Annotated in this window: 99 protein-coding genes, 3 tRNA genes, 2 rRNA genes and 4 pseudogenes (2 of these 108 only partly in view); 53 read left to right on the top strand and 55 right to left on the bottom strand. The window is 55.8% G+C overall.

The genetic code is table 11. The annotated features are described in order from the left end of the window. From WG219_02990 to tyrS, 5 genes are all read right to left on the bottom strand, one after another. Positions 1-2,847: ribosomal RNA gene (locus WG219_02990) — 23S ribosomal RNA — on the bottom strand (it extends 42 nt beyond the left edge of the window). Positions 2,848-3,080: 233 nt separating this feature from the next. Continuing rightward, positions 3,081-3,156 (bottom strand) — tRNA-Ala (locus WG219_02985). Between the two features lie 30 nt (positions 3,157-3,186). Then, a tRNA-Ile gene (locus WG219_02980) sits at positions 3,187-3,263 on the bottom strand. A 65-nt stretch (positions 3,264-3,328) separates the two neighbouring features. Continuing rightward, positions 3,329-4,863 (bottom strand): 16S ribosomal RNA (locus tag WG219_02975). The 16S and 23S rRNA genes sit together here with 2 tRNA genes alongside, the layout of an rRNA operon. A 544-nt stretch (positions 4,864-5,407) precedes the next feature. Then, complete coding sequence (gene tyrS, locus WG219_02970) at positions 5,408-6,607, bottom strand: tyrosine--tRNA ligase (GenBank protein ID WXL26467.1); 1,200 nt, start codon at positions 6,605-6,607, stop codon at positions 5,408-5,410. Between the two features lie 215 nt (positions 6,608-6,822). Between tyrS and WG219_02965 the strand changes: the two genes are divergently transcribed. Further along, positions 6,823-8,241: a peptidoglycan DD-metalloendopeptidase family protein gene (locus WG219_02965; GenBank protein WXL26466.1), complete on the top strand. Its 1,419-nt coding sequence runs from the start codon at positions 6,823-6,825 to the stop codon at positions 8,239-8,241. Positions 8,242-8,243: 2 nt separating this feature from the next. Then, positions 8,244-9,335 (top strand): anhydro-N-acetylmuramic acid kinase, encoded by a 1,092-nt coding sequence (locus WG219_02960; GenBank protein WXL26465.1) that lies wholly within the window; start codon positions 8,244-8,246, stop codon positions 9,333-9,335. Positions 9,336-9,388: 53 nt separating this feature from the next. On the opposite strand, the gene erpA is transcribed toward WG219_02960, so the two are convergent. The 4 genes from erpA to argC form a co-directional block, all read right to left on the bottom strand. Then, positions 9,389-9,739 (bottom strand): iron-sulfur cluster insertion protein ErpA, encoded by a 351-nt coding sequence (gene erpA / locus WG219_02955; protein ID WXL26464.1) that lies wholly within the window; start codon positions 9,737-9,739, stop codon positions 9,389-9,391. Between the two features lie 75 nt (positions 9,740-9,814). Then, on the bottom strand, positions 9,815-10,222 hold the full coding sequence (locus tag WG219_02950; GenBank protein WXL26463.1) for a polymer-forming cytoskeletal protein: 408 nt from the start codon (positions 10,220-10,222) through the stop codon (positions 9,815-9,817). A gap of 14 nt (positions 10,223-10,236) precedes the next feature. Continuing rightward, positions 10,237-10,944: a DUF6776 family protein gene (locus WG219_02945; GenBank protein ID WXL26462.1), complete on the bottom strand. Its 708-nt coding sequence runs from the start codon at positions 10,942-10,944 to the stop codon at positions 10,237-10,239. Further along, complete coding sequence (argC, locus tag WG219_02940; GenBank protein WXL26461.1) at positions 10,944-11,978, bottom strand: N-acetyl-gamma-glutamyl-phosphate reductase; 1,035 nt, start codon at positions 11,976-11,978, stop codon at positions 10,944-10,946. The genes WG219_02945 and argC overlap by 1 nt, the downstream gene beginning before the upstream one ends. 137 nt (positions 11,979-12,115) lie before the next feature. Here argC and hemJ point away from each other — a divergent pair, with 137 nt between their 5' ends. From hemJ to coq7, 5 genes are all read left to right on the top strand, one after another. Then, entirely contained in the window at positions 12,116-12,544 is a 429-nt protein-coding gene (hemJ, locus tag WG219_02935) for a protoporphyrinogen oxidase HemJ (protein ID WXL26460.1), read from the top strand. 23 nt (positions 12,545-12,567) lie between these two features. Then, complete coding sequence (locus WG219_02930) at positions 12,568-13,527, top strand: nitronate monooxygenase family protein (protein WXL26459.1); 960 nt, start codon at positions 12,568-12,570, stop codon at positions 13,525-13,527. 232 nt (positions 13,528-13,759) lie between these two features. Further along, entirely contained in the window at positions 13,760-14,716 is a 957-nt protein-coding gene (locus WG219_02925) for a DUF805 domain-containing protein (protein WXL26458.1), read from the top strand. A 144-nt stretch (positions 14,717-14,860) separates the two neighbouring features. After that, positions 14,861-15,652: an SDR family oxidoreductase gene (locus tag WG219_02920; GenBank protein WXL26457.1), complete on the top strand. Its 792-nt coding sequence runs from the start codon at positions 14,861-14,863 to the stop codon at positions 15,650-15,652. A 128-nt stretch (positions 15,653-15,780) separates the two neighbouring features. Then, entirely contained in the window at positions 15,781-16,428 is a 648-nt protein-coding gene (coq7, locus tag WG219_02915; GenBank protein WXL26456.1) for a 2-polyprenyl-3-methyl-6-methoxy-1,4-benzoquinone monooxygenase, read from the top strand. A gap of 61 nt (positions 16,429-16,489) precedes the next feature. Here the strand turns inward: coq7 and WG219_02910 are convergent, their stop codons facing one another. After that, entirely contained in the window at positions 16,490-16,915 is a 426-nt protein-coding gene (locus tag WG219_02910; protein ID WXL26455.1) for an OsmC family protein, read from the bottom strand. Positions 16,916-17,138: 223 nt separating this feature from the next. On the opposite strand from WG219_02910, the gene crp reads away from it, so the two are divergent. Then, positions 17,139-17,783: a cAMP-activated global transcriptional regulator CRP gene (gene crp, locus WG219_02905; GenBank protein WXL26454.1), complete on the top strand. Its 645-nt coding sequence runs from the start codon at positions 17,139-17,141 to the stop codon at positions 17,781-17,783. A 59-nt stretch (positions 17,784-17,842) separates the two neighbouring features. On the opposite strand, the gene trpC is transcribed toward crp, so the two are convergent. The 11 genes and pseudogenes from trpC to WG219_02850 form a co-directional block, all read right to left on the bottom strand. Then, positions 17,843-18,679 carry an indole-3-glycerol phosphate synthase TrpC gene (gene trpC, locus WG219_02900; protein WXL26453.1) on the bottom strand — a complete coding sequence of 279 codons (837 nt, stop codon included), beginning with the start codon at positions 18,677-18,679 and terminating at the stop codon, positions 17,843-17,845. Next, entirely contained in the window at positions 18,676-19,725 is a 1,050-nt protein-coding gene (gene trpD / locus WG219_02895) for an anthranilate phosphoribosyltransferase (GenBank protein ID WXL26452.1), read from the bottom strand. The genes trpC and trpD overlap by 4 nt, the downstream gene beginning before the upstream one ends. Then, positions 19,725-20,318 carry an aminodeoxychorismate/anthranilate synthase component II gene (locus WG219_02890; protein WXL26451.1) on the bottom strand — a complete coding sequence of 198 codons (594 nt, stop codon included), beginning with the start codon at positions 20,316-20,318 and terminating at the stop codon, positions 19,725-19,727. Before WG219_02890 ends, trpD begins: the two co-directional genes overlap by 1 nt. Before the next feature lie 409 nt (positions 20,319-20,727). Next, positions 20,728-21,921: an aminotransferase class I/II-fold pyridoxal phosphate-dependent enzyme gene (locus WG219_02885; protein WXL26450.1), complete on the bottom strand. Its 1,194-nt coding sequence runs from the start codon at positions 21,919-21,921 to the stop codon at positions 20,728-20,730. A 16-nt stretch (positions 21,922-21,937) separates the two neighbouring features. Continuing rightward, positions 21,938-22,636: an ABC transporter permease subunit gene (locus tag WG219_02880; GenBank protein WXL26449.1), complete on the bottom strand. Its 699-nt coding sequence runs from the start codon at positions 22,634-22,636 to the stop codon at positions 21,938-21,940. 12 nt (positions 22,637-22,648) lie between these two features. Then, on the bottom strand, positions 22,649-23,362 hold the full coding sequence (locus tag WG219_02875) for an ABC transporter permease subunit (GenBank protein ID WXL26448.1): 714 nt from the start codon (positions 23,360-23,362) through the stop codon (positions 22,649-22,651). Positions 23,363-23,397: 35 nt separating this feature from the next. Further along, positions 23,398-24,165: a transporter substrate-binding domain-containing protein gene (locus WG219_02870; protein WXL26447.1), complete on the bottom strand. Its 768-nt coding sequence runs from the start codon at positions 24,163-24,165 to the stop codon at positions 23,398-23,400. Between the two features lie 36 nt (positions 24,166-24,201). Continuing rightward, positions 24,202-24,966: pseudogene (locus WG219_02865) on the bottom strand (ATP-binding cassette domain-containing protein). Between the two features lie 81 nt (positions 24,967-25,047). After that, positions 25,048-26,652 carry a 5-guanidino-2-oxopentanoate decarboxylase gene (locus WG219_02860; protein WXL26446.1) on the bottom strand — a complete coding sequence of 535 codons (1,605 nt, stop codon included), beginning with the start codon at positions 26,650-26,652 and terminating at the stop codon, positions 25,048-25,050. A 127-nt stretch (positions 26,653-26,779) separates the two neighbouring features. Next, positions 26,780-27,775, bottom strand: a complete 996-nt coding sequence (locus WG219_02855; protein WXL26445.1) for a CobW family GTP-binding protein — start codon at positions 27,773-27,775, stop codon at positions 26,780-26,782. Further along, a complete protein-coding gene (locus WG219_02850; protein ID WXL26444.1) occupies positions 27,765-29,480 on the bottom strand; it encodes an amidohydrolase in 1,716 nt (571 codons plus the stop codon). The genes WG219_02855 and WG219_02850 overlap by 11 nt, the downstream gene beginning before the upstream one ends. Positions 29,481-29,678: 198 nt before the next feature. Between WG219_02850 and WG219_02845 the strand changes: the two genes are divergently transcribed. Continuing rightward, a complete protein-coding gene (locus WG219_02845; GenBank protein ID WXL26443.1) occupies positions 29,679-30,593 on the top strand; it encodes a LysR substrate-binding domain-containing protein in 915 nt (304 codons plus the stop codon). Between the two features lie 4 nt (positions 30,594-30,597). Here WG219_02845 and trpE read toward each other — a convergent pair whose 3' ends face one another. From trpE to WG219_02800, 9 genes are all read right to left on the bottom strand, one after another. Further along, the gene (trpE, locus tag WG219_02840) at positions 30,598-32,079 is read right to left on the bottom strand and encodes an anthranilate synthase component I (protein ID WXL26442.1); all 1,482 of its coding nucleotides are present in this window, start codon (positions 32,077-32,079) and stop codon (positions 30,598-30,600) included. Positions 32,080-32,326: 247 nt separating this feature from the next. Beyond that, a complete protein-coding gene (locus WG219_02835) occupies positions 32,327-33,016 on the bottom strand; it encodes a phosphoglycolate phosphatase (GenBank protein ID WXL26441.1) in 690 nt (229 codons plus the stop codon). Then, a complete protein-coding gene (rpe, locus tag WG219_02830; protein ID WXL26440.1) occupies positions 33,013-33,687 on the bottom strand; it encodes a ribulose-phosphate 3-epimerase in 675 nt (224 codons plus the stop codon). Before rpe ends, WG219_02835 begins: the two co-directional genes overlap by 4 nt. A gap of 129 nt (positions 33,688-33,816) precedes the next feature. Beyond that, positions 33,817-34,644: an ABC transporter permease gene (locus WG219_02825; GenBank protein ID WXL26439.1), complete on the bottom strand. Its 828-nt coding sequence runs from the start codon at positions 34,642-34,644 to the stop codon at positions 33,817-33,819. Between the two features lie 72 nt (positions 34,645-34,716). Continuing rightward, positions 34,717-35,964, bottom strand: coding sequence for an ABC transporter permease (locus tag WG219_02820; GenBank protein WXL26438.1), 1,248 nt, complete (start codon positions 35,962-35,964; stop codon positions 34,717-34,719). A gap of 136 nt (positions 35,965-36,100) precedes the next feature. Continuing rightward, positions 36,101-37,132: an ABC transporter substrate-binding protein gene (locus tag WG219_02815; GenBank protein ID WXL26437.1), complete on the bottom strand. Its 1,032-nt coding sequence runs from the start codon at positions 37,130-37,132 to the stop codon at positions 36,101-36,103. A gap of 40 nt (positions 37,133-37,172) precedes the next feature. Further along, on the bottom strand, positions 37,173-38,282 hold the full coding sequence (locus WG219_02810) for an ABC transporter ATP-binding protein (GenBank protein ID WXL26436.1): 1,110 nt from the start codon (positions 38,280-38,282) through the stop codon (positions 37,173-37,175). A gap of 257 nt (positions 38,283-38,539) precedes the next feature. Next, positions 38,540-39,169 carry a response regulator transcription factor gene (locus WG219_02805; protein ID WXL26435.1) on the bottom strand — a complete coding sequence of 210 codons (630 nt, stop codon included), beginning with the start codon at positions 39,167-39,169 and terminating at the stop codon, positions 38,540-38,542. Continuing rightward, a complete protein-coding gene (locus WG219_02800; GenBank protein ID WXL26434.1) occupies positions 39,166-41,514 on the bottom strand; it encodes a PAS domain S-box protein in 2,349 nt (782 codons plus the stop codon). The genes WG219_02805 and WG219_02800 overlap by 4 nt, the downstream gene beginning before the upstream one ends. 321 nt (positions 41,515-41,835) lie before the next feature. On the opposite strand from WG219_02800, the gene WG219_02795 reads away from it, so the two are divergent. Next, complete coding sequence (locus tag WG219_02795) at positions 41,836-42,840, top strand: alpha/beta hydrolase family protein (GenBank protein ID WXL26433.1); 1,005 nt, start codon at positions 41,836-41,838, stop codon at positions 42,838-42,840. Here WG219_02795 and WG219_02790 read toward each other — a convergent pair whose 3' ends face one another. From WG219_02790 to WG219_02780, 3 genes are read right to left on the bottom strand one after another with little or no spacing between them, the layout of a single operon-like run. Then, positions 42,841-43,602 carry a DnaJ domain-containing protein gene (locus WG219_02790; GenBank protein ID WXL26432.1) on the bottom strand — a complete coding sequence of 254 codons (762 nt, stop codon included), beginning with the start codon at positions 43,600-43,602 and terminating at the stop codon, positions 42,841-42,843. Beyond that, positions 43,603-44,274, bottom strand: coding sequence for a nucleotidyltransferase family protein (locus WG219_02785; GenBank protein ID WXL26431.1), 672 nt, complete (start codon positions 44,272-44,274; stop codon positions 43,603-43,605). After that, positions 44,271-45,296, bottom strand: a complete 1,026-nt coding sequence (locus WG219_02780; GenBank protein ID WXL27926.1) for a phosphotransferase — start codon at positions 45,294-45,296, stop codon at positions 44,271-44,273. The genes WG219_02785 and WG219_02780 overlap by 4 nt, the downstream gene beginning before the upstream one ends. A 126-nt stretch (positions 45,297-45,422) precedes the next feature. Between WG219_02780 and WG219_02775 the strand changes: the two genes are divergently transcribed. The 15 genes from WG219_02775 to WG219_02705 all read left to right on the top strand — a co-directional run bounded on the left by WG219_02775 (position 45,423) and on the right by WG219_02705 (position 62,338). Then, complete coding sequence (locus tag WG219_02775; protein ID WXL26430.1) at positions 45,423-48,221, top strand: LPS-assembly protein LptD; 2,799 nt, start codon at positions 45,423-45,425, stop codon at positions 48,219-48,221. Next, on the top strand, positions 48,202-49,494 hold the full coding sequence (locus WG219_02770; GenBank protein WXL26429.1) for a peptidylprolyl isomerase: 1,293 nt from the start codon (positions 48,202-48,204) through the stop codon (positions 49,492-49,494). The genes WG219_02775 and WG219_02770 overlap by 20 nt, the downstream gene beginning before the upstream one ends. Before the next feature lie 136 nt (positions 49,495-49,630). Then, positions 49,631-50,632 (top strand): 4-hydroxythreonine-4-phosphate dehydrogenase PdxA, encoded by a 1,002-nt coding sequence (pdxA, locus tag WG219_02765; protein WXL26428.1) that lies wholly within the window; start codon positions 49,631-49,633, stop codon positions 50,630-50,632. Positions 50,633-50,751: 119 nt separating this feature from the next. Then, entirely contained in the window at positions 50,752-51,555 is an 804-nt protein-coding gene (gene rsmA / locus WG219_02760) for a 16S rRNA (adenine(1518)-N(6)/adenine(1519)-N(6))-dimethyltransferase RsmA (protein ID WXL26427.1), read from the top strand. 28 nt (positions 51,556-51,583) lie between these two features. Further along, on the top strand, positions 51,584-51,964 hold the full coding sequence (gene apaG, locus WG219_02755) for a Co2+/Mg2+ efflux protein ApaG (protein WXL26426.1): 381 nt from the start codon (positions 51,584-51,586) through the stop codon (positions 51,962-51,964). Continuing rightward, complete coding sequence (locus WG219_02750) at positions 51,964-52,785, top strand: symmetrical bis(5'-nucleosyl)-tetraphosphatase (protein ID WXL26425.1); 822 nt, start codon at positions 51,964-51,966, stop codon at positions 52,783-52,785. Before apaG ends, WG219_02750 begins: the two co-directional genes overlap by 1 nt. Further along, a complete protein-coding gene (glpE, locus tag WG219_02745) occupies positions 52,782-53,111 on the top strand; it encodes a thiosulfate sulfurtransferase GlpE (GenBank protein ID WXL26424.1) in 330 nt (109 codons plus the stop codon). Before WG219_02750 ends, glpE begins: the two co-directional genes overlap by 4 nt. Before the next feature lie 289 nt (positions 53,112-53,400). Further along, positions 53,401-55,323 carry a PrkA family serine protein kinase gene (locus WG219_02740; protein WXL26423.1) on the top strand — a complete coding sequence of 641 codons (1,923 nt, stop codon included), beginning with the start codon at positions 53,401-53,403 and terminating at the stop codon, positions 55,321-55,323. Positions 55,324-55,395: 72 nt separating this feature from the next. Next, a complete protein-coding gene (locus WG219_02735; GenBank protein ID WXL26422.1) occupies positions 55,396-56,667 on the top strand; it encodes a YeaH/YhbH family protein in 1,272 nt (423 codons plus the stop codon). Next, positions 56,664-58,229 carry a SpoVR family protein gene (locus WG219_02730; GenBank protein ID WXL26421.1) on the top strand — a complete coding sequence of 522 codons (1,566 nt, stop codon included), beginning with the start codon at positions 56,664-56,666 and terminating at the stop codon, positions 58,227-58,229. Before WG219_02735 ends, WG219_02730 begins: the two co-directional genes overlap by 4 nt. A gap of 42 nt (positions 58,230-58,271) precedes the next feature. Further along, positions 58,272-58,508, top strand: a complete 237-nt coding sequence (locus WG219_02725; protein WXL26420.1) for a hypothetical protein — start codon at positions 58,272-58,274, stop codon at positions 58,506-58,508. Positions 58,509-58,567: 59 nt separating this feature from the next. Next, entirely contained in the window at positions 58,568-59,800 is a 1,233-nt protein-coding gene (locus tag WG219_02720) for a multifunctional CCA addition/repair protein (protein WXL26419.1), read from the top strand. A 215-nt stretch (positions 59,801-60,015) separates the two neighbouring features. Further along, positions 60,016-60,579 carry a YfiR family protein gene (locus WG219_02715; GenBank protein ID WXL26418.1) on the top strand — a complete coding sequence of 188 codons (564 nt, stop codon included), beginning with the start codon at positions 60,016-60,018 and terminating at the stop codon, positions 60,577-60,579. Further along, positions 60,576-61,811 (top strand): diguanylate cyclase, encoded by a 1,236-nt coding sequence (locus WG219_02710; protein WXL26417.1) that lies wholly within the window; start codon positions 60,576-60,578, stop codon positions 61,809-61,811. Before WG219_02715 ends, WG219_02710 begins: the two co-directional genes overlap by 4 nt. 47 nt (positions 61,812-61,858) lie before the next feature. Beyond that, positions 61,859-62,338, top strand: a complete 480-nt coding sequence (locus WG219_02705; GenBank protein WXL26416.1) for an OmpA family protein — start codon at positions 61,859-61,861, stop codon at positions 62,336-62,338. A gap of 13 nt (positions 62,339-62,351) precedes the next feature. Here the strand turns inward: WG219_02705 and folK are convergent, their stop codons facing one another. Then, complete coding sequence (folK, locus tag WG219_02700) at positions 62,352-62,891, bottom strand: 2-amino-4-hydroxy-6-hydroxymethyldihydropteridine diphosphokinase (GenBank protein WXL26415.1); 540 nt, start codon at positions 62,889-62,891, stop codon at positions 62,352-62,354. After that, the gene (gene folB / locus WG219_02695; GenBank protein WXL26414.1) at positions 62,882-63,238 is read right to left on the bottom strand and encodes a dihydroneopterin aldolase; all 357 of its coding nucleotides are present in this window, start codon (positions 63,236-63,238) and stop codon (positions 62,882-62,884) included. Before folB ends, folK begins: the two co-directional genes overlap by 10 nt. 73 nt (positions 63,239-63,311) lie before the next feature. On the opposite strand from folB, the gene plsY reads away from it, so the two are divergent. After that, positions 63,312-63,881 carry a glycerol-3-phosphate 1-O-acyltransferase PlsY gene (gene plsY / locus WG219_02690; protein WXL26413.1) on the top strand — a complete coding sequence of 190 codons (570 nt, stop codon included), beginning with the start codon at positions 63,312-63,314 and terminating at the stop codon, positions 63,879-63,881. A gap of 31 nt (positions 63,882-63,912) precedes the next feature. Here plsY and tsaD read toward each other — a convergent pair whose 3' ends face one another. Beyond that, positions 63,913-64,938 (bottom strand): tRNA (adenosine(37)-N6)-threonylcarbamoyltransferase complex transferase subunit TsaD, encoded by a 1,026-nt coding sequence (gene tsaD, locus WG219_02685; protein WXL26412.1) that lies wholly within the window; start codon positions 64,936-64,938, stop codon positions 63,913-63,915. 205 nt (positions 64,939-65,143) lie between these two features. Here tsaD and rpsU point away from each other — a divergent pair, with 205 nt between their 5' ends. From rpsU to WG219_02660, 5 genes are all read left to right on the top strand, one after another. Then, on the top strand, positions 65,144-65,359 hold the full coding sequence (rpsU, locus tag WG219_02680) for a 30S ribosomal protein S21 (protein ID WXL26411.1): 216 nt from the start codon (positions 65,144-65,146) through the stop codon (positions 65,357-65,359). Positions 65,360-65,497: 138 nt separating this feature from the next. After that, positions 65,498-67,483, top strand: a complete 1,986-nt coding sequence (gene dnaG / locus WG219_02675) for a DNA primase (GenBank protein WXL26410.1) — start codon at positions 65,498-65,500, stop codon at positions 67,481-67,483. 67 nt (positions 67,484-67,550) lie between these two features. Next, on the top strand, positions 67,551-69,398 hold the full coding sequence (gene rpoD / locus WG219_02670) for an RNA polymerase sigma factor RpoD (protein ID WXL26409.1): 1,848 nt from the start codon (positions 67,551-67,553) through the stop codon (positions 69,396-69,398). A gap of 139 nt (positions 69,399-69,537) precedes the next feature. After that, a tRNA-Ile gene (locus WG219_02665) sits at positions 69,538-69,614 on the top strand. Positions 69,615-69,989: 375 nt separating this feature from the next. Next, positions 69,990-70,334 carry a hypothetical protein gene (locus WG219_02660; GenBank protein ID WXL26408.1) on the top strand — a complete coding sequence of 115 codons (345 nt, stop codon included), beginning with the start codon at positions 69,990-69,992 and terminating at the stop codon, positions 70,332-70,334. 22 nt (positions 70,335-70,356) lie between these two features. Here the strand turns inward: WG219_02660 and WG219_02655 are convergent, their stop codons facing one another. Further along, positions 70,357-70,617, bottom strand: coding sequence for a helix-turn-helix transcriptional regulator (locus WG219_02655; GenBank protein WXL26407.1), 261 nt, complete (start codon positions 70,615-70,617; stop codon positions 70,357-70,359). Positions 70,618-70,713: 96 nt separating this feature from the next. Between WG219_02655 and WG219_02650 the strand changes: the two genes are divergently transcribed. The 3 genes from WG219_02650 (at position 70,714) to WG219_02640 (ending at position 72,428) form a co-directional block, all read left to right on the top strand. After that, positions 70,714-71,199: a hypothetical protein gene (locus WG219_02650; protein WXL26406.1), complete on the top strand. Its 486-nt coding sequence runs from the start codon at positions 70,714-70,716 to the stop codon at positions 71,197-71,199. A 4-nt stretch (positions 71,200-71,203) separates the two neighbouring features. Further along, positions 71,204-71,929: a phage antirepressor N-terminal domain-containing protein gene (locus WG219_02645; protein ID WXL26405.1), complete on the top strand. Its 726-nt coding sequence runs from the start codon at positions 71,204-71,206 to the stop codon at positions 71,927-71,929. 235 nt (positions 71,930-72,164) lie between these two features. Continuing rightward, a complete protein-coding gene (locus tag WG219_02640) occupies positions 72,165-72,428 on the top strand; it encodes a hypothetical protein (GenBank protein ID WXL26404.1) in 264 nt (87 codons plus the stop codon). An 80-nt stretch (positions 72,429-72,508) separates the two neighbouring features. Here WG219_02640 and WG219_02635 read toward each other — a convergent pair whose 3' ends face one another. Both WG219_02635 and WG219_02630 read right to left on the bottom strand, forming a co-directional pair. Further along, entirely contained in the window at positions 72,509-74,854 is a 2,346-nt protein-coding gene (locus WG219_02635) for a VIT domain-containing protein (GenBank protein WXL26403.1), read from the bottom strand. Between the two features lie 13 nt (positions 74,855-74,867). Beyond that, a complete protein-coding gene (locus WG219_02630; protein ID WXL26402.1) occupies positions 74,868-75,320 on the bottom strand; it encodes a helix-turn-helix domain-containing protein in 453 nt (150 codons plus the stop codon). Between the two features lie 64 nt (positions 75,321-75,384). Between WG219_02630 and WG219_02625 the strand changes: the two genes are divergently transcribed. Together WG219_02625 and WG219_02620 are read left to right on the top strand one after the other, a co-directional pair. After that, complete coding sequence (locus WG219_02625; protein WXL26401.1) at positions 75,385-75,639, top strand: hypothetical protein; 255 nt, start codon at positions 75,385-75,387, stop codon at positions 75,637-75,639. 643 nt (positions 75,640-76,282) lie between these two features. Continuing rightward, positions 76,283-77,314, top strand: a complete 1,032-nt coding sequence (locus tag WG219_02620) for a site-specific integrase (protein ID WXL26400.1) — start codon at positions 76,283-76,285, stop codon at positions 77,312-77,314. Between the two features lie 159 nt (positions 77,315-77,473). Here WG219_02620 and intI1 (WG219_02615) read toward each other — a convergent pair whose 3' ends face one another. Then, positions 77,474-78,487 (bottom strand): class 1 integron integrase IntI1, encoded by a 1,014-nt coding sequence (gene intI1, locus WG219_02615; GenBank protein WXL26399.1) that lies wholly within the window; start codon positions 78,485-78,487, stop codon positions 77,474-77,476. A gap of 15 nt (positions 78,488-78,502) precedes the next feature. Here intI1 (WG219_02615) and aadA1 point away from each other — a divergent pair. The 3 genes and pseudogenes from aadA1 (at position 78,503) to WG219_02600 (ending at position 80,924) form a co-directional block, all read left to right on the top strand. Further along, positions 78,503-79,341, top strand: a pseudogene (gene aadA1, locus WG219_02610) (ANT(3'')-Ia family aminoglycoside nucleotidyltransferase AadA1). Positions 79,342-79,444: 103 nt separating this feature from the next. Next, positions 79,445-80,296, top strand: a complete 852-nt coding sequence (gene sul1, locus WG219_02605; GenBank protein WXL26398.1) for a sulfonamide-resistant dihydropteroate synthase Sul1 — start codon at positions 79,445-79,447, stop codon at positions 80,294-80,296. 127 nt (positions 80,297-80,423) lie between these two features. Beyond that, positions 80,424-80,924 carry a GNAT family N-acetyltransferase gene (locus tag WG219_02600; protein ID WXL26397.1) on the top strand — a complete coding sequence of 167 codons (501 nt, stop codon included), beginning with the start codon at positions 80,424-80,426 and terminating at the stop codon, positions 80,922-80,924. 355 nt (positions 80,925-81,279) lie between these two features. Here the strand turns inward: WG219_02600 and WG219_02595 are convergent. Both WG219_02595 and intI1 (WG219_02590) read right to left on the bottom strand, forming a co-directional pair. Beyond that, a pseudogene (locus WG219_02595) lies at positions 81,280-82,762 on the bottom strand (transposase). Positions 82,763-83,154: 392 nt separating this feature from the next. Beyond that, positions 83,155-83,733, bottom strand: a pseudogene (gene intI1, locus WG219_02590) (class 1 integron integrase IntI1). A 160-nt stretch (positions 83,734-83,893) separates the two neighbouring features. Here intI1 (WG219_02590) and WG219_02585 point away from each other — a divergent pair. Next, the gene (locus tag WG219_02585; GenBank protein ID WXL26396.1) at positions 83,894-84,445 is read left to right on the top strand and encodes an AacA4 family aminoglycoside N(6')-acetyltransferase; all 552 of its coding nucleotides are present in this window, start codon (positions 83,894-83,896) and stop codon (positions 84,443-84,445) included. Positions 84,446-84,718: 273 nt separating this feature from the next. Here the strand turns inward: WG219_02585 and WG219_02580 are convergent, their stop codons facing one another. The 4 genes from WG219_02580 to WG219_02565 all read right to left on the bottom strand — a co-directional run bounded on the left by WG219_02580 (position 84,719) and on the right by WG219_02565 (position 88,402). Next, positions 84,719-85,762, bottom strand: a complete 1,044-nt coding sequence (locus WG219_02580; GenBank protein WXL26395.1) for an IS110 family transposase — start codon at positions 85,760-85,762, stop codon at positions 84,719-84,721. A gap of 249 nt (positions 85,763-86,011) precedes the next feature. Further along, positions 86,012-86,290 carry a hypothetical protein gene (locus WG219_02575; protein ID WXL26394.1) on the bottom strand — a complete coding sequence of 93 codons (279 nt, stop codon included), beginning with the start codon at positions 86,288-86,290 and terminating at the stop codon, positions 86,012-86,014. A gap of 223 nt (positions 86,291-86,513) precedes the next feature. Then, complete coding sequence (locus WG219_02570) at positions 86,514-86,696, bottom strand: AlpA family phage regulatory protein (GenBank protein ID WXL26393.1); 183 nt, start codon at positions 86,694-86,696, stop codon at positions 86,514-86,516. Between the two features lie 242 nt (positions 86,697-86,938). Continuing rightward, positions 86,939-88,402 carry an integrase gene (locus WG219_02565; GenBank protein WXL26392.1) on the bottom strand — a complete coding sequence of 488 codons (1,464 nt, stop codon included), beginning with the start codon at positions 88,400-88,402 and terminating at the stop codon, positions 86,939-86,941. Between the two features lie 854 nt (positions 88,403-89,256). Between WG219_02565 and WG219_02560 the strand changes: the two genes are divergently transcribed. Then, positions 89,257-90,027, top strand: coding sequence for an NERD domain-containing protein (locus WG219_02560; GenBank protein WXL26391.1), 771 nt, complete (start codon positions 89,257-89,259; stop codon positions 90,025-90,027). 93 nt (positions 90,028-90,120) lie between these two features. Further along, positions 90,121-94,017 carry a hypothetical protein gene (locus WG219_02555; protein ID WXL26390.1) on the top strand — a complete coding sequence of 1,299 codons (3,897 nt, stop codon included), beginning with the start codon at positions 90,121-90,123 and terminating at the stop codon, positions 94,015-94,017. 145 nt (positions 94,018-94,162) lie between these two features. Here WG219_02555 and WG219_02550 read toward each other — a convergent pair whose 3' ends face one another. The 5 genes from WG219_02550 to WG219_02530 all read right to left on the bottom strand — a co-directional run bounded on the left by WG219_02550 (position 94,163) and on the right by WG219_02530 (position 100,288). Next, positions 94,163-94,336: an AlpA family phage regulatory protein gene (locus WG219_02550; GenBank protein WXL27925.1), complete on the bottom strand. Its 174-nt coding sequence runs from the start codon at positions 94,334-94,336 to the stop codon at positions 94,163-94,165. 252 nt (positions 94,337-94,588) lie between these two features. Further along, positions 94,589-96,058 (bottom strand): integrase, encoded by a 1,470-nt coding sequence (locus WG219_02545; GenBank protein ID WXL26389.1) that lies wholly within the window; start codon positions 96,056-96,058, stop codon positions 94,589-94,591. Positions 96,059-96,309: 251 nt separating this feature from the next. Beyond that, entirely contained in the window at positions 96,310-98,019 is a 1,710-nt protein-coding gene (dhaL, locus tag WG219_02540; GenBank protein ID WXL26388.1) for a dihydroxyacetone kinase subunit DhaL, read from the bottom strand. A 185-nt stretch (positions 98,020-98,204) separates the two neighbouring features. Further along, positions 98,205-99,116: an NADP-dependent oxidoreductase gene (locus WG219_02535; protein ID WXL26387.1), complete on the bottom strand. Its 912-nt coding sequence runs from the start codon at positions 99,114-99,116 to the stop codon at positions 98,205-98,207. Positions 99,117-99,232: 116 nt separating this feature from the next. Beyond that, on the bottom strand, positions 99,233-100,288 hold the full coding sequence (locus tag WG219_02530) for a pirin family protein (GenBank protein WXL26386.1): 1,056 nt from the start codon (positions 100,286-100,288) through the stop codon (positions 99,233-99,235). Between the two features lie 236 nt (positions 100,289-100,524). On the opposite strand from WG219_02530, the gene WG219_02525 reads away from it, so the two are divergent. Continuing rightward, entirely contained in the window at positions 100,525-100,959 is a 435-nt protein-coding gene (locus tag WG219_02525; protein WXL26385.1) for a helix-turn-helix domain-containing protein, read from the top strand. 138 nt (positions 100,960-101,097) lie between these two features. Here the strand turns inward: WG219_02525 and WG219_02520 are convergent, their stop codons facing one another. Continuing rightward, positions 101,098-102,402: a sodium:proton antiporter gene (locus WG219_02520; GenBank protein WXL26384.1), complete on the bottom strand. Its 1,305-nt coding sequence runs from the start codon at positions 102,400-102,402 to the stop codon at positions 101,098-101,100. Between the two features lie 355 nt (positions 102,403-102,757). On the opposite strand from WG219_02520, the gene WG219_02515 reads away from it, so the two are divergent. From WG219_02515 to WG219_02485, 7 genes are all read left to right on the top strand, one after another. Continuing rightward, complete coding sequence (locus WG219_02515; protein ID WXL26383.1) at positions 102,758-103,285, top strand: PAAR domain-containing protein; 528 nt, start codon at positions 102,758-102,760, stop codon at positions 103,283-103,285. 9 nt (positions 103,286-103,294) lie between these two features. Further along, positions 103,295-104,326, top strand: a complete 1,032-nt coding sequence (locus tag WG219_02510; GenBank protein WXL26382.1) for a hypothetical protein — start codon at positions 103,295-103,297, stop codon at positions 104,324-104,326. Between the two features lie 92 nt (positions 104,327-104,418). After that, positions 104,419-104,922 (top strand): hypothetical protein, encoded by a 504-nt coding sequence (locus WG219_02505; GenBank protein WXL26381.1) that lies wholly within the window; start codon positions 104,419-104,421, stop codon positions 104,920-104,922. Further along, complete coding sequence (locus WG219_02500) at positions 104,885-105,592, top strand: hypothetical protein (protein WXL26380.1); 708 nt, start codon at positions 104,885-104,887, stop codon at positions 105,590-105,592. Before WG219_02505 ends, WG219_02500 begins: the two co-directional genes overlap by 38 nt. 346 nt (positions 105,593-105,938) lie before the next feature. After that, positions 105,939-106,232 (top strand): YciI family protein, encoded by a 294-nt coding sequence (locus WG219_02495; protein ID WXL26379.1) that lies wholly within the window; start codon positions 105,939-105,941, stop codon positions 106,230-106,232. A 113-nt stretch (positions 106,233-106,345) separates the two neighbouring features. Continuing rightward, the gene (locus WG219_02490) at positions 106,346-106,717 is read left to right on the top strand and encodes an ester cyclase (GenBank protein ID WXL26378.1); all 372 of its coding nucleotides are present in this window, start codon (positions 106,346-106,348) and stop codon (positions 106,715-106,717) included. Positions 106,718-106,788: 71 nt separating this feature from the next. Continuing rightward, positions 106,789-107,412, top strand: a complete 624-nt coding sequence (locus tag WG219_02485; protein WXL26377.1) for a DsbA family protein — start codon at positions 106,789-106,791, stop codon at positions 107,410-107,412. Positions 107,413-108,122: 710 nt separating this feature from the next. On the opposite strand, the gene WG219_02480 is transcribed toward WG219_02485, so the two are convergent. Next, the gene (locus tag WG219_02480; protein ID WXL26376.1) at positions 108,123-109,187 is read right to left on the bottom strand and encodes an SMP-30/gluconolactonase/LRE family protein; all 1,065 of its coding nucleotides are present in this window, start codon (positions 109,185-109,187) and stop codon (positions 108,123-108,125) included. 220 nt (positions 109,188-109,407) lie between these two features. Here WG219_02480 and WG219_02475 point away from each other — a divergent pair, with 220 nt between their 5' ends. The 3 genes from WG219_02475 to WG219_02465 all read left to right on the top strand — a co-directional run bounded on the left by WG219_02475 (position 109,408) and on the right by WG219_02465 (position 113,523). Next, positions 109,408-109,665, top strand: coding sequence for a type B 50S ribosomal protein L31 (locus tag WG219_02475; protein ID WXL26375.1), 258 nt, complete (start codon positions 109,408-109,410; stop codon positions 109,663-109,665). 61 nt (positions 109,666-109,726) lie between these two features. Next, entirely contained in the window at positions 109,727-111,799 is a 2,073-nt protein-coding gene (locus WG219_02470; protein ID WXL26374.1) for a TonB-dependent receptor, read from the top strand. Between the two features lie 971 nt (positions 111,800-112,770). Next, the gene (locus WG219_02465; GenBank protein ID WXL26373.1) at positions 112,771-113,523 is read left to right on the top strand and encodes a hypothetical protein; all 753 of its coding nucleotides are present in this window, start codon (positions 112,771-112,773) and stop codon (positions 113,521-113,523) included. Positions 113,524-113,689: 166 nt separating this feature from the next. On the opposite strand, the gene WG219_02460 is transcribed toward WG219_02465, so the two are convergent. Together WG219_02460 and WG219_02455 are read right to left on the bottom strand one after the other, a co-directional pair. After that, positions 113,690-114,790, bottom strand: coding sequence for a GGDEF domain-containing protein (locus tag WG219_02460; GenBank protein WXL26372.1), 1,101 nt, complete (start codon positions 114,788-114,790; stop codon positions 113,690-113,692). A 156-nt stretch (positions 114,791-114,946) separates the two neighbouring features. Next, on the bottom strand, positions 114,947-115,343 hold the end of the coding sequence (locus WG219_02455; protein ID WXL26371.1) for a M48 family metallopeptidase. Its footprint extends 1,511 nt past the window's final position; 397 of the gene's 1,908 nt are visible here — the last part of the coding sequence; the start codon falls outside the window, past its right edge — the gene reads right to left on this strand; it ends in the stop codon at positions 114,947-114,949.

The raw sequence follows: 115,343 nt of genomic DNA, 5'->3' as shown, positions 1-115,343 counted from the left end.
CCTCACAACGCTTACACACCCAGCCTATCAACGTCGTAGTCTTCGACGGCCCTTTAGGGAGCTCAAGGCTCCAGTGAGATCTCATCTTGAGGCAAGTTTCCCGCTTAGATGCTTTCAGCGGTTATCTCTTCCGAACATAGCTACCCGGCAATGCCACTGGCGTGACAACCGGAACACCAGAGGTTCGTCCACTCCGGTCCTCTCGTACTAGGAGCAGCCCCTCTCAAATCTCAAACGTCCACGGCAGATAGGGACCGAACTGTCTCACGACGTTCTAAACCCAGCTCGCGTACCACTTTAAATGGCGAACAGCCATACCCTTGGGACCGGCTTCAGCCCCAGGATGTGATGAGCCGACATCGAGGTGCCAAACACCGCCGTCGATATGAACTCTTGGGCGGTATCAGCCTGTTATCCCCGGAGTACCTTTTATCCGTTGAGCGATGGCCCTTCCATACAGAACCACCGGATCACTAAGACCTACTTTCGTACCTGCTCGACGTGTCTGTCTCGCAGTCAAGCGCGCTTTTGCCTTTATACTCTACGACCGATTTCCGACCGGTCTGAGCGCACCTTCGTACTCCTCCGTTACTCTTTGGGAGGAGACCGCCCCAGTCAAACTACCCACCATACACTGTCCTCGATCCGGATAACGGACCAGAGTTAGAACCTCAAGGTTACCAGGGTGGTATTTCAAGGATGGCTCCACGCGAACTGGCGTCCACGCTTCAAAGCCTCCCACCTATCCTACACAAGTAAACTCAAAGTCCAGTGCAAAGCTATAGTAAAGGTTCACGGGGTCTTTCCGTCTAGCCGCGGATACACTGCATCTTCACAGCGATTTCAATTTCACTGAGTCTCGGGTGGAGACAGCGCCGCCATCGTTACGCCATTCGTGCAGGTCGGAACTTACCCGACAAGGAATTTCGCTACCTTAGGACCGTTATAGTTACGGCCGCCGTTTACCGGGGCTTCGATCAAGAGCTTCGCTTGCGCTAACCCCATCAATTAACCTTCCGGCACCGGGCAGGCGTCACACCCTATACGTCCACTTTCGTGTTTGCAGAGTGCTGTGTTTTTAATAAACAGTCGCAGCGGCCTGGTATCTTCGACCGGCGTGGGCTTACGTAGTAAATACTTCACCCTCACCGGCGCACCTTCTCCCGAAGTTACGGTGCCATTTTGCCTAGTTCCTTCACCCGAGTTCTCTCAAGCGCCTTGGTATTCTCTACCTAACCACCTGTGTCGGTTTGGGGTACGGTTCCTAATTACCTGAAGCTTAGAAGCTTTTCCTGGAAGCATGGCATCAACCACTTCGTCATCTAAAAGATAACTCGTCATCAGTTCTCGGCCTTGAACGCCCGGATTTACCTAAGCATTCAGCCTACAACCTTAAACACGGACAACCAACGCCGTGCTGGCCTAGCCTTCTCCGTCCCTCCATCGCAGTAATTAGAAGTACGGGAATATTAACCCGTTTCCCATCGACTACGCATTTCTGCCTCGCCTTAGGGGCCGACTCACCCTGCGTCGATTAACGTTGCGCAGGAAACCTTGGTCTTTCGGCGTGCGAGTTTTTCACTCGCATTGTCGTTACTCATGTCAGCATTCGCACTTCTGATACCTCCAGCAAGCTTCTCAACTCACCTTCACAGGCTTACAGAACGCTCCTCTACCGCTCAACTTACGTTGAACCCGTAGCTTCGGTGTATGGTTTGAGCCCCGTTACATCTTCCGCGCAGGCCGACTCGACTAGTGAGCTATTACGCTTTCTTTAAAGGATGGCTGCTTCTAAGCCAACCTCCTAGCTGTCTAAGCCTTCCCACATCGTTTCCCACTTAACCATAACTTTGGGACCTTAGCTGACGGTCTGGGTTGTTTCCCTTTTCACGACGGACGTTAGCACCCGCCGTGTGTCTCCCGTGCTGACACTTGCTGGTATTCGGAGTTTGCATCGGTTTGGTAAGTCGGGATGACCCCTAGCCGAAACAGTGCTCTACCCCCAGCAGTGATACACGAGGCGCTACCTAAATAGCTTTCGAGGAGAACCAGCTATCTCCGAGCTTGATTAGCCTTTCACTCCGATCCACAGGTCATCCGCTAACTTTTCAACGGTAGTCGGTTCGGTCCTCCAGTCAGTGTTACCTAACCTTCAACCTGCCCATGGATAGATCGCCCGGTTTCGGGTCTATACCCAGCGACTAAACGCCCTATTAAGACTCGCTTTCGCTACGCCTCCCCTATTCGGTTAAGCTTGCCACTGAATATAAGTCGCTGACCCATTATACAAAAGGTACGCAGTCACCTAACAAAGTAGGCTCCCACTGCTTGTACGCATACGGTTTCAGGTTCTATTTCACTCCCTCTCCGGGGTTCTTTTCGCCTTTCCCTCACGGTACTGGTTCACTATCGGTCAGTCAGTAGTATTTAGCCTTGGAGGATGGTCCCCCCATATTCAGACAAAGTTTCTCGTGCTCCGTCCTACTCGATTTCATTGATAAGAGATTTTCGTATACGGGGCTATCACCCACTATGGCGGCACTTTCCAGAGCCTTCTACTAATCTCAAATCAACTTAAGGGCTAGTCCCCGTTCGCTCGCCACTACTAAGGGAATCTCGGTTGATTTCTTTTCCTCAGGGTACTTAGATGTTTCAGTTCCCCTGGTTCGCCTCTTACACCTATGTATTCAGTGCAAGATACTCAGCTTATGCTGAGTGGGTTCCCCCATTCAGAGATCTCCGGATCAAAGTCTGTTTGCCGACTCCCCGGAGCTTATCGCAGGCTACAACGTCTTTCATCGCCTCTGACTGCCAAGGCATCCACCGTATGCGCTTCTTCACTTGACCATATAACCCCAAGCAATCTGGTTACTGTCTCAAACGTGAAGACGACATTCGCCGAAAATTTGCAATTGAGAACTACAAATTTTGCCTTGACCAAACTAATCACCAGTGAAAGTAATTAGTCAGTCACTTCTATCACATACCCAAATTTTTAAAGAACGATTCTTCTAGCCAAAGACCAGAAATCAACATTTCATGCTAAGCATAAATGTTCATTTCTGAACTCTAGTAGAGAGTGGTGGAGCCAAGCGGGATCGAACCGCTGACCTCCTGCGTGCAAGGCAGGCGCTCTCCCAGCTGAGCTATGGCCCCAATGTCTTGAAGCCTGCGCCCCATGAACATTGGTGGGTCTGGGCAGATTCGAACTGCCGACCTCACCCTTATCAGGGGTGCGCTCTAACCAACTGAGCTACAGACCCAATCGTCTTCTGCAATGAATCAAGCAATTCGTGTGGGAGCTTATGAGAAAGCTGATGTCGTCGATTAAGGAGGTGATCCAGCCGCAGGTTCCCCTACGGCTACCTTGTTACGACTTCACCCCAGTCATGAATCACACCGTGGTAACCGTCCTCCCGAAGGTTAGACTAGCTACTTCTGGTGCAACCCACTCCCATGGTGTGACGGGCGGTGTGTACAAGGCCCGGGAACGTATTCACCGTGACATTCTGATTCACGATTACTAGCGATTCCGACTTCACGCAGTCGAGTTGCAGACTGCGATCCGGACTACGATCGGTTTTATGGGATTAGCTCCACCTCGCGGCTTGGCAACCCTTTGTACCGACCATTGTAGCACGTGTGTAGCCCTGGCCGTAAGGGCCATGATGACTTGACGTCATCCCCACCTTCCTCCGGTTTGTCACCGGCAGTCTCCTTAGAGTTCCCACCCGAGGTGCTGGTAACTAAGGACAAGGGTTGCGCTCGTTACGGGACTTAACCCAACATCTCACGACACGAGCTGACGACAGCCATGCAGCACCTGTGTCTGAGTTCCCGAAGGCACCAATCTATCTCTAGAAAGTTCTCAGCATGTCAAGGCCAGGTAAGGTTCTTCGCGTTGCTTCGAATTAAACCACATGCTCCACCGCTTGTGCGGGCCCCCGTCAATTCATTTGAGTTTTAACCTTGCGGCCGTACTCCCCAGGCGGTCAACTTAATGCGTTAGCTGCGCCACTAAAATCTCAAGGATTCCAACGGCTAGTTGACATCGTTTACGGCGTGGACTACCAGGGTATCTAATCCTGTTTGCTCCCCACGCTTTCGCACCTCAGTGTCAGTATCAGTCCAGGTAGTCGCCTTCGCCACTGGTGTTCCTTCCTATATCTACGCATTTCACCGCTACACAGGAAATTCCACTACCCTCTACCGTACTCTAGCTCGGCAGTTATGAAAGCAGTTCCCAGGTTGAGCCCGGGGCTTTCACTTCCATCTTACCGAACCACCTACGCGCGCTTTACGCCCAGTAATTCCGATTAACGCTTGCACCCTTCGTATTACCGCGGCTGCTGGCACGAAGTTAGCCGGTGCTTATTCTGTCGGTAACGTCAAAACAGCAAAGTATTAATTTACTGCCCTTCCTCCCAACTTAAAGTGCTTTACAATCCGAAGACCTTCTTCACACACGCGGCATGGCTGGATCAGGCTTTCGCCCATTGTCCAATATTCCCCACTGCTGCCTCCCGTAGGAGTCTGGACCGTGTCTCAGTTCCAGTGTGACTGATCATCCTCTCAGACCAGTTACGGATCGTAGCCTTGGTGAGCCATTACCTCACCAACTAGCTAATCCGACCTAGGCTCATCTAATGGCGCGAGGCCCGAAGGTCCCCGCTTTCTCCCGTAGGACGTATGCGGTATTAGCGTTCCTTTCGGAACGTTATCCCCCACCACCAGGCAGATTCCTAGGCATTACTCACCCGTCCGCCGCTAAATCCAAGAGCAAGCTCCCTTCATCCGCTCGACTTGCATGTGTTAGGCCTGCCGCCAGCGTTCAATCTGAGCCATGATCAAACTCTTCAGTTCAATACTGCTTGGGTTTTGAGAAAACCCTAAACCTGGCTCAGCAATCGCAAAAACTCTCGAATTCACGAGTGTTACTTGTGATGCTGATAATCTTTTGACTATCAGTCTTAACTCACAAGCACCCACACGAATTGCTTGATTCAGTTGTTAAAGAACGGTTGGCTAAGTCTTTCGTCTCAACCGAGGCGCGCATTCTACAGCAGCCTCTTTCTCTGTCAAGCGATTTGTGAAAATTTCTTTTCAACTTCAACCACTTGCGCTTTCGATCGCCATTCAGCATCTCGTCAGCGGGAGGCGAATTCTACAGCGTTTAAAAACCCTGTCAACCTGCCTTTCTCACCGCTTTCGATCCACCTGACCGAAGCCACCAACAGGAGTAAACCACCACACTGCCAGCCCGGCGCATTCTACTCAGCTTCCGCTGAATTGCAACCTCTTAATCTTCATAACTTATTGATTTATAAGAAATTTAATTAAGGGCTAGCGCCGAAGAAGGGGCGCATTATAGAGAGCCAACCACTAAGGTCAACCCTCTATTTTTAGATTATTCAGCTTTGAGCGTGATCCGCGCAAAAGACTTCTTACCAGCCTGGACCACACGAACCGCTCCTAGCGAGAACATATAAGTGCGATCAACAACCTGGCCATCCACCTTCACACCACCCGAACCCAAAAGATCCCTTGCCGCGGCAGCATTCTTAACAAGACCTGCTTTATTAAGGAGAGCAGAAATAGGCATATCCCCTTCTGACACCACCTCAACCTCAGGCAGATCCTCCGGCAACTCACCATCTTTCATGCGATTGCCAGCTGACTTATGAGCATTCAGCGCCGCCTCTTCACCATGGAAGCGTGCAACGATTTCTTCTGCCAGTTTGATTTTGATGTCGCGCGGGTTCGCTCCCTGCTCCACATCGCGCTTGAACTGATTGATTTCATCCATGGAACGGAAGCTCAACAGCTCGAAGTAGCGCCACATCAATGTATCTGGCATTGAGACGAGCTTGTTGTACATAACGCCCGGCGCTTCCTGGATACCAACATAGTTACCCAGCGACTTGGACATCTTTTTGACACCATCAAGCCCTTCAAGCAGCGGCATGGTCACAACACACTGCGACGGCTGACCATAGGCCCGCTGCAGCTCCCGCCCCATCAGGAGATTGAACTTCTGATCAGTACCACCGAGCTCCACATCCGCCTTCAGTGCAACAGAGTCATAGCCCTGGACCAAAGGATAGAGGAATTCGTGAATCGCGATAGGCTGATTGGACTTATAGCGCTTATCGAAATCATCACGCTCAAGCATGCGCGCTACGGTGTACTGAGAGGTCAGACGAATGAAATCAGCCGGCCCCATCTGATCCATCCAAGTGGAGTTGAATGCCACTTCAGTTTTCGCAGGATCAAGAATCTTGAACACTTGGGCCTTATAGGTCTCGGCATTGTCCAACACCTGCTCACGCGTCAACGGTGGGCGAGTTGCACTTTTCCCACTCGGGTCACCAATCATGCCGGTGAAGTCACCAATCAGAAAGATGACCTGATGCCCCAACTCCTGAAACTGGCGCAGCTTATTAATAAGTACGGTATGTCCAAGATGAAGGTCCGGCGCAGTTGGATCAAACCCCGCCTTGATTCGCAGCGGCTGGCCGCGCTTTAGTTTCTCAACTAACTCAGCTTCAACGAGAACCTCTTCGGCACCACGCTTGATCAGCGCCAACTGCTCTTCAACGGACTTCATGACAGGACTCACAACCACAAGTAAACAAAGGGGAGCAACCATACAAGATCAGAAACAAATCACAAGGTTTGCTCTAGGTCAAAACCTAGTGATTTGCGGAACCGCAGGGTTGCTTAGCATACGTTTTGGTTATATTTTATACAGTTACTGCATTTTCATCATATTGTTTATCTTTTTTTCTTTTCATTTTCTCTTTCACATTCAGAACGCAGCTTATGACCTCATCAACTAAAGCGCCGCCTATATATCCCAAAAGCCATATTCTGGCGGCCAGTGGTGTCGCCGCCCTCCTGAGCCTGGCACTACTGGTTTTCCCATCCCGCGAAGTAGAAGCAAAACGTACTTTCCTCAACCTTGAACTGGATAACGCAGCCGAGTACTCCGAAAGCCAGGAACAACCCCAAGCAAGCAAAGAGCTCAGCCTTCACAAAGCAGAATCACCTTTTCCCGAAACCGCTGAGCCCGCTAGCGCCAAAGTCGACGAGCCCATTGCCGAATCTGAAGAGGCTGCAGAGGAGCCTAGCGACCCACTGCGCCGTGTCGTACAAGTAGAGAACGGGGACACTCTTTCAACCGTATTTGCCAAAGTTGGACTGGGCGCGACAACGCTTCACGACGTTATCAACAGCAGCAAGGACGCCAAATCGCTTACCCGCCTGAAAGCCGGCCAAAAGCTTGAATTCACCCTCACTCAGGATGGTCAACTCGAAAGCCTGAAGAGCCAACTGAGTGATCTTGAGCATGTATCCCTGAGCAAGACCGAGAAGGGCTATGAGTTCAAGCGCGACCTGGCGAAGCCAGAGACTGAAAAAACCTATGCCCGCGGCGTGATTGATAGCTCCCTGTTCAGATCAGCACAGCGCGCCGGACTCTCGCATAACCTGACCATTGAGCTGGCCAACATCTTTGGCTACGACATCGACTTCGCCATGGATATTCGCCAAGGCGATGAATTCGAGGTCATCTATGAGAAGAAGATCGTAAACGGCAAACAAGTGGGCACCGGCAATATTCTCTCTGCCCGCTTTACCAACCGTGGCAAACCTTACACAGCAGTGCGCTATACCAATCGCCAAGGCACCACCAGTTACTACAATGCCAATGGTGAGAGCATGCGCAAGGCATTTATCCGCACCCCTGTGGACTTTGCTCGGATCAGCTCGCGCTTCTCCAATGGCCGCCGCCACCCGATCCTGAACAAAATCCGCGCCCATAAAGGTGTGGATTATGCAGCTCCTCGCGGCACACCGATCAAAGCAGCAGGTGATGGCCGTGTGATGCTGGCGGGTCGCAACGGTGGTTACGGCAATACCGTAATCATTCAGCACGGTCAGCGCTATCGCACTCTTTATGCCCACATGAACGGTTTTGCGCGCGGCATCCGTAATGGCGTCAACGTTAAGCAAGGCCAAGTCATCGGATATATCGGCACAACAGGCCTGTCCACAGGACCTCATCTTCACTATGAGTTCCAGGTTAACGGTGTACACGTTGATCCGCTCAGCCAACGTCTGCCGATGTCTGACCCCATCGCACAAAGCGAAAAGGCTCGGTTTATGCAGATGAGCAAACCACTGATGGCACGTATGGATAAAGAAAAAGCCACCATGCTCGCCATGAATAACCGTCAGTAATCATGCCTCTATACATTGGCGTAATGTCTGGGACCAGTCTGGACGGACTGGACATTGCGCTGATCAGGCAGACTGATCAGACCCACCTTATCGGCAGCTGCTATCTGGCGATGCCAGAGCAGCTCCGCGATCAACTCCTTGCGCTGTGCGCCTCAGGCCCTGACGAAATTGCCCGAGCGGCCCTCGCCGAACAGCAGTGGGCACAACTAGCAGCCAAGGGCATCCATCAACTCCTGTCGGAACAGCAGCTGCACCCAGCTGATATCAGAGCCATCGGCAGTCACGGACAAACCGTGCGCCACGAACCGGCTCGTGGATTTACCGTACAGATAGCCAACTCCGCGCTCTTGGCAGAGCTGACGGGGATTACTGTGGTCAGTGATTTCCGGCGCAGAGATCTAGCCGCTGGCGGCCAGGGGGCGCCACTGGTTCCAGCCTTTCACGAGGCCCTTTTCGCCAGCCCCAACAGCTCTCGGGCCATACTCAACGTAGGTGGATTCAGCAATATCAGCCTGCTTGACCCAGCGCATACAGCCTCTGGTTTTGACTGTGGCCCTGGAAATGTCTTGATGGATAGCTGGATACAGCGACACAAAGGTGTCGGGTACGATAAGTCTGGACAGTGGGCTGCTTCCGGCAACGTTGTCCCGGAACTGCTACAGCAGATGCTGGACGATCCGTTCTTCCATACAACCGGCCCCAAAAGCACAGGTCGCGAGCTGTTCAATCTCGCCTGGCTAGATCAGCACCTCGCCAATTTTCATGGCGTGGAAGCTGTTGATGTCCAAGCCACACTGCTCGAACTCACCGCTGTCAGCGTGGCTAACTCGCTACGCAATGTACAAAAGCAGACCGATCTTCTACTTGTATGCGGTGGCGGTGCTCACAATCAGCGCCTGATGCAGCGACTAGGCCAATTGCTGCCTGGCTGCCAGGTCAGCAGTACCGATGATTACGGTGTACCTGCGGACTGGGTGGAGGCAATGGCATTCGCCTGGCTTGCCCATTGCTGCCTAGAGGGTATCCCGGCAAACCGCCCCAGCGTAACCGGCGCCAAAGGTCTACGCATTCTCGGCGCGATTTACCCGGCCTAAATACCGCAAACAAAAACGCCGCAATGAATGCGGCGTTTTTATTGGGACTGATATCAGATCGAGAACGAGGAACCACAGCCACAGGTGGTGGTGGCGTTGGGATTCTTAATAACGAATCGAGAACCTTCGAGCCCTTCCTGATAATCGACTTCCGCACCAACCAGATACTGAAAGCTCATTGGATCGACTACCAAGCTCACACCTTCGCGCTCAACGATGGTGTCGTCGTCCGCCACGTCCTCATCAAAAGTGAAGCCGTATTGGAATCCTGAGCATCCGCCGCCCGTGACAAACACACGCAACTTCAGACGCGGATTGCCTTCCTCACTGACCAAGGTTTTTACCTTGTTGGCTGCCCCTTCTGTAAAAAGCAGAGGGGTGGGGGTGAATGATTCAACGCTCATGCTGATTAACTCCCGGCGCTAGGGCCATACTGCGTTCTGCTTCACATTATCCGCTTACCCTAGAAAAGCGGTCAACTATTCTCCGTCGACGCGATGCGGCAACTCCAACGGTCGCGGCTCATCATGCATACGACAAAGCTGGCCTTCGACTTGCGCCCCCATAGCCATTTCCATCACACCGTAGTGGAGATTACCTTTGATTCGGGCTTTGGCTCCCAGCTCCAGGTGCTGAATGGCGTAGATATCACCCAGGACCTCACCGTCAACAATGATATGGGGGGCCTTTACCTCACCTTCAACACGACCATTGGCACTAATACGTACCATGCCATCCACCGCCTGCAAATTACCTCTGACTGTACCGTCAACCTGCACAGCGCCCTCAAAACGCAACTCACCATGCAGTTCTGCTCCGACAGCCAATAAGCTGGTCTTACCTGCGTAGCGCTGCAAATCCGGACCGGATTTACCTTTATTCCACATTTATAAAATTACCCTTACTTTTTCCAGTCAAACGTCTGAACAACGCTACTCTGACCCTTGATCTCGGCTTTGATAATGACCTTTTCCGCGTCAAAACCCACCGGCAGCTGCATTTCGGCAAACTGAGCTGCTTCAGGCACAGCCAGAAAATGCCGGAAGGAAAACTCAACGGGCTCCCCCTGACTGCCTGCTATGCCATCGACGAGTTCAGCTAGTGAGAGGGTTTGCGCTTTTCCGTCGTGCTTGCCCGATACCGAAATGTGCAACCGTCCTTGAAGCGGTTTATCTCCTTTGCCAAGGCGGTTTAGGAGCACTTTATACCGGTATCGCCCCTCAGATTCTGTTGGTAAGAGCTCAAATGCTTTGATATTGAGGACTTCTTGCCGACTCTCTGGCGCAACCACACCTTTGTAGAAAGCCAGATCCTGTTGCTGCTTATAGATTTGCTCTTCCAACAGTTTGATGGTGAGTCGACTCTGTTCATTGGCTTGCAGACTCAACTGCTCGGCACTCTTGAGCACCACCATCTGTTGCCGTAACTCTTCAAGCTCTTGTTCGAGCTGGTCTATTTGCTGGGCATCTCCTGAAGCCCCCGAGCGTCCTTGCTGCCACTCACTACCAGCCCAAAAAGCCAGCGGAATGCTGATAAACAGCACTCCGCTAAACAAGATCGCGCGTTTGCTACGCCGAGGATTGGCCGGTAAAACCTCCCAGCCACTCATCAGGGAAGCAGTGCAGCGTGTCCAAGGCCGGCACGCTCATCCAGGCCAAAGAGGATGTTCATATTCTGAACTGCCTGACCGGAAGCGCCTTTGACCAGGTTGTCGATTACGGAAAGAACCACTACCAGATCACCATCCTGCGGACGATGTACAGCAATACGGCACACGTTGGCGCCTCGCACACTGCGAGTCTCTGGGTGGCTGCCAGCGGGCATTACGTCAACAAAAGGCTCATTGGCGTAACGCTGCTCGTATAGCGCTTGCAAATCGACCGAACGATCGACCACGGTTGCATACACAGTGGCATGGATGCCACGAATCATCGGAGTCAGATGAGGCACAAAAGTCAGGCCGACATCCTTACCCGCTGCACGGCGCAAGCCTTGACGGATCTCAGGCAAATGACGATGCCCTTTAACCCCATAGGCCTTCATGCTCTCTCCCGCCTCACTGAACAAAGAGCCGACGCTGGCGCCACGGCCTGCTCCGCTAACCCCGGATTTGCAGTCGGCAATCAATTGTGCGGTATCCGCGATACCGGCCTCCAATAACGGGATCAAAGCCAGTTGAGTTGCAGTTGGATAGCATCCGGGCACTGCAATAAGGCGAGCCTGCTTAATGGCTTCACGGTTAACCTCCGGCAAACCATAGACGGCCTCCGGGAGCAGATCCGGTGCACCATGGGGCTGGTTGTACCACTTGGACCATTCTTCGGCGTCTTGCAGGCGGAAGTCTGCCGACAGATCAATCACTTTAGTGCCAGTGGCCAGCAGCTCACCCGCCAGCGCATGGGCCACGCCATGGGGGGTAGCGAAGAACACCACATCGCATGCCCCCAGTGTCGCCACATCTGGAACGCTGAACGCCAGATTGTCGTAATGACCGCGCAGGTTCGGATACATCTCGTCGACGCGTACACCCGCCTCGGAACGTGAGGTGATGACCTCAACCTGAGCCTGCGGGTGCTGCGCCAGCAGACGCAGCAATTCGACACCGGTGTAACCCGTGCCGCCGACGATACCGACCTTGATCATTGAATGCCCCTTATGAGCTGGGATGGAAAACTGTTGATGATAAAGCCGCCATGGCCACGGGCCAAATTTTACTGCCGGATGACGCAACAAACACAGCACACTACTATCGCAGATCAGTTTCCGTATCGAGGTTCACTATGCTCTATCTGTGGCTCAAGGCCCTGCACATTATCGCCATGGTCTGTTGGTTTGCCGGGCTGTTTTACCTACCACGACTTTTCGTGTACCACGCCATGAGCACGGATGAGATCAGCCATCAGCGTTTCTGCACCATGGAGCGTAAGCTCTACCGTGGGATCATGTGGCCATCCATGATTTTGACCCTGGCGATGGGCGCTTGGTTGATCAGCCTTAACCCCAGCTATTACTTCAGCCAGGGCTGGATGCACGCAAAACTGACGCTGGTGGCGCTGCTGGTGGTGTACCAGCTGTTCTGTGGTGCTCAGGTCAAAGCCTTCGCTACGGGCAATAATCAACGCGGCCATGTGTTTTTCCGCTGGTTCAATGAGGCGCCTGTACTAGCCCTGTTAGGGATCGTAATACTGGTTGTAGTGCGCCCTTTCTAACTTAACGGCTAAAGGACTGCTCCATGACGCTGCCCACACTGCTTAAAAACAAACTGCGCCTGCCCATTGTGGCGGCTCCCATGTTTCTGGTTTCTGATCCTCAACTGGTGAGCGCATGCTGTAACAATGGCATCGTCGGCAGTTTCCCCGCCCTGAATCAGCGCGAAAGCAGTGGATTTCGGGAATGGCTGGAGCAAATCAACGCCAATTTAAAGGAAGATGCCGCACCGTATGCCGTCAATCTGATCGTGCACGGTACTAACCCACGCCTACAGGCTGACTTGCAGATATGCGTTGAGCAACGTGTGCCGATCGTCATCACCAGCCTGGGCGCAGTAAAAGATGTGGTCGATGCGGTTCACAGTTATGGCGGACTGGTTTTCCACGATGTCACCACGCGCCGCCATGCTGAGAAGGCGGCTGAGGCCGGTGTCGATGGCCTGATTGCCGTTGCCGCTGGGGCCGGTGGGCATGCCGGCACCTGGAGCCCGTTTGCGCTGATCGCAGAGATCCGTCAGTTCTTCGACAAAACTCTGCTCCTGGCCGGTTGCATTAATCAGGGTCACGAGGTGTTGGCAGCACAGTTAATGGGAGCCGACCTCGCGTACATGGGCACACGCCTGATCGCCACCCACCTGAATGGCGCTTCGGACGCCTACAAGCAAATGATTATTGAGGCTAAGGCCGCCGATATCATCCACACCCCGGCAGTATCGGGTGTACCGGCTAGCTTCATGCGGCAGAGTTTGGAGCAGGCCGGGTACGATCTGGCACAACTGCAAAACAAAGCTGATATCAATTATGGGGACAAACTCAAACCCATGAATGATGAAGCCAAGGCTTGGAAGACTGTCTGGTCTGCGGGACAAGGCGTTGGCAACATCACTGACATCCCTAGTATTCAGACGTTGATAGAACGCCTTGACCATGAATACCGCGCAGCCCTGCAGCGCACCCAGCTGTTTACCCATACGCTACGGTAAAACGAGTGACCAAACCGATAGTGTGGGCGAGGCAAGCGATTCAGACTTCGCCCCACTAATTAGCGCGATGTACCTAACTGTTTGAAGAGTGCAGAACCTTTGAGTCCACTGCTTCTCCTGCAGGGATGTCAACCCGCAAAGAACAAAGAAAGACGGTACAGCCCTTGTTTGAGCCTCTACCCGACAGATAGTCTTTAATCTTTCACTCCTGACATACCCAAGGATGCACGGCATGACAGATACCCGATACAAGATTGTCTTCTCAGGCGAAGTATTGCCGGGTCATGACCTTAATACGGTTAAAGATAACTTGGTCAGACTGTTCAAAAGCGATCTTGATCGCATCAATACATTGTTTAAGGGCGGCGCGGTTGAGATCAAACGCGATCTTGACGAAGCCGAAGCCAAACAATATTTCAATGCCCTGCAAAAAGCCGGTGCGCAGGTCACGATTGAACGGGATATAAGCGCCAGCCTGACCTTGGTTGAAACCGAAGACCATCCAGCGCCAAGCTCCGCGCCAGTGGCAGCAGCGCAGATGACCTGTCCTAAATGCGGTCACCAACAAGCTGCCAGCTCTGAGTGCGCTGCATGTGGCATCATCATTGAAAAATACCTCGCCCGTCATTCACAGCTGGAACAAACCAAGTCTGTTTCTGCCGAACAACCCGCAACTCCGTATGCCCCCCCTAAGTCGGCGGTGAGCGAAAACCTGCCTGAGTTCGGCACACTCAAAGTATTCACAACAGACGGACGCATCGGCCGCTTACGTTACTTGGCCTGGTCGATGGTCATGGCGCTGGCATTCGTTCCAGCCATCGGCATTTTTGCTGGCTTGTTTGCTGCTGGCGATGGCACTGGTGTGCTGTCGGTTATCGTGGGCGTGATCGGGCTAGTGGGCATGCTGGTGGTATCCGTCATGATCGGCGTCCAACGGATACATGACATAGGCTGGTCGGGCTGGCTCATATTACTGAATCTGGTGCCCGCCATCGGTGGTGTGTTCTCACTGCTCATGTTTCTTGTTCCGGGCAGCACCGAGGCGAACCGCTACGGGCCGCCACCACCGCCAAACAGCACCGCAGTCAAAGTACTGGCCGCACTCTGGGTAGTTTTCATCATTGGCGGCATTCTCGCGGCGATCCTGATCCCCAGCTACATGGCCTACATCGACTCGGCAGTGAAATAACATCACCTTTAACTACCGCAGGTAGGCACAATAGCAGCCTGCGGTAGCCCCCCTCATGGCAACCTCCAGCCACTGCAAAAGTTTCAGCGCACACGTATCTTATGTAACAGGCCTGCACCCGGGACAACCCTCAGGAGAACCCCAATGGCTCACTTCGCTCTCATCACCGGCGCATCCAGTGGTATCGGCCTTGCTTTGGCTGAGGCCTTGGCCCGCCGCGGGCGCAACCTGATTCTGGTTGCCCGGCAGCGTGACGCACTGGAGAGTATCGCCTGTGAGTTGAGCCAGCGTTTCTCCGTGCAAGTCCTCTTTCACACCTGCGACCTGAGCCAACCGCTACAAGTAACTGGCCTTCTGCTCGAACTTGAGCAAGGCGCACATAGTATCGACCTGCTGATAAACAATGCAGGCATAGGCACCTCCGGCAGTTTCGTCAGCCAGGATTGGGGGCAGGAGCAACGCTTGATCGAACTGAATGTCCTGGCGCTTGCGCGCTTGTGCCACTCCATCGGTGGAATTATGGCTGGGCAAGGACACGGTCAAATCCTCAACATTGCCTCTGTTGCAGCGTTTCAGCCAGGCCCCGGAATGAGTAACTACTACGCGAGCAAGGCTTATGTACTGAGTCTGTCTGAGGGGCTACGAGAGGACCTAAAGCCCTACGGCGTTAAAGTCTCCGTACTGTGTCCCGGCCCAACCCAAAGCGCCTTCTTCCGCACAGCCAACATGAGTGTCAAAGGGCTGCAAGGTACTAAGCTGATGATGAGCCCCGAGGAGGTCGCGTTAATCACAGTTAAAGCACTGGATAAAAACAAAGCCATCATCATTCCAGGTTGGCGCAATCGTATGCTGACGCTGATACCGCGGTTCCTGCCACGCAGCTTGATGCGAGTTGCCAGCGGCAAGATCAACAAACGCTTCATCAGACGCAACTGAACGGGCTGGCAAAGATGCCTATTACCCCAAGTAGCGACTGCTCTGCCCTCGGAGCGAGGCTGATCCTGATCAAACCGATGGGCAAGGATTGAGGTAAACTGACTGCCTAGTTATCGCCGGAGGTCCATATGGCCAGCGAACGCCACTTCTCACCTGTCGACCGCTTGTTGCTACAAGCCGACACTGCCCTGCGTACCTTGCTGCCGTTCAGCGGCCAGCCAACCCGCCAATCTCCAGCCTTTGCGCAGCCCGAGTCGGAGCTGGATGCTAAGCAAACCAAACATATTGCGGGCCTGATGCGGATCAACCACACCGGTGAGGTCTGTGCCCAAGCGCTGTATCAAGGCCAAGCGCTGACCGCCAAGCTTCCGGAAATACGCGAAGCCATGGAACATGCCGCCGATGAGGAAATTGATCATCTGGCTTGGTGTGAACAACGGATTCGCCAACTGGGCAGCCAACCGAGTGTGCTTAACCCTCTGTTCTACGGTTTGTCATTTGGAATTGGCGCCGCTGCGGGGCTGATCAGTGACCGAGTCAGTCTCGGCTTTGTCGCGGCGACGGAAGATCAGGTAGTTAAACACCTGGATGAGCACCTGGAACAGATTCCTGAAGAGGACCAGAAATCCCGGGCTATTCTCGAACAAATGCGCATCGATGAGCAGCAACACTCGACCAATGCGCTCGATGCAGGCGGTCTGCGCTTCCCTGCTCCAGTGAAGTTCGGCATGAGCCTTCTGGCCAAGGTTATGACCAAAAGCACCTATCGAATTTAGCACCAAAGTAACAAAAAGCGCCTAATGGGCGCTTTTTGTTAGCAAATAGGCAATATCCTAGTTATTCACCCAGCTCTACAATTTCGTAACTATGGGTGATTTCAACACCAGCACGTCCAAGCATAATGGACGCCGAACAATATTTTTCTGCAGACAGATCCACTGCACGCTTAACCTGTGCTTCTTTCAGGCTGCGACCTTTGACTACAAAATGCAGATGGATCTTGGTGAACACTTTGGGTTCCTGATCTGCACGCTCGGCCTCAAGAAACGCCTCACAGCTTTCAACAGCCTGACGCGACTTTTTCAAGATGCTGACAACATCAAAATTGCTGCACCCGCCGAGGCCGATCAACACCATTTCCATGGGACGAACGCCAAGGTTACGGCCACCACTCTCAGGAGGGCCATCCATTACAACAGCGTGACCGCTACCCGATTCGCCTATAAACAGGGCCTCACCCGCCCACTGAATACGCGCTTTCATCTCTCCGGCTCCGCTGTTTGAAAAAAGGAGGAAAGCTTAGCACAGCACTTTTAAAAATTTTCCAACGGCTAAATCACTATCAAGATGTTAGCTGGGTCGCAATTCCACAGCAGGTACCAAGGGGTTCGCTTAAGCTCAGCACCGATTGCTGGCACACTTGGTCACATAAGAACTAGAACGACAGCCGCTTACGGCACATTTTTTATACATTCGGGATTCGGGCATGGTAGCTATTACCCTTACACCTAAAATTAAAAATCTCGACAAGCTTCTTGCTCATTGTCATCGCCGCCGTTACACAGCCAAAAGCACCATCATTTATGCAGGCGATCGTTGCGAGACGCTGTTTTTCATCATCAAGGGTTCGGTCACCATCCTGATCGAAGACGATGACGGTCGGGAGATGATCATTGCGTACCTCAATGCAGGCGACTTCTTTGGGGAGATGGGCCTGTTTGAGAAAGAAGGAACCGAGAAAGAACGCAGCGCCTGGGTTCGTGCCAAAACTGAGTGCGAAGTAGCCGAGCTGAGTTACACCAAATTCCGTGAGCTCACCCAACAGGATCCGGACATTCTTTATGCGCTGGGCAGCCAGATGGCAGAGCGCTTGCGCAACACCACACGCAAAGTGGGCGATCTGGCTTTCCTTGACGTGACCGGACGTGTTGCACGCACCCTGCTGGATCTGTGCAAACAGCCTGATGCGATGACTCACCCTGACGGCATGCAAATCAAGATTACCCGCCAGGAGATCGGCCGTATTGTCGGTTGCTCGCGGGAGATGGTCGGCCGCGTACTGAAATCCCTTGAAGAACAGGGTTTAGTGCACGTTAAAGGGAAAACCATGGTGGTATTTGGAACACGCTAAATATTCCCAGACATTAAAAAGCCGACCCGGATGGTCGGCTTTTTTTTGCCCTGAGCAGGTCAGTCAACGTCTGGCACGTTGATAGCGCGATGGCGCTCCGGGAAGAACAGCCGCTCCAACTCGGCCCCTGGGTTGTCGGCCCGCATAAAGGCCTCACCGACAAGGAAGGCATAGACGTCACTGATTTGCATCAGCTCGACATCGGCACGGTTGAGGATACCGCTCTCGGTTACCACCAGCCGGTCACGAGGGACACGCGGCAGCAGGTCGAGTGTGGTATCCAGGCTCAGTTCAAAGGTGTGCAGATTGCGGTTGTTGATACCCAGCAGCGGCGTGTCCAACGTATTCAAGGCACGCTCCAGCTCATCGCCGTCATGTACTTCCACCAGTACATCCAGATTGAAAGCTTTGGCTGTGGCAGCCAGCTCGGCCATCTGGGCATCTTCCAGAGCGGCGACGATCAGCAGTACGCAGTCGGCCCCAAGCGCGCGGGCCTCGACGATCTGATACGGATCGATCATGAAGTCCTTACGGATGACCGGAAGCGAGCAGGCACTGCGGGCCTCTTGCAAATAGCGGTCTGAGCCCTGAAAGAAGTCGATGTCGGTGAGCACCGACAGGCAGGTCGCTCCGCCCGCTTCGTAACTTTTGGCAATCTCGGCAGGCACGAAGTCCTCACGCAGAATACCTTTACTCGGCGAAGCCTTCTTGACCTCCGCAATTACAGCGGGCTTTTTGCTGTGGGCCTGATTAATCAGCGCCTGAGCAAAACCACGGGCCGGATCGGCAGTCCTAGCCTGTTGCTCCAGCTCCGCCAGGCTGACAATGGCGCGGCGGGCCGCAACTTCTTCAGCCTTACGGGCCAGAATTTTTTCCAGAACAGTTGGAATACTCACCTGGCATTCTCCTCTTTGAATACACAAGTAAAGGACGCCAGTTCAGTCAGCTTTTCCCAGGCCAAGCCTGTGTGCAAAGCATCGTGCGCCAGAGCCACGCCCTCTTTTAGCGAACTGGCGATATCGGCAGCATACAGAGCAGCGCCTGCATTAAGCACTATCATATCTGCCCCCTTCTGCCCTGCCTCCGTCTTACGACGAGTCAATGCATCGCGGATCAGCGCCAGCGACGCCTCCGAGCTGTCCACAGACAGCCCTACAAGGCTCTGGCTTTTCAGGCCGACATCTTCTGGCAGCACTTCATACTCAGTGATTTCACCATTTTTCAGCTCCGCTACGTAGGTGGCTGAGGCCAGGCTGAACTCGTCCAGACCATCACGGGAGTGCACAACCAGAATGTGCTTGCTGCCCAGACGCTTGAGCACTTCGGCCAGCGGTCGGCACAGGGCCTGATTGAATACACCGACTACCTGATGTTTGACACCCGCTGGGTTAGTCAGCGGGCCGAGCATATTGAAAATGGTACGCAGGCCCAGGTCACGACGCGGAATGGCCGCGTGTTTCATCGCCGAATGATGGACCTGAGCGAACATAAAACCCACGCCGACATTCTCAATGCAGCGCTTCACCTGCTCGGCATCTAGGTTGAGGTAAACACCTGCGGCTTCAAGCAGATCGGCACTGCCGCTCTTACCGGAGACAGCACGGTTGCCGTGCTTGGCCACTTTGCCTCCGGCGGCCGCCACCACAAAGCTCGCGGCAGTCGACACGTTGAAGATGTTGGCACCATCACCGCCGGTGCCCACCACATCCACCACATTATCAAGGCTGGAAAGCTCAACCTTGCTAGCCAATTCGCGCATCACCGAAACCGCACCGACGATTTCGTCGATGGTTTCGCTCTTCATGCGCATGCCCATCAGGAACGCGCCAATCTGCGCGTCGCTGCATTGGCCGGTCATGATTTCGCGCATCACGCTTTGCATTTCTTCGGTGGTTAGATCCAGTTGATTGACCACACGGTTCAGGGCTTGCTTGATATCCATCAGCGCACGCCTCCTTGTTGTTTGAGAAAGTTGGCAAAAAGTTCGTGGCCCTGCTCAGTCAGGATCGACTCTGGATGAAACTGCACGCCCTCGATGTGGAGGGTCTTGTGGCGCAGGCCCATGATTTCATCCACTGAACCATCGTCATGCTGAGTCCAGGCGGTGATTTCCAAACAGTCCGGCAGGGTTTCACGCTTAACCACGAGTGAGTGGTAGCGAGTGACGGTCAGCGGATTGTTCAGGCCTGTGAACACACCCTGATCCCGATGGAATACCGGGCTGGTTTTACCGTGCATGGCCTGACGCGCACGCACTACATCGCCGCCAAAGGCCTGACCAATGCTCTGGTGGCCCAGGCACACGCCCAGAATCGGCAGTTTGCCAGCAAAATGCAGGATTGCTTCGATAGAAACGCCCGCCTCGGTGGGTGTGCAAGGGCCAGGAGAGACCACAATGCGTTCGGGTTTGAGCGCTTCGATTTCAGCGATGGTCAGTTCGTCGTTGCGGATGACATGAACGTCAGCGCCCAACTCACCGAGGTACTGCACGACGTTGTAGGTAAAGGAGTCGTAGTTATCGATCATTAACAGCATATCAATCCCAACCTTTTGATTTTAAGGTCAATCAGGGCATTAAGCAGAATAGAGCAGCGCTTAGTGAGAACAGCGGAAACAGGCCATCGCTCCGCCAGCCATGTGCCTGGCAGCGAACGGTACAGCTGGGGGAGTAATGTGATCATGTGGCCTTCTCCTAGGGGTTGGAGCCGCCACACCGGTGAGCTATGTAAATCCTGAAACCTGCTTGCCGATGATGGCGGCAGGGTTGGGTTTTGAACCGCAACGACGCGCCGCTTCCTAATGGAAGCGCCACCACAGATTTACACTGAGCGTCACGGTCGAGGTCATGTTACCTAGCCTGAGAGTTGCAGGCGCAGCATTCGCCGCGCCTAGAGTTGCCCGGATTGTAACGCCCATCGACAAAACAAGTCGATGGCTTTTTCCCCTAGCGACAAACCTCGGCGGCAGCGCTCAAACACGCCACATACGCAGCAATTCGCTTACAGGCCTCACTCAGTGCGCCGTCATCGACTGTAAATGACAAGCGCACAAACCCTCGGCAACTGGCACCAAAGGCTTCAGCATCCAGCACCGAAACACCGCCATGTTCGAACAACCCCCAAGCGAACTGCTGACTAGTCAGGCCCGTGCCACGCACATCCAACAGCATAAACATACCGGCCTCTGGCACTTTGTAGCGCAGCAGCGGTACACCACTCAGCGCTCGCACAACAAGGTCGCGGCGGCGGCGGAACAACTCACGGGCATGCCCGACGATCGCTTCGTCCAGCTCCAGAGCCTTGAGTGCGGCACTCTGTATAAATCCAGGAAGGCCGTAAAGCATACACAGCAGCAAGTTATCCAGATGACTGATCAGGTCCTTTGGCCCCGCCACCCAGCCAACGCGCCAACCGGTCATGGCATGGGATTTCGACAGGCTGTTGATCAGCACTGTGCGTTCGGCCATGCCGGGCAGCGCTGCAATGCTTTGGTGCGACTGCTCATAGGTGAGCTGTCCGTAAACTTCATCAGACAGTACCCACAGATCATGCTCGCGAGCCAACTGAGCAACCGCTTCCAACTCAGCAGCGGTATAAACGTTGCCCGTCGGGTTGTTTGGCGTAGCCAAAGCGATACCACGTGTCAGTGGCGTTATAAGTGCTGCCAGCGCTTCTGCGGTGAGGCGAAAATCACCGGCACTGGGCTGAGGGATCGGAATCAACGTGGCACCACTTGCCTGAATGCTGGCGGCATAGGTGAGGTACATCGGTTCAGGCACCAGCACCTCATCGCCCGTTTCGAACAGGCACATGGCTGTAGCGTATAAGCCGTTCTGTGCGCCCGCCACCAACGTGACCTGATCAGCCGTCAGTGGGATGCCAGCCAAACGCTGCTGCTTAGCCGCAATCGCCTCGCGCAGAGGCAAACGCCCGGTGACCGGTGTGTAATGGGTATCGCCATCACGCAGCCCTTGGATAGCGGCATCACAGATTGCGGCATCGGTAGCAAAGTCTGGGTCGCCGATACTCAGGACAATGACATCTTCGCCACGGGCCTGGGCTTCGCAGGCTGCGTAGTGAATGTCCCAGGCGCTGACGCTTTCACCGGCAATGCGCTCTACCAGAGAGGAATACTGCATAACGATCTCCTTGGACTTAATCCATCCTTGGCCGCGCCTGGGGCTTGTGTCCCAAACGGGCGATTGACTGCTCAATGGCGAATGCCAGAACGATGTAGACCACCGCCACCAACAGCAGCGGTTCGTAGACTTTCAGGGTTTGTGCGCGGACCAAGTTGGCGGCGCCGAGCAGGTCCATCAGGGCGACAGTTGAGGCAAGCGCAGTGGACTTGAGCAGCATCACCGCCTCTCCGGCCAAGGTCGGGCGCAGCTGTTGCAGAGCCCGTACCAGCCACACGCGGCGAATCACCATCAGCGGACTCATGCCATACGCCCGCGCGGCTTCAAGCTCGCCTTTGGGGACAGCGCGTAATCCCGCACGCAGAACCTCACCGACGTAGGCCGAGACGCTCAGGCTCAGGGCGACTGCCACGTAGAAAAAGCCTTCACGCAGATACGGCCACAACCAACTGGCGCGTAACCAGGGCCAACCCGCCAACAACATGCCTACGCCGTAATAGAAGATGAATATCTGTACCAGCAACGGTGTCCCACGCAGCACGCTGACATAAAAACGTCCCAGCAACGCTACAGGTAGACAGCTGGACAGGCGGGCAAAGGCCACCAGCAGGGCCAGTGAGAAACCAATCACTGCGCTGATCAGCAGCAGCTGCACAGTGACCCAAGCCCCCTGCACCAGCTCAGGGCTGAATTCATTGAACCAAGAAAAGTTCATGGATATTTACTCCTAGCTGTGCCGAGGCATCCAACGCTCGAAGCGGGCCTCACAGAGCCGCAACAGCACGCCGGTGAACAGGGTGATGACGTAGTAAAACAGGGCAACCGCAAGATAGAAGGTCAGGTAGTGCTTGGTTGTTGCCGCCGCTTGCCGACCAGCCGTAAGCAACTCGCCATAACCGACCACACTGATCAAGGCACTGTCTTTAACCAGCACCAGCCACAGGTTAAACAGCCCGGCCACAGCAAATGGCAGCATGCTTGGCAGTTGCACCCGCCAGAGCAGCAACACACGGGACATTCCCAATGAACGCGCCGCTTCAATTTGCCCCGGCGCAATAGCCTGAATCGCCCCGCGGATGATCTCGGCACTGTAGGCGCCCTGCACAACACCGAGAATCACGATGGCTGCCGCAAAGCCATTGACCTCGACACTGGGTTGCCCTATCAGCGCCATAAAGCTGTTGATCAGGTCTGCCCCGGCGAAATACAGCAGCAGAATCAGTAGCAGCTCAGGCACTGCCCGGTATAGCGTGGTGTACACGTTGGCCCAATACACCATCCAGCGTGGCCCCTTCAGTTTCATCATGGCCACCACCAGGCCAATCAGCAGTCCCAAAGCAAAAGCCCCCATTGAGATGCCAAGCGTCCTTGTCGCCCCCTCGGCAAGCGCCTGCAACCAACCGTCAGCCCAAAACAGCTGATACAACTGTGCAATCGTCATATTTATCCCTCTGGCCCGAGCTGCCGGGCCCTGACTTATTCCATGAGTACGCCGAGGTACTTGGCGCGTAACCCGGCAAGACTGCCGTTGCGATCCAGTGCATTGAGGGCCTGATTCAGGCGTTGGCGCAGATCATCATTGCCTTTACGCACTGCGACCCCGATGCCCTCGCCAAACAAGGGGTCAGGCGGAGCCAGGCCTTTGGCCTCCAGTCCGGCGTTATCGGTCTGGGCCAGCATGGGCTGCACGGAGATCTGGTCGGCCAACATCACGTCAATACGGCCATTGCGCAGGTCAGCAAGGATGTCGTCCTGATTGTTGTAATAACGAATGCGCGAGCCCTGGCGGTAATTGGCTTTGATATAGGCCGCGTGACTGGTAGATGCCTGTACGCCGATGGATTTGCCGCGTAATCCGTCGGGCGTCAGCTGCAATGCCACGTCGCGCTCACCTATCCACAGGGCTGGGGTTTGCAGATAGGGGCGGGTGAAATCGACCACCTGCTTGCGCTCGGAGGTGATCGACAAGGAGTTCAGCACCACATCCACCTGTTTAGAGTTGAGGGCCGGGATCAGTCCATCCCAGGCCATTTCCCGCAGGCTGCATTCAGTGTGCAATTGGCGGCACAAGGCGGTGATCAGATCCGGGTCGAATCCACTCCACTGACCATGCCCGTTTTTGTATGAAAACGGCGGGTACGCTTCCTGTGCGATGGCGAACACCAACTGCTCGTCCGCATGCGCCACATTCAGGCTGCTAATCAGCAAACAGCTGCCGAGCAGGCTGAGAAGTTTTCTGTTCATGCTTGCCTCCTCATCCGTGGTTGTGTGCCGCTCACCTCAACAGCGGTTGTCCTGTGCCATCACAAACTGGCGGCAGCGCTCGCTGCGCGGGTCCAGCATCACCTGCTGTGGCGGTCCCTCTTCTTCCACCACGCCCTGATGCAGGTACACCACATGGCTGGAAACATCGCGGGCAAAGGCCATTTCGTGAGTGACCAGAATCATGCTGCAGCCCTCCTCGGCAATGCCGCGAATAACCTTCAGCACCTCACCAACCATTTCCGGGTCCAGGGCAGAGGTAGGCTCGTCAAACAGCATGACTTTGGGGCGCATGGCCAGCGCACGGGCAATGGCGACTCGTTGTTGCTGCCCCCCCGATAGGAATGCCGGATAGCTGTGGCGCTTGTCGGCCATGCCGACTTTTTCCAGCAGATGCTCGGCGTGAGCGATGGCCGCCTGACGTTTTTCACCCAGCACATACACAGGCGCTTCGATCACATTCTCCAGCACAGTGCGGTGCGGCCACAGGTTAAAACTCTGAAAGACCATGCTCAGTTGAGTGCGCAGCCGCTCAACCTGACGCGGCTGGAGAATCTTCGGGGTGCCATTGCGTTCGCGGCCTAAGCGAACCTCTTCACCGTTGATGCAGATGCGCCCGGCATCGGGGATTTCCAGCAGGTTGATGCAACGCAACAGCGTGCTCTTGCCCGATCCGCTCGCGCCGATCAATGACACGACATCCCCCTCATGGGCCCGCAGCGAAATCCCTTTGAGGACATGGTGCTCGCCGTAATTTTTGTGCAACTCATCAATCGCTACCACCGGCGAAGGGCCAGCAGCCACACTCGCTTGATGCGACATGGGCATGTCTCCTTGTTTTTGATGAAGTGCCTCAGCGACTGGTCAAGCCGCCAGCCAATCTTGTGCTGATAGTTCAAGCAGGTGCACGTCAGCCGTAGCGGCCAACTGCGGCAGTAACTGGCGTAATTGCGGTAGGTTGTTCAGGCAGTGGTAATGAATGCCATAAGCAGCTGCCAGCGCGGAAAAGTCTGGAGTCAGGATATCAACGCCCAACGGCGGCACCTGCCGGGCCTGCATGTAGTCGCGTATTTCGCCGTAACACTGGTTGTTCCAGAGCACAATCAGCAGGCCGACGCCTGCCTCGCGCGCGGATAACAACTCAGCACTGGAAAACTGCAGGCCGCCATCGCCGATGATCGCCACCACCTGCTGCTCTGGCGCTCCCAGCTTGGCGCCAACGGCTGCTGGCAGGGCATAGCCCAACGTGCCAAATCCTGTTCCCGCATTGAACCAACTATTAACCTGCGATGCCCGGTAACCGAGGGCGCCTTGATAGACGGGCTGAGTGGAGTCCCCCACCAGCACCGGTTGCGGCAGACCGTCACGCAGACAGTTCAGCACCGCTTGCAGAGTCTGTTGACGAGGCGTCCAGCTCTCGCGCTCTGCCGTATTAACACGGCGTACGGATGACATTGCCCACTCACCACTTCGTGAGTGATTGGCGACCGAGTTCAGCAGCACCTGCAAGGCGGACATCGCATCGCCGACCAAGCTTACATCTGCCGGATGCAATCCCAACGCCTGTTGTGGGTCGATATCCACACGAATCAGTTTGCCCTTGAACGATAAAGGCCCATGACCGAAAAAGTCGTAGTCGGTTTCTCCCAGTTCAGTGCCTACAGCCAGTACCACATCGGCCTCATCCAGTAACTCGCGGCCATGTGCACCCGACATAACACCATCTAATAGCAATGGGTGACCGATAGGCAGCAGACCACGGGCGTTGGTGGTCAATGCCACCGGGGCACACAATCGCATAGCCAAGTCATCGAGCAGAGCCCCCACATGGCGCGCACCACCTCCGGCGAGGATCAGCGGTTTTTCACTTTCATCCAACAGTGCAACGGCCTTGATCAAATCCAACGCAGCCGGTTGCGGAGGTCTGGGCAATGCCCTCGGCTTGAGATCAATGTTTGCGGCGGACATGGCCAGCACGTCCAATGGAATTTCAATGTGCACTGGACGCGGACGATCACAGGAGAACAGGGCAAAGGCTCGGGCCAGTACCTCTGGTAACTGCGACGGACATTGAACGCTATGGCTAAACGCACAAACACCCGCCACCAGCGCCTGTTGGTTCGGCATTTCATGCAGGTGGCCGTGCCCCAGATGCTGATGTTCGCGGCGCAAGCTGGTTGAGATCACCAGCATCGGTATGGAGTCCGCGTAGGCTTGGCCCATCGCGGTGAGAATATTGGTCATACCCGGCCCAGTGATGATGAAGCACACCCCGGGCTTGCCACTGACCCGTGCGTAACCGTCAGCCATAAAACCCGCACCTTGCTCATGCCGGGGGCTGACATGCCGCAAGCTGCTGCCATGCAGCGCCCGGTACAACTCAAGGGTGTGGACGCCTGGGATGCCGAATACCGAGTCCACCTCATAGGCTTCCAGCAATTTCACCAGGGCTTGGGCACAACTGATCATTCGCGCACCTCATTATTGTTTGCGTAGAGGCTCTGGCTCGGGCTTTTCAGGCCAGCCAGCGTTACGTTGCACAGCCAGTATCGGTGAAATAAAAACGGCAACAATCGAAAAGAATTCGCCTCATCGTTTAGTCAAATTCACCAATTGCAACCGGCTCACCGTGCGTAACTTCAGGCACCAGACAGCCCAACAGACTGGCTCTCAGGCGCTCGGGATCCATCGCCCCACGCAATCCAATCAGTACCAGTTGGCTGTGTTCAGGCACGCCATGCGCTGGCCGATCCAAAGTCAACTCGCTGCGCATCCCTACGAGATGCAACAAGCAGCGCCGGTCCGGATATCCCTCCAACCGAAGGACACCTTTCGCTCTATAGATACCTTCAGGCAGGCGCCGTAATAGGCGACGCAAGGGCGCCAGACGAAACAAACGCGGCGTCTCGAAGCTGTGGGAAACGAACTGCTCGGCATGAACAGATGAAGCAACCGGCCTGAGCGAGCGGCCGAACGTACTGCCGCCATAGCCCAGCAATAATTCCGGAGCTACAGCGGCGTAACGACTTTCGATGATGCGTGCTCCGGGGTACAGCCAATGCTGCTTGAGCTGGCTTAGTTGACTGGATGTAACCCGATCAACCTTGTTCAGCACGATGATGTCCGCCACGTCCAACTGCTCCTGCGCCAGCGCCGCCATGGATTCCGGCAGCTGGGCGTAGTGCTCTGCATCCACCAAGGTGATGATGGCGTCGATGTGCAGGCGCTGACGGAACTGTGGATAACGCAGGGTGCTGGCAATTTTCTGTGGGCTGGACAGCCCGCTGGCCTCAATGAGCAAGCGCTCCGGCTGCGGCCCATCCGGGCCAAGCAACTCTTCCAGCTGCGCAATCAGGTCACTTTCAATGGTGCAACACATGCAGCCATTGGCCAGGGTCAACATGCTCTGGCTCTGCTGCACAATCAGCTCACTGTCGATATTGATGGCGCCAAAATCATTCACCAATACCGCTAAGCGTTGCCCCTGTACATGAGTCAGCAGGTGATTGAGCAAAGTGGTTTTTCCGGCACCGAGAAATCCGCTAATCAAGGTGACAGAGACCGACTCCGGTATCCGCGCCTCACAAAACATCGGGTACCTCCTTGCGCCATAGCGCCCTCTGTTGTGTGGCATCCAATTCGCCATGGCGATCCCAGGTGAACTGCCCTTCCAACAGCGTCAGCTCCACCTGCGTGGCCTGCACAAAACCCTGGGCCGGCTGACTGAACAGATCACGGTCCAGCACAATCAGGTCAGCTGACTTACCCACTCTGATTGAGCCCGCACTCTGCTCTATGCCCATGCTCCAAGCACCGTTGATGGTCATCACTCGCATTGCCTGCTCAAGGCTGATGGGCTCGCCGTAAAAATGCCCAGGCACATCGCCGAACGGGTTGGCGCGGGTCAGCATGGCCTCAAAACCGATCCACGGATTGATACTGGAGACAGGCCAGTCGGTACCCATCACCGCCACCCCGCCGTGCGCCAACACGCCCTTAAAGTTATAAGCGCGCTGCATGCGCTGTTCGCCGAACACGCTGCGGGCATTGGCAAATGCCGAGGGATACCAACCTACCGGTGAGAATTCCGCCACCACATTCAGTTCAGCAAAACGACCGAGGTTGGCATCGAGCAATGTCGTGCTGTGAGCACACTGGTGGCGCACACCGCTTTCGCCGTTGATCTGCCGGGTCAGGGCCACTGCATTGAGGAACACATCCGATGCACCATCACCGGTGCAGTGGGCGATCACCCGGATACCCCGGCGATCCATATCCACCAGCATGTCCAGCAGATGCTCCGGGGTCAGGTTGAGGTGGCCGCGCCAGCTCTGCTCGCCCGGCCAGGGGCTGGACAGGAATGAGGAGCGCGACTCATGGGTGCCGTCAAAGTGGAACTTCACCGCGTTGGCGTTCAAGCGGGCACTGCGATAGAAGTGGCGCTCGCCGCTGAGCAACTCCCAGCGGCGCTTCACCGGGAAGATATCGTCCTGCCAACTGATCGCCGCTTCGATGCGCACCGACAACTCACCGGCCTGATCAATACTCCGCAGAGCATTCAGGCGGTGCTCGCAGACATGCACATATTTACTGCCCACCACGCCCATCGAACTCTGTAGCCAGACGCCTTCGCGGTAGGCCCGAATCAATGCGGCCAGGGGCGTCGGCGGCATTGCCGCGTGAATCAGCGCATAGGCGCCATCCACCAGAATGCCGGTGGGCTCGCCGCTAAAACTGTCGCGTTCGATATAGCCGTGGCGCGGATCGACCGTATCGGCATCAATCCCCGCCAGCTCCAGCGCTTTGGAGTTGACCATCATGCAGCCCCAGGAGCGATCGAGGATCGCCACCGGGCGGTCTGCTACGACGGAGTCCAACCACTCGCGCCCCGGCACCAACCCCGCCTGCTTGAAGCGATAACGCACGAAGTATTGTCCGTACACCCAGCCATCTCCGGGATGCTCTGCGCAGTAGTCGAGAATGGCCTGCTCCACCCGCTCGACCGTGGGGTCTTCACTGCCTACGTCCAAGTACCCGGCATAGCCCGGCGCTAGCTTCAAGTCCGGATGGGTGTGCATGTCATACAGGCCGGGCATCACAAAACGTCCACGCAGATCGACCACTTGGGTCTTCGGCCCCTGCCAAATCAACACGTCACTGTTACTGCCCACCGCCACAAAGCGGCCATCGCGTACGGCCACCGCTTCGGCCCAGGGGTGCTGATCCTCAACCGTATAAATACGGCCATTAATCAGCAGCAGATCGGCAGGCAAAGCCGAAGCGTGGGATACGGACATGGAATACCTCACCGGCACAGGCCGTTGTGTCACGGCACAACAGCGCTATTGATCAACGCGCTGCGGCCAGGAACGTGAAGTGCTCAACACATCCAGACCGAAGCGCTCTAGGGCCTAGTATTGGTGAGATAAAACACACAACAATCGAATTATTTAGTCGCTACTGTTCAGATATTTTCACCGAACAGATTTGAGCCCATGCGCTTACCCTCCATGACCGCCCTGCGCGCACTGGATGCCATTGCCCGGCTGGGCAGCGTCTCTGCCGCAGCCGATGAGTTAAGCCTGACCCGCAGCGCCATCAGCCACCAGATCAGTAGCCTCGAAAACAGCTTGGGCTTCACCTTGACTGAGCGTCAGGGCCGAGGGATTGTCCTGACCAGTGCGGGTGAGCGCTATGCTCGAGACGTACACCGGATACTCAACGCACTGGAAGAAGCGGGGCGAAGTATCGACAGCATTAGCGTCGGCGGACGACTGACCGTTAGTTGCCCCCCTGGCTTTGCCAGTTACTGGCTGTGTCAGCATATCGGCGACTTTGTTCGACAGTTTCCACAGGTACAACTGCAACTGATCTCACCGCGCAGCCCGGATGATGTCAGCAATAGCCAGGCTGATCTGTTTATTGCCTACGGCATTGGCGACTGGCCAAACATGCAGGTGGAGCCGATTGTGCCGCTGCGTTTCTTCCCGGTATGCAGCCCGCGCCTGATCCACGCGTTGGGCGGGCTCAAATCCGTACACGACCTCAGCCGCTTCCCGTTATTGCATATGAATGATCACAGTGACTGGCGTGTCTGGCTGAATGCCGCCCGGGCTAAGCACCTGGATTTAGAACAGCACAGTGGTGTGGTGTTTGACGATGCCAACTGCGCCCAAGCGGCCTGTATTGCAGGGCAAGGTGTGGCTATGGGGGATAATTTGCTCAGCGGCGATGCCTTGGCTCAGGGGCTATTGGTCAGCCCCTTCGACATCGCCATTGATTCACTGCGCGGCTATTACTTGATCAGCACGCCGGAGAAAAGTCAGCGGCCGAGCGTGGAAGCCTTCAATCAGTGGTTGAAAAACCAGTTGAAGACTTCCGCACAGCGCTGGCGTCAAACGCTGATCTAAGTGATCAGCCCTTGATGCTCTGTTCTGCCAGTGCGACAGCACGGAACATGGCGCGGCGTTTGTTCAGGGTTTCTTCCCATTCCAAGGCCGGAACCGAGTCAGCCACAATGCCGGCCCCCGCTTGCACATGCAGCTCGCCGTCTTTGATCACGGCGGTACGGATGGCAATGGCGGTGTCCATGTTGCCGTTCCAGGCCAGATAGCCCACAGCGCCGCCGTAAACGCCACGCTTAACCGGCTCCAGCTCGTCGATGATTTCCATGGCGCGAATTTTCGGCGCACCAGAAAGCGTACCCGCCGGGAGAATCGCTCGCAGCGCATCCATAGCAGTCAACTCAGGCTTGAGCTGGCCGGTGACGTTGGAGACGATGTGCATCACGTTGGAATAACGCTCAATCACCATTTTCTCGGTGACTTTCACGCTGCCGGTGCTGGCAACACGGCCCACATCGTTGCGGCCCAAGTCGATCAGCATCAGGTGCTCGGCGATCTCTTTGGCATCCGACAGCAAATCTTCTTCCAAGGCCAGATCGGCCTCTTCGTTGGCTCCGCGCGGACGGGTACCTGCGATAGGACGCACGGTGACCAAGCCGTCTTCCAGACGAACCAGCACTTCCGGCGAGCTGCCAACCACATGGAAGTCGCCGAAGTTGAAGAAGTACATGTACGGCGTCGGGTTGATGCAACGCAGTGCACGGTACAGGTCGATTGGAGCTGCCTTGAACGGGATCGACATGCGCTGGGAAATCACCACCTGCATGCAGTCACCGGCGAGGATGTACTCCTTAATCGCTTTGACGGCGTTTTCGTAGTCATCACGCTTGAAGCTGGACACGAAATCCGGCTCCGCTGCCAGCGGGGCAGACAGGTCTACACCCAAGCGCGGCGTGATCGGCTGACGCAACTTGTGCAGGATTTCCTGCAAGCGCGCCTGGCCGTTTTCCAACGCGTTGTCTTCAGCCGGGTCTACCAACACAATGGCGTGCATCTTACCGGCCAGGTTATCGAATACGACGACGGCGTCCGAGACCATCAGCAGGATGTCTGGGGTGCCCAGCGTATCCGTGTTTGCACCACCAGCCAGTTTGGTTTCGACATAGCGCACACTGTCGTAACCAAAGTAGCCCACCAAACCACCGTTGAAGCGCGGCAAGCCCGACAGGGTCGGGACCTTGTAGCGGTCCTTGAACTGCTCAACGAACGCCAATGGGTCTTCGCACTGGTGGCGTTCAGTTTCGATGCCATCTACGGTGATGCGCACATCATGATCATGAGCACGCAGCACGGTACGGGCTGGCAGGCCGATGATCGAGTAACGCCCCCACTTCTCCCCGCCTTGCACAGACTCAAGCAGGTAGGTGTTGGGCTCGTCGGCCAACTTCAGATAAATGGACAGCGGCGTGTCGAAATCCACCAGGGATTCGCAGGCAACAGGAATACGGTTATAGCCTTCTGCGGCTAGGCGCTGAAATTCTTCGCGGGTCATGATCAGCCTCGTGGCATGAGGTTAAAACGGTTGTGTGCGAGCGTGCCGTCTATACGGCCAGAATCATATTCAGTGGCGCCAGCGCCAACGGGCTAAAGCCTTGATGATGTTCATACTGATTCCGGCGGACCAGCGCTTGCAGATAACAACCACCACGAAACTCTCTTTTTATTCAGGCGGGAATGGTTTGGCCACACTAGCGCAGGGCTGGGGTTGAATCAACCCACATGCCCTGCAAACAGATACTTCAGCGTGCCTGCATCAAACCGCTGAGTGAATCCAATACAACGTCAGGCTTCTCTTCAGCGATTGGCCGTCCATGGTTGTAGCCATAGCTCAGCGCAACACAGGACACACCGGCGGCCTTAGCAGCTTGCACATCAGTGCGAGAGTCACCCACAAACAATGCACAGGCTGGCTCAACCCGTGCCATTTTCATCACATGCAGCAGTCCGGCCGGGTCAGGCTTCTGCTGGGGCAAGGTATCGCCGCCGATAATCCAGCGGAAGTACCCACCCAACTGTTTCTGATCCAGCAGCGGTGCGACAAAACGCTCTGGTTTATTGGTGACCAGCGCCAGCTCAACATCCTGCTCACGCAGCCAGTCCAGTGTTTGCTGCACGCCGGGGTAGACCTGAGACAAGTCATGGCTCTCGGCGTAGTGCTGCATAAACAGCTCCAGCGCCTGGGCGGCCAGTTGGTCATCCACACCGTCATGCTCAATACCGTCAGCCAGCGCCCGGCGTACCAATACGCGGGCACCGTTGCCAACCCAATTACGCACTTTATCCGCCCCGGCTGCGGGGCGGCCCAGATCCAGCAAGGTGCGATCAACAGCGGCGGCCAGGTCGGGCACCGAGTCAAGCAAGGTGCCGTCCAGATCGAACATCACCAGCTTTGGCAGCTCACCCTGGAACAGTTGCCTGAGCAGGCTCACCCACGCACCTGAGCCAGTTCGGCACGCATGCTGTCGATGACGGCTTTGTAGTCCGGCTGATTAAAAATGGCCGAACCGGCAACAAAAGTATCAGCGCCAGCTTCAGCGATGGAGCGGATGTTCTGCACATTCACCCCGCCGTCGATTTCCAGGCGAATATCGCGACCGGATGCGTCGATCAGGGCGCGGGCCTCACGGAGTTTTTCCAAGGTATGTGGAATGAACTTCTGACCACCAAAACCGGGGTTCACGCTCATCAGCAGGATCATGTCGACCTTATCCATCACGTGCTTGAGTACATCCAGCGGCGTCGCTGGGTTGAATACCAAGCCCGACTTGCACCCACCATCACGCACCAGTTGCAGCGAGCGATCAATGTGCTCGGAGGCTTCCGGGTGGAAGGTGATGTAGGTGGCGCCTGCTTCAATGAAGTCACCAATGATCCGATCAACCGGCTTTACCATCAGGTGCACATCAATCGGTGCAGTCACACCGTATTTGCGCAAGGCAGCACACACCATCGGGCCGATGGTCAGGTTAGGAACATAGTGGTTATCCATTACATCGAAATGAACGATGTCTGCCCCGGCAGCTAATACCTTGTCCACATCCTCACCCAGGCGGGCGAAGTCGGCAGACAGAATTGACGGAGCGATGGCGAAGGGTTGCATGGCGCACCTCAGTGGCATTCACGAAAGCCGCACATTGTACCCGAGGCGATGGCAAGCTGCCGCCGTCAGTTGACCAACGAGCCCGCAAGCGGGCTCGTTTAGCACTGCGGTTATAACGCTAGCTGATGCTTATTCCGGCAGTTGGGTACGCATTTTCTCGCTGCGACCGCGCAGCCATTCCAGTGTCAGCAACAGCAGGATAGAAAAGCCAATCAGCAGCGTGGCTGCTGCCGCAATGGTCGGCGACAAGTTCTCACGAATACCGCTGAACATTTGCCGTGGCAGGGTGGCTTGCTCCGGGCCTGCAAGGAACAGGGTCACCACCACTTCATCGAACGAGGTGGCGAAGGCGAACAGACCACCACTGATCACACCCGGCGCAATCAGCGGCAGAGTGACACGGCGGAAGGTGGTCAGCGGAGATGCCCCCAGGCTGGCTGCAGCACGCACCAGGTTATGGTTAAAGCCTTGCAGAGTCGCGGACACGGTGATGATCACAAACGGCACACCCAGTACCGCGTGTACCACGATCAGCGAAATGTAGCTGTTGCCCAGCCCCAGCGGAGCAAAGAACAAGTAGCTGGCCACACCAACGATGACCACCGGGACGATCATCGGCGAGATCAACAAGCTCATCACCAGCGCCTTGCCACGGAACTCACCCCGGGTCAGGCCAATGGAAGCCAAGGTACCGAAGACCATTGCCAGCACCGTGGCGGCAGGCGCGACGATCATGCTGTTTTTCAGCGAGCGCATCCACTCAGCTGAGGTGAAAAATGCTTCATACCAACGCAGGGAAAAACCTTGCAGCGGGTAAACCAGAAAAGTTCCCGAGTTGAACGACAACGGAACGATGACCAACACCGGCAGAATCAGGAACAGCAGCACCAGCGCGACGAGGGTGCGCAGGCTGTAGTGCCAGATGCGTTCGATGGGCGACATGTATGGACTGAGCATGCTCTATCTCCGAAAATTCCTGTCTGACCGGGCTGGCGCATTACGCTGCCAGCCCGTCTTCAGCGGCCTGACTCAGGCCAGCTTCAATTTGCTTGCACCAACCAGCCAGCCGTACACCACATACAGCAGCAGTGTGGCTGCCAGCAGCAAGCCGCCCAGTGCAGTCGCCATACCCCAGTTGATCGACACGTTGGTGTAGAAGGCTACGAAGTAGCTGATCATCTGGTCATTCGGGCTGCCCAGCAGTGCCGGGGTGATGTAGTAACCAATCGACAGGATGAACACCAGCAGGCCACCAGCCCCCACACCGGCGAGGGTTTGCGGGAAGTACACGCGCCAGAAGCTGGCAAACGGATGGCAACCCAGCGAAACGGCCGCACGCATATAGGTTGGCGAAATGCCTTTCATCACGCTGTAAATCGGCAGGATCATGAACGGCAGCATGATGTGCACCATCGAGATGTAAACCCCGACGCGGTTGAACACCAACTGCAGCGGCTCATCAATGATGCCCATGGCGATCAAACCACTGTTGATCAAACCACCGGACTGAAGCAGTACGATCCAAGCTGCAACACGTACCAAGATCGAAGTCCAGAACGGCAACAGGACCAAAATCATCAGCAGGTTGCTCTGCCGCGCAGGCAGGTTAGCCAGCAGGTAGGCCACCGGATAGGCCAGCACCAGACAGATGGCGGTAATCACCAAGCTCATCCAGAAGGTACGGGCAAAGATATCCAGGTAAATCGCTTGATCCGGCGTAGCAGCAGCCAGCTCGCCAAGGTCATCAATACGGTGATCCAGGGCCGCCAGCAGGTAATAAGGCGTTACGGAACTGCTGTTGCGACGAATCACCTGCCAGTAGGCCGGGTCGCCCCAGCGCTCGTCCATGGTTTCCAGCGCAATCTTGTACGACTCAGGCTCAGTGGCCAGCGGCAACTTACGCGCCGTACTGTTGATCAGGCTGCGAAAACCCGCTTGCTCCATGTTCAGGCGCTTTGACAGATCGCCCAGCACCCGTTGTTTGCGGGCTTCGACAATGTCCGAAGCCATGGCGCGGTAGACCGACTCATCCGGCAAACCACGACCATCCCACGAGGCAATGGCTTCTACCGTTTGCGGCATGGAGCTGACGACTTCGGGGTTTTCCACGCTGCGCCACAGCAAGGCGGCGATCGGCACAATAAAGGTCAGCAGGAGGAATACCAGCAGCGGCAGGATCAAGGCCTTGGACTTGAGGCGATTGAAGCGCTCGGCACGGGCCAGACGCTGCTTGAGGCTGGTTCCGGGAATATCAGAGGCAGGCAGAACGCTGGCCATGGGGTGACTCCGCATACAACCGTCGCATAGCGCGACGAAGAAATCTGGTCGCGCTGCCCATACCACTTAGGCACTGGGCAACGCTTTCTGTAAAACAGGCTGCAGGTTGTGCAGTGACAGGCCTGCAGCCGGGGTCTTAGCGAGCGGCCCAGGCGTTGAAGCGCTGTTCCAGTTGCTCGCCGTAGTCAGCCCAGAACACCACATCAATGGCCACTTGGTTCTTGATGTTTTCCGGTGTGGTCGGCATGACGTTCAGACGCTCAGGAGCCAACAGGTTGATGGCGTCTTTACGGGTCGGACCGTAAGCGATGTTTTCAGAGAAAACCTTTTGAGCTTCTGGCTGAATCGCGAACTTGATGAACTCGATGGCCTCTTGCTTGTTCTTGGCGCCAGTCGGGATGGCCCAGGAGTCGAAGTCATAGATGCCGCCGTTCCAAACGACTTGCAGGTTGCTTTCGCCCTGTACGGCTGCGATACGGCCGTTATAAGCCGAGCTCATTACTACGTCGCCCGATACCAGATACTGAGGCGGCTGAGCACCGGCTTCCCACCACTGAATGTGCGGCTTCAGTTCATCCAGTTTACGGAATGCACGGTCCACGCCTTCTTGGGTAGCCAGCACTTCGTAGACGTCCTTCGGCGCAACACCGTCGGCCATCAGCGCGAACTCGAGGGTGTACTTGGCGCCTTTACGCAGGCCACGCTTGCCTGGGAATTTCTTCACGTCCCAGAAGTCAGCCCAGCTGGTCGGAGCGGCAGACAGTTTGTCGGCGTTGTAAGCCAGTACGGTGGACCATACGAAGAAGCCCACGCCGCATGGCTGAATAGTGCCTGGAATGAAGTCTTCCGGATTACCAAACACGCTGGTGTCCAGCTGCTCGAACAGACCTTCATCACAACCGCGGGTCAGTTCTGGAGATTCAACCTCCAGCAGGTTCCAGCTCACGCTTTTGGTGTCGACCATGGCTTTGACGCGAGCCATTTCGCCGTTGTACTCGCCAGCGATGACCTTGTGGCCGCTTGCTTGCTCGAACGGACCATAGAAGGCTTTAGCCTGTGCATCTTTACTGGCGCCGCCGAAAGAGATGGCGGTCAGATCTGCTGCCAGCGCCTGCGCCCCACACGCTACGCTTGCAGCCAATACCGCGAGTTTCAGGGATTTCATCATTGTTCTAATCTCCTCTGTAAATCTACTCAGATGTTGACTCTCAGTCTTGCTGAAGCGGGTCGAGGGCACGGCCGTGTTCAACTTGCCAGCCCAGCGGAACCAGGTCACCGACACTCAAGGATGGGTCCAATTCGGCAACTGGTTGCTTCACGTAAAAATCGTCCTTGCCGCAAACCTCCATGCGAATCCGCACGTGATCGCCCAGGTAAATAAACTCAGCTACGCGCCCGGAGAACCGGTTGCTGCAAGCCTCGCTGTGCCCGTTAAGGCGCACTCGTTCAGGACGGATCGACAGGGTCACGGGCTCACCCACCTCGCCAACGTTTACCGCCAACGCTTCGATCTGCTCACCACGCGGCAATGTGATCGTGCAACGATCACCGTTACGGCTGGCAAGACGCCCACAAATACGGTTGTTTTCGCCAATGAAGTTGGCAACGAAGGTGTTGCTCGGCTGCTCATACAGGGTGCGCGGATCAGCGATCTGCTGAATTTCACCCTGGTGGAAGACCGCAACACGATCGGACATGGTCAGTGCTTCGCCCTGGTCGTGAGTCACATACACAACGGTGACGCCCAGGCGCTGGTGCAGGTGCTTGATTTCCATCTGCATGTGTTCACGCAGTTGCTTATCCAATGCACCCAGAGGTTCATCCATCAGCACCAGCTGGGGTTCGAACACGAGGGCACGGGCAAGCGCAACACGCTGCTGCTGACCACCGGAAAGCTGGCCTGGGTAGCGGTTGCGGAAGCTGTCGAGCTGCACCATGGAAAGCGCTTTCTTGACTCGCTCGGTGCTGTCGGTGCGGGACATGCCACGCACGCTCAACGGGAAGGCGAGGTTCTCAGCCACCGTCATATGCGGGAACAGGGCATAGTTTTGGAAAACCATGCCGATGTCGCGCTTGTGCGGAGGCAAACGATTGAGGGAACGGCCACCCAGCAGGATTTCACCTGCTGTGGGGGTTTCGAAACCCGCCAGCATCATCAGGCTGGTGGTTTTGCCCGAGCCAGACGGCCCCAGCAAGGTCAGGAACTCACCCTTACGGATGTCCAGATTGAGATCTTTGACGATCAGGTTTTCGCCGTCGTAGCTTTTTTGCACGCCACGAAAGCTGACCAATACATCATTAGCCTGAGACCCGGTCATTACCACACCCTTTATTGTTGTCTTCACGCGGATGGCACAAGACTAGTGCGGGAATTGGTACGAAAGAATCAGGCGGGATGACAACCTTTTGTCGGGCAGGAGGAGTATTTGCTGTAGGGCAATCCCTACAAAACAAAAGAATTTAACCAGAGGCATAAAACCGGGCACGCCATGCACCACCAAGGCGCATGCGAACCCCTTGCAACGCCTGACACACCTCACATTCAGACGTTAACAACCACCCTCAATGCACCGATTTAGAGCAGTTTATGCTCCACCGCGTAGCGAACCAGATCGGCGACTGAATGCAGCCCTAACTTCTGCATCAAACGTGCTTTATGGGTGCTAACGGTTTTATTGCTGACGGCCAGATGGAGGGCAATATCATTAACCCCCTCGCCTTTCACCAAGCGCTCAAACACCGAAAATTCCCGCTCGGACAGCTGCGAGTGAGGTGGCCGCGAATCGGTCAGCCCCACCTCAAATACCATGCGATCCGCTAGTTCAGGGTCAATGTAGCGTCCACCGCTGGCCACCTTGCGGATGGCCGTAACCAGCAACGAAGGATCGCTGTCTTTGGTGGCGTACCCGGCGGCCCCAATTTTCAGTGCACGGGCTGCCATCTGGGCCTCATCATGCATAGACAACATCAGGATCGCCGGGGGGTTGGCTAAAGCACGAATACGTGGAATCGCTTCCAAGCCATTAACACCAGGCATTGAGATGTCTAACAGCACGACATCACACTCAACCTTACGCAGGGTCTCCATCAGCTGCTCGCCGTTGCCGGCCTCCCCCGCCACTTCAAGGTCACGAGCCATTCCGATCAGCTGTTTGATGCCTTCACGGACAATGGTGTGATCTTCAGCCACTACTACACGAATCAAGCGATTTCCTCCTCATCCAGTGGCACTTGCACGATCAGGGTAGTCCCCTCGCCCGGTTCGCTGTCAATCTGCAAATGCCCACCGAGCATGAACACCCGTTCTTGCATACCGACCAAGCCAAATGACTGGCCTGCCTGCCGCTTTTGCGGGGAAAACCCTTTGCCATCGTCGGTAATGGTCAACCAAAGGCTGCCATCCTCCACTTTCAGGAACACCTGAACACTGTGTGCATGAGCATGACGCATGACATTAGTCAGGGCCTCCTGAAGGATGCGGAACAAGCCGATAGCCTTGGCATCACTGATGACAGGCACCGCCTCAGGCACCTCGGCCATACAAGGAATTTGCGTACGCGCTTCAAAGCGGCGGACCTGCCACTCAATCGCTGAGGCAATGCCCGCATCCAGAATCGGCGGGCGCAACGCTGTGGCCACATCCCGCACCAGCTGGAAGAGCTGGGCAATCAAGCGCTTCATACTTTGCAGACGCGCATCCAGCCCTTGGACCTGCCCTGCAAATGCCAGCTCACACATAGCGGTTTCCAGCTTCAGTACAGTCAGTACCTGCCCCAGTTCATCGTGCACCTCCCGGGCAATACGGGCTTTTTCTTCTTCGCGCACGCTTTCCAGGTGCGCGGCCAGCTCGCGCAGTCGGGCTCGGGAATCTGCCAGTTCAAGCTCAACCTGTTTGTTCTCAGTGATGTCCCAGACAATGCCGTCCCACACCACCACACCTTCGGCCAAGATTCGCGTCGTGGCCTTGATATCGGCCCAGCGAATCTCTCCGGCACGGGTCACAATCCGCCCTTGCCAGCGCCAATCGCTGCCACTGCTGAAGGCGGCATCCTGAATGCGTCGGTAATTGCTCAGGTCATCGGGATGCACCAGGCTGCGGATGCCTTTCTCTGGAGGACGCAACTCTTCCGGGGCATAGCCCACCAGCTCGCGGCTGGCTTCACTGATATAGGCGAACTCCACAGCATCCTCACCTGGCAGCCGTTCCAGACGAAACACCAGCCCCGGTACGTTGCCCGCAATCCCTTTTAATCTCGCCTCACTTTCCAGCAGCGCCGCCTGAGTTTTGCGCCGCTCGGTGATGTCAGTGAGAAACACCACCAGGTACTCACTCATACCAAAACGCAGAAAGCTCAGGGAAATCTCTACGGGCAAACGTCCACCATCAGCCTGTATGTAGTCGATCTCATAACCTTGAAGCGATTCCGAACTTCGCGCCTGACGCCACAACATCAGCCAGCGATCCATGCTCATCCCCGCGTCCAAACGTTGCAGTGGCACGTCCACCAGCCGATTGCTGCCATAGCCCAGCATGCGTTCGGCGGCACGGTTGGCATATCGCACATGGCTGTCCCAATTAACCCAGAGAATGCCGACAGTGCTCTGATCAATGGAGAACTGACTGAGTCGTAACGCCTGCGCAGCCTCTTCTCGCTGAGCGAGTTCGGTTCGCGCGGAGATCAACTGCCGTTCCAATGTGCGGCGTTGGCGTAGCAGGTAGCTGACAATCATCCCAACGCCCATAAGGGCAAACGCCAGGAAAAAGCTGAAGCTGCGCCAGAATACGAGGGGGTTGCCCTGATCACGGCTATTCAGAGGCATCCACTTACTGTGCAACTGGTCCAGCTCAGAGGCGGGATAAGCCTGCAACACCGCCACAATAATTTCCCCCAGGATCGGCTGATCACGGCGGGTGGCAATCCTCAATAACTGAGACAGGCCGGTATCCCCTACAATGCTCAACCCCATAAAGGCCGGCTCTTGAAGCAAGATACTCAACTGCGCCTCATCCACCACCGCATAGCTGACTTCCTGGCGTAATACCCGCTCCATGGCATCACGATCACTGCCCACTAGGTGCAAGTCCAAATGTGGATGGGTAGTACGCAGGTATTCAGCAGCCTGACCTGAGCCGCGTAGGGCAACACGTTCATCACGGGGGACGCTGTCCAAATCCACCGTGCTGCTGGCACGTCGCTCGCCCACAACCATATGCGGAACGCGCATGTACGGATCGGAAAAATCCCAGCGGCGCAGCCCTGCTGGCGTCTGTTGTAATCCCGGCGCCAGGTCCACCTGACCTCGGGCGATGGCTTTCTCAAGAGCGGCTTGATCCGTATAGCGCTGCCAAATGGGCTCAACACCGATGCTCTCCAGCACACGCTGCATCAGTTCCACGTTGGCCCCGCTGAGCGCATTTTCCCGGCGGTCAAACTGAGCCCAAGGGGCCTGCATGATTAAACCAACACGCAGCTTTGGATTAGCTTCCAGCCATGCCTGCTGCTCCGGACTTAACGCCGGGCGCAATGGCATCACGGACGTTTCTGCCATCAAAAGTGCAGGCCATAACAACAACACTAGAAAAAACCGCAAAGCGCTGGTACTCCTAATACTTCAAGGCGGGTAAACGCTCTTCTGGCTGGAAAAACACCGCCTCGCTGCCCCCACTTTTGATACAGGGCTACGGATACGGCTTAGACAGAATAAAAGCGCTCAGCAGGCGCAGTTTACGAATGGTACGTTCGTATTGCGAATCATGTATCTAACACCATGAGCCGTCACAGCGCTTTTTTGCACACTCAATCGCCGCCTAGCTCATCAAACAATGACTCAGATCAGGCTTATCACGCGGGTCTCGCCAAGGAACCTCACATGTCACGCCTTAAAACCCAGTTGCCGCTCTGCTTAGTCTTGTGCGCCTCCCTGACTCCGCTTGCATGGGCAGAGGAGCCGCCAACTGAAGCGAGCGACACACAAGAACAGTCACAACCCGTTGAGGTTGAACGACCACCTATTGCTGATCGCACCAAGGCTGAGGCTCAAGCGCTTGAACATCAGCTGGATAAAAAAGAACAACAGCAACTGCAGGCAGGTGATGAGACATTTCTCGCCCTCTGGCTACCCGCCAATGTGGGCGAGCCCAGCGGTGCGGTTATTCTCCTGCCTGGCGATGATGAAAGTGCTGACTGGCCGAAAAGCGCCGGGCCATTGCGTAAAAAATTACCCGACGCTGGCTGGCACACACTGAGCGTCACGTTACCCAGCCCGGTCAACCCGATCTCCCTTAAGCGTCCAGCCCCACCCGCTGTGGAAACGGAGCCGAGCACCAGTGAGCCAACCACCGACGAGACACAGCAGGAAGAAACAGCCGATACGGCTCCCTCCACAGCCACAGAGTCGGCCCCAATCGAGCACACACCTGAGCCTGAAGAGCTGCGTAAAACCCGAGCAGAGCACATTTTGCAGCGCGTCGACGCTGCCATTGCCTATGCCGAACAGCAACAGGCCAAAACCATTGTTTTGCTGGGTCACGGAACGGGGGCTTATTGGGCAGCCCGGTATCTTTCTGAGCGCAAACCAGCCTCTGTGAAAAACTTATTGCTGGTTGCAGCCAAATTGCCTGAGGGCTATAGCCCAGCGCTGGAGGAATTAATTCCGCAGCTGAAACTGGCCACTGGCGATTTTTACTATAAGGATCAGGATGCCGACCGGCAGTCTGCCCTCAAACGCTCGCAAGCCAGTAAGCGGCAGAAACATCCGGCCTATATTCAAATCGCCATGAAAGCGCTGCCGGGTAACCCGGATGTGGAGCAGGAACAACTCAATCGCCGCATCCGTGGCTGGCTGAGCACGATCGTTCAGGCAAACGCCGAGTAATCAGCGAAACCCGTGACGCTGCCGGATCAGGTCGTAGGCTTGATGCAGTTCACGGGTTTTTTCTGTGGCCTCACGAATACGCCCTTCAGACGCACCACTGCCCGCCAGTTTGTCCGGATGATGCTGGCTGAGCAGACGCCGGTAGGCTCGCTTGATTTGCGCCGGTTCGTCATCCGCGCTGACCTTGAGCAAGGCCAGTGCCCGCTGATACCCAGTGCTTGGCGCCGCCGCGACGGTTTCGCGCTTGGGCCCAGCGTCATCCTTGTATTGGTTTTGCTTGGCAGCAGAAACCTCCAACCAGCGCGCCCACAGTTGCAGCAGCTCACGCTCCTCCCGCCCAACCGCGCCATCCACCCACGCCATGCGCCAGCAGGCCTGCAGAAGCACCTCACCACGACCTTGCTGACGAATCAGAGCTGGACGCAAGTTATCCACCGCTGTTTTGCCCCGATTAAACGCCGCGATGGCTTTGCTCTGCCCCTGCGCATCTAGCCCTAAACGCTGCATCTCTGCACGCGCCTGGCGGATATGCGCGGGCAAGACGCGACCACCGCTTTTTGCCAAACGTCCCAGTAACACGAACATCAGCCATTCATCATCAAGGGGAGGCTGTTTAAAAAAACGCTCGCGAATAGCCGCCCACGAGTCGAGCTTCAGGCGGCGATCAACCACTTGCCCTAGCAGTCCGCCCAACAAAGCCCCTGGTATGCTGGCCACTGCCAGCCCAGCAAGAGCTCCTGCAATTGTTACTGGCCAGAGCATTCAGGCATTTACCTCTAACAGCTTCTCGACTTCCGCCAAGCGCTCATGGGTCCCCACATCGACCCAGCAACCCCTAAAATGCTCGCCACTGAGCTTGCCAGCCGACATCGCCTCACGTAGCAACTGCACCAACTTGAAGCTGCCTGGCTGGCAGTTGGCGAACAGTGCAGGCGAAAGCACTGCCATACCGCTATAGGTCAGGGTCGGTTTCCCCTCCTGACGCTCACTGAGCTGCCCACCCTCCAGGCAAAAATCCCCGTTAGGGTGGTGCGGCGGGTTATCGATCATCACCAGATGGGCCAGCCCCGTCAGCGGTTGTTTAAGCTGGGCAAACGGGTAGTCAGTGAAAATATCGCCATTGATCAGCACAAAAGGCTCATCACCCAGCAACGGCAGGGCTTTGAATATTCCGCCGCCAGTTTCCAGGGGCTCCCCCTCACGGGAGTAGGCAATGCTGACCCCGAACTGCGAACCATCACCTAGGTAATCCTCAATTTGCTGCCCCAGCCAAGCATGATTGATGACCAACTCACGGATACCCGCGTCGGCAAGTGCCCGGATGTGGTACTCAATCAGCGGCACGCCCCCAGCCCTAACCAACGGTTTGGGCGTGTGCAAAGTCAGCGGACGCATCCGCTCGCCCTTGCCAGCGGCCAGAATCATCGCCTTCATGCAGGCACCTGCGATTCAACTTTCAGAGAGTCGAGTAACGTCTCTAACTCTGCCAATTCAGGGCGACGAGCCAGTACAGCCTCTATATAAGAGAAGAAACGAGGTACATCGGCGACATACTTGGGCTTACCGTCGCGATGACAGATACGCGAAAAAATACCAATTACCTTCAGGTGGCGCTGAACCCCCATAAGGTCACTGGCGCGGTAAAAGTCTTCAAAATCGGCGTGTACCGCAATTCCGCGCTCCCGGGCCAAGCTCCAGTAGCGTTCCAACCAGCCCCGCACCCGCGCTTCAGGCCAACTGAGGAATGCATCTTTAAATAGACAGGTTATGTCGTACGTGACTGGACCGTAGACCGCATCCTGAAAATCCAGCACACCGGGATTGGGCTCACTGATCATGAGGTTGCGCGGCATATAGTCACGGTGCACAAGGACTTTAGGCTGCGCCAGTGCACTGTCGATCAACAGCTGACTGACCCGCTGCCAAATGGCTGACTGTTCAGCTGTCAGCTCACGCTCCAAATGACGCTGCACATACCACTCTGGGAACAACTGCAATTCGCGGCGCAGCAAAGCATCATCATAAATAGGCAGCGCTGACGTCATCGGTAACTGCTGCAACGCCAGCAGTGCCTGAATTGCATCTTCAAACAGCTCATCTGCGTTTTCGCTGTTGATCACATCCAGATAAGTTTGCCGGCCTAAGTCATTCAGCAGCAGAAAACCACGCTCCAGATCTTGAGCCAGAATCTGCGGCACATTAAGGCCAGCCCCCGCCAAAAGCTCTGCCACATTGACAAAGGGACGGCAGTTTTCCTGCGGAGGCGGTGCATCCATCACGATCAAGCTGGACTGTTCGTGCTGCCAGCGAAAGTAACGACGAAAACTTGCGTCGCTACTGGCGGATGTCAGCGAAGCCCCGGCCAGAGCTTGTGGGCACTGGTCTGGGAACAATTGCGGCAGGCGTTCCTGCAGCCAGTTTTCAATCAGTTTCAAGCGTACATCTGCATCAGGCATTACATGGTCTCCGACGGCGCTAGCCGTTGCGCGGGTCATGCTTTATTATCCAGCATCTTTTGAAGCCCATCGAGAGGCGTGCGGCCTTATCGGCCATAGACGCGCAGGAAGCCCGGAAAAAACAAGATGGCAGTAAAATACCCCGCGTTCCGCAGAAAATTCCCTCTACTGGTCACCGGAGGCATGCTTGCACTCCAACCAGTAGCCATCCCTTTTGCCGTCGCTGCCGAGCAGTTTGATTGCCAGGTTTCCGCCACTGGCGGCTGGGCATGCGCGCCCAAAACCAGCAACGCTGCCCTGCCTGCGCGCCCTGTACAGCGTGACACAGTCGCCAGCAGTTCGGGAGAGAGCGAAGCCAGCTCAGGCAAAAAAGTCGCTCAGACAACTCTGGTAACAGAAAGCCGTGGCAGGGCGTTGGCCTCTCGTAGCGCCGACTACAGCCACCTGGACTGGGTGCCACGTGAACAGTTAACCCCAGCTCAACTTGCTGAGGCTGGCCCTTACTGCTCCGGTGCTTATATCGAGCCGACTCGCCCAGGTATGGACGACAACACGCCGATGAGCCAAGCGCCGATGTACATCTCGGCCAAAGCTTCGCGTTACGAGCAGGAACAGCAGATTGCGACCCTGGCAGGCGACGTTGTAGTTCGCCAGTCAAGCATGCAAGTTGAAGCTGACGAAGCCAACCTGCACCAGGCCGAAAACCTGGGTGAGCTGGTCGGTAACGTTCGCCTGCGCGACAAAGGCGCCCTTGTTGTGGGTGACCGCGCCGAACTGCAACTGGATAACGGTGAAGCCCGCGTCGATAATGCCGAATACGTTCTGCACAAGAGCCATATCCGGGGCAACGCCCTGTATGCCAAACGTGAAGAAAGCGCCATTATTCGCCTCAAAGACGGCACTTATACCAGCTGTGAACCGGGCAGCAACGCTTGGCACCTGAAGGGTAATAACATCACCCTGAACCCAGCCACCGGCTTCGGCACAGCCACGAACGTTACGCTTCGGGTAAAAAATATTCCGGTGTTTTACACCCCGTATATTTACTTCCCGATCGATGACCGTCGTCAGTCCGGCTTCCTGCCGCCGACCATTGCTTCGTCCAGCGACAATGGCCTAACCCTGAAGACGCCGTATTACTTCAACCTGGCGCCTAACTACGACGCCACGTTGTACCCAACCTACATGAGCGACCGCGGCCTGCTGATGGAAGGCGAGTTCCGTTATCTGACCAAGAGCAGTGAAGGTCAGATCGGCGCTGCTTACCTGGATGACAGCAACGACGACCGCAAGCTGCAAACGGGCTACAAAGACCAGCGCTGGATGTACAGCTGGCAGAACACCACCGGTCTCGACTCCCGCCTGCTGGCAGAGGTCGACTACACTGATATCAGTGATGCGTATTACTTCCAAGATCTTGAGTCAGACCTTGGCGTCAGCACCAGAAGCTATGTCGATCAGCGCGGCACCCTTACGTACCGTGGCGACAGCTACACAGCCAAGCTGAACCTGCACGCTTATGAACTGGCCAATATCACTGACGTCACGCCATATGATCGCCTGCCGCAAGTGACTCTGGATGGCACGCTGCCGTTCAATCCCGCCGGACTGAAGTTCGATTACAGTACTGAATATGTGCGGTTTGATCGCGACCTAAGGACAGGCGACTACATCAATGAAGATGGTGTCAACGAAGGCCCATGGTTTGATGAAAGGATCAAAGGCCTGGCCCGTGCTAATGGTGATCGTATCCACGTTGAGCCAAGCATCAGCTTGCCGCTCACCAAGACGTGGGGTTTCATTACTCCGAAGATCAAATACCTGCAAACCAACTACGACCTGGATTTGGATCAGCAGGGCAAGAGAGATATTCTCACTGCAAACCCGAATGACCCCAATACAGCCTACTTAGCCAAGCAAAGTCTTGGGGGCAGCCAAAACCGCGGCGTGGGCATGCTCAGTGTGGACAGCGGTCTGTACTTTGACCGTGACACACAGTATTTCGGCAAAAACTATCGCCAGACTCTGGAACCTCGCCTGTTCTACCTGTACGTACCAAACGAAGACCAGACCGATATTCCAGTATTCGACACCACGGAGAGCAGCTTCAACTATGCCTCGCTGTGGCGTGAAAACCGCTTTACCGGCAAAGACCGTATCGGCGATGAGAACCGCCTGTCGCTGGGTGTCACCAGCCGCTGGATCGAGGAAAACGGCTTTGAGCGCCAACGCGTCAGCGTAGGCCAAGCACTGTATTTTGCTGACCGCAAAGTGCAGATGCCGGGCATCGACTACCGTGACCGCACTGAAGCACAGTCTGACGTTTCCCCGTATGCGTTGGAGTACCTCTATCGTTTCAACCGCGACTGGCGCTTCAGCTCGGACTTCAACTGGGACCCGGATAGCCACCGTACTCGCTCCGGCAGTGCTATGTTCCACTACCAGCCTGAAGATAACGTCAATAAGGTGGTCAACCTTGGGTACCGCTACCGTAACGACACTATGCGTTACGACGAAGCCTCGGGCCAATGGCAGTATGGTGGCGACTATGGCACAGAAGGCAATCCGAACTTCATCAAGGACTACTACAAGATCAACCAGCATGACTTCTCCGTCATCTGGCCGCTGGTTCCGCAGTGGAGTGTGATTTCCCGCTGGCAATACGATTACAGCCGTGACCGTACGCTGGAAGCCTTTGGCGGCTTCGAATACGACAGCTGCTGCTGGAAGCTGCGCCTGATCAGCCGTTACTGGATCGACTACGACGAAGTCAGCCTCGACCCAGCACGGAACGACAAAGGTGATCGCGGCATCTTCCTGCAGATCGTTCTTAAAGGACTCGGTGGTGTGGTCGGCAATAAAGTCGAGTCATTCCTCGACCAAGGCATTCAAGGTTATCGCGCACGTGAAGACAAAGCTTTCTAATTTCGTACGCCCACTGTTGGTGGGCGCCCTGCTTGCAGCAACCGCCGCACAGGCTGAAGTTCGCCCGCTGGACCGGGTCGTGGCCATCGTCGACAACGACGTGATCATGCAGAGCCAGCTCGACACCCGCCTTCGTGAGGTTCAACAGACGATCGCCAAGCGCGGTGCAGAGCTGCCACCTGAGCATGTACTCACCCAGCAGGTGCTTGAGCGCCTGATCATCGAGAACATTCAGCTGCAAATCGGTGAGCGCTCCGGTATCCGTATCGGTGATGAAGAACTGAACCAAGCCATTGGCACCATTGCCCAGCGCAATGGCATGTCGGTGGAGCAGTTCCGCTCCGCGCTGGCAGCAGACGGCTTGTCGTTTGCTGACGCCCGTGACCAAGTTGCCCGCGAGATGATCATCAGCCGCGTACGCCAACGTCGCGTTGCAGAACGCGTGCAGGTGTCAGATCAGGAAGTGCAAAACTTCCTTGCCTCCGACATGGGCAAAATGCAGCTCTCTGAAGAGTTCCGCCTAGCCAACATCCTGATTCCAGTCAGTGATGGTGCATCGCCTCAGGAAATTCAGGCAGCTGAGAGCCAAACCCGCGACCTGTACCAACAGTTGAAACAAGGTGCCGACTTTGCCCAACTGGCGATTGCCCGTTCGGCCAGTGAAACCGCACTGGAAGGCGGCGATATGGGCTGGCGTAAAGCCGGTCAGCTGCCTGCGCCGTTCGACGCCATGATCAGCGCACTTCCGGTTGGTGAGATTACAGAACCGGTTCGTACGCCAGGCGGTTTCATCATTTTGAAAGTGCTAGAAAAGCGCGGTGGCGGCAATCAAGTCCGTGATGAAGTCAGTGTGCGTCATATCCTGATCAAGCCCAGCGAGATTCGTAGCGAAGCCGAAGCCAAGCGTCTGGCTGAACGCCTTTATGAGCGAATCAAGTCCGGTGAAGACTTCGGTGAACTGGCCAAGAGCTACTCCGAAGATCCTGGCTCAGCCCTCAATGGCGGTACGCTGGAGTGGATTGATCCGAATGCACTCGTGCCTGAGTTCCGTGAGGTCATGAACAGCACACCTGCGGGTGAACTGTCCAAACCGTTCAAGAGCCCGTATGGCTGGCACGTACTCGAAGTGTTGGGGCGCCGCGCCACTGACAACAGCACGCAGTTCCGTGAGCAACAGGCGATTTCTGTGCTACGTAACCGCAAGTACGACGAAGAGCTGCAAACTTGGCTCCGCCAGATCCGCGACGAAGCCTACGTCGAGATCAAAATCTGATCATACTGACGCTCCGGCGCCAGCTATAGGCTCAGATATGAAAGCCCGGCTCTTGCATATGCACAGCCGGGCTTTTTTTCGCCACAGCACTACCGTCTACTGTTAATCACTCAGCTGCACTCAACGAGATATCGCAATGACCGCCCCACATCGCTTTGCCCTGACCCCAGGCGAACCTGCTGGCATTGGCCCCGATCTGTGTCTGATGCTTGCCCGGGAAGCTCAACCCCATATTCTGATCGCCATTGCCAGCCGATCACTGCTGGAAGCACGCGCCAAAGAACTGGGCTTGAACATCCAAGTGATTGCGGTTACCCCAGATAACTGGCCCGAGCTACCAGCCGATGCTGGCAGCCTGTATGCCTGGGACACACCGCTGGCATGCCCCGTCAAAGCTGGTCAGCTGGATTCCCGCAATGGCCACTATGTACTGCAAACCCTCACCCGCGCTGCTGAAGGCTGTGTGAAGGGGGATTTCGCGGGGATGATTACCGCCCCTGTACACAAAGGCGTGATCAACGAAGCTGGTATCCCCTTCTCGGGACATACGGAGTTCCTCGCTGACCTGACCCACACCGAGCAAGTCGTGATGATGCTGGCCACCCACGGCCTACGCGTAGCGTTAGTCACAACGCACCTTCCTCTGAAGGACATCGCAGCGGCAATTACAGAAGAGCGCTTGAGCCGGGTAACCCGCATTCTTGATCATGATCTGCGGACTAAGTTTGGCATCGCTCAGCCACGCATTCTGGTCTGCGGCCTGAACCCCCATGCGGGTGAAGGCGGTCATTTGGGCCGGGAAGAAATTGAGGTGATTGAACCCGCGCTGGAACGCCTCCGCGCTGAAGGCATCAACCTGATCGGGCCTCTTCCAGCCGATACGTTGTTTACCCCCAAACATCTGGATCATTGTGATGCAGTCTTGGCCATGTATCACGATCAAGGCCTCCCAGTACTGAAATACAAAGGTTTCGGCGCAGCGGTAAACGTCACCTTAGGCCTCCCCATCATCCGCACCTCAGTGGACCACGGAACAGCACTGGACCTGGCGGGCACGGGAAAAATCGACACTGGCAGCCTGAATGTTGCCCTGCAAACGGCTTACCAGATGGCCGATAGTCAGACAAACACCTGCTGAGCATTCGACTGAGGGCCGCCCACTCCTCAGTCAAAGTACGTAATGCTGTTAAACTGTACGACTTCTCAGTGTCGTTATCTTGCGTCAGCCCCTGAGTCTGGCGCGCCTGGAGCTGTTGCATGTCCGAGTACCAACACCGCGCGCGAAAGCGTTTCGGCCAGAACTTCCTGCATGATGCGGGCGTTATCCACCGCATTCTGCGCGCTATCCATGCCCGTGAAGGCGATCACATGCTGGAAATTGGGCCTGGGCAAGGCGCCCTGACAGAGGGCCTGCTGAGCAGCGGTGCGCAATTGGACGTTATCGAGCTGGACCGTGATCTGGTGCCGATCCTGCTGGCTCAATTTGCCAACAATCCACGTTTTCGCCTGAATCAGGGCGATGCCCTGAAGTTCGACTTTAATCAGCTGAATGCGGGTGAGCGTTCGCTGCGCGTGGTCGGCAACTTGCCCTATAACATCTCCACTCCCCTGATTTTCCATCTGCTCGACAACGCGCACCTCATACGCGACATGCATTTCATGTTGCAAAAGGAAGTGGTCGAACGCCTAGCCGCAGAGCCCGGTGGTGGTGATTGGGGGCGTCTGTCGATCATGGTTCAGTACCATTGCCGTGTCGAACACCTGTTCAACGTCGGCCCCGGCGCTTTTAACCCACCGCCTAAAGTGGACTCAGCCATCGTTCGCCTGGTGCCCCACGAAGTGCTGCCGCATCCAGCCAAAGACCCTCGCCTGCTTGAGCGCGTTGTGCGTGAAGCCTTCAACATGCGCCGCAAAACCCTGCGCAATACGCTGAAGGGCTTACTGTCAGCCGAGCACATCGAATCAGCCGGTGTAGACGGCGGCCTACGCCCGGAACAACTTAACTTGGCAGACTTTGTGCGACTTGCAGACAAACTAGCCGACTTAAACCAAACCACCTGAGCAGCCCAGCCCAGTGAGCTTCCACCCTATGAGTGATTCGCCTTACAACATTGATGTCAGTGTCGTCAGCCGCTATCTGCCAGAGCAGTCTGAACCGGAACAAAGCCGCTTTGCCTTCTCTTACACGGTGACGATTACCAATAATGGAGAACTCGCCGCCCAATTACTTTCACGCCACTGGGTCATTACCAATGGGGATGGGCAGGTACAAGAGGTGCGCGGATCAGGCGTAATCGGCCAGCAACCACTAATTGCGCCGGGTGAGAGTTACACCTACAGCAGCGGCACCTTGATGACCACAAAAGTGGGCATCATGCAGGGCACCTATCAGATGAAGGCTGAAGACGATCACACCTTCAACGCAATCATTGCCCCCTTTCGCTTAGCAGTTCCGGGGGCCCTGCACTAATGGCTACCTATGCAGTAGGGGATATTCAGGGCTGCATCAAGCCTCTGCAGTGCTTACTTGAGCGGGTCGATTTTGACCCAGCTAAGGACAAGTTGTGGTTGGTAGGAGACTTAGTCAATCGCGGCCCAGACTCCCTAGGCACCCTGCGCTACCTCTACAACATCCGCGAGTCGCTGGTTTGTGTACTGGGCAACCACGATCTGCACCTACTGGCAGTGGCGAACAACATCGAGCGCCTGAAGAAAGGTGACACCCTCAAGGAAATCATTGAGGCCCCCGATGCTGCTGACTTACTTGACTGGCTACGCCATCAAAAGCTCCTGCACTACGACGAAGATCGCAACACTGCCTTGGTACACGCAGGCATTCCGCCGCAATGGAGCATAGACAAAGCTTTGCGCCGCGCTGCTGAGGTCGAAGAAGCTCTGCGCGACGACGCTCGGTTTCCGCTGTTTCTCGACGGCATGTACGGCAACGAACCGGCCAAATGGAACGGTGAGCTGCAAGGCGTCAGCCGCCTACGGGTGATCACTAACTACTTCACCCGTATGCGCTTCTGCAAAGCCGATGGCACGCTTGATCTGAAAACCAAAGAAGGTGCCGATAGCGCCCCAGCAGGCTACGCGCCTTGGTTCAGCCATAAACTGCGCAAAACCCGCGAACAACGGATTATTTTTGGCCACTGGGCAGCGCTCGAAGGCCAAGCCAACGAACCCGGCATCGTAGCGCTGGATACGGGCTGCGTATGGGGCGCCAGCATGACCCTGATGAACATAGACAGCGGCATCAAATACAACTGCGACTGTATGGAGCAAGCATGAGCGAGTTCAAACGCATCCCCCCGCAACAAGCCCAAGCCCTGCGCCTGGATGGCGCTGTCGTGGTCGATATCCGCGATCCGCAGAGCTATGCCATGAGCCACATCACTGGTTCAAAGCATCTGGACAACCATTCACTGCATGATTTCATCACCCATGCCGATCTGGATGCCCCGCTGATTGTCGCCTGCTACCACGGTAACTCCAGCCAAAGTGCAGCCGCTTACCTGATCAGTCAGGGCTTTACCGATGTGTACAGCCTCGACGGTGGGTTCGAGTTGTGGCGTACCACTTATCCGAACGACACAGAAAGCGGCGTCTCCGAATAATTTTTTCGGCGCTGCAAACCGCACAGCACAAGGGTTTCAGCGCTGTCAGCCGCGAAGTTTGTCGTTCTTGTTACACCCTCCGCCTTGACCTCTCCGATTCCGAACTATCCTTAAATCAGGCCATCCAAAACAGGTAAGAGCCGGCCATTAGGCATCGGGGATTGGGGCCGCTGGCTCAATGCAATATCGAGCTGGCAATCTAGGGGGAACTTCCGCTGTGTAGTGCAGTGGAGCACCTTGGCACCCGGCCCGCCCCGACCAGGCTTTCAGCATCGAGCGAGGTCAGGTCATGAGCATCTTCAGCCACTTCCAGCAACGTTTCGAAGCCACCCGCCAGGAGGAACTCTCCCTCCAGGAATACCTCGAACTGTGCAAAACCGATCCCAGCGCTTACGCCTCGGCAGCCGAGCGATTGTTGATGGCTATTGGCGAACCTGAGCTAATCGACACAACCCATGACACCCGCTTGTCGCGAATTTTCTCCAACAAGGTGATTCGCCGTTACCCGGCCTTTGCCGACTTCCACGGCATGGAAGAATGCATCGACCAGATCGTCTCCTACTTCCGCCATGCAGCCCAAGGGCTGGAAGAGAAGAAACAGATTCTCTACCTACTCGGCCCGGTCGGTGGTGGTAAGTCCTCGCTGGCGGAAAAGCTCAAACACCTCATTGAGAAAGTGCCCTTCTACGCCATCAAGGGTTCGCCAGTCTTTGAGTCACCACTGGGGCTGTTTAGCGACGCTGAAGACGGCACGATTCTGGAAGAGGATTACGGCATCCCTCGCCGCTATCTGAACAGCATCATGTCCCCGTGGGCAACCAAACGTTTGCAGGAGTTCGGCGGCGATATCAGCAAGTTCCGCGTGGTTAAGCTGTATCCGTCGATTCTCAACCAGATAGCCGTGGCCAAAACCGAGCCCGGAGACGAGAACAACCAAGACATCTCTGCGCTGGTGGGCAAGGTCGATATCCGCAAACTTGAGGACTTCCCACAGAACGATGCCGACGCCTACAGCTACTCCGGCGCCCTGTGCCGGGCCAACCAAGGCCTGATGGAGTTTGTGGAGATGTTTAAAGCGCCGCTCAAGGTGCTGCATCCACTGCTGACTGCCACCCAGGAAGGCAACTACAACAGCACCGAAGGCCTCGGCGCGATCCCCTACAGCGGCATCCTGCTGGCCCACTCTAACGAATCGGAATGGCACAGTTTCCGCAACAACAAGAACAACGAGGCGTTCATCGACCGGATTTACATCGTTAAAGTGCCGTACTGCCTGCGCGTGTCGGATGAGATCAAAATCTACGACAAACTGCTGCTCAACAGTTCCCTGGCCAACGCCCATTGCGCACCAGACACCTTGAAGATGCTGGCGCAGTTCTCCGTACTCAGCCGCCTGAAAGAGCCGGAAAACTCCAACCTCTACTCGAAAATGCGCGTCTATGACGGCGAGAACCTGAAAGACACCGACCCTAAAGCCAAGTCGATTCAGGAATACCGCGACAGCGCCGGTGTCGACGAGGGCATGAACGGCCTGTCGACCCGTTTCGCCTTCAAGATTCTCTCCAAAGTGTTCAACTTCGACCCCCACGAAGTCGCCGCCAACCCTGTACACCTGTTGTATGTGCTGGAACAGCAGATTGAACAGGAACAGTTCCCGGCCGAAGTCCGCGAGCGCTACCTGCGCTTTATCAAGGAATACCTGGCGCCGCGCTACATCGAGTTTATCGGCAAGGAAATCCAGACCGCTTATCTGGAGTCCTACAGCGAATACGGCCAAAACATCTTCGACCGTTATGTCCTGTACGCCGACTTCTGGATTCAGGATCAGGAGTACCGCGACCCGGAAACCGGGGAGATCCTCAACCGCATGGCCCTCAACGAGGAGCTGGAGAAAATCGAGAAGCCGGCAGGCATCAGCAACCCGAAAGACTTCCGCAACGAGATCGTCAACTTCGTCCTGCGCGCCCGCGCCAACAACAACGGCAAGAACCCGTCCTGGCTGAGCTACGAAAAACTGCGGGTGGTGATCGAGAAGAAAATGTTCTCCAACACCGAAGACCTGCTGCCGGTTATCAGCTTCAACGCCAAGGCCAGCAAAGAAGATCAGCAGAAGCACAACGACTTTGTCACACGCATGGTGGAACGCGGCTACACCGACAAGCAGGTCCGCCTGCTTTCCGAGTGGTATCTGCGCGTACGCAAATCGCAGTAATGCGGCCTGACGGTTCCGGCGCCGGACGCCGGAACCGCCTCACCGGCCAGCACCCGCGCACGGAGGACAGGTATGAGCCATGTGATCGACCGTCGCCTAAATGGCAAGAATAAGAGCACGGTAAACCGCCAGCGCTTCCTGCGGCGTTACCGTGAGCACATCAAAAAGGCCGTGGAAGAAGCGGTCACCCGCCGCTCCATTACGGATATGGAGCACGGCGAGCAGATCAGCATTCCCGGGCGCGATATCGACGAGCCCGTGCTGCACCATGGCCAGGGGGGCCGGCAAACCACAGTTCACCCCGGTAACCGTGAATTCACTGCAGGCGAGAACATTCCGAGGCCACAGGGCGGTGGCGGCGGGCAAGGTGCCGGGCAAGCCAGCAATTCCGGCGAAGGCATGGATGAGTTCGTCTTCCAGATCACTCAAGAAGAGTTTCTCGACTTTATGTTCGAGGACCTCGAACTGCCCAATTTAGTAAAACGCCACCTGACCGGCAGCGACACCTTCAAAACCGTACGCGCAGGGATCAGCAACGAAGGCAACCCGTCACGCATCAATATCGTCCGCACCTTGCGCTCAGCCCACGCCCGCCGTATTGCCCTGTCCGGCAGCAGCCGGCAGAAGCTCAAACAGGCCAAAGCCGAGCTGGAGCGCCTGCTGCGCGAGGAGCCGGACAACCTCAACGACATTCAAGCGCTTGAGCAGGAGTGCGAAAAACTGCGCACGCGGATCAACCGCATCCCTTTCCTCGACACCTTCGACCTCAAGTACAACCTGCTGGTAAAGCACCCAACGCCCAGCTCGAAAGCTGTGATGTTCTGCCTGATGGACGTGTCCGGCTCGATGACCCAATCAACCAAGGACATCGCAAAACGCTTCTTCATCCTGCTGTATCTGTTCCTGCAGCGTAACTACGAAAAAATCGAAGTGGTCTTTATCCGCCATCACACCAGCGCCCGTGAGGTGGATGAAGAAGAGTTTTTCTATTCCCGCGAGACCGGCGGGACAATCGTTTCCAGCGCGCTGAAGCTAATGCAGGAGGTCATGGCTGAGCGCTATCCCATCACCGAATGGAATATCTATGCCGCCCAAGCCTCCGACGGCGATAACTGGAATGATGACTCCCCCGTATGCCGGGACATACTGATTAAACAGATCATGCCGTTTGTGCAGTACTTCACCTACGTGGAAATCACGCCACGCGAGCACCAGGCCTTGTGGCACGAGTATGAAAGGGTGAGCGAAGCTTTCTCCGACTCATTCGCCCAGCAGCAGCTGGTCTCTGCAGCCGACATCTACCCGGTATTCCGCAATCTGTTTCAGCGGAGGATCGCGTCATGAAAGACGCTACTAAGCCGCGTCAGCCAATTTCTACCGGCTCAGAATGGACCTTCGAGCTGATCCGCGAATACGACCAGGCCATCGGCCAACTGGCGGCACGTTACGGACTGGACACCTACCCCAACCAAATTGAGGTGATCACTGCCGAGCAGATGATGGACGCCTACGCCTCCGTCGGCATGCCACTGGGTTATCACCACTGGTCTTACGGCAAACACTTCCTGCACACAGAGAAAGGCTACAAGCGCGGGCAAATGGGGCTGGCTTACGAAATCGTGATCAACTCCGATCCGTGCATCGCCTATCTGATGGAAGAAAACACCATCTGTATGCAGGCGCTGGTGATTGCCCACGCCTGCTACGGCCACAACAGCTTCTTCAAGGGCAATTACCTGTTCCGCACCTGGACGGATGCCAGCTCGATCATCGACTACCTAGTCTTCGCCAAGCAGTACATCACCCAATGCGAAGAGCGTTATGGCATTGATGCCGTGGAGGAGCTGCTGGACTCCTGCCACGCCCTGATGAACTACGGCGTAGACCGCTACAAACGCCCCTACCCGATATCCGCCGAAGAAGAACGGCGGCGCATGCAAGAACGCGAAGAGCACCTGCAACGGCAGATCAACGACCTCTGGCGCACCATTCCAAAAGGTGCAAGCAAAACAGACGAGACTGACACCAGCCGCTTCCCTGCCGAGCCCCAAGAGAACATCCTCTATTTTCTAGAGAAGCACGCCCCGCTGCTGGAGCCCTGGCAGCGTGAAGTCATTCGTATCGTGCGCAAGATCGCCCAATATTTTTATCCACAACGGCAAACCCAGGTCATGAACGAAGGCTGGGCGACCTTCTGGCACTACACCCTGATGAATGACCTGTATGACGAAGGCTTGGTGACTGACGGCTTCATGATGGAGTTTCTGCAATCCCATACCAGCGTCGTCTATCAACCGCCCTTCGATAGCCCTTACTACAGCGGCATTAACCCCTACGCGCTGGGCTTTGCCATGTACCGCGATATTCGCCGCATCTGCGAAGAGCCAACGGATGAAGACCGCCTCTGGTTCCCGGATATTGCAGGCAGCGACTGGCTGAGCACACTGAAATTCGCCATGAAGAGCTTCAAGGATGAAAGCTTCATCCTGCAGTACCTGTCACCCAAGGTCATCCGCGACCTCAAGTTGTTCAGCGTGCTGGATGACGACCGCATGAGCCATCTTCACGTTCCTGCCATCCATGATGAAGCTGGCTATCACAGCATCCGCGAGTCGTTGGCCGCCCAATACAATCTCGGCAACCGCGAGCCCAACGTACAAATCTGGAGCATCGACCGCCGTGGTGACCGCTCACTTACCCTTCGCCACCAACAACATGATCGCAAACCCCTAGGCAGCTCCACAGACGAAGTACTCAAACATCTGCATAGGCTGTGGGGCTTCAATATTCATCTGGAGATTTATCAGGGCGATCAGTTGACAGACACACGGCACATCCCACCCAAACCTGCCACCGAAAGCGCTACCGACTATCTGCGATTTGATCCGTTCCCGCCGCCCGTTTGATCGGTTGGCAGCAAGGCCCAGGCACAACCCGCCGATAATCACGTGCTGTGCTGGTTCAATGAGCACACTGCGCCTCCGGAGCAGCTCGGGCCCTATCAGGCCTTACACCGCCTGAAATCGCTCTCCGCCACCTTGCGTGTGCAGCTGCGTGACAGCCAACAGCGCATCCTCTGGGAGGGACAAATCGAAACGCCGCTCAGTCCAGAAAACGACCGCGCGGCCTTCCTGGATCAGGCGGTCCAAAACCTCATGAATGAATTACCCCGCTCCGGCAGCTGAACAACCAGCAGGCAAGTGCCTCCGTAAGCCGTTATCCTGTGCACTTCGGAGGACACACCATGCAGATTTACAAAGTCGGCGGCGCCGTGCGCGACCGCCTGTTGCACAAACCCGTGACCGACATCGACTGGGTTGTTGTCGGCGCCACTGCCGAGCAAATGCTTGAGCAGGGCTACAAACCCGTTGGCTCGGACTTCCCGGTATTTCTGCACCCGAAAAGTGGCGAAGAATATGCACTGGCCCGCACCGAGCGCAAAAGCGGCCATGGCTACGGCGGCTTCACCTTTCATGCCAGCCCGGAGGTAACACTGGAAGAAGACCTGATCCGCCGCGACCTGACCGTCAATGCCATGGCCGAGGATGAACACGGCAACATAACCGACCCTTACGGCGGCCAACGTGACCTTGAAGCCCGCTTGCTGCGCCATGTTTCCCCGGCCTTTAGCGAAGACCCGCTGCGCGTACTGCGGGTTGCACGCTTTGCTGCACGCTATGCACCGCTCGGGTTCCGCGTTGCGGATGAAACCCTAGTACTAATGCGCGAGCTGAGCGAATCCGGCGAGCTGGAAGCCCTGACACCTGAGCGCAGCTGGAAAGAAATCTCCCGCGCCCTGATGGAGCCCCGGCCCGATGTGTTTATTCAAGTGCTGCGCGACTGCGGCGCCCTGAACGTTCTACTGCCGGAAGTCGACCGTTTGTTCGGCGTGCCGCAGCCACCGACCCATCACCCGGAAATCGATACCGGCGAGCACACCCTCAGTGTCTTGCGTCAATGCGTCGAGCATCAGCAGCCGCTGACAGTGCGCTGGGCATGCCTGCTGCATGATGTGGGCAAAGGCCTGACACCCGAGGCCGAATGGCCCCGTCATATTGCTCACGAGCACCGAGGACTGAAGCTTGTCACTGCAATCAATCAGCGCTGCAAGGCGCCAAAAGACTGCCAAGAGCTAGCCCTGAAAGTCTGCGAATTCCATACCCACGGTCACCGTGCCCTGGAGCTTAAGGCGGCAACCTTGCTCAAGCTCCTGCAGAACTTCGACGTATTCCGTCGCCCACAGCGCTTTGAGGAGTTCGTCGCCGCCTGCGAAATGGACGCACGGGGCCGTCTTGGCCTTGAACATCGTGAATATCCACAAGCAGCATATCTGCGAGCAGCTATGCATGCTGCCCGAGAGGTTTCAGTCAAACCCTTACTTGATCAAGGGTACAAAGGCCCTGAATTAGGTGAAGCTTTGGATAAAGCGCGCTTAGACGCTCTCCAAGCGTTTCGCACCCAACACCTAAAGTCCTGAGCGCACCCAGCACCAGCTGGCTTGCTGCCTTGGCCAAATCGCTCCAAAACGGTCAAAAATACGACTTTTCCTATTTATTTATCGACATAAAGTCATTTTTTTGCCATTAAACAGCCATCTTCGAGACTTCCGTACAGAACCTAATCACATTTTCACCTCTCTAATGGGCCACAACGCCACGACACGCGTGCAAAGGCAGCATTGGAGTTTCCGAGTTGATTTCCCCACACTCACTGGCTAGGACGGCCCTCGCGACGGCGCTGTATGCTGCTCTAAGCACCTCGGCAATCGCTGCACCAGCCGACCCGCCCTGTGAAAACCGCGCGCAGTGCCGCTCTTTGCATGCCGCTCAGGTCGTGCTGGGCATTATTAATTACGCGCGCTGGCCAGCCCTGCCTAAACCGCTGACCCTGTGCATCGTGGGCGCCACAGAGTACGCCGATAAGCTCTGGCAAAATCAGCCCCTCACGTCCCGCTACGACATCCGGACAAAACGACTGCTAATCGACAACCCCCAACTGGCAACCGAATGTAACGCGGTCTACCTGGGGGCGGCCGCACCTGCCAAGCGTCAGAAGCTATTCCAGATACTGTCCGACATTCCTGTACTCACTATCAGTGAACATAACCAGGGATGCAGCCAAGGCAGCATGTTTTGCCTGAAAGTGATTGATAGCAACGTTGGTTTTCAGATCAACCTGGATGCCATCGCCCGCAGCGGTATCCGCATTCATCCCAATGTTCTGCAACTTGGCAAACGCGCAGGGACGCAGCCATGAACAGACGTAAGCCCATACCCACACAACCAAGCCCCAGCCTTCGCCGCCTGATGGACCGGGCACATCTGCGACTCACCTTGCTAGCAATCAGCCTAACCTGTTTGCCACTGGTGCTGATCAGCCTGATAACCCTCAGCAGTTATGCGACTCAGAACCTGCAACTGATTGCCCGCTCCATGGCGTACAGTCTGGGACCAGCCGTTATATTCAAGGACAGAGAGGCCGTACAGGAAGCCCTCAACCAAGTACTAGAGACCGAAGACGTCGCACAGGTTTCCGTCTATGACGAGCACGGTCACCTGCTCGCCAGCCGGGAAGCCAATCGTCGCCGAGTGCTCAGTGCCCTAGAGGATCTGACTGCAGATTTGCTGCTGTCTGGCGAACTGACTCACACCATCACAGATCATGATGCTGTCATCGGCAAGCTGCACATTCGCGGCCAAGGCTCCAGCATGCTGCAATACCTGTTCTATGGTCTGATTGGTCTGCTGGCCAGCCTGGCGCTGAGTACGGTGGGAGCCGTCTATGCATCCAAACGTATGCAGCGGGTCATCACACGTCCCTTGCGACACCTGTCGTTACTGGCCCATAGCATCTCAATGGACCGCAAGTTCAATCAGCGCGTACCTGCAACTCAGATTGAGGAATTCAACGATCTGGCCGATGACTTCAACAGCCTGCTGGACCAGCTCGAAGCCTGGCAGCACCAGCTGGAGTCAGAAAAAGCCACACTGGCCCACAAAGCCAGCCACGACGCCCTAACCGGGCTGCCCAATCGTGCGTTTTTTAATACCCGGCTGCTGGAGGCGATTCGTGAGTCCCGCAGCGCCAAGAGCTCAATTGCCGTGATGTTTCTCGACAGCAACCGCTTCAAAGAAATCAACGATCAGTTGGGGCATGCCGCTGGCGATACAGTGCTGACCGCCATCGCTCGCCGTTTACAAGCTCAGCTGCGCGAAGATGATGTGGTTGCCCGCTTGGGCGGTGATGAGTTCGCCGTACTGCTCAAGCCTATCTTCAGTGAAGATGACGCAGGCCTAATTGCGGATAAAATAAACGCCAGCATGCTGGAGCCGATCCAGCTGGATGATGGCCGCACAATCTGCACCTCTTTGAGTATTGGTATCGCCATGTACCCACAGCATGCTGACACCCCGGAAGGCTTACTGCATCGGGCGGATGCTGCTATGTATAAAGCCAAACGCAACCAGCATGGACACAACTTGGCCTGACGCATTTGCGCGTCACAACGGGTCAACAGCTAACAAGGAGAGGCATTTTGCACCGTCTTTTTTCCTGCCTGTTTTTCCCTTTTGTTCTTGCAACGCTCACCGGTTGTCAGAGCCCAGGCCTTAGCCAGCAGCAGACAGAGCTTCTGCAATATGAGGGCTTCACGCTGACGGATGACGGCTGGGAGCTGAATATGTCAGCCAAACTACTATTTCCCCTCAACTCTGACCAGTTGTCGGCAGAGATGAACACCCGCATCACCCATATCACCCAGCAATTGCTGAGTATTGGCATTGATCACGCCCGCCTCGAAGGTCACGCGGATAGCACCGGCACACCAGCATACAATGAAGAACTGTCGACGCGACGCGCCAACAGCGTAGCCCAGGCCATGATCAACGCTGGCATGAGCGAAGAAAAGATCAGCGTGCGCGGCATGGGCATCACCAAACCGGTGCATGACAACAGCACAGCACAAGGCCGCCGGGAGAATCGCCGGGTGGTAATCATCATTGATCCCAGCAACTGACGACTGGCGGGCCTCAACCCACGCGTGTACAGGTATCTAGCAAGGCTTGCGGGGTCAATTGCTGAGCCCTCCAACAGAAAGCGGCTGGCCACAGCTTCTGGGCAATCTCAGCCTCCTGCCAAAGCTGCCCGAAACTGCGCTGCTGCTCAGGGTGCAGCACATCTGGTACCAGCAAGGACAACGGCCAAAGGACAAAGGCGTTTTTTAGAATTTCTGCGCGAGGCAGGATTAATCCATCGAAGTTACCCACCAGATCGCCGAACATCAACACATCTATATCCAGCGGCAATCCTTTGCGGTCCGGCGCATAGCGGCCATTATCAGCCTCAATAAACTTCAGCCGACGATCCAGCTCCCCCAGCGGCAAAGCACTATTGCCTGACACCACAAGATTGAAAAACGGCCCACTTTTAATACCCACCGGCTCGCTTTCGAACACGGGCGAACAGCGCATATCCGTCAACAGCCCGGCAAGCGCATCTAACCCGGCACGCAAGTGAGTCTCTCGCTCGATATTGCTGCCAAGGCCCAACAACACAGGAGTTAGCGACATCCGCGCTCAATCTCCACGCCGACACCACCCACGGCGGCTGGTACTGCACCTGGCTTAGTCAGCTTCAGGCGCACCCACGGGATCTGGAACTCGCTCATCAGCAACTCGGCCAAACGCTCAGCAAACGTCTCTACCAAAATAAACTGCGACTCACTGGCGAAGGCCTGGATACGCAGGGAAACCTGGGCATAATCCAGCGCCTTGCTCAAATCGTCCCCTGCGGCGGCTGGGCGGTTATCCCACCCCAGATACAAATCCAAGCGCAGACACTGGCGGATGGTGCGTTCCCAGTCGTAAGCACCAATCACCGTGTCGACTTCAAGGCCTTCGATAAAAACTGTGTCCAACAATACTCTCCACGGCACGACAATCTGATCGTACCTCGCTAGAATCAGGGCTCCCTCGCCCGGAATGGATACCATGTTTTGGCTGTTGGCGACTTTCGCCTACCTGCTCGGCTCGTTGTCGTTCGCCATTCTGCTCAGCCAACTGGCCGGCGGGCCAGATCCGCGCGCCAGCGGTTCAGGCAACCCAGGCGCTACCAATATGCTCAGAGTAGCGGGAAAACGCCTCGCCGTTTTTACTCTGATTGGCGACCTGTTCAAAGGCCTTTTGCCTATTTTGCTCGCTAAACTGGCTAACCTAAGCCTGCAAGAGCAAGCCTGGATTGGCCTCGCAGCCGTTATCGGCCACCTGTACCCACTTTATTTCAACTTCCGAGGAGGCAAAGGCGTAGCCACTGCCGCCGGCATGCTACTAGGCCTGTACCCTCCAGCCGCCTTACTCGCCCTAGCCAGCTGGGCCCTGGTGTTTGTGCTCACACGCACCAGCTCACTCGCGGCCCTGATCGCTACACCGCTAACCCTGCCACTGCTAGCTTGGCAGCAACCCGCGGCACTCTTGCCAGTCTGTGTATTATGCGGACTGATCGTCTGGCGGCACCGCAGCAATTTACGTGATCTGTTTGCCGGGCGTGAGCGACATTTCTGAACAGACCAAATGAGCACCGCTCACCTTAGCCTCAAATAGCCGGCAACTGCTCCATTGGCCAACGTGCCTGAACCTTGATCCCCAAATCTTCCTGCTGCCCGGCCAGCAGCCGCTGACAGCCCGCGTAAGCGATCATCGCGCCGTTATCTGTACAAAACGCCGGACGCGCGTAGAACACTTCACCGTTCAACTCACCGAGCATCTTTTCCAGAGACTGCCGCAGCGCCTTGTTGGCGCTCACACCGCCAGCGATCACTAGATTATTTAATCCGGTCTGTTTAAGTGCACGTCGGCACTTGATCGTCAGCGTATCGACCACCGCATCTTGGAAGGCCAAAGCAATGTCGCTGCGGGTTTGCTCACTGTTATCCCCTTCAGCCTGACACTGCTGCCAGGTATTCAGAGTGAACGTCTTCAAACCACTAAAACTGAACTCCAGGCCCGGACGATCCGTCATTGGACGCGGAAACTTAAAGCGCCCCGGCGTGCCGTCCTGAGCCAGACGAGCAATTTCAGGCCCCCCCGGATAACGCAACCCCATCAGCTTGGCGGTTTTATCAAAAGCTTCCCCGGCGGCATCATCCAACGACTCGCCGAGCAACTGATAATGGCCAATGCCATCCACGCGAACCAGCTGAGTGTGTCCACCGGAAACCAACAATGCGACGAACGGGAATGCCGGCGGTTGATCCTCCAGCATCGGCGCCAAAAGATGTCCCTCCATATGGTGAACACCAAGGGCAGGAATACCCCAGGCAAACGCTAGGGCTTGGGCGCAGGAGGCACCAACCAGCAGCGCACCGACCAGCCCTGGCCCCGCCGTATAGGCTACTGCGTCAATGTCTTCAGGCTTTCGCTGCGCCTGTTCCAGCACCTGCCGAATCAACGGCAACATGCGTTTTACGTGGTCTCGGGAGGCCAACTCAGGCACGACACCACCGTAAACACGGTGCAGATCGATCTGACTAAACAGCGCATCGCCGAGCAGGCCATGCTCGCTGTCATAAAGCGCGACACCTGTCTCGTCGCAAGAGGTTTCCAATCCCAGAACCAGCATGGGCAGTGCCTTCGTAGTAAAGTGTGCAACTAATGAGGCCGCGCATGATAATGGCCCGCAGCATGGCCCGGCCAGCGCTTTTCGCCGAGAGGCTTTGCATTCCTCATAACAAGGCGGTAATATCCGCAACCCTTAAAAACTACGTTCTCCAGCACCACTTGCCAGGAGTAACGTTACCCCCGGTAAAGAAAAAGGTACGCCCTGGATGCCAGCCGTCAAAGTTAAAGAGAACGAACCCTTCGACGTAGCTCTGCGTCGTTTCAAGCGCTCCTGCGAAAAAGCCGGTATTCTGGCTGAAGTTCGCAGCCGTGAATTCTACGAGAAGCCGACCGCTGAGCGTAAGCGTAAAGCCGCTGCCGCTGTTAAGCGTCACGCTAAGAAAGTGCAGCGCGAACAGCGCCGCAGCGTTCGCCTGTACTAATCAGTACTCGCGCAACGAACGAACCCGGCTCCGGCCGGGTTTCGCTTTTAGACTCCGCATCATTTCAGTGATCGCGGGGTCTTTTAGTTTCTGCATTTCTCTGTTCTGCCAGCGCACAGAGCAGTATCCTGAGTCCCTATGGCCGGCCTAATTCCACAGTCTTTTATCGATGATCTGCTCAACCGCACCGACATCGTCGACGTGGTCGCTTCGCGTGTCCAACTGAAAAAAGCTGGCAAGAACTACACAGCTTGCTGCCCGTTCCACAAAGAGAAAACCCCCTCGTTCAGCGTCAGCCCGGACAAACAGTTCTACTACTGCTTTGGTTGCGGCGCCGGCGGAAACGCCTTGGGGTTCATCATGGACCACGACCAGCTGGACTTCCCCCAGGCCATTGAAGAGCTGGCAAAGCGCGCCGGCATGGAAATCCCCCGGGAAGAAGGCGGACGCAACAGTAAACCGCGCCAGCCAACGGACTCACCGCTTTACCCGCTGCTCGCTGCAGCCGCCGAATACTACAAGCAAGCCCTCAAGAGCCACCCACAACGCAAAGCCGCCGTGGACTACCTAAAGGGTCGCGGCCTTTCCGGTGAAATCGCCCGGGACTTCGGCATGGGCTTTGCCCCACCCGGCTGGGACAACCTGCGCAAACACTTAGGCGGAGATACGCTGCAACATAAAGCCATGATCGACGCCGGCCTGCTGGTTGAAAACGCCGAGACAGGCAAACAGTACGACCGCTTCCGCGACCGCATCATGTTCCCGATCCGCGATACTCGCGGGCGCGTCATCGCCTTTGGTGGTCGAGTCTTGGGCGACGAGAAGCCCAAATACCTGAACTCCCCGGAAACCCCGGTATTCCATAAAGGCCAGGAGCTGTACGGCCTGTTCGAAGCGCGCAAGCACAATCGCAACCTTGATGAAATCATGGTTGTGGAAGGCTACATGGACGTTATCGCCCTCGCCCAACAAGGCCTGCGCAATGCCGTTGCCACACTCGGTACCGCCACCAGCGAAGAACATCTCAAGCGCCTGTTCCGCCTCGTGCCAAACGTCCTCTTTTGTTTCGACGGCGACACCGCCGGACGCAACGCAGCCTGGCGCGCACTGGAAGCCACACTGCCCAACCTGCAAGATGGCCGCCGCGCACGCTTTCTCTTTTTGCCAGATGGCGAAGACCCGGACACCCTAGTACGCCAAGAAGGCACCGAGGCCTTCCGCCTGCGCATCAATCAGCAAGCGCAACCACTGGCCGACTACTTCTTCCAGCACCTATGCGAAGAAGCAGACCCCAGCTCACTAGAAGGCAAGGCGCACCTAACCACCCTAGCCGCCCCACTGATTGAAAAGATCCCAGGCAACACACTGCGCGCCCTGATGCGCCAGCGCCTCAGTCAGATTACCGGCCTTACCAGCCAGGCACTCGATGAACTGACACCACCAAGCCAGGCCACCCCCACCCCGAGCACACCCTCCGGGCATGACTACCCCGACTACTCGGACATGCCAGACAGCGCCTTCTACGAAGCAGAAGCTAGCCACAGCGACTACATGCAGCCAATCCCGACGCCTGAGTTCGACAGCGGCAACTTTAAAAGCAAGGGAAAAGGCAAGGGCGAATGGAGGAAGGAAGGCGGCAAGTGGACCAAAAAAGGCGACTTCACACCTCGCCAGCCGCGCACCGCCATCAGTGTTGAATCACCGCACCTAGCCGCCCTGCGCACCCTACTGCACCACCCACAGCTGGCGCAGAAAGTCGAAGATGTTAGCCACTTCGCAGCCGAAGACGACACCTACGCACAACTGCTGGTCGCCTTGCTGGGCGCGCTACAGAAAAATCCGAATTTGCGTTCCCTGCAGCTCATTGCACGCTGGCACGGCACCGAACAAGGGCGACTGCTTCGCGCTATAGCGGAAAAGGAATGGTTAATTTCAGATGACAACCTTGAACAACAGTTTTTCGACACTATAAATAGATTAGTCGACCGTCAGCGTGAGCGCAGCCTGGAACATTTATTGCGCAAAGCGCGTCAAAGCGAGCTAAGCGCGGAAGAAAAAGACCAGCTGCGAAACCTGCTTACCCGCAACTCTGTTGGGGATATCCCGCGCCCAACTGGCGCATAAGTATGTAACTCGGGTATAATCCTCCGCTTGTTTTTTGCCCGCCAAGACCTTCAATGGATAGGGTGTTATGTCCGGAAAAGCGCAACAGCAATCTCGTTTGAAAGAATTGATCAGCCGTGGACGTGAGCAGGGTTACCTGACTTACGCGGAGGTCAATGACCACTTGCCGGAGGATATTTCCGACCCGGAACAGGTGGAAGACATCATCCGCATGATCAACGACATGGGGATCAACGTATTCGAGACTGCCCCGGATGCGGATGCCCTGTTGTTGGCCGAAGCCGATACTGATGAAGCAGCCGCCGAAGAGGCAGCCGCTGCACTCGCAGCCGTCGAAACCGATATTGGTCGCACCACTGACCCAGTGCGCATGTACATGCGCGAAATGGGTACCGTGGAACTGCTGACCCGCGAAGGCGAAATTGAAATCGCCAAACGCATCGAAGAAGGTATCCGCGAAGTAATGGGAGCCATCTCCCACTTCCCAGGTACAGTCGACAGCATTCTCGCCGAATACAACCGCGTCACCACCGAAGGTGGTCGCCTGGTTGAAGTCCTCAGTGGTTACATCGACCCGGATGACGGCACCCTGCCAGCCGAAACAGCAGCACCTGTCCCACTGAAAGACGGTGAAGCCGCCGAAGAAAGCGACGACGAAGAAGCCGACGAAGAAGCCTCCGACGACGAAGACGAAGGCGACGGCGGCCCAGACCCGGAAGAAGCGCAACGCCGCTTTGCCGCAGTAGCTGAAGCACTCGAAGCCGCCAAAAAGGCACTGAAAAAGAACGGCCGCAGCAGCAAGCAGGGTATCGCTGCCCTGAACGAGCTGGCCGACCTCTTCATGCCAATTAAGCTCGTACCGAAACAGTACGACACCCTGGTTGCTCATGTTCGCAGCGCCCTGGAGCGCCTGCGTGCTCAGGAACGCGCCATCATGCAACTGTGCGTGCGTGATGCCCGCATGCCGCGCGCCGACTTCCTGCGCCTGTTCCCAGGCAACGAAATCGACGAAAGCTGGGCCGACCAGCTGGCCAAAGGCAAAGCTAAATACGCTGAAGCCATTGGCAACCTGAAAGAAGACATCCAGCGCTGCCAGCAAAAACTGATCGCACTGGAAGCCGAGACCGAACTCAGCCTGGCTGAGATCAAAGACATCAACCGTCGCATGTCCATCGGTGAGGCCAAAGCCCGCCGCGCAAAGAAAGAGATGGTTGAAGCGAACCTGCGTCTGGTGATCTCCATCGCCAAGAAGTACACCAACCGCGGTTTGCAGTTCCTCGACCTGATTCAGGAAGGCAACATCGGCCTGATGAAAGCGGTGGACAAGTTCGAATACCGTCGCGGCTACAAGTTCTCCACCTACGCCACCTGGTGGATTCGCCAGGCGATCACTCGCTCCATTGCTGACCAGGCACGGACCATCCGTATCCCGGTACACATGATCGAGACGATCAACAAACTCAACCGTATTTCCCGCCAGATGCTGCAGGAAATGGGTCGCGAGCCGACCCCGGAAGAGCTGGGCGAACGCATGGAAATGCCAGAGGACAAAATCCGCAAGGTATTGAAGATCGCCAAAGAGCCGATCTCCATGGAAACCCCGATCGGCGACGACGAAGATTCGCATCTGGGCGACTTCATCGAGGACTCCACCATGCAATCGCCAATCGACGTGGCGACCGTGGAAAGCCTCAAAGAAGCCACCCGCGAAGTACTCTCCGGCCTCACCGCCCGTGAAGCCAAAGTACTGCGCATGCGCTTCGGCATCGACATGAACACCGACCACACCCTTGAGGAAGTCGGTAAACAGTTCGATGTAACCCGCGAACGTATCCGTCAGATCGAGGCCAAGGCCCTACGCAAACTGCGTCACCCGACGCGTAGCGAGCACCTTCGCTCCTTCCTCGACGAGTAACACCAAAACCCCGGCACTGCCGGGGTTTTGCTTTATGGGCCAGTCGTTTTTAAATCGTGCCTGCCGCACAAAACTAATTACATCAACGCTTTAGCTTGGCTATCGGCAAATCACCTCGCTATAATCCCCCGACCCCTGAGGGCCTATAGCTCAGTCGGTTAGAGCAGAGGACTCATAATCCTTTGGTCCACGGTTCGAGTCCGTGTGGGCCCACCATATAAAACAACGACTTAGGCCAGCCACTGCGCTGGCCTTTTGTCGTTTTGGGGCTGAATAAAAAATTTGCGTACCGTTTTGCGTACCGTTTCATTTTTGCTGCTTTGGAGCTCAGCAAAACTGCCCCACTCGCAGATTGACACTCAGGTAGCACTCCAATAGGTTTGTGCTCCCCTTCTAAAGGGGACGGAATTGGCGTTCCGGTCTGAGACAGGGCTAAGCAAGGCTTAGCTCTGAGCATGGCTGTGTCTTTATGGGCGGGCCGTGCGGGGCATCTTCGGATGCGCCGGCCCTCAGACCGGTACGCCAACCCGTGCGGTCTGCTCACCCAGTTGGCGTTGGGTGGCAGAACTAATCCGTTCTGAGGATCACACCATGAATGAAACCAACACCTCCCCTACCGAGACCACCGAGTCTTGTACCGGTAGCAGTCATGCCGATACCGGCACAATCGATGGCTTCACCCCGCTGCATAGCAGTGACCCTCTCTGCGTTATCGGCTACCCCAGCAATACAGCTGCACCCGATCTTTACGATACCGCAACGCATCGTCACTCCGCCGTCCTTGGAGTGCTTTGTGTACTCAGCAGCGCGCCAGACCTGAACGAACTAAGCACTTCGAGCCTGCAGAACTGCATCCAAGCCATTCGCATCCTCAGTGAGGATGCAGCTGCCCTCTATGCCGGCGCCTGGCAAGCGCTGCGGAAAGAGCGTTACTAGCCTCTTGCGAAAGGAGCAGGCCCTACTCGCTTGCTCCTTTTGAAGAAAGCTCTGCTTCAAATCGCTCTACAAAGTCGACAAGCCCCATACCCAGCGCATGGCAGATGTCACGGAGTTGAACGAGATCAATCCGGCGCAAGCCGCGCTCGATATCGCTGGCAAAAGACTGCGGGCGATCCAACGCCTTAGCGAACTCCGCCTGGGTCAGACCCGCCTCTACTCGGCACTGCTTTAGCAGTCTGAGCAGCACCAGGTTCTCATCCCGATACACTGACTTTTCCAACGGGTACACCTCACGCTTGACAAGCCGCCAAGGGTATATCTAATCTACAGATATCTGATTTACAGATTATCTGGATATCGGTTCAAGGAGCTTTTCATGAATACCCTCACCAACAAACCACCGATCAATTCGGAAATCCTGTTCGTGCTCGACAAGCAAGCACTGCAGACCAGGATCGAACTTGGCTCACTGCTCCGCACGCTCGGGGCACCAACCGCCTTGGCTCAAGCTGCAGCTTCGGCGTGGGGGGACGAGCTCCTAATTGAAGATGATCCTGAGTCAGGATCACCGCTGTACTACTTGCCATTACAGCTAGCCGCAGACTTTATCGATCTGATCCTTGACCAGCTAGGTCCAGATGCCAGAGCAGATGCCGTGCGATTCCGGGATGCCAGCCGATCTCTGGAAGCTAGCGCCAACACGATTTCCAGGCTGAAAAACACCAAACCCCACGTCTACGCGGCATGGTTGCAATGGATGTACTCTGATGAGGCCAAGCAAACAATGCACAAGATCCTCAGCAGACAGCATCAACGCCCACCGGCCACCTCCCCCAACCATGCAGCTCCGGGAGGCCAGTAATCCGATGCGCGCAACCAAAATCAAAATCCAGGGTCTGTCGATTCCGAGTCTGATCAGCAGCGACAATGAGCGTTACTGGCCGATACGCCCCATTTGCGAAGCTATGGGTCTTAACTGGCATGCTCAAGCCGCCAAACTGCAGCCCCCTCGCTACAGCCCGACCGAGCATGACGTTGCCCTGCCTGGGGAACCACTGCTGAAACGAATGCTGTGCCTGCCACAGCTAGAGTTTGAGTTTTGGTTGAAAAGCCTTAGCTCGCGAAAGGTATCCCCTGCCGCTCGCTTACGACTCGCTCAGCTGCGCGCGCACTTTTTTGGTGAGCCCACGTCGATGGCAGCATCGACACCGCCGACTGCAACAGCAGCACCGGCAGTTCTGAAGCGGATTCTGAATTGGCGAGCGCAACAAGCTGAGCCAGGAAAGCGTAAAACCATGCTCAAAGAGCTCGCCGAACAGTTCAGTGTGAAAAACGGTTTTGAAATTGCTGATGTCCAAGAGCACCAACTGCGCGGCGCAGTAGCTTCGCTTAGTACGATCATCTATCAGCATGATCGCTCGAAAATGCCGAGTCAGATGCCCGTATCGGCTCGGGTCGATTCGATCATCAAATCCATCGTAGACGCCCGCCCTCAGCGCATTCACCTGCTCGACTCTGACTTCGCGGCTCTGCTGTGCAGTATTGAACTGGAGGGACAACATCACAGCAACGCACAGCACGAACAGCCCTAGCCAGCGACGTCGCTTCGATCAGGTAGTTCTCACCGCTCTTGGTCGTGACCGCTAACCCTTTGTCACCCAACGAGAAGGTGGCCGCTTGCGCGCCAAACAGGCGCATCAACCAGTGAGGGGCGACATCTATCGATGAGGATTCAGCAGTCATAGTCAGCCTGTGAGCGTGTGTCAGCGAGAGACACACTGAGCGCCTTGTCTATTCAAGCGAGCTCGACCTCTCAAGGCTGGTCGATTGGCCATCGTCATTGCGACCGACGATGCCGGTCATGCCTTCGTCGATGGGAATGACCGTGGTGGTGCGGTAGCCGCGGAAATGGGTGAGCTTGACGGACTTGAGGCACATGGGGATTTCCTTGTCTACAGCTGGCCAGAGAAGGCTTTTTGGCTAATGGCTGTTGGCACCCAGAGGCGCGTACAAATAGGTATCAGCCCCTTGTTTGAGGAGTTTGTGTATCTGGAAAACTTGCAGTGGCCAGACATTGTCTGCGATTCCTAATCTCGATCACTCGATGTTGGAGCGTTCTCTTGTAGCCACTGCCAGACACGGCGCTGCGCGGCACCGCGCTTCCCCCTCACTTATGGAAACCTTATATCCAATGCAGGTGTCTCGGTCGCTGCCCAGTCCCATTGCTCTGCCGTGCAGTGCTTCAGGCCGCGGGCCATCTCTTCCAGCAAGGTGGCGGGCGGCGCTTCCTGGCGCAATGTGCGCATGATCGCCCGTTGATGGCCGCGACTGAACAGGTTGTTCAGTGCCGGGTGCTCCAGCAAAGCCTGCCAAAAGGCCAGAAGTATCTCCCGTTCAGACCAGCCTGTGTCCAGTAGCTCATCAAAGCGTTCGCGGATGACGGAAGTCAGATGTGGGGTAAAGGTAACGAGCTCCTCAAGCTCGATCAGGCTAAGCCTTGGCTTGCGGTTGGGGCGCAGAAGGCTGAAGTCATCATTCAGGTGCCCGATCAGCTCTGCGGGTGTGTTCCCTGCGGCTGTTGAATATTCGACCGGGGGTGTGAATGTACCGCTGTCGTCCACGGCCCTGCGCATGAAGGTAGGCATTTCCAGATAATCAAGCGTTTCCACATGCTGGGTCGTGGCGCCAAAGTCGGGCATAGCATCAAAATCGGGCATAGCGTCATAATCGGGCGATGCGACACGAGCCGGTGCACGGACTATCCCTGTACCACCCCAACCGGCAGCCAACATACCAGGCACCCGGCGCAGCTCGGGATCAGTTGTAGCAGCATCGCCCCCGCGAGGCTCGACCATCAGGTAATGAGTAAAGGGTGATATGACCTGGTGCTCAACCGCCAGACGTGTCAGCTCCTTCCTGTCGGGGGTATCTGTACTGAACAGGGTCTCGCGGATATAGTTGTCGATGCCCATCCGCACAGCGTCTTCGGCCAGTGCCGGTGGGCAGGGAGCAACCTCGCTGCTGAGGGTCAGGGAGCGTCCATCCCTGTAGGTAATGTGCAGCTGCAGCAGCTCGCTGACCGGAGAAGGCAGCTGGGCAAATACATGCAGGGTGCTGTCGGCGAAGGTACAGCGTGACAGGTCCGTCGGTGCCTGCCAGAGCTGCCCGGTCAGGGATAGACTGGCAGCGCTGATACGCGGCTGGCGCATGCGCTGAAGGTGGCGATCAACCACAGCGCCAACATCCTCATGCGGGCCGACAAAGACCGCTGCGCCGCCGGTCGCTTCGGCAATTTCCCGTACCACCGACTCGGCCGGGCAGGCGCCGCAGCCAATCACGAACACCCTGTGCCGGCTTTCGCGGCACAAGCGCACTATCTCGTCCCGATCCCAGGTTTCTCCGTCAGTGATCAGCAGCACATCGGCTGAAGAGTTCTCGCCAGCCTGTGACTCCAGGCCGAACACAGCCCGCAGCGCTACCCCCATCTCGGTGCCACCCAGATCGGCATCCAGATGGCGGGCAAACCGCAGGCTGCGCAGGTCGATACCCTGTTCGCCCACTGTCAGCGTCTGCTGCTCATTGCCCGGTCCGTGCACCACAGAGCTGCCAAAGGCACAGAGCGCGTACTGGTCGCCCGGGCTTAACTGCTGCAGTGCCCGCAGTGCGGCCCCGCGTGCCAGCTGAATTGAATCTCCGCCCATGGAGCCCGAGCAGTCCACCAGCACTTTCAGGTTCAGCGGGTGCGACTGCCCTTCAGCAGGGATCGGGAAGGCGGCATGCAGCAGATGGGTCTGCCCGATACTGGCCAGCTGGGCGGAAGCGGCTGGCTGTTCTGCGCTGGTCAGCACGATGACCAGATCACGATCCGCCGCCGCGCTACCGTCGGCAAAACCCACCCGCGTTTGATCCTGGCCGGGCGACAGACTGATTCTGTGGGACGGCGATTGAATAGCGCACTGCGCCAGCTTACCGCTGACCGTCATATTCAAATGGTAGTCATGCTCCACGCCGATATCTGCCTGGGGGATCTGCTGTGGCTGCAGGCCGGCACCAGCTGCGCTGCCATAACGCGGCGCCACCGCCGTGGGCAGGGCCAGCCGCAGCTGCCGGCCTTCCCATTGCAGGGGCAGGGCATAGCGGATACAGATGCTGGCGCTGTCACCGGGCAGCAGATTACCAAGGTTGAGGTTGTACAACCCTGGTTCCGTCTGCTCCAGCAGCATGGCGGTGTCGCCCTCGACCATGGCCGCCTCATACCGGCGCTCGGCCTGGCGTGCCTCGACCACTTCGGCTACGATCAGCCGGTCGTTCAGGGTCACGCTGACGTCCAGCAGACTGGCCTTGGCCGGTAACGGAAAACTGTAGATCGCCTCGATGTTCACCCTCTCACTGTTCTGCCAGCGCTGGGTCTGCTGTACCAGGGCGCAGGTATCCTGCAGCTGTACTGACATGTCCATCGCCCGCAGGGTCATGTGCTGGCTGCGGCCAGCGGTCATTGCACGGTATGGCGTACTCATGATTATGCTCATCTCAACTTTCCTGTCGTATATCGGCCAATGCTGCGGTGCAGCGCTTGAGCAGTTCGCGAAGTTGCTCCGGACTCAGTCCGGCAGTGTGCGGGTGAACTTTCAGCTCCACCCCGTGATCCAGCAGCAGGTGCGACCAGACCTCGACCGAGCCGGGCCGACGCGGTGCGTGCGGCATTGCCGGCTCGCTGGATGCTTCCTGCAGCTCGCGGATGCGGTCAAGCGACAAACCTTCCGCTGACCACTTCTTCACCAGCAGCAGCTGCTCAAGGTGGGATTGGCTGTAACGCGCTGCGCGGGTTTCACCCTGCGGACGGTCTACCAGCCCAAGCTGGATGTAGTAACGAACCGTGCGGCGGGTCAGCGCCGTCAGCGTGCACAGCTCTTCGAGCGTGAAGCTCCTGGCGGAGGGGTTGGTGGTGTTGTCGGTGGTCATGGAAATACCTGAACCTGCCATTGTGTCAGCGATAGTGTCACAATAGACTGTCGGTATTGTTCTGGCAAGTATCCCGGCGAAAGGCATGCAAGTATTTGCCCTGATCCGCAGGCCATACGTCCTGCAGCACTGCCGTGCTTTACTCCCTGCCGGTCAATCGATCCAGTCGGCAGCCGTCGTTCAGGTTGCGCGAGAGGGGCCGTTCTGGGTACTGCACACACTGAGCGGCAGCTTCTACGTGATCCTCAGCTTCAACATTTTGAGGGGTGCACAATCGCTGGATGACTACCTGCAACGGCTGCTGACCATGGCTCATCCAGAGCCATGGCAGCTGCACTGAGCAGTGATGTGATCACCAGGCTGCGACAGAGCATGTGTATCGCAGCAAGCGCCGCGACACTCAGTGGGTGTCGCGGAGCCACCTTTACGATACAGGCGGGCTGTCGCACACGCTGGCTGCGACACACCAGTCATATCGCTGCGATACACCGCGCATGTCGCACCACGGCTCTGCGACACACAAATCGTGCCGCTAGCGGCAGTATGAATGCCCAAAACGGCGCTGAAAGAAGCCAGAACCGACACCGAACCTACCACTTGAGGTACTGATAGCGCCCAAACTGGCACTGCTCTTTTCGGCTATAAAATCACGCAAGTCATTGAAATATATAAAATCAATAGCTTTTTCCATAACCAAATCGTCGCCTCATGGCTAGCATTTTTGAATGTACCAATTTCGGCGTGCTAGCCATACGCCACATCATGTCACCGAGCTCGCCCCTTCAGCGCCACAGGCGCTGGCTGCTTTTCGATTTTGATGACAAAAGGCTTGCGCGCGCTTTTGCTCACGGCGCACGCTGAATGTAGATGAGAAGCGTGTCGCGTGAGTGAGAGCGCGCACCTCTTACTCGCGGCGCGAGTAAGAGGGCGTTGTGGCAGTTCGGACGGAACAAGAAAAAACGGAGCGACGGCGGAGTGTTTCAGTGGAGTTCGAGCTGACACAACGCCTTTCGCGCAGCGGCTTAGCTTTGTCATCAAAACAACAAGAAGAGATGACGACGATGCAGCCCGACACCTTGAAGAAATACCAGACCCGAGCTCGAAACTTTTACCACGATCACTGCGGGTCAGATGCCCCAGATTCGGCGCAGATCTGCGCGGCTTTGCTTGCCCTGGCACCAAACTATCGGCCCAATGCGTTCAGCACTCTAAAGAACGCACTGATGAACGATCAGCTTGCTCGGGGAAACACCCAGGCGGCAAAAGCCATTAGAAATCTGGTCAACCCGGTCACTGCGCAGGGTAGTCAGATCAAGAAAAAGCCCAAGCTGAAACAGATTCGTGAAGTCACCATCGAGGACTTCAAGACCCTCTACAAACACCTGCATGTAGGCGGCTATCTTGATGAGGCAGCCTCCCTGGTGCTTGCCAATTACCTAGGTGTACGCTCTTGCGAAATGCGCACAATCACCGTCGTAGGTCACCTGGTCCACGTCATCGGCGGCAAAAAGTCTGCCGAGCTGCATCGAGGTGCCGACCGTACTCTGCTGATCGACAAACCCAACATTTTAAAACTGGTGGAATGGGCCGCGCATCGAATGTCGGAATGCCCCCGCACCAACACCGCAATCAGAGATCGCTTTCGCAAGGAATGCCGAAGCCTGTGGCCTAGGAGGAAGAAACATCCGACGCTGAAAAGCTTCCGACACCAGCTGGGCTCAATTCTGAAAGCCTCCGGGGAAAGTCCAGAAAGCATGGCTTACATCATGGGGCACCAGTCCACCTCCTCGATCAGCGTTTATGGTGATGGGCGGCTTGGCGAAGGCATGAAGTGCCATATCCGCTCCGCAGATGGCACTGATCTGACGCGTATTCGTCAGCCACAAAAGCCATCGAGATATGGCCCAGGTCGCATTCTGGGAGAGATCGAGTTTCCTGCGGCAACACGAGGTCATTGGTATACGAGGTTGAAGCAGCAACGTTCCGATAAGAGCCTGCCGACACCGCAGTCATAGCCGTATGATTGCTGTCTGATTGTTTCTGCGAAAGCAGGTAACAGGCAGGAGTCGGCCATCAGCGGACGCAGGGAGGACTTTCCGCAACCGGCCGTTCGATGCGGCACCGATGGCCTTCGCGCAGGGGTAGTGAATCCGCCAGGATTGACTTGCGCTGCCCTACCTCTCACTAGTGAGGGGCGGCAGCGCATCAAGCGGTGAGCGCACTCCGGCACCGCCAACTTTCAGCACATGCGTGTAAATCATCGTCGTAGAGACGTCGGAATGGCCGAGCAGATCCTGCACGGTTCGAATGTCGTAACCGCTGCGGAGCAAGGCCGTCGCGAACGAGTGGCGGAGGGTGTGCGGTGTGGCGGGCTTCGTGATGCCTGCTTGTTCTACGGCACGTTTGAAGGCGCGCTGAAAGGTCTGGTCATACATGTGATGGCGACGCACGACACCGCTCCGTGGATCGGTCGAATGCGTGTGCTGCGCAAAAACCCAGAACCACGGCCAGGAATGCCCGGCGCGCGGATACTTCCGCTCAAGGGCGTCGGGAAGCGCAACGCCGCTGCGGCCCTCGGCCTGGTCCTTCAGCCACCATGCCCGTGCACGCGACAGCTGCTCGCGCAGGCTGGGTGCCAAGCTCTCGGGTAACATCAAGGCCCGATCCTTGGAGCCCTTGCCCTCCCGCACGATGAGCGTGCCGTGATCGAAATCCAGATCCTTGACCCGCAGTTGCAAACCCTCACTGATCCGCATGCCCGTTCCATACAGAAGCTGGGCGAACAAACGATGCTCGCCTTCCAGAAAACCGAGGATGCGAACCACTTCATCCGGGGTCAGCACCACCGGCAAGCGCCGCGACGGCCGAGGTCTTCCGATCTCCTGAAGCCAGGGCAGATCCGTGCACAGCACCTTGCCGTAGAAGAACAGCAAGGCCGCCAATGCCTGACGATGCGTGGAGACCGAAACCTTGCGCTCGTTCGCCAGCCAGGACAGAAATGCCTCGACTTCGCTGCTGCCCAAGGTTGCCGGGTGACGCACACCGTGGAAACGGATGAAGGCACGAACCCAGTGGACATAAGCCTGTTCGGTTCGTAAACTGTAATGCAAGTAGCGTATGCGCTCACGCAACTGGTCCAGAACCTTGACCGAACGCAGCGGTGGTAACGGCGCAGTGGCGGTTTTCATGGCTTGTTAAACATCATGAGGGAAGCGGTGATCGCCGAAGTATCGACTCAACTATCAGAGGTAGTTGGCGTCATCGAGCGCCATCTCGAACCGACGTTGCTGGCCGTACATTTGTACGGCTCCGCAGTGGATGGCGGCCTGAAGCCACACAGTGATATTGATTTGCTGGTTACGGTGACCGTAAGGCTTGATGAAACAACGCGGCGAGCTTTGATCAACGACCTTTTGGAAACTTCGGCTTCCCCTGGAGAGAGCGAGATTCTCCGCGCTGTAGAAGTCACCATTGTTGTGCACGACGACATCATTCCGTGGCGTTATCCAGCTAAGCGCGAACTGCAATTTGGAGAATGGCAGCGCAATGACATTCTTGCAGGTATCTTCGAGCCAGCCACGATCGACATTGATCTGGCTATCTTGCTGACAAAAGCAAGAGAACATAGCGTTGCCTTGGTAGGTCCAGCGGCGGAGGAACTCTTTGATCCGGTTCCTGAACAGGATCTATTTGAGGCGCTAAATGAAACCTTAACGCTATGGAACTCGCCGCCCGACTGGGCTGGCGATGAGCGAAATGTAGTGCTTACGTTGTCCCGCATTTGGTACAGCGCAGTAACCGGCAGAATCGCGCCGAAGGATGTCGCTGCCGACTGGGCAATGGAGCGCCTGCCGGCCCAGTATCAGCCCGTCATACTTGAAGCTAGACAGGCTTATCTTGGACAAGAAGAAGATCGCTTGGCCTCGCGCGCAGATCAGTTGGAAGAATTTGTTCACTACGTGAAAGGCGAGATCACCAAGGTAGTCGGCAAATAATGTCTAACAATTCGTTCAAGCCGACGCCGCTTCGCGGCGCGGCTTAATTCAGGTGTTATGACTGTTTTTTTGTACAGTCTATGCCTCGGGCATCCAAGCAGCAAGCGCGTTACGCCGTGGGTCGATGTTTGATGTTATGGAGCAGCAACGATGTTACGCAGCAGGGTGACGGTGTTCGGCATTCTGAATCTCACCGAGGACTCCTTCTTCGATGAGAGCCGGCGGCTAGACCCCGCCGGCGCTGTCACCGCGGCGATCGAAATGCTGCGAGTCGGATCAGACGTCGTGGATGTCGGACCGGCCGCCAGCCATCCGGACGCGAGGCCTGTATCGCCGGCCGATGAGATCAGACGTATTGCGCCGCTCTTAGACGCCCTGTCCGATCAGATGCACCGTGTTTCAATCGACAGCTTCCAACCGGAAACCCAGCGCTATGCGCTCAAGCGCGGCGTGGGCTACCTGAACGATATCCAAGGATTTCCTGACCCTGCGCTCTATCCCGATATTGCTGAGGCGGACTGCAGGCTGGTGGTTATGCACTCAGCGCAGCGGGATGGCATCGCCACCCGCACCGGTCACCTTCGACCCGAAGACGCGCTCGACGAGATTGTGCGGTTCTTCGAGGCGCGGGTTTCCGCCTTGCGACGGAGCGGGGTCGCTGCCGACCGGCTCATCCTCGATCCGGGGATGGGATTTTTCTTGAGCCCCGCACCGGAAACATCGCTGCACGTGCTGTCGAACCTTCAAAAGCTGAAGTCGGCGTTGGGGCTTCCGCTATTGGTCTCGGTGTCGCGGAAATCCTTCTTGGGCGCCACCGTTGGCCTTCCTGTAAAGGATCTGGGTCCAGCGAGCCTTGCGGCGGAACTTCACGCGATCGGCAATGGCGCTGACTACGTCCGCACCCACGCGCCTGGAGATCTGCGAAGCGCAATCACCTTCTCGGAAACCCTCGCGAAATTTCGCAGTCGCGACGCCAGAGACCGAGGGTTAGATCATGCCTAGCATTCACCTTCCGGCCGCCCGCTAGCGGACCCTGGTCAGGTTCCGCGAAGGTGGGCGCAGACATGCTGGGCTCGTCAGGATCAAACTGCACTATGAGGCGGCGGTTCATACCGCGCCAGGGGAGCGAATGGACAGCGAGGAGCCTCCGAACGTTCGGGTCGCCTGCTCGGGTGATATCGACGAGGTTGTGCGGCTGATGCACGACGCTGCGGCGTGGATGTCCGCCAAGGGAACGCCCGCCTGGGACGTCGCGCGGATCGACCGGACATTCGCGGAGACCTTCGTCCTGAGATCCGAGCTCCTAGTCGCGAGTTGCAGCGACGGCATCGTCGGCTGTTGCACCTTGTCGGCCGAGGATCCCGAGTTCTGGCCCGACGCCCTCAAGGGGGAGGCCGCATATCTGCACAAGCTCGCGGTGCGACGGACACATGCGGGCCGGGGTGTCAGCTCCGCGCTGATCGAGGCTTGCCGCCATGCCGCGCGAACGCAGGGGTGCGCCAAGCTGCGGCTCGACTGCCACCCGAACCTGCGTGGCCTATACGAGCGGCTCGGATTCACCCACGTCGACACTTTCAATCCCGGCTGGGATCCAACCTTCATCGCAGAACGCCTAGAACTCGAAATCTAACGTCCGTTCGGGCATCGAGGTCCATGTCGGGGTGGGACGGGCCCGTGGCTTCAAGATCACTTGCAGTCCGACCGCGATGTCTTGGTTGCGCGAGAGGTTGTCGATATCCTCGCGTATAGGAAGTTCAAACGCCCTTTTCGGGCAGTCTGCTGGGTAGGCGGCGGTCGCGCAAGCCCCGTTTTGGGCACGGATCGGACGTCTGTGAGTGGGATTTCGGCATCGCGGGGCCACGCAGCGGCGTTGTCAGCAGCCATGCTTCGCTCATTCCCGACAGCGGGCCGAGCGCCGCCCTGCGGATCGTGGCCGCATCGGCTCGGATTCCGGTTTCGCCGTCGGCTGTGCAGCCGGCAGATCGTCACGCGGCTTGCACTGGCGGTGCGCGCGCTGCGGGCCTGTAGTGCGCTTCTTCCCGCGCGCCGTGCTTCACGAAGTGGCCAAGGATGGCGCGGATGGCGGCAGGTTCCTCGATGCTGGCGACGATCCGCACGGTGCCACCGCAGTGGACGCAGGCGGTGACGTCGATGGAAAAGACCCGCTTGAGGCGTTGCGCCCAGCTCATCTAACGGCGCTTCTCCTCGGGGCTGCGCGGCGCGTCGTTCGCGCTTGCGTCCGCCGGCTCCACAGCGGCGTCATGCCGCCTGCCGCGCCCCGATGGCGTCAACTGTGCGCGCAGGGCGGCGTTCGGGGCAAACACCCCGTGGAAGCGGGTCAGGTGGGCGCGCGGTGGCGGGACCAGCGCCGCCAGCTTGGCGATGAAATCCACCGGATCCCATTCCACATGCGTGGTGCCATTGCGCCACGGGGTCTTGAGCTGGTAACGCACCCTGCCCTGGAGCGCTATCGACAGCCGCTTCTCGCTGATCGCCGGGCGCGTGATGTAGCGGCACAGCTTTTCCAGCTTGTGGCTTTCGTGTGCTTCGGCCGCCACGCCGGCATGCAGTGAGAAGCCGCCGACCTTGCCGGCTTCGCCCTCCAGCGAACCGGCGTCACCGGGCAGCGTTTGCAGCGTGACGACCTTGCAGCCAGCGTCGCGGCCGGTGGCGATGCGGTAGGTGATCGAACTCATCCGCAGCCCATCCATGCTGTCGTCGCCTGCAGCGCTGTCTGCCAGGAAGGCCGATTCGCCCTCCCCTTCGAGCCAGCCTTTGCGCGTCAGGTGCCGACACACCCGGTGCGCGATGGTAGCTGCCAGCTGGGTCAACTGCGCGGTGGTGGGCGCACGGGCGCGGTGCAGGCGCAGTTCGCGCCGCGGCAGCTCGGTGGCTTCCACGTACACGCCGTCGAGCCACAGCATGTGGAAGTGGATGTTCAGGTTCAGCGCGCTGCCGAAACGCTGGATCAGCGTCACCGCGCCGCACTGGGCGCTGGCGCGGTCGATGCCGGCTTGATCGGCCAACCAGCCGGCGCTCACGCGCTGCACGATGCCCAGCACCGGGCCAATGGCTTCTGGCTTGCTGGCGAACAGGAAACGCAAGGGGTACGGAAAGCTCAGCACCCATTGCCGCACAGGCCGCGGGCCGAACACCTCCTCGACCAGGTGCCGCGCACTCTCAGCCATGCGTCGCGCGCCGCAACTCGGGCAGAACCCGCGCTTCTTGCAGGAGAAGGCCACCAGCCTCTGCACGGCAGTGCTCGCACACCACCCGCAGGAAGCCGTGCTCGAACACGCCGCAACGCAGGTAGGCATCGAACGCCTCGCGGACATACCCGGGCAGCGAGCGGCCCTCCGCTTCGATCCGTGCAATGAAGTCCGGGTAGTGCGCCTCTACCAACGCGTACAGCAGCGTGCGCTCGGGCGCGTGGCGCGCGTACCGCGAACCGGTGTGGGCGGACGGCAGTGGCGCGCATCCCGCGGCTTGCCGCCGGGATGTGGCGAGGCGCGGCACGCAGCGCTCCGGTGCGGGGACGGCTGCTCAGTGTTGCGCCTGTGTTCGCACGTTCGTATCGGTGCGTTCTGATCTTCGCGTCAGACATTGCCGCGGCGCGGGCACAACAAAAAGCCCGACATCGCTGCCGGGCTCCGGCCCCGTCCTTGGGGCCTTGATGTCGGGTCGTTGCCGGGATCGGACCGCGCTGGCGCGGTCCGGTTCCCTGACGACCGGGCCAACCGGAGCCAAGGCGTCCTGAGATAGCCCGGTCATCCAGCGCGCTTCCCTTACCCTCTCGAACAGCTTGCCCACGTCGCCGCCTCCTTGTGGGCAACGAGAGTGCGTCGGGGTGGCGCGTAGTAAGTTAGCTGCTCGCGCAGGCTGGGTGCCAAGCTCTCGGGTAACATCAAGGCCCGATCCTTGGAGCCCTTGCCCTCCCGCACGATGATCGTGCCGTGATCGAAATCCAGATCCTTGACCCGCAGTTGCAAACCCTCACTGATCCGCATGCCCGTTCCATACAGAAGCTGGGCGAACAAACGATGCTCGCCTTCCAGAAAACCGAGGATGCGAACCACTTCATCCGGGGTCAGCACCACCGGCAAGCGCCGCGACGGCCGAGGTCTTCCGATCTCCTGAAGCCAGGGCAGATCCGTGCACAGCACCTTGCCGTAGAAGAACAGCAAGGCCGCCAATGCCTGACGATGCGTGGAGACCGAAACCTTGCGCTCGTTCGCCAGCCAGGACAGAAATGCCTCGACTTCGCTGCTGCCCAAGGTTGCCGGGTGACGCACACCGTGGAAACGGATGAAGGCACGAACCCAGTGGACATAAGCCTGTTCGGTTCGTAAACTGTAATGCAAGTAGCGTATGCGCTCACGCAACTGGTCCAGAACCTTGACCGAACGCAGCGGTGGTAACGGCGCAGTGGCGGTTTTCATGGCTTGTTATGACTGTTTTTTGTACAGTCTATGCCTCGGGCATCCAAGCAGCAAGCGCGTTACGCCGTGGGTCGATGTTTGATGTTATGGAGCAGCAACGATGTTACGCAGCAGGGCAGTCGCCCTAAAACAAAGTTAGGCAGCACAGAGCGACCATTTCATGTCCGCGAGCACCCCCATAACTCTTCGCCTCATGACCGAGCGCGACCTGCCGATGCTCCATGATTGGCTCAACCGGCCGCACATCGTTGAGTGGTGGGGTGGTGACGAAGAGCGACCGACTCTTGATGAAGTGCTGGAACACTACCTGCCCAGAGCGATGGCGGAAGAGTCCGTAACACCGTACATCGCAATGCTGGGCGAGGAACCGATCGGCTATGCTCAGTCGTACGTCGCGCTCGGAAGCGGTGATGGCTGGTGGGAAGATGAAACTGATCCAGGAGTGCGAGGAATAGACCAGTCTCTGGCTGACCCGACACAGTTGAACAAAGGCCTAGGAACAAGGCTTGTCCGCGCTCTCGTTGAACTACTGTTCTCGGACCCCACCGTGACGAAGATTCAGACCGACCCGACTCCGAACAACCATCGAGCCATACGCTGCTATGAGAAGGCAGGATTCGTGCGGGAGAAGATCATCACCACGCCTGACGGGCCGGCGGTTTACATGGTTCAAACACGACAAGCCTTCGAGAGAAAGCGCGGTGTTGCCTAACAACTCATATATGGACTCTCCCCACAAGTAGTGAGCAAAGCATTGCTTTTGCACCTGTCGTCAGCGCGGTTGCATTCGTATATCCGGCCTGTTGTGGACTTTCTTGCCCTGGCCAATCTGTAGTTCGCGCAGCGGGGGCCAAGCGTTCAATCGATCACGCGGATCATGATTGTTATCGGCCTTATTCCGCTGCAGGACTCGCCTGTTCCGACAGTGCTGCTGTTCACCACAACCACCAGAAAACCATCTTGCCGTTCTGATTACCCCCCGCCGTCAGGCGGGCTTTGTGCTTTGCCAATTGCCATTGAAGCGCCGCTCATGGCACCACACGGCCCAGCAGATCCGCACCAGTTTGTTGGCCAGGGCTACCGCAGCCTTGTTGTGGCCGATGCGCGCCGCCGTTGCCACGGCCCAGCGTTGCAGTTGCGTCAGCTTTTCCGGGGTACGTGCCTGACAGCGTTGTGCAGCCAGCAAGGCTGCCCGTGAGCCATGGATTAGCAGGGTACGCACATAGACGTTGCCCTGTCGGCTGATGTGGCCGAGCTTGCGGCGCTCGCCACTGCTGAACTCGCGCGGGGTCATGCCCAGCCAGGCACTGAGCTGGCGACCACTGGCAAAGCGCTCGGGCCTGCCAACGGCGGCTGTCAGGGCACTGGCGGTCAGCAGCCCAATGCCGCTGACCTCATCCAGCTTGCGTACGATGTCATCGTCGGCATGCCAGCGTTTGAGCTGCTGCTCGCACTCGGCCATGCACTGCTCATACAGGTTGATTTCGGCCAGGACGATATGCAGCAGACGGCTCAGGGGCGCGAGCTCGGGCTGGTCAACCCGCTCGCTGGCGGCGCGGATGAAGGCGGCGGTCGAGGCGGGGGCCTCGATACCGGCTTCACGCAATAGACCGCGCAGCAGGTTGATCCGCTGGGTGCGGCTTTTCTTCCAGGTTTCCCGCAGCCCGTGCAACTGTTGCAGCTGTTGCTGGCTGTGGCTTTTCACCGGCACGGGATGAATATCGGTGCAGCGTGCCGCTTCGAGCATGGCGTCGCAGTCATTGCGGTCGGTCTTGTTGCGGCGGCGATAGGGCCGCACGTAGCGCGGATGCAGTAGCCTCACCTGATGCCCCAGGGCTTGCGCTACACGTCCCCAGTAGTGGGCCGTGCCACAGGCCTCCATCACCCACTCGACCGGCTCGGCCTGCTCCTGTATATATCGCCGGAACGCCTCCCGGTTCAGCCGCTTGCGCTGCACCACCTGGCCGGAACGGACACTCTCGGCAACTTGGTAAACGGACTTGGCCAGATCAACTGCAATGCGTTTCATATCGCCTCTCCCAATTTCAGCCACCACGATGCCTGGTATAGAAGGGTGGTGCGGGGGGAGTCCATTACAGCATTCAAGCCGACGCCGCTTCGCGGCGCGGCTTAATTCAGGTGTTAAATTGATATGGAAATCGAGTACGCATATAGCTTTTCGGAAAATGTCTTTTATGCGGGCATAGGAATGTTGCGCTTTTACTTTTGGCTCATTCCCTTGGCATTCGTCTACAGCTACCACAAGCGTAGAGGGTCTCTACTGAAGCTTTTCTGGGCTCTCCTGCTCATAGGCATGTAAGTTCGCATGGGCGATAAGGTCCGCCACCTGCGAGCGGCGCCTGGCAAGCACATCAAAAGCATCGTCATCCATTCTGGGGCGGCACCCGCTAAAAGACTCCAAGGCGGTGCAGGCCGACGTCACCCGCGCATACCGAGCCAGCTCTTCTGCATGCTGTTGCGCCACTAGCGGATGGCATTGCTGCGCAAGGCGCGAGGCCAGGCCCATAACCTCATCGTGAATGGGTCTACGAAACACTTGGTCCCCCTTGATACCCAGCGCTCAAATCAGGCAACGCCCGAATAGGCATGAACTAGATCTATGCAGAACGATGCTGGTGGTACCCAGCCTTTGATACTAATTCTGGCTCAAGCGGTCGACACATTATCTATCAGACCAGCACTGCTGAAACGATCATAGGATCAAAAGTCCTATGATCCTTTCAGGCAAAAAAATGCCGGTCATATGACCGGCCTCTTTACTATCTCGCTGCAGCTGCACTGGCTATCCAGTCGTCGACTTCGTGCTGAAGCCAGCGGCTTGCTCGGCCTATCTTCACCTGTCTCGGGAAGTCACCCTCTCGGATACGGCAGTAGATAGTTTTACGACTCAATCCGACTTTGCGGCTAACCGCATTGAAGTCCAGAAGGATCATCTCAGACATAACCCACCTCCCAGAAAGAGAGGCTGGTGGATTCATGTGGGCACTGCGGTGGTAATGCGTTCCTCATAGCTAACTGCTCTGCCGGATCATGCCTTCCAGGCATTAGTTCTACTTTTCCAATTCCGCTGCGCATCAAGTAGACAACGTCACAGCAGCAAACCTAGAGGCTCCGGATAACCTCACGCCTGTATATTTACACAGCAACCTAGGCCGCACAACAAAATACTTGACTTTCCTGGAACTTATCCTTTCTCGAACAAATCCAGCTGCTCAGCCTGATACTCATCCTCATCAGGACTATCGAGCAGGCGGCTAAGCGCGGCATCGAAAGCCTCCATGGTCGGGCGCATCTGAGGCAATTTCGCTTCGGGGTTATTGCGATAGTGCACCTCGACAACACCTGTTTGTCCGTGCGACTGCAACGCGTCGCTATCGAAATCCTTGATGCCGTGGCGCTGCATGAACTGTGTGCAGGTACGCCGGATATCACGCGGAGTAAATTTCGGCACGGGCTGGCCATCCAACTTGGCATGCTCAGTCGCAAACCACTCGGTCACCGCATGAGACAGGCTGGACGCGTGAATCGGCTTTTGTCCACCAACGCTCCAAGGGTATACGGCCCCTGGAGGCTGCAAGGCACGAACCTGTTCAAGTATCTGCAAAGCCCTGCTGCTCAAGGGAACGAAGTGAGCACGTTTTTTACTGCCACGCCCTTTGCTATCGATGATCTTCAAGTACTTCTTTTGAAAGTTGTAGCTGGTCCAAGGCTCACGGATAAACTGGAGGGGGCGCTGCCCTGCAGTAGCAAAAGCAAAGTGAAAGACACGCGCCATAATTGCACCAACCGAATCGACCTTGGTAATGGTGTGCCAAAATTGCTTCAGCTCCTTATCCGTCAGAGCGCGCTCGCCAGGCTTTGATGTGTTCGGGACAGTCACTGGATCAGCAGGATTCATCTGAAGCCCGTAGCTTTTATTACTGCTTCGGTCGATATGATGCTCAGCTTTTAAGCCAAAACTGAAAGCTGCAACGAGAAACGAACGAACCTTGCCAGTCTGACGCCCCGCACCTCTGTCCCAGATTGGTTTCAGCAGCAAATTAACATGCTCAGGCCTGACATCCTTAGCTTTCATAGCCATGACATTGAGCTTCTGCTCCTGACCATCGTCGGCCACGGACACTACTTTCTCGCCCTCCAGGTCGTTACGTAGCACGCGCTCAAACTCATCGAGCTGCTGGGCTGATACACCCGAGCGCCTACGATCTTCGATGTAATCCCGGAACAGCTCAGAAAAGGTGCCTTTTGCAGCCTCGATTTCAGCGAGACGTTGCTGCTCGTGCAGCTGGCGTTGGCGCTCAGCCTGCCGAGCCTCCTCCTCAGCAGCACACTTGGCTTGATAGGCCTTGATGTCGCCATGCTCTGCGGCAATCTTGGCGAGACGGACAGCTTGCTCGCGAATTTCAGTAAGGGAGAGACCTGGGCTCTTCAGCGTTTTCTTGAAGACACCTATCTTGACCTTCTGCCCACCCTCACCACGGCGGCGGTAGTAGGCCTCGACAGCTCCCGAGGTACGGCATTCGAACAAGATTGATCCGCTACCACGGCCTGGCAGCGAATCGGTCGCAGTCTGACCAGGCCGTAGCGCCTTCAGCTCCACATCCGTTACAAACTTCCTACTGCTCGTCTTGCCCGATGCCTCTGCCATTTTGCGTACCGTTTTGCGTACCGTTTCTTAGGGCATGACCGGCCACACCCAGAACCAAGGGGAAACACCTAACCCCTTGATTTCAGGATAACGCGCTAAATCGGCTTTTTTCGGGAGACGGCGGGAAACGACCAGAAACGTGCTTTTTACTGCCTCATAATCCTTTGGTCCACGGTTCGAGTCCGTGTGGGCCCACCAACTCCAAAGCCGCGCACTGCGCGGCTTTCGTGTTTCTGAAGCCTGACTTCAGCTGCCCCCACAAAAGGCACTAGTCAGCTATGTGTCCACATAACGTCCACACCCGAAGCTAATGCCCCGCTCAGCTGCCGTAGAACGCTTTGTCAAAGAGATTAGGCGTGTCGAGGCCATGCAGGGCATACCGTACCTTGAGCCCATATCCATCAACCTGCTACTGGAATGGACCGTTAGCCAGTAGCCGACATATTCAGCTCACATAATGAGCCGAATAGAGCCTCTCGCACCCTGGCTAAGACACGCTTTTAACGGATGCATCACAGCCGAGCAGATCAAAATGCTCTGGGCGTGCTAGATGGCAGTGAACACTGCTTTGAGGAAGGTACCAGCGCAGCCCAATTCCAGGCCGTGGCCAAGGTATCCAAAGCCACTGCTACCCGGCACCTGCGCGATCTAATGGAAAAAGGATGCCTCGTGCGCCTGCCCGGCGGCGGCCGCAGTACCGGTTATCAAATCAATAACTCAGCCACATCCAACAGCAATTCGGGCTAGTTCTCAACAAGCCGGAAAATTTAGAACGACACTACCAAAGCAGCCTTGTGCCATCACTGCGGACTTCGATAGTCTCCAAACAAGTCGGGATTATCGAAGGTCAGGACATGGATTTCACACCCATCATTGCGCAGGCCTGGAGCACATTGGGTTGGTTGATTCCTCTGATGCTGTTAATTGGCCTGCTCAAGTCAGCATGGGCTAAAGGCCATATGGGTGAACTGTTGGTTCGGCTGTTTGCTCATTGGCAGCTGGACAAGCAGACCTACCGGCGCCTGCACAATGTCACCCTGAACACGCCTGACGGCACCACACAAATCGACCACGTATTCCTCTCACGCTACGGTATCTTCGTGCTGGAAACGAAGAACATGACCGGCTGGATCTTCGGCAGCGAAAAACAGGCGCAGTGGACGCATAAGCTCTACAAACGCACCTTCAAATTCCAAAACCCGCTGCGACAGAACTACAAGCACCTTAAAGCGCTGGAAGCCACCCTTGGCGTAAAACCTGAATATCTGCATTCAGTCATCACCTTTGTCGGCGGCAGCACCTTCAAAACCAAAATGCCCGCTAACGTCACCGAAGGCATCGGTTTTATCCGCTATATCAAATCGTTCCAGCAGACCGTTTTCAGTAAGGCTGAAGTAGACGCCATGCTGCACGCACTGCAAACCGGCCGCCGCGCGCCGACCCTCGCGACACACCGCGAGCATGTGCAAAACCTGAAGCGCCGTAGCGATCCGACAGCCGAGCGGCAGTGCCCGAAATGCGGCAGTGCTCTCCTGATTCGTACTGTGAAGTCAGGCCAGAAAGCGGGGCAGAAGTTCTGGGGATGCTCGTCATACCCCAAATGCAGAGTAATGCAATACAAATAGAATACAGATCATAGTTAAAATATTGGCCGTGGCCCGAAGCTCATAACTCCTTAATGAACCGCCACATCCTTGAATAAAAAACCGGAAAACAACATGGCAAAAAAAATAATACTTGTCCACGGATTAGGCGGCACAGCCAATGAAACATGGGGGAAGTTCCCTCAACTCTTACAAGCGGACTTGGCCATAGATTTTGACATCATCACTTATGGATATGAATCCCCCGCACTTTGGAAAATACTTAAGCGAGCCCCAAGCATTTTAAATATTGCAAACGGTCTTCTCACAGACATCAGAGCTAGATGCGACATTGAGAACGACGAAATTATTATAGCAGCCCATAGCCTGGGTGGAATAATCGTAAAAAAAGTTCTCCTATTACTGGAAAACAAACAACTTCGGCACAAAATATCAAAGGTTTGTTTTTTTGACGTACCACACGACGGGTCCGGATATGCGAACGTAGGAAAGTACATAACATTCCGAAATAGACATTTAAAAAGTTTGACTCGCGACTCTAGCGAACTAGACGACTTGAATGACCAGTGGATCCACAGCGAACTAAACAACAAACTCGACATCATAAGCATAATTGCAGCAAATGATGATATTGTTTCCTCTTCTAGCGCTAAGAGCATTTTTAGAGAACACGCCGTTGAGACAATCAACGAAACAAATCATCTATCAATTGTAAAACCAGACAATACAAACTCAACGTCATACGTTGTATTTAGGAATTTTATTCTAAAAAAAAACACTGTCTCAAGGTATAAAACCCTAGCCTCTAGAGATCTGGAAGACTGGAAGAGCATCGAAAGAAACCATAGCTATCACTATGCAAGCGATGAAAGAAGAGCAAAAGACTTAGAGTCCTTAATTTCTGAACTAAGGGCAGACAAGACTGTAATAAGGCTAACTGGCGCATCAGGATTAGGAAAGACACGACTACTATTGGAGGCAATAGAGAAATCTGAAAAGATTGGCGACTCTAACGTTCTTGTTTTCAATGCCCCCGGTTACGATACAGAAATAAAACAATGTATTAGATCAATTGTTGAAGATCACGCTGACGGCCTTGCAATCATTGAGAACTGTAGCGTTGACTTGCATAACCAACTAGCAAAAGAAGTTAACAAAACAGACTGCTTAATTAAGCTAGTTACAATTGGCTACTCGAATGAACAAGTAGACGACTCGATTCAAATTCAGCTTTCACCGCTGTCCGACGACGCAATAAAGCAGGTACTTTCACCAATATTAATTGGAATGGTTCCGAGTGAAGTAGAGAGAGTTGCTAGATTTGCTCAGGGCTACCCATTAATGGCTACCCTTATCGCAGAGCAATACCAGAAAGAAGGCCGACTGCTTGGATCTATCGAAACAAACTCAGTTGTAAGAAAGCTGATTGAGGGCGATGGAGGCATAACACCTGAAGATAAATCCGTACTATCAGCATGCTCATTATTCGACGTATTCGGCACAACTGAAGGCACAGCACGTGAAGAAGCCAAATTCATTGCAGAGAATGTCGCCGGATCTGAACTGAGAGTATTCGACCGGGTAATCTCTACATTCACCAGACGGCAGATAATAAATCGCGCAGGAAGATACGCACGACTTGTTCCAAAGCCGCTGGCATTAACACTAGCGTCCGAGTGGTGGGAGCAGACGCCATACGAACGTCAAAAGCAATTAATTGACAACCTACCAAGCTCTTTAATAGAGAGTTTCTGCACTCAGGCAACATATCTTGATAGTCAGCCCAGCGTTCAGAGATTTTCTGATCGGCTATTCGGAGGCGAAAGCCCTTTTGTCAAAGCGGAGGAGTTGCTTACAGAGAAGGGTTCGAAACTCTTTCGCGCATTTGTTGAGGTGAACCCAGATTCTACAAGCACTGCGCTTTACCACATCTTGTCTGAGCGCACTGAAAAACAACTCCTAGCCATAGATGGTGAAACACGTCGAAACCTAATTTGGGCCTTGGAAAAGCTATGCTTCCACAGTTCAGTATTCGAAAAGTCTTCATGGTGCCTACTACTACTTGCATCTGCAGAAAATGAAAGTTGGAGCAACAATGCCACTGGCATGTTCTCCCAACTCTTCAGAGTCAATCTATCTGGAACACAAGCAAATCCTAAAATCCGATTTGACGTTCTGAAGCGTGCCATTAACCTTAATCAGATAGGCATTGATCTCATAGTTCTTGAGGCCTTAGAACAGGCTATCAACACTTATGGCGGATCACGATCTGTAGGCGCCGAATATCAAGGAACTAAAGCTCCGCTTGAAGAGTGGCAAGCCACCACCTGGAAGGAAGTATTTGATTTTTGGCAGCAAGCCACTGATTTTATACTGACCCTAATGGAGCGCGGCCAATCGCAAAAAGACAAGGCTCTTTCTATTATAGGCCATTCAATCAGAGGGCTTATTTCATTCCAGCGAATCGAAATGCTGGATGCAACCATAAAAAAAGTAATTTCTGTTAATGGCCGCTACTGGCCTGAAGCTTTAGACAGCATAAAAAGCACTCTTGAGTATGACTCAAACAACATCAGCAAAGATGCATCATCCAAACTAAACGACTGGCTGTCATTGCTGAACCCCTCCTCAGCTGAGCTCCCGGAAAAGCTAAAGATTCTGGTAACCAATCCACCATGGGAGCACCGCAAGGGCGATGACGGCCATTACATTGATGTTGCCGCAAAGAATGCAATGGCACTTGCTACAGAGCTATCTAAAAACATTGATGAGCTTCTACCATACATTGACTCACTACTAATTGGAGAGCAAAAACAATCCTTCTCTTTCGGATACCAATTGGCGCGCGACCTAGACGATATCAACAGCTTTCTTGATCTAACCTTAGCAATCTTATCCAGCCTAGAAAGAGCCAACCCGAGCTTGGTTTCCGGTATTTATAAAGGCCTATATGAGACCTCCCCCAAGGCGTGGGATAACTATTTAAACAAACTACTTGAAGATAAAAGCCTAACCATTTATTACGCTGAATTCATCCGCACGGGCGACATTCAAAAAAACCACCTGGACACGCTATTAACTCTAATTAGAAATGGAGAAATACCTGCAAGCTCAGCAAACCTACTGAGTTACGGAGGTGTCACTGAAAGAATCTCGCCCAATATCATGGCCGACTTCTGCATACATCTATCTAGACTCGGTGACCAAGCAAGCTGGCCAGCATTAAATGTCATCTACATGTATTACTTCAGCAACAATGACTGCATCGACACCATACGCAATGATCTCAAGACTCTGGTGCTTTCCGTGCCATTACATAGAGAGCAGCAACATACAGCCTCAGATCTGCACCACTGGCAAGATCTTGCTAAAAAAATACTAGTTCAGCGAGATCCGGAGTTTGCTGCCGCCCTTACTCTCCAGCTAATCGAGTCAAGCAAGCACGGCCTAAACCATGGGGACATTTGGTCTTATATAAAACCATTACTGCTAAAGCTAATGAAAGAATATCACGAGCAGCTATGGCCTATTTTTTCTGAAGCCATTATTCAGTCAGAGGGAATGGATACATATTGGCTGCAGCAACTATTAGACCGAGAGACCGGATTAGCGAGCAACTTACCAAGCGTTCTCTCAGTCATGCCTGTCGACAGCATCATTAACTGGTGCTCAGTTCAACCTAGCCTTGGCCCTATTTTTGTTGCCCGCTGCTTGAACATATTAGAAACAGTTGACGACAATCAAAGACCATCCGAACTTTTTATTGCTCTACTTGAAAATTTTGGAAATGACAGCCGCGTTGCAAGCGAGCTCAGTGCCAATATAGCAACTCGCGGTTGGTCCGGATCTCTTGTTCCCTACCTTGAATCGGACAAGGCGGCGCTATCCCCCTTGGTCGATCATGAAAGCGCTAATGTTCGAGAATGGGTTAAAAGCCACATTTCTCATATCGACCATCTAATAATTAAAGAATCTGAGCGCGATGAAGAGCATGGATTTGGACTTTACTAGCAACGAAGTGCCCCAGAATAACCATCTTTACCGGATGTCTAGGCTCTCACTTCTTGTGAAGCTCTTTAGCAAGCAATAACAACATAATTTTATAGTAATTTGATTCGTACAGGCATAAAAAAGCCGGTCATGTGACCGGCTTTTTCTATCTCGCTGCAGCTGCGCTTGCTATCCAATCGTCGACCTCATGCTGAAGCCACCGGCTTGCTCGACCTATTTTTACTTGCCTTGGGAAGCCACCCTCCCGGATACGGCAATAGATGGTCTTGCGGCTCAGGCCGACCTTCCGGCTAACGGCATTGAAATCTAGGAGAATCATCTCAGGCATAGCCCACCTCCGAAATCGAGGTGACAGCAAGGAGATGTGAGCGCAGCTGTAGTGATTTTTTCCTCATGGTGAACTACTCAGACGGATCGTGCCTTCAAGGCATTAGTTCTGCTTTTCCATTTCCGCAGCGCATCAAGCAGACAACGACACAGCGGCAAACCATGGGGCTCCGCTTAACCCCAACACCTGTATATTTTCACAGCCCCGGGAGGAGCGCAACAAAATACTTGACTTTTCAGAAAGTTATCCAATCTCAAACAAATCCAACTGTTCAGCTTGATGCACATCCTCCTCTTCACCGTCGAGCAGACAGCCCAGCGCAGCATCAAATGCATCCATAGTCAGTCGCATATCAGGAAGCTTGGCTTCTGGGTTGTTACGGTAGTGCTTAGCAACCACTCCTGTCTGACCATGTGATTGCAAGACATCGCTATCGAAGTTTTTGATGCCATTGCGCTGCATAAACTGCGTGCACGTTCGGCGAATATCCTTCGGGGTGAATTTAGGAACTGGGTGCCCACCCAATTGGGCATGCTCCGTCTCTAGCCACTCTGTAACTGCATGCGAAACACTAGACGAATGGATAGGACGCTTTCCATCGGTACTCCAAGGGTAGAGAGCCCCTTTGGGCTGTAAGGCCCGTACTTCGTCCAAAATTTGCAGTGCCCTATCGCTCAGTGGCACCCAGTGAGCACGAGGCTTACCTCCGCGACCTTTGCTGTCGATGACCTTCACATACTTTTCTTTCAGGTTGTAGCTGCTCCAAGGCTCACGAATGAACTGGAGAGGTCGCTGCCCCGCAGTAGCAAAAGCAAAGTGAAAAACACGCGCCATAATCGGGCCTACTGCCGTCCCCACCTGAGTGGTGGTCTTCCAAAACTGCTTAAGTTCCTCATCAGTCAATGCGCGCTCACCTGGCCTTGATGTATCTCGTACAGTCACTGGATCCGCAGGATTCATTTGCAGTCCGTAGCTTTTGTTACTGCTTCGCTCGATATCGTGCTCAGCCTTCAGGCCGAAATTGAATGCAGCCACAAGAAAGGAACGCACCTTCCGAGCCTGCCGTTGCGCCCCCCGCAGCCAAATTGGCTTTATGAGCAGATACACATAGTCTGGTCTCACATCCCTAGCCTTCATCGCCATGACATTGAGCTTCTGTTCCTGACCATCGTCGGCCACGGACACCACTTTTTCGCCTTCCAGATCGTTACGCAGCACGCGCTCAAACTCATTGAGTTGCTGGGCTGAAACACCGTTGCGCCTGCGATCCTCGATGTACTCTCGAAACAGCTCTGACAGAGTGCCTTTTGCAGCTTCGATTTCGGCGAGGCGCTGCTGCTCCAGCCGTTCACGCTCAAGCTCAGCCCGCTGTGCTTCTTCCTCAGCTGCACACTTAGCCAGATAGGCTTTGATATCACCGTGCTCAGCGGCAATCCTTGAGTAACCGGCAGCTAGCTCGCGCAGTTCGGCTAGAGAGAGCCCTGAGCTCTTAGGTGTCTTTTTATAGACCCCGAGCTTGACCAACTGATCCAGCCCATGATCCCGGGAGCGGTAGTAGGCCTCGACTGCGCCGGAGTCTCGACACTTGAAAAGCAGTGAACCACTGCTTCGGCCTGGTAAGGGATCAGTCGCGCTCTTACCTGGCTTCAAGGCTTTAATGGCAATATCCGTGAGATGCTTTCTCGCCGCTGTCTTGCCTGTAGTCCCCGTCATACGCCGCATCCTTGGTCACCACTTTGGTCACCGCTTCGAAGGTCATGCACGGCCATGACCAGAACCAAAGGGAAACACCTAACCCCTTGATTTCAGGATAACGCGCTAAATCGGCTTTTTTCGGGAGACGGCGGGAAACGACCAGAAACGTGCTTTTTACTGCCTCATAATCCTTTGGTCCACGGTTCGAGTCCGTGTGGGCCCACCACCTTCAAAGCCGCGCACTGCGCGGCTTTTTATTGCAGCTCAGATCAGGCGCTTAATGCTTCAACAATCGCCTGCGTCCAGATCGTCACCGCATAAGCACCTGGGTCGACATGGCCCAGCGCACGCTGGCCGATATAGGAGGAGCGGCCTTTCAGCGGCAGCATATCTTTAGTCGCCTCCGCGCCTTGAGCCGCTGCTGCATGAGTTGCTTTGGCAGCCTCAAAAGCCGACTTATCTACACCGGCCTCAAGTGCATCTGCCGCTGGTAGCAAGGCATCAAGCATGGTGCGGTCACCGACACCGGCGCCGCCCAGATGCACGATGCCGTCACAGCCCGCACGGAAGGCGGCGGCCCAGCTGGCAACCTGCGCAGGATTGGACGCATTGGCCAGACTCACTCCGGCGCGCAACACAAATACAGCGTACAGCGGGCCAGATGTACCGCCCAACACGCGGCGCAAAATGGCCGAAATCTGTTGCAGCGCCAGCCCCGGACGCTGGAAATCGAAGCTGCTCAGCGCCTCCTCAATCGCCCGCGAACCTCGGGCCAGGCTGATACCGATATCACCGTCACCCACCACGGAATCCAGCTCGGTGAGCTTTTGTTCCTGCTCACGCAGCGCACGGGTAATCGCACTGATCACACCCTTGAACCGGGCGGCCTGCTCAGCTGACCAGGCCGCGCCCTGAGCCGTACGCTCAGTGGCGGTAGTAATAGAGGCTTTACGCGTAAGGCCCTGGCTGGGTGTGGTCATGCCGCGCCAAGCGGTGGCCGATGTCGGCGACAGCAGACGCTGCAAGCGCACATCATCGCAACGCAACAGCGACAACGAGCAGCCCGCCATTTCCAGCGCAGTGAGGAAGGTACCGGTCATCACCGCCTCCACCTGCAAGCCGTGGGTGCTGCAACTGAGCAGGGCACGACGGGTGACGATATCCAGCTCCTGCGCAGCAGTGCCACCGAGGTTGTTCACCATCAGCGCCACCCGCTCACCAGCCACCAGACGGCCCTGTTCGAAGATGCGGTCCAGCAGTGCTTGCACCATCACATCAGCGCTTTGCAGGGTCTCGCGGCGCACGCCGCTTTCACCGTGAATGCCCAGCCCGTATTCAACTTCGTCCGCGCCCAGCTCAAAGCCCTGTTTGCCTGCCGCAGGCACCGTGCAACTGCTCAGGCCAAGGCCCATGCTGAACAGATCAGCAGCTGCCTGCTCGGCCTCGCGCTTAACTTCCGCCAGGGACAAGCCCGCCTTCGCTGCCGCACCGGCGACCTTATGCACAAACACCGTACCGGCAATCCCGCGTCGGCCTACGGCACGACCGGCATCCTCCAGCGCCACGTCATCCCCCACCACAACCACTTCAACCTTTACACCTTGGGTGCGGGCAATCTCGGCGGCCAGACCGAAGTTCAAGCGGTCACCGGTGTAGCTCTTGATGATCAGCAGCACACCAGCAGGCCCAGCGACGGTCATGATTGCACTGAGCACCGCATCCACACTCGGCGAGGTAAACACCGGCCCGGCGACGGCTGCGGTGAGCATGCCACTGCCCACGTAGCCTGCATGGGCGGGCTCGTGACCAGCACCACCACCTGAGATAATGGCGACTTTATTGGCGGCCTTCAGAGCCTCGTAATCCTGGCGGACAACAACATTCTCGCCCTCCAGTAATGCCAGCTCGTGATTGGCCAGGACGACGCCTTCCAGCATCTCCTCAACAACGGTGTTAGCTGCATTGATCAGTTTCTTCATGGCGCATTTCCGTGCGAATGGCAAAGACAGTGACGTAAAGCCTAGACAGCGGTGCGTGCTCGGCACCGCAAACATTCCACGGATTCTGTCACCTTCGTCTTCGACAAAAGCTCCGCTGATCGGTTAACTGCGTAAAAACAAGTCTGCAGGCTGCCAAATCGTGCGTTACACAGTCCCCTTCCGCCTTAATCAAACAGCAGCACTGACTTGCCACGGGTATGGCCGTTGAGAATGTCCCCGTAAGCTGCACGCGCTTCAGCAAACGGATAAGTGCGGCTCACCGTCCAGCTCAGGCTGCCATTTGCCACACCTTCGACAACACGACGAAGATCCGCAGGGTTGCGCTTAACCCACATCGGCTGCACGCGAGGTGACTCGACTGGCTTACCGGCGATGGTGCCGATATGGCCGTCGACCTTGACCAGTTGCAGGGAGGCCTCAATCGCTTCGGCGGTGCCTGCCATATCAACCGCTGCATCAAATGGCTCAGGGTGCACGGCGCGAATGCGCTCAATCAGCCCCTCACCATATACAACCGCGATAGCGCCCAGCTCACGCAGGTAGTCCTGATTCGCTGCCGATGCCGTTGCCACAACCTTCAGCCCCTGCTGCTTCGCCAGCTGAATGGCGATTGAACCAACCCCCCCTGCGCCTCCGTGAATCAATAGAGAAGCCGGAGCACTCAGGGCAAGCTCGCGCAGAATGGTCGAGGCCGTCTGGCTGACACCAGGCAGTGAACCGGCTACCTCCCAGCCCAGAGATGCAGGCTTAGCGACCAGGTTGGTTGCTGGCACGAGGATATAGCTGGCATGGGTACAACCGGCCCCGGAGCCAAGCACCTCATCACCAACCTGCCAACCGCTGACACCTTCGCCAAGCTGCTCGATAACGCCTGCAAACTCCGTCCCGAAGTGTTGCGGCAATACCTGACCGAACTCGCCTGTCATACGCCGCGCATCAATCGGGTTGATCCCGGCGGCCCGCACCTTGATCAACACCTCACCCTTAGCAGGACGGCGAATTGGCCGAGTCAGAAACTCCAGCACCCTAGGGCCACCGTGGCTCTGGGCAGTCAGTACAGTATTCACATGGCTCATGATTAAACCTTCCTTGTAGGCAGCACACAGCACGCCCATGCCGAAGCACGTGCGGGAGGCTGAATGGATTACTTAAAAGACAGATGCCTGCTGCAAAACAGCAGGCATCAAAGGGCTTATTTCACCGGCGGGCGATCGTCCACCGAGCTGCCGGGGTAGCGGGCAAAACGCCCTGAGTCGGCAGAATGAACCGGGCCATTGCTCGGCCATGACCAACCACCGAACTGAGTGCGGCGATAATCGGCAAAGGCCTGATGCAACTCAGCCTCGTTGTTCATCACAAACGGGCCGTGAGCGGCCACCGGCTCACCGATGGGCTTGGCCTGCATCAGCATGATCTGCAGCAGGCCCTCACCGGTGTTTTCAATCTCAACACTGGCGCTGGCCGACAGCTCAACCTGAGTCTTACCGGACAACTGCTGGTCAGCCACACGGAACGTATCCGCCTCGTAGACGTACAGCATGCGCATCACACCGGCGTCCGGTTCTACGGGCAACGTCAGGCGCTGCCCTGCAGATAAGCGAATCGACCACAGCGCGAGCTTGTTTGCCTCATCTGCTGCCCACGATTTTTTCGGCGGGCTGGGCGGCACAATCACCTCGCCGTCAGCAGGTTTGAAAGCACCCGCAATCACAGTCACGTCATTGACGGCCTGCTCATTGTCACCCTGAACATTACGCCAGACTGGGATCTGCTCCGCCCACAGCATCTTGAACTCAGGCTCGGCAAACTTGTTACGCGCCGGGAGGTTGAGCCAGATTTGGAACAACTCCAGATCATTGCCTTTATCCTCATTCAGCAGCGGAAACATCTCCGCGTGCTGGACACCACTGCCGGTGGTCAGCCATTGCACATCGCCCGCGCCATAGCGGGCAGTCGCCCCTAATGAGTCGGCATGGTCGACAAACCCTTTGCGCACAAAGGACACCGTCTCAAAGCCACGATGCGGATGCACCGGGAAACCCGGCACGCGCTCGCTGTGGTACATGCTGAAGCCATTCTTGCGGCTGAAATCGCTACCCAAAGGTCGCCCGCCCAGCGCCTCAGCAGGCACACCCATATCGCCATCGCTGGCCGGGTAATGATCCAGGTGATAAGCACAGAACAGAAACGGATCAGCCCCGGACCATGGTGCAGTGAGAGGGGTCACATTTAATACTGCGTTTTTCATATCGCATCTCCTCCGGTAGCCTGGGTTCAGTCCCAGTGCTACGAAACGGCCAGTCCCTTTTGGTTCCTGAATGATCAGACTCATTCAAGCACTGATCGGAAAACTCGGCCGTTTGAACACATTCGCGGTGGCGTGATAGCACAAAGGGCAGCGTGCCCGAATCACCCAAGTCGCGAACAAAATGTTCGTAGGGCTATACTAGTTAGCGCAATGAAACTGAACAAGGAGGCACTTTTTTGAGCGATACAGACACCCATGTTCGTGACTCAGGCATCCCCCACGCCGGGGAAAACTGCCGGGCGCTGGCAGAAACCCTGGCCCGCATTGGCGACAAATGGACTGTACTGGTGGTCAGTGCCTTGCAGGATGGCCCGTTGCGCTACAACGAACTGCACCGCCGGGTCGGTGGCATCTCCCAACGCATGCTGACCCTGACACTTAAGAGCTTGGAGCAAGACGGCATCGTCGAGCGCACCGTCTATCCCACCATCCCGCCGCGAGTCGATTACACCCTCACAGACCTTGGCTGCAGCCTGCTGAAACCGCTCCAGGCGCTATTCCAATGGGCCTTGGAAAACCGCCCGCTGATGCTGCAAGCACGGGAGAAATTCCAGCAGACAGACCGCCAGGGGGCGGCGCAGTTGAAGAGTTTTACGGTGGCGCCGGAGTAACGCCCCCGAAAACGCCCAGCATGCACGGTGCATCAGGGCGTTCTGCAACCACTTACGCTCGACTTCAGGACTATGCCGCGCCTCCTGTCGTAAGCGCGGCAATCTTACAGGCATGCAGCGTTGCACGGCATGAACAAATCAATGTGCGGGCGGAGCCTCTTCCGCCGCGGTGCCGTCTGTGTGCTCCGGCTTTTTGTTCTCACCAAACAACGTCCGCACCAGCGGGCCGATGGTCAGTCCCTGAATCAGAATCGACACCAGCACGATGATGTAGGTGATGACCACCAACACATCACGCTCCGGGCCAGCAGGCAGCGACAACGCCAGTGCCACCGAAACCCCACCGCGCAGACCGCCCCAGCACAGGGTACGGATGGTTCCCTTATCAAACTGCCGCTCACCTTTGCGCTGCATCAAACGCAAAAGCATGACCCCTGGCGCAACAGCGGCCAGGCGACACAGCAAGACGCCAGCGCCCAGCAGGATCGCCGCCCCGAAGTGCAGCCAGCTGATCGGCAGCAGGAGCAGTTCAAGGCCGATCAGGGCGAACAACAGGGCGTTGAGGATGTCATCCACCAGCTCCCAGAAGTCATCCACATATTCGCGCTCTTTATCACCCATATTGCGCAAGCGGCCCACGTTGCCCATCACCAGTCCGGCCACCACCGCGAAAATCGGTGCAGACACATGCAGCTTTGAGGCAACCGAAGCGCCACCAAACACCATCGCCAGCGTCACCATTACGGTCAGTTGCGGCTGATGGATGGTCTTAATCATCAGGCACCCGACATAACCGACCATCAGGCCGAACAACACGCCACCAAAGCCTTCCTGCACCAGCAGCCAGGTGATTTCTCCGGCACTGGGCGAATGCCCTAACGCGGCGATGCCCAGCAGCACACCAAACGCCACAACTGCCGTACCGTCGTTAAACAGTGACTCACCCACAATGGTCATGCTCAACGGTTTTGGTGCACCACTGGTTTTAAGAATGCCCATAACCGCAATCGGATCGGTGGGGGAAATCAGCGCGCCAAAGATCAGGCAATAGATAAAGCTGACCTGCCAGCCCAGTGCTTCAAGCAACACATAGGCCACGCCACCCACTGCGAAGGTCGAGATGACCACGCCCACCGTGGCCAGAAAGCCAATCGGCCATTTGTATTCCTTCAAGTCAGCCAGGTTCACATGCAGGGCGCCAGCAAACAGCAGCGCGGGCAGGAACCAAGTCATCAGCACCTGATGGAAATCGATGCCCTGTAAAAACTGGATAAAACTCTTTTCCAGAATGGGATAACCCGCAGCGCTAATGCCCTGCACAGCCAACGATAAAAGCAGTGCATTCAGCATCACGCCAATTGCCGGTGGCAGTTTAAGAAAGCGGTAGTTCAGATAGGTAAGAAGCGTGGTCAGCGTTATAAACGCGGCAGCGAGATCAAGCATCGTGGTCCCAAAATTCCCTGTTGGTGTTCAAACGTAAAAGGCATCCATCCCCCCCCGGTTTGCAGGCTGGGCTTACCTCCACAGCAGTACAGAGTCTGCACAGACTCCCTCAGTTGCACCAGTGTTTCAGTCACAAGAACAGATTTGGCCACAGGTTGGCTGCGCCTGACGTTGTGGTCACAGCGTTCGAAAATATGGCGCTGCCGATAGTTTGACTCGTATCAGTCCCACACTAATTTTCATGTCCAATCGCTCTAATCCGGCCCATTGCCAGTACTGAAGTGCGAAACATAGGGTGTTACAAGGGGCAGCATCTATCCAGCTGCATGTAACCTCCATAACAAGGATGTGAACAATGGCCAAACCTGCCGCTCGTCTAAGCGATCTGGATGCCTGCCCATTACCTGGGCACGGTACAAACCCGACAACGACCGGTTCGCCGGATGTGTTGATCAATAACCTGCCAGCGTTACGTGTGGGCGACAGTACGGCCTGTGGCGATGCGGTCACGCAGGGCATCCCCAATATCCTCATCAACGGCAAGCCGATTGCTTTTCAAGGCAGTGCGACGGCCCACGGTGGGATCATTATTACCGGCTCAGGCGATGTACTGGTGGGCACGCAAACCTCCAACGCACCGTTTTCCGCACCCGAGGTTTTGCCGCGCCACAGTGAGCAATACAGCTTGGTCGACAAGCACAGCGGCGAGCCGGTTGAAGGCGCGCTGTACTGTGTGGAGTGCGGCGACGGCCAGCGACGGGTCGGCTACACCAATGCTTATGGCAATACCGAGCGGGTGTTCTCTGATGATCCGCAGTCCGTCACTGTACGCTGGGGGCGAGATGCCGCCCGGTATTTGAAAGGGCTTGGGATTAGCTTCTAGGGAAAGAACATGGCCACACTTCACCAAAGTAAAACCAGCGCCGAACACGCTACAAAACAGATTCCCGTCAGCCTCGCCCGCGACTACATCACCGTCGTCGGTGCCTCACATATGACCCTTATGGAGAAAGTGCGCGGGCAGAAGGGCAACAAAATGCGCTTCATCAATCAGGGCATCCGCCAACTACGACAGTATCCGGCGGCGACGCCGAGTTACTCGGTACAGCGCATATTTCTGATCTTTATTGATGATTACGAACGCCCGTTGCTAAACGCTGTTAAAGGCATCGTCGAGAAGAAATACGGTGCTCAATACCGCGAGTTGGACAACATCTCGCAGCTACTGGACTTCATCAACACGCGCATCCGCAAAGAGCGCGAGGTGATGCAACTGGATATGTTCGCTCATGGTCTGGTCGGCAGCATCGAGTTCGGTTACGAGTTGAGCAAGGTCGATAGCTACCGCCTGCGTGACGCCCAGGCTCGCATGCTTCAGGCAGATGCATTCGATATGAAAGGGAAGATTTATTCCTACGCCTGCCGTACCGGCTTGGGTATTCAGGCAGATGTGATGGTCCGCGAAGGCGAAGACCCAAAATACGACCAAAGCCTGGCGCAGTTAATTGCGAATACAACGCGCTGTTCGGTGTGGGCGTTTCCACGGCGTAGTAACTACGATGGCACATACGGCAATGCGAGCGACCGGGCGCAGCAGGCGAAGGCGGTGGAGCGAGTCAAGGCCGATCAAGCAGCACATGAAGCCCATGCTCAACGCTTATTTAGCTACCAGAAGCGCTTAGCCGCCCATAGACAGAAAGTCAAAAATCCACAAGCCCTGCTCCCAAATGAGTCAGCACCATTACCACCTCAAAGGACTGCATCAGACCATGAAAAAATGCTTGCGCGGCATGCCCAAAGTCGAGACGGCTATGAAAGTCAGATTGGCTACCCTTTAGACGCCGAAGGTGCTCTTCGCCCTGTCCGAGCAGGGGATACCCCATCAGGTCTTCCTGCCTCTCTATTGGAGTACAAGCCAAAGTGAAAGCTGGACTGAACAAATCTCGCGTGCTGGCTGCACTTGCGCTTATTGCTGTTCTTTTTATTGGATTCGCTTGGGCTACTAAGGAGGGAACAATGTCTAAGAAAGTCATGATGTATTACGGCGGTTGGGACACTGAGGAAATGTTCGATGCCACTCAGTGGTTCACAAACGGCATGTATAAGCCGCGCAATATTGAAGCAGATGGCAGCGCGAGTAATGTCACCATGCTCCGTAACAAGCCACTCAAACTAACCTCCCAACAGGTTGAGCAGCTCCCGGTTGTGTTGGCAGGAGCTTTCTTCAGTGCTGATATCCCCCTGGACCTTGAAGCGTTTGCCATCTCACAACCAGACCTGAGCAATCGCTACCGCTACGCTTACAGCGCCTTTGCCAGACCCAATATCCCCGAGGATTACTACTACCTGTATCTGGATTGGCAGAAGAAACAGTTTGTCGTGACCTTCTCTATGGATGCCCAAGCGCCAGACAAGTTAGCAGGAAAATATGTTCAGGAAGTACACGCTGACCAACCTGCCGATGCCGAGCACATGAAAGTCTTTGCTGAAATCACAGAAGCCGAACACGACGCTCGCTAGGAAAGTAACGGCTGCCCCCAATGGAACAGTGGTCAGGTTTCACATTGAAATCATGAAAGCCCTACAGCCTCACAAGCCATTGATATGGCTACTGGTACTGACTGCATTGCTTACTGTAGGTGTCGCCCTCAAATTCACCAGAGATGAAGCGATCAGCAAAGTGGTGATGTATTACGGCGGCTGGAACACTGAAGAGATGTTCGATGCCACTCAGTGGTTCACAAGCGGCATGTATAAGCCACGCAATATTGAGGCGGATGGCAGCGCAAGCAATGTCACCATGCAGCGAGCCAAGCCTCTTACATTCACCAAAGATCAGATTAAGGAGCTCCCCTTCACCGTCCTGGCGCTGCTTAGGAAGGACTTCCCCGAGATCAATCGGGAGGCGTATCTCGACAACCCTCCCGATTTATCCAAACGCTATCGCTATGCATATAGCGCGTTCAGCAAACCCAACGATCCCGAAGATTACTACTACCTTTATCTCGAGCTTGAGCAGCGGCGCTTTGTTGCCACGATACGACGCGATGCTCAGAGCGGAGCCGACATAGCTGGCAGATTCATCAGTGAGGTATATGCAGACCAACCCGCCGATGCCGAGCACATAAAAGTCTTTGCTGAAATTGCTGAGGCTGAGCGTAAAGCCAGCGCTATCCGTAGCCTGGATTAGCCGCAGGCGTAATCCGGGGAACGCTATTACAGCCAATAACACAGCGACGGAACGATGCGTGCCCTCACCCTAAGTTCTGGAGGCAGGCAGGTGTTACGGGGCGTTTCCTCTACCTACTGGTGGATGAAAACAACGTCATCCACCCTACCCCACTTGGCCTCTGCACAGGCGTAAAAACACCAAAATATGGATTTTACTCCTTCTGCGAGCCGATAAGTCACGGACACTTTTGATATTAGAGTTGGTGATTCTTTGGTGATAACTTTCTACAGCAATGGCGTTACATAAGCCTGATCTATTTCTTGTATAGAGACCCCGAGTAACCACATCGGGCTCTGGAGGATATATGTATTACGTTGATCTTACTTATCAAAAAGACATCAGTGAAGTTAAAGATCTGATTCCTGCACATACAGAGTGGATGGATAAGCAATTTGCCGAGAGTGATCTTTTTATCGCCTCCGGCCCTAAAAAGAATCGCGCTGAAGGTGGGTTCTTTATCGTAAAGTCGATCCCCCGTGAGGAGCTGGATAAGGTACTCGCGACTGACCCGCTCTACCCCGTCTCAGCCGTTACGGTGTATGACGTTGAGGTGCTTGGCACAGGCTCTGACGAATACAAGGCGCTGCTTAACGTCTAGTTGTATACCGCTGCATTTCTGGCCTGATCGACCCTCAGTCAAACACGAACATTTGAGTCAGAAGAAACTTCTGACTGTAGGTTTTTATTACCCTAAATTTAAGGAGTTTTACCATGCCCGATAACAAACAAGTTGCTCTTAAGTTCCACAAAGAGATTTTCCAGGACCACGTATTCGACAATCTCGACGATTATCTGCATGACAAGTTTGTCAGCCACAGCATTTTCGATCCGATTACCGACAAGCCGTTTTTCATTAACTTTTTCAAGGGTTTCTTCAGTGAAAACCCGGAGTTCAAGAGTGAAGTTAAGCGTGTGATTGTTGATGGCGACTACGTTGTCCTGCACAACCACAACGCTTTCAACAGCCAGCACAATGGCTTTGTCGCTGTGGATATCTTCCGCTTCCGTGACGGCAAGATCGAAGAGCACTGGGACATTGTTCAAGAAATCCCTGAGACCTCTAAGGTCAGCAACGTCTTTTAATCATCCGGGGCGCGCTGAATGCATTGGCATTCGGCGCGCCTTTTTCTTTACGCCAGAGAAACGGTCTAATCATGAGCAAGAAACTCCACTACATTTACGATCCGTATTGCAGCTGGTGCTACGCCATCTCTTCCTTCGTTCAATACGCCAATGCCCATGGCGTTGAGGTGGAGCTGCATGGCGGCGGCATGATCACAGGCGAGCGCGTCGCTGCGCCAAGTGACGAGCTGCGCAAGATCCTTAAAGATAACCAACCCAAAATCACCGAACTGGCGGGTGTGCAGTTCAGCGACAGCTACTACCAAACGCTGGATCAGGACTGGGTGATGAATTCGATTCCGCCCTCAGCGGCAGTCGTTGCGGCGCAGCAGTCTGCTGGCAAAGGCCTTGAGATGATCAAGGCCATCCAGGCTGCGCAATTCCAAAAAGGCTGGGTCATTAGTGAGCAGTCCACGATTGATCGTCTTGCTGAGGAGTTATCCCTTAACAATGAGGCGTTTAAGAGTGCTTATGCACAGCTGATTGGTGGTGAGATTACTCAGCACTTTGCAGATACCCGAGCACTGATGGAAAAGCGCGGAGCAAAAGGCTTCCCGACTCTACTGCTAGAACTGAACGGTAAGCAGAGCCTGATTCCAACGCAGAACGTGTATGGCAATCAGGATGCCTGGCGCGAAATACTGAAATTGACCTGATTTAAATTGTCGAACAGCTGATTTAAGCTGCATCTAATCCGAGCAGTAGCAAGTGAATTCGTAGTGCACAGAGTCAATGGCACATAATTGCGTCAAGATAAGACTTAGATCGCATTGGGTTTCAGCTTCAAAAGTCTTCTTTAAAGGCTGCCGTAGAAAACTACGGCAGCTGTGTCGTGTTACGCCGACAGAGCAACATCAGCGACAGTACCGTTAATGAACATCAGAAGTAGCTAAGGAGCGCGACACCTTGTTTGCGTGAAGTATCAAGCCACTTGATTTGTGATGTACCAAAGGAGGTAGGGAGTGACTGTATGTTGCCAGACAGTTGATTGAGTGACACTGAGTTCGTGGTGGTTTCCCCACTTCTCATACATTGAGTCTGTATTTGGTTTTGTTGCTGAGTGACATCACAAGAGCGCTCGACGATTGCTCCAGTGAAGCGAATCACACCACTGCTGACTGCCACTTTTTCTGCTGCCTGAACGAGACTACATGACACCCCGATAAGCAACGCCAAGCAGCTTGAAACGCATACTTTCTTCATGACCACCCCCTCGAATTACTCATAGGTAAAACGCTCGCGGCAATCGCATGAGCGTCCGCCGCAGGGCTGCACGCTCACATAATTGAAGTTAGCAGCCCGTATGTAATCCATCGGTTCTAAGGGAAGGTTCTTGAGGACTTAACGACAGCCGGTCAGCCCGCCATCAATTCAATCTCACACGGTATGCTCCATCCGAATCAATCTCGCCAACACCGCCCGGCGTACCCAGCAACAGCTCATTTCCAGCTTGTACGACGCTGCTAAAGCTCGGCAGGTTGCTGCCTGATCCGGCTTGCAGGGTTTCCAGGACTTTGCCGTCACCATCAATACGGAATACGAAGGGATATGCAACCGGCTTGGGCATCAGAGCGGCCGGTAAGCGCGCCAGCACCTTACGCAAAAACGGATGGGGTGCAAGTTCATCGAGCAGCTTTTTACGCGGTGTGAACAGGGATACCCAGTACGTGCCGTCTGGTGCATTGGAGATGTCGCCAGGAAACCCCGGCAAGTTATCCAGTATCACTTCGCGCTCGCCCTTGCGCGGTCCCTCCAACCACAGACGGGTAATCCGGTAGGCTCCGGTTTCAACCACCAGCAAGTAAGACTCATCTGGCGAAAGCACCACACCATTGGCGAACTCCAGACCATCCAGAACTCGCTCAAGGCGGCCATTCGGATGACGCAGCCACACTTCACCATCACCACCATGCTCCAGCATCGCCAGTTTGTTATCCGGCAGGCTCCAGCGGGTTGAGGCCTCAGTGAAGAAAATGCGTCCATCGCGGGCTACGACCAAATCGTCGATAAAGGTAAAGCGACGCTCCGGCGTACTTTTCACCACCTGCGAAACCTGACGATCCCGGGTGACCTTCCACACCACACCTTTAACTTCATCCGCTGCAAACAAGCTGCCATCCGGCCCGAACGCCAAACCTACTGGGCGGCCATCGACCTTCACGAAAGTCTCATGCGCCTGCTGCCGTCGCCAGCGCACAATACGGCCGTCCTCAAGGCCGCTATAACGCCAGCCATCGGCATCTTGCACAACCGTGTCTGGCCCAGCGATGTTGCTCTGGTCCTTAATGGCAGCATTCATTCTCTGGTTTGGCACCCAGGCACCTTCAGCAGGAGGCACTGCTGCGGGCTTCCAAGCCACAGGGCGAACCGAAGTGGGCCAGAACAACAGATAGGCAACAACTGCAAGCAACACCACAAATACTTTTCGCATGGCAACGTCCTTATTTGACGACTCATTTGAAGCCAAAGACTAGCCAAACGCAGGCCTAACCAGCCTATCCCATCACGCCAAATTCATGACCCAACATCCACTTCACCTGGGCTGAAACGTACTGACTGATTCAGTGAGTTAGCTAGCTTGAGCATTTTTGTGTTGAAAAATGTCTGACGCTGACGATATTGTTATCATATAACGTACCAGGAGATTCACCATGAAAAAGGGAATTCACCCCGACTATCGCCCCGTTCTATTCCACGACACAGCTGCCAATGTGTTCTTTCTTATCGGTTCAACGGCCGATACCGACAAGACGTATACCCACGAAGACGGCAACACCTATCCCTACATTGTTCTGGACGTATCCAGCGCCTCGCACCCGATCTACACCGGGCAGCAGCGCCAGACCAAAGCCGAGGGCCGCATCGCCGGATTCAACAAACGTTTTGGCGGTTTTGTCGCTAAGCCATAAAGCGCACCCAAACCCTGCTTTAACTGCCAATAATTGCAACGATATAACATCGGAATCAAAAGTGAACTGTCGTCACCCGCTTGCTTATGCAATAACCCTCGCCTTCCTACCTGTTACCTATGCCTTGGCGGATGCACCTCAAGGTTCACTTGAGCTGCAGAGCACCACGGTAAGCGCCAGCGCGCTGAACAGCTCCATCAATGAAATGACCACTCCGGCGGAAGTGCTGCAGGGTGATGAGTTGGTGAAACGCCGTGCATCCACCATTGGCGAGACCCTCAATACCCTGCCTGGCGTGCACTCAAGCAGTTTTGGTGCAGGCGCCAGCCGCCCGGTAATCCGGGGGCTGGACGGGGCTCGGGTGAAGGTACTTAGTGATGGCGTAGACCTTGGCGATGCCTCGACTATCAGCCCTGACCATGCTGTTACCAGTGAGATGCTCTTGGCTGAACGCATTGAGGTACTTAAAGGCCCCGCCACCTTGCTCTACGGTGGTGGCGCGATTGGTGGCGTGGTCAACGTGATAGACAAAAAAGTCCCCACTTACGTACCGGAAAAAGGCTACGAGGGTGAACTGGAGCTGCGCGCCAATTCGGTCGCCAACCAGGGCGCGGGAATGTTCGGCATTACTGCCGGGACAGGTAACTTTGCCCTGAGGGCCGAAGGCAGCAAACGCCAGGACAATGAATACGAAATACCGGGCTCTCCAAGCAAGCAAGCGGGCTCTTTTAACGACACCGACAGTTATAGCCTAGGCGGAAGCTTTATCGGCGAACGCGGGTATATCGGCGCAGCCTACAGTGAACAAAATATTGAATATGGCCTGCTTGCCCACCAGCACGCCGACTGCCATACCCACGGTCCACGTGACTGGCACTGTGCAGCCCATGAACACGGACATGATGACCACGATGAACATGATCATGATGACCACGATCACGATGATCACGACGGCCATGACCACGATCACGCAGGCGTGCCTTACATCAAAATGAAGCAGAAGCGCTGGGATCTACGCGGCGAACTCACCGATCCACTGCCGGGCTTTGAGCTGGCCAAACTACGCGTCGGCCACAGTGACTACCGACACGATGAAATCGAAGGTGGAGAAATCGGCACACGCTTTGACAATAAATCCACAGACGCACGCCTTGAACTGACCCACGAGCCACTATTCGGCTGGCGTGGCGTGCTCGGCGGGCAAACCATGCGCCGCGACTTTGAGGCCAGCGGCGAAGAGGCTTACGTTCCACCGACCCTGACCAACAACCATGCAGTGTTCCTGCTGGAGGAATACACCAGCGGCGATTGGCGTTATGAGCTGGGTCTGCGTCACGAGTGGCAGGACATCGACGCCAAAGGCGCCAGAGATACCAACCACAACGGCACATCAATCTCAGCCGGTGCAGTCTGGACCTTTGCCCCGGAATACTCCTTGGGTTTCTCATTGTCCCGTTCGCAGCGCCTGCCGACAGCCGAAGAACTGTATGCCAATGGCCCTCACGCGGCGACCCGTACCATTGAGTTGGGCAATGAGGACCTGGACAAGGAAACCTCGAAAAACGCTGAGCTGACCCTGCGCAAATTCAGTGGACGTACTACCTTTGCGCTCAGCGTGTACCGCAATGAAGTAGATGATTTCATCTATGCCGCCGACACCGGCCACAACGTGGGCGGAGGCTATCGCGAAATCGAATACCGCCAGCGCGACGCCGTCCTGACAGGTGCAGAAGGCTCCGTGACTTATGCCTTGACCGACAAAACAGATGTGACGCTGTTCGGCGACCACGTTCGCGGCAAACTCAAAAGCGGTGGTGATCTGCCACGTATCCCGGCAGACCGTCTCGGTGTGCGGGTCAATCAGACATTTACCGATGCCATCAGCGGCGATGTTGAATTCTATCGCTCACAGCGCCAGAACAAAGTGGCTGATTACGAGACCGAAACCTCAGGCTACAACATGCTCGCTGCCGGCCTGAGCTACCAGGGCAAGCTTGAAAACACCGACTATCAAGTGTTCCTCAAAGGCGACAACCTGCTGGATGAACGTATCCGCAATCACAGCTCATTCATCAAAGATGACGTGTTGCAGCCGGGACGCAATTTCACCGTAGGGGTTCGACTAAGCTTCTAGGGCTCCACTTCGGGTGGCAACCTGGCTCCTGGGTTGCTGCCCTGTTTAATACACAAATCTCACCACTAGTAAGACGCAACACATGCAGAGCCCACACGCTCATGCAGGGTTAATGCACTTATTTAAAACCGAACTTCCTGCCCCTTTTATCGACTCAACCCTAAGCCTTGTTTGCACAAGTGGTATTCGTATAACCATTAACCTCCACCCACTTCTGATACCACTGGATCTGTCCGCTCCGAAACCCATCCTTACCAGCCAGGAAACAAACAGCCGTTATTTGTATTAATCGTTAAACCTGTAATACCACTAAATATTAATGAGCGAGAAATGTGATAAATCGCACATTAATACAGTTTGCAGTCACGATTAATTCCACAATAACAATCAGTCCAGGCTGAAAACCTCAATCACCAGACTCTTATCTCTCGTCTCAAGCCATAAGCATGCACCGGCTGCTCAGGGTACATAGCCGCAACGAGAGCCTGCATTGAACGTCCTGAAGTGTGGACTCGCGGCAGCTTTTACCAAAACACCAAAACGCACCTCAAAGAGGTATTAGAACAACCGTAACGCCCCTCCTAACAAATAACACTTTATAACTAAATTTCATTTTTAATAAGAACCCCCTGAAACTTCAACCTCGCTCCTGTGTCAGAACATGCCACTAAACTCTGCATACATTTTTTAGCACGCTCGCTATATTCCGCATCACAATCACGCCCTAAATTAATGGCCTGCGCACAAGCAGACCAAAAATAGCGGACTATGCTTAATGATCAGTTTAAAACCTTAAATAAGTTTTATTGTTCGCCGGACAGTTGGAAAACATAACGACCAGCTTTACCAGGCGTAAGTCACTCACAAAATCGGCACAGCGTATAAGCCCACAGCTAAATGAATACACGCCACTACGTTTTATGGTTACGGGCCTGTTCACTGGATCATTACGCACTGCACAGGAGAGCATCATGAATTTGCGTCCCGCACTCACACTACTCACATTCAGCGCACTCAGTATCACGCCCATTTTTGCCTCTGAGGGCACGGAAGATGAGTGGCAATTCGCCTTCAGCCCTTATTTCTGGGGCGCCGGAATATCCGGCGATGTCGGCCAGTTCAACCTTCCAAAAATCGAGATGGACTCCAGTTTCAGTGATATCTGGAAAGACCTGGACTTCTCATTCATGGCCATCGCCGAAGCACGCAAAGGTCGCTTCAGCCTGTTTTCTGATGTGGTCTACACCAAGATATCCAGCAGAGCGGATACACCACGAGGCGTCCTGGTTGATCACATCAACGTTAAATCTGAAACCTTTGCCGGGGTCCTCGGCGCTGGTTATGCCATCGTGGAAACAGACCGCGCGTTAGTGGACTGGGTAGCCGGCGCACGCCTCTGGCACGCCAGCACCGATATTAACTTTAAAGGCGGCCTGGTCGGTGATCGTTCTGGCCACGACAGCGACACCTGGGTTGATGCGGTGACAGGCCTGCGTGGCCGCTATGCCCTGACCCCAGAAATCTACCTCAGCGGTTGGGGGCTAATCGGCGCCGGTGAAGCAGACCTGGACTGGGATGTTGCTGCCACAGTCGGCTATCAGTTCAGCAACAGCCTGTCCGCCGTTGCAGGCTACCGTGCATTGGGCGTTGACTACAACAAAGGCAGTTTTGTCTACGACGTAGTACAAAAAGGGCCTGTTGTGGGCGTAGTTATGCGCTTCTAAGCACGCAAAATATAGGAACGCGCAGGTCACTAGGGGCTGGACTCAAAGCACATGCAAAGTTGCTTTGCCTTGTTTTAGTTTTGTCTATTTTCCAGTAACGGCCAACCCCGAGCAAAGTTCAACACCCTCGCTCTAAGGTGCTTATACGCTTTATTAGACAGGTAAACTAAGCAGAACCACCTTCCGAAATAAACACCTCAGGGGGTGACTTATCTTCACTGATCAATTGGTTACGACCGGCCGCCTTCCCATAATAGAGACGGCGATCAGCTTGGCGGTAAAGCGCTTCGGAGGTTTCACCATCCACCGGCCACTCCGCCAAACCAAAGGTCGCTGAAAGATGGATTTCCTGACCGCGATAATTCAATGGCGTCGTGCATACCAACTCGCGCAAGTACTCGACCAAGGGTTCAGCACAGAATCTATCGGTATTGCGCAGTAAAAGACCAAACTCTTCGCCCCCCATGCGGCCCAATGTGTCAGAGGTACGCAGGCGCTGTCCGAGAATATCGCAGACGTGACGCAGGGCTTGGTCACCCGCATCGTGGCCCCAGCGATCGTTCACCTCTTTGAAGTGGTCGATGTCCAGTATCACTAACACAAAGCGGCTTTGCGAGCGGACTGACTCTAGGATGGTTTGATCCAAATACTGTTGAAAGCTGCCTCGGGTGGCCACACCTGTCAGCGCATCAGTCCGTGCCATCTTCTGCAATTGGTGATGAGCAGCCGCCCTGCGTGATTCAAACAGATGCACGAATAGAGTCACCATAATCACGCAACCGATGGCGTTAGCCAGGTCAATGATTTCATGGGGCTCGAGTGAAACCTCTCTATTACGCAGATACAAAGCCAACGCAATCGCTGTATACGCAACCGTGATGATCACACCGCGCAAGCGTCCCAACAGCAGGTAGCTTAAAACCGGAACGATATATCCCCACACATATGCAGTGGTTGAGGCATTGGGCATGACGATGATGTATATGAGGAAACCAACCGTGCTCAGAACATAGCCGTACAGCCACATTTGCAGATTGTGGACAGCATGAATACGCCATCCGGCGCCTAAGAGAGCAGTGGCGCAAATCAACTCGAATGAAGCAAATAGATAATTGCCCGCAGCAAACTGCATCAGGCAAAAACTACCCAACACCAATCCGGTGACGACGAAAATGATGCGTGTAATGGACCTCTGTCCCTCATCCTGCAACTCCCGTAGCGCAGGAGAGTCAGGTGAGGATGCACCTTTGTGCACTTTAGAAAACATGTTGTCGCCCTGACAGCTGAGGCGTCTGTGCGCCTTGATTGAAAGCAGCTTAGCCAATAACGAACATTATGTGTTACGAGCGTACAAAAAAAACACACGCCATTTTGCCGTCACAGCGTTTTTTTGACTCAGTCGATAAATACGCAGCTTCCGTTATCACGCTTTAGGCACCAGCAGAGGCGGCATCGGGCAGTCCAGAATATCTGCCACAGCTCGTAACAATTCGGCCTCTAACACCTCAACACGCCCATCATGCTCAACACAGCGAGCCAGTGCTTTAAGCAAACGCGGCTTTTGCAGTGGTTTGAGCAGATTCAACCGCCCCAAAGCCTGCTCAAACGCCTCCAAACTCGTCGCGGTCACTGCTAGAAAACTAACCGCCTCCAGCTCTGCGCCCAGCACCTCGCGCGCCTCAGCAAAGGCCTGTTCGGCTTCTTGCTCCCGAGCGGCTCCCGTTCTGGCCATAAGTGTCAGCACCACCGAAAGCTCAGCAGCCAGTTCAGAAAGGTTGTAACGGCTGTTCACCGGCCGTTGATTATTAACGTTCCGCTCG

The organism is Pseudomonas mendocina, assembly GCA_037482215.1.
In the GTDB taxonomy this organism is placed as follows: domain Bacteria; phylum Pseudomonadota; class Gammaproteobacteria; order Pseudomonadales; family Pseudomonadaceae; genus Aquipseudomonas; species Aquipseudomonas mendocina_E.
Note: the sequence above shows the minus strand (reverse complement) of the source record. Positions and strands in the feature narration are given on the sequence as shown.

Coding starts and splice junctions, on each gene's coding strand:
- tyrS (WXL26467.1), bottom strand. CDS start 6,607: ATGAAGTCCGTTGAAGAGCAGTTGGCGCTGATCAAGCGTGGTGCCGAA.
- WG219_02965 (WXL26466.1), top strand. CDS start 6,823: ATGACCTCATCAACTAAAGCGCCGCCTATATATCCCAAAAGCCATATT.
- WG219_02960 (WXL26465.1), top strand. CDS start 8,244: ATGCCTCTATACATTGGCGTAATGTCTGGGACCAGTCTGGACGGACTG.
- erpA (WXL26464.1), bottom strand. CDS start 9,739: ATGAGCGTTGAATCATTCACCCCCACCCCTCTGCTTTTTACAGAAGGG.
- WG219_02950 (WXL26463.1), bottom strand. CDS start 10,222: ATGTGGAATAAAGGTAAATCCGGTCCGGATTTGCAGCGCTACGCAGGT.
- WG219_02945 (WXL26462.1), bottom strand. CDS start 10,944: ATGAGTGGCTGGGAGGTTTTACCGGCCAATCCTCGGCGTAGCAAACGC.
- argC (WXL26461.1), bottom strand. CDS start 11,978: ATGATCAAGGTCGGTATCGTCGGCGGCACGGGTTACACCGGTGTCGAA.
- hemJ (WXL26460.1), top strand. CDS start 12,116: ATGCTCTATCTGTGGCTCAAGGCCCTGCACATTATCGCCATGGTCTGT.
- WG219_02930 (WXL26459.1), top strand. CDS start 12,568: ATGACGCTGCCCACACTGCTTAAAAACAAACTGCGCCTGCCCATTGTG.
- WG219_02925 (WXL26458.1), top strand. CDS start 13,760: ATGACAGATACCCGATACAAGATTGTCTTCTCAGGCGAAGTATTGCCG.
- WG219_02920 (WXL26457.1), top strand. CDS start 14,861: ATGGCTCACTTCGCTCTCATCACCGGCGCATCCAGTGGTATCGGCCTT.
- coq7 (WXL26456.1), top strand. CDS start 15,781: ATGGCCAGCGAACGCCACTTCTCACCTGTCGACCGCTTGTTGCTACAA.
- WG219_02910 (WXL26455.1), bottom strand. CDS start 16,915: ATGAAAGCGCGTATTCAGTGGGCGGGTGAGGCCCTGTTTATAGGCGAA.
- crp (WXL26454.1), top strand. CDS start 17,139: ATGGTAGCTATTACCCTTACACCTAAAATTAAAAATCTCGACAAGCTT.
- trpD (WXL26452.1), bottom strand. CDS start 19,725: ATGGATATCAAGCAAGCCCTGAACCGTGTGGTCAATCAACTGGATCTA.
- WG219_02890 (WXL26451.1), bottom strand. CDS start 20,318: ATGCTGTTAATGATCGATAACTACGACTCCTTTACCTACAACGTCGTG.
- WG219_02885 (WXL26450.1), bottom strand. CDS start 21,921: ATGCAGTATTCCTCTCTGGTAGAGCGCATTGCCGGTGAAAGCGTCAGC.
- WG219_02880 (WXL26449.1), bottom strand. CDS start 22,636: ATGAACTTTTCTTGGTTCAATGAATTCAGCCCTGAGCTGGTGCAGGGG.
- WG219_02875 (WXL26448.1), bottom strand. CDS start 23,362: ATGACGATTGCACAGTTGTATCAGCTGTTTTGGGCTGACGGTTGGTTG.
- WG219_02870 (WXL26447.1), bottom strand. CDS start 24,165: ATGAACAGAAAACTTCTCAGCCTGCTCGGCAGCTGTTTGCTGATTAGC.
- WG219_02860 (WXL26446.1), bottom strand. CDS start 26,652: ATGATCAGTTGTGCCCAAGCCCTGGTGAAATTGCTGGAAGCCTATGAG.
- WG219_02855 (WXL26445.1), bottom strand. CDS start 27,775: ATGTTTTGTGAGGCGCGGATACCGGAGTCGGTCTCTGTCACCTTGATT.
- WG219_02850 (WXL26444.1), bottom strand. CDS start 29,480: ATGTCCGTATCCCACGCTTCGGCTTTGCCTGCCGATCTGCTGCTGATT.
- WG219_02845 (WXL26443.1), top strand. CDS start 29,679: ATGCGCTTACCCTCCATGACCGCCCTGCGCGCACTGGATGCCATTGCC.
- trpE (WXL26442.1), bottom strand. CDS start 32,079: ATGACCCGCGAAGAATTTCAGCGCCTAGCCGCAGAAGGCTATAACCGT.
- rpe (WXL26440.1), bottom strand. CDS start 33,687: ATGCAACCCTTCGCCATCGCTCCGTCAATTCTGTCTGCCGACTTCGCC.
- WG219_02825 (WXL26439.1), bottom strand. CDS start 34,644: ATGCTCAGTCCATACATGTCGCCCATCGAACGCATCTGGCACTACAGC.
- WG219_02820 (WXL26438.1), bottom strand. CDS start 35,964: ATGGCCAGCGTTCTGCCTGCCTCTGATATTCCCGGAACCAGCCTCAAG.
- WG219_02815 (WXL26437.1), bottom strand. CDS start 37,132: ATGATGAAATCCCTGAAACTCGCGGTATTGGCTGCAAGCGTAGCGTGT.
- WG219_02810 (WXL26436.1), bottom strand. CDS start 38,282: ATGACCGGGTCTCAGGCTAATGATGTATTGGTCAGCTTTCGTGGCGTG.
- WG219_02800 (WXL26434.1), bottom strand. CDS start 41,514: ATGGCAGAAACGTCCGTGATGCCATTGCGCCCGGCGTTAAGTCCGGAG.
- WG219_02795 (WXL26433.1), top strand. CDS start 41,836: ATGTCACGCCTTAAAACCCAGTTGCCGCTCTGCTTAGTCTTGTGCGCC.
- WG219_02790 (WXL26432.1), bottom strand. CDS start 43,602: ATGCTCTGGCCAGTAACAATTGCAGGAGCTCTTGCTGGGCTGGCAGTG.
- WG219_02785 (WXL26431.1), bottom strand. CDS start 44,274: ATGAAGGCGATGATTCTGGCCGCTGGCAAGGGCGAGCGGATGCGTCCG.
- WG219_02780 (WXL27926.1), bottom strand. CDS start 45,296: ATGCCTGATGCAGATGTACGCTTGAAACTGATTGAAAACTGGCTGCAG.
- WG219_02775 (WXL26430.1), top strand. CDS start 45,423: ATGGCAGTAAAATACCCCGCGTTCCGCAGAAAATTCCCTCTACTGGTC.
- pdxA (WXL26428.1), top strand. CDS start 49,631: ATGACCGCCCCACATCGCTTTGCCCTGACCCCAGGCGAACCTGCTGGC.
- rsmA (WXL26427.1), top strand. CDS start 50,752: ATGTCCGAGTACCAACACCGCGCGCGAAAGCGTTTCGGCCAGAACTTC.
- apaG (WXL26426.1), top strand. CDS start 51,584: ATGAGTGATTCGCCTTACAACATTGATGTCAGTGTCGTCAGCCGCTAT.
- WG219_02750 (WXL26425.1), top strand. CDS start 51,964: ATGGCTACCTATGCAGTAGGGGATATTCAGGGCTGCATCAAGCCTCTG.
- glpE (WXL26424.1), top strand. CDS start 52,782: ATGAGCGAGTTCAAACGCATCCCCCCGCAACAAGCCCAAGCCCTGCGC.
- WG219_02740 (WXL26423.1), top strand. CDS start 53,401: ATGAGCATCTTCAGCCACTTCCAGCAACGTTTCGAAGCCACCCGCCAG.
- WG219_02735 (WXL26422.1), top strand. CDS start 55,396: ATGAGCCATGTGATCGACCGTCGCCTAAATGGCAAGAATAAGAGCACG.
- WG219_02730 (WXL26421.1), top strand. CDS start 56,664: ATGAAAGACGCTACTAAGCCGCGTCAGCCAATTTCTACCGGCTCAGAA.
- WG219_02720 (WXL26419.1), top strand. CDS start 58,568: ATGCAGATTTACAAAGTCGGCGGCGCCGTGCGCGACCGCCTGTTGCAC.
- WG219_02710 (WXL26417.1), top strand. CDS start 60,576: ATGAACAGACGTAAGCCCATACCCACACAACCAAGCCCCAGCCTTCGC.
- folK (WXL26415.1), bottom strand. CDS start 62,891: ATGTCGCTAACTCCTGTGTTGTTGGGCCTTGGCAGCAATATCGAGCGA.
- plsY (WXL26413.1), top strand. CDS start 63,312: ATGTTTTGGCTGTTGGCGACTTTCGCCTACCTGCTCGGCTCGTTGTCG.
- tsaD (WXL26412.1), bottom strand. CDS start 64,938: ATGCTGGTTCTGGGATTGGAAACCTCTTGCGACGAGACAGGTGTCGCG.
- rpsU (WXL26411.1), top strand. CDS start 65,144: ATGCCAGCCGTCAAAGTTAAAGAGAACGAACCCTTCGACGTAGCTCTG.
- dnaG (WXL26410.1), top strand. CDS start 65,498: ATGGCCGGCCTAATTCCACAGTCTTTTATCGATGATCTGCTCAACCGC.
- rpoD (WXL26409.1), top strand. CDS start 67,551: ATGTCCGGAAAAGCGCAACAGCAATCTCGTTTGAAAGAATTGATCAGC.
- WG219_02660 (WXL26408.1), top strand. CDS start 69,990: ATGAATGAAACCAACACCTCCCCTACCGAGACCACCGAGTCTTGTACC.
- WG219_02650 (WXL26406.1), top strand. CDS start 70,714: ATGAATACCCTCACCAACAAACCACCGATCAATTCGGAAATCCTGTTC.
- WG219_02645 (WXL26405.1), top strand. CDS start 71,204: ATGCGCGCAACCAAAATCAAAATCCAGGGTCTGTCGATTCCGAGTCTG.
- WG219_02635 (WXL26403.1), bottom strand. CDS start 74,854: ATGAGTACGCCATACCGTGCAATGACCGCTGGCCGCAGCCAGCACATG.
- WG219_02630 (WXL26402.1), bottom strand. CDS start 75,320: ATGGCAGGTTCAGGTATTTCCATGACCACCGACAACACCACCAACCCC.
- WG219_02625 (WXL26401.1), top strand. CDS start 75,385: ATGCAAGTATTTGCCCTGATCCGCAGGCCATACGTCCTGCAGCACTGC.
- intI1 (WXL26399.1), bottom strand. CDS start 78,487: ATGAAAACCGCCACTGCGCCGTTACCACCGCTGCGTTCGGTCAAGGTT.
- sul1 (WXL26398.1), top strand. CDS start 79,445: ATGTTACGCAGCAGGGTGACGGTGTTCGGCATTCTGAATCTCACCGAG.
- WG219_02600 (WXL26397.1), top strand. CDS start 80,424: ATGGACAGCGAGGAGCCTCCGAACGTTCGGGTCGCCTGCTCGGGTGAT.
- WG219_02585 (WXL26396.1), top strand. CDS start 83,894: ATGTCCGCGAGCACCCCCATAACTCTTCGCCTCATGACCGAGCGCGAC.
- WG219_02580 (WXL26395.1), bottom strand. CDS start 85,762: ATGAAACGCATTGCAGTTGATCTGGCCAAGTCCGTTTACCAAGTTGCC.
- WG219_02570 (WXL26393.1), bottom strand. CDS start 86,696: ATGTCTGAGATGATCCTTCTGGACTTCAATGCGGTTAGCCGCAAAGTC.
- WG219_02565 (WXL26392.1), bottom strand. CDS start 88,402: ATGGCAGAGGCATCGGGCAAGACGAGCAGTAGGAAGTTTGTAACGGAT.
- WG219_02560 (WXL26391.1), top strand. CDS start 89,257: ATGGATTTCACACCCATCATTGCGCAGGCCTGGAGCACATTGGGTTGG.
- WG219_02555 (WXL26390.1), top strand. CDS start 90,121: ATGGCAAAAAAAATAATACTTGTCCACGGATTAGGCGGCACAGCCAAT.
- WG219_02550 (WXL27925.1), bottom strand. CDS start 94,336: ATGATTCTCCTAGATTTCAATGCCGTTAGCCGGAAGGTCGGCCTGAGC.
- WG219_02545 (WXL26389.1), bottom strand. CDS start 96,058: ATGACGGGGACTACAGGCAAGACAGCGGCGAGAAAGCATCTCACGGAT.
- dhaL (WXL26388.1), bottom strand. CDS start 98,019: ATGAAGAAACTGATCAATGCAGCTAACACCGTTGTTGAGGAGATGCTG.
- WG219_02535 (WXL26387.1), bottom strand. CDS start 99,116: ATGAGCCATGTGAATACTGTACTGACTGCCCAGAGCCACGGTGGCCCT.
- WG219_02530 (WXL26386.1), bottom strand. CDS start 100,288: ATGAAAAACGCAGTATTAAATGTGACCCCTCTCACTGCACCATGGTCC.
- WG219_02520 (WXL26384.1), bottom strand. CDS start 102,402: ATGCTTGATCTCGCTGCCGCGTTTATAACGCTGACCACGCTTCTTACC.
- WG219_02515 (WXL26383.1), top strand. CDS start 102,758: ATGGCCAAACCTGCCGCTCGTCTAAGCGATCTGGATGCCTGCCCATTA.
- WG219_02510 (WXL26382.1), top strand. CDS start 103,295: ATGGCCACACTTCACCAAAGTAAAACCAGCGCCGAACACGCTACAAAA.
- WG219_02505 (WXL26381.1), top strand. CDS start 104,419: ATGTCTAAGAAAGTCATGATGTATTACGGCGGTTGGGACACTGAGGAA.
- WG219_02495 (WXL26379.1), top strand. CDS start 105,939: ATGTATTACGTTGATCTTACTTATCAAAAAGACATCAGTGAAGTTAAA.
- WG219_02490 (WXL26378.1), top strand. CDS start 106,346: ATGCCCGATAACAAACAAGTTGCTCTTAAGTTCCACAAAGAGATTTTC.
- WG219_02485 (WXL26377.1), top strand. CDS start 106,789: ATGAGCAAGAAACTCCACTACATTTACGATCCGTATTGCAGCTGGTGC.
- WG219_02480 (WXL26376.1), bottom strand. CDS start 109,187: ATGCGAAAAGTATTTGTGGTGTTGCTTGCAGTTGTTGCCTATCTGTTG.
- WG219_02475 (WXL26375.1), top strand. CDS start 109,408: ATGAAAAAGGGAATTCACCCCGACTATCGCCCCGTTCTATTCCACGAC.
- WG219_02465 (WXL26373.1), top strand. CDS start 112,771: ATGAATTTGCGTCCCGCACTCACACTACTCACATTCAGCGCACTCAGT.
- WG219_02460 (WXL26372.1), bottom strand. CDS start 114,790: ATGTTTTCTAAAGTGCACAAAGGTGCATCCTCACCTGACTCTCCTGCG.